82 protein-coding genes (2 of these 82 running past the window's edge) are annotated in these 83719 nt (G+C 64.3%); 47 read left to right on the top strand and 35 right to left on the bottom strand.

Annotated elements, in window-relative coordinates; genetic code table 11:
* The 5 genes from PSEEN_RS05710 to PSEEN_RS05730 all read right to left on the bottom strand — a co-directional run.
* Positions 1-267: the 5' end (the start) of a penicillin acylase family protein gene (locus tag PSEEN_RS05710; protein ID WP_011532537.1), read on the bottom strand. The gene continues 2169 nt to the left of window position 1, outside the view; the window shows 267 of its 2436 coding nt (coding positions 1-267); its start codon is at positions 265-267; the stop codon falls past the left edge of the window.
* A gap of 185 nt (positions 268-452) precedes the next feature.
* Positions 453-656 carry an SEC-C metal-binding domain-containing protein gene (locus PSEEN_RS05715; protein ID WP_011532538.1) on the bottom strand — a complete coding sequence of 68 codons (204 nt, stop codon included), beginning with the start codon at positions 654-656 and terminating at the stop codon, positions 453-455.
* A 7-nt stretch (positions 657-663) separates the two neighbouring features.
* Positions 664-1140, bottom strand: a complete 477-nt coding sequence (locus tag PSEEN_RS05720; RefSeq protein WP_011532539.1) for an LEA/WHy family protein — start codon at positions 1138-1140, stop codon at positions 664-666.
* Positions 1141-1142: 2 nt separating this feature from the next.
* On the bottom strand, positions 1143-1619 hold the full coding sequence (locus tag PSEEN_RS05725) for a YchJ family protein (protein ID WP_011532540.1): 477 nt from the start codon (positions 1617-1619) through the stop codon (positions 1143-1145).
* A gap of 5 nt (positions 1620-1624) precedes the next feature.
* Positions 1625-2119 (bottom strand): DUF6231 family protein, encoded by a 495-nt coding sequence (locus PSEEN_RS05730; RefSeq protein ID WP_011532541.1) that lies wholly within the window; start codon positions 2117-2119, stop codon positions 1625-1627.
* Positions 2120-2279: 160 nt separating this feature from the next.
* Between PSEEN_RS05730 and PSEEN_RS05735 the strand changes: the two genes are divergently transcribed.
* The 5 genes from PSEEN_RS05735 (at position 2280) to PSEEN_RS05755 (ending at position 6202) form a co-directional block, all read left to right on the top strand.
* Positions 2280-2972 carry a PA1041 family peptidoglycan-binding anchor lipoprotein gene (locus PSEEN_RS05735; protein WP_011532542.1) on the top strand — a complete coding sequence of 231 codons (693 nt, stop codon included), beginning with the start codon at positions 2280-2282 and terminating at the stop codon, positions 2970-2972.
* A gap of 89 nt (positions 2973-3061) precedes the next feature.
* Complete coding sequence (locus PSEEN_RS05740; protein ID WP_011532543.1) at positions 3062-3781, top strand: PA1041 family peptidoglycan-binding anchor lipoprotein; 720 nt, start codon at positions 3062-3064, stop codon at positions 3779-3781.
* Between the two features lie 100 nt (positions 3782-3881).
* Entirely contained in the window at positions 3882-4157 is a 276-nt protein-coding gene (locus PSEEN_RS05745; protein WP_011532544.1) for a DUF1145 domain-containing protein, read from the top strand.
* Positions 4150-4908: a hypothetical protein gene (locus PSEEN_RS05750; RefSeq protein ID WP_011532545.1), complete on the top strand. Its 759-nt coding sequence runs from the start codon at positions 4150-4152 to the stop codon at positions 4906-4908. Before PSEEN_RS05745 ends, PSEEN_RS05750 begins: the two co-directional genes overlap by 8 nt.
* A gap of 187 nt (positions 4909-5095) precedes the next feature.
* Positions 5096-6202, top strand: coding sequence for an NADH:flavin oxidoreductase/NADH oxidase (locus PSEEN_RS05755; protein WP_011532546.1), 1107 nt, complete (start codon positions 5096-5098; stop codon positions 6200-6202).
* Between the two features lies 1 nt (position 6203).
* Here PSEEN_RS05755 and PSEEN_RS05760 read toward each other — a convergent pair whose 3' ends face one another.
* The 7 genes from PSEEN_RS05760 to ydcS form a co-directional block, all read right to left on the bottom strand.
* Complete coding sequence (locus PSEEN_RS05760) at positions 6204-6536, bottom strand: type II toxin-antitoxin system HicB family antitoxin (RefSeq protein ID WP_011532547.1); 333 nt, start codon at positions 6534-6536, stop codon at positions 6204-6206.
* Positions 6533-6787, bottom strand: a complete 255-nt coding sequence (locus PSEEN_RS05765) for a type II toxin-antitoxin system HicA family toxin (protein WP_011532548.1) — start codon at positions 6785-6787, stop codon at positions 6533-6535. Before PSEEN_RS05765 ends, PSEEN_RS05760 begins: the two co-directional genes overlap by 4 nt.
* A gap of 144 nt (positions 6788-6931) precedes the next feature.
* Positions 6932-8356: a gamma-aminobutyraldehyde dehydrogenase gene (locus tag PSEEN_RS05770; protein ID WP_011532549.1), complete on the bottom strand. Its 1425-nt coding sequence runs from the start codon at positions 8354-8356 to the stop codon at positions 6932-6934.
* Between the two features lie 17 nt (positions 8357-8373).
* Positions 8374-9180 carry an ABC transporter permease gene (locus PSEEN_RS05775; protein WP_011532550.1) on the bottom strand — a complete coding sequence of 269 codons (807 nt, stop codon included), beginning with the start codon at positions 9178-9180 and terminating at the stop codon, positions 8374-8376.
* Entirely contained in the window at positions 9170-10108 is a 939-nt protein-coding gene (locus PSEEN_RS05780) for an ABC transporter permease (RefSeq protein ID WP_011532551.1), read from the bottom strand. Before PSEEN_RS05780 ends, PSEEN_RS05775 begins: the two co-directional genes overlap by 11 nt.
* Complete coding sequence (locus PSEEN_RS05785) at positions 10105-11130, bottom strand: ABC transporter ATP-binding protein (RefSeq protein WP_011532552.1); 1026 nt, start codon at positions 11128-11130, stop codon at positions 10105-10107. The genes PSEEN_RS05780 and PSEEN_RS05785 overlap by 4 nt, the downstream gene beginning before the upstream one ends.
* A gap of 223 nt (positions 11131-11353) precedes the next feature.
* Positions 11354-12493, bottom strand: a complete 1140-nt coding sequence (ydcS, locus tag PSEEN_RS05790) for a putative ABC transporter substrate-binding protein YdcS (protein WP_011532553.1) — start codon at positions 12491-12493, stop codon at positions 11354-11356.
* A gap of 260 nt (positions 12494-12753) precedes the next feature.
* On the opposite strand from ydcS, the gene PSEEN_RS05795 reads away from it, so the two are divergent.
* From PSEEN_RS05795 to PSEEN_RS05835, 9 genes are all read left to right on the top strand, one after another.
* Positions 12754-13440: a tellurite resistance TerB family protein gene (locus tag PSEEN_RS05795; protein ID WP_011532554.1), complete on the top strand. Its 687-nt coding sequence runs from the start codon at positions 12754-12756 to the stop codon at positions 13438-13440.
* 128 nt (positions 13441-13568) lie between these two features.
* The gene (locus PSEEN_RS05800) at positions 13569-15191 is read left to right on the top strand and encodes a methyl-accepting chemotaxis protein (RefSeq protein WP_011532555.1); all 1623 of its coding nucleotides are present in this window, start codon (positions 13569-13571) and stop codon (positions 15189-15191) included.
* A gap of 5 nt (positions 15192-15196) precedes the next feature.
* Entirely contained in the window at positions 15197-15718 is a 522-nt protein-coding gene (locus PSEEN_RS05805) for a chemotaxis protein CheW (RefSeq protein WP_011532556.1), read from the top strand.
* Positions 15715-16962 carry a CheR family methyltransferase gene (locus tag PSEEN_RS05810; protein WP_011532557.1) on the top strand — a complete coding sequence of 416 codons (1248 nt, stop codon included), beginning with the start codon at positions 15715-15717 and terminating at the stop codon, positions 16960-16962. Before PSEEN_RS05805 ends, PSEEN_RS05810 begins: the two co-directional genes overlap by 4 nt.
* Positions 16959-17624, top strand: coding sequence for a chemotaxis protein CheW (locus PSEEN_RS05815; protein ID WP_011532558.1), 666 nt, complete (start codon positions 16959-16961; stop codon positions 17622-17624). The genes PSEEN_RS05810 and PSEEN_RS05815 overlap by 4 nt, the downstream gene beginning before the upstream one ends.
* The gene (locus tag PSEEN_RS05820) at positions 17621-19906 is read left to right on the top strand and encodes a hybrid sensor histidine kinase/response regulator (protein WP_011532559.1); all 2286 of its coding nucleotides are present in this window, start codon (positions 17621-17623) and stop codon (positions 19904-19906) included. Before PSEEN_RS05815 ends, PSEEN_RS05820 begins: the two co-directional genes overlap by 4 nt.
* Entirely contained in the window at positions 19903-20916 is a 1014-nt protein-coding gene (cheB, locus tag PSEEN_RS05825) for a chemotaxis response regulator protein-glutamate methylesterase (RefSeq protein ID WP_011532560.1), read from the top strand. The genes PSEEN_RS05820 and cheB overlap by 4 nt, the downstream gene beginning before the upstream one ends.
* 51 nt (positions 20917-20967) lie before the next feature.
* A complete protein-coding gene (locus tag PSEEN_RS05830; RefSeq protein WP_011532561.1) occupies positions 20968-21972 on the top strand; it encodes a response regulator in 1005 nt (334 codons plus the stop codon).
* Positions 21973-22688: 716 nt separating this feature from the next.
* Positions 22689-23867 carry an integrase core domain-containing protein gene (locus PSEEN_RS05835; protein WP_011532562.1) on the top strand — a complete coding sequence of 393 codons (1179 nt, stop codon included), beginning with the start codon at positions 22689-22691 and terminating at the stop codon, positions 23865-23867.
* Positions 23868-24116: 249 nt separating this feature from the next.
* On the opposite strand, the gene PSEEN_RS26830 is transcribed toward PSEEN_RS05835, so the two are convergent.
* Positions 24117-24437 carry a hypothetical protein gene (locus PSEEN_RS26830; protein ID WP_044487785.1) on the bottom strand — a complete coding sequence of 107 codons (321 nt, stop codon included), beginning with the start codon at positions 24435-24437 and terminating at the stop codon, positions 24117-24119.
* On the opposite strand from PSEEN_RS26830, the gene prfB reads away from it, so the two are divergent.
* The 7 genes from prfB to PSEEN_RS05875 all read left to right on the top strand — a co-directional run bounded on the left by prfB (position 24379) and on the right by PSEEN_RS05875 (position 31057).
* Positions 24379-25474 (top strand): peptide chain release factor 2 gene (gene prfB / locus PSEEN_RS26575; protein WP_011532563.1). Its coding sequence is split into 2 segments (ribosomal slippage): positions 24379-24450 and positions 24452-25474, totalling 1095 coding nucleotides; the frame shifts between segments, so codons are not numbered across the junction. The two genes, PSEEN_RS26830 and prfB, sit on opposite strands and share 59 nt — an antisense overlap.
* Positions 25475-25567: 93 nt before the next feature.
* Positions 25568-27070: a lysine--tRNA ligase gene (gene lysS / locus PSEEN_RS05850; protein WP_011532564.1), complete on the top strand. Its 1503-nt coding sequence runs from the start codon at positions 25568-25570 to the stop codon at positions 27068-27070.
* 95 nt (positions 27071-27165) lie between these two features.
* Positions 27166-27870, top strand: coding sequence for a TetR/AcrR family transcriptional regulator (locus PSEEN_RS05855; protein WP_011532565.1), 705 nt, complete (start codon positions 27166-27168; stop codon positions 27868-27870).
* 29 nt (positions 27871-27899) lie between these two features.
* Entirely contained in the window at positions 27900-28448 is a 549-nt protein-coding gene (locus PSEEN_RS05860) for a hypothetical protein (protein ID WP_011532566.1), read from the top strand.
* A 113-nt stretch (positions 28449-28561) separates the two neighbouring features.
* A complete protein-coding gene (locus tag PSEEN_RS05865) occupies positions 28562-29839 on the top strand; it encodes a flavohemoglobin expression-modulating QEGLA motif protein (protein WP_011532567.1) in 1278 nt (425 codons plus the stop codon).
* Entirely contained in the window at positions 29811-30734 is a 924-nt protein-coding gene (locus PSEEN_RS05870; protein WP_011532568.1) for an alpha/beta hydrolase, read from the top strand. The genes PSEEN_RS05865 and PSEEN_RS05870 overlap by 29 nt, the downstream gene beginning before the upstream one ends.
* Positions 30731-31057, top strand: coding sequence for a PA3694 family proteiin (locus tag PSEEN_RS05875; RefSeq protein WP_011532569.1), 327 nt, complete (start codon positions 30731-30733; stop codon positions 31055-31057). The genes PSEEN_RS05870 and PSEEN_RS05875 overlap by 4 nt, the downstream gene beginning before the upstream one ends.
* A 313-nt stretch (positions 31058-31370) precedes the next feature.
* On the opposite strand, the gene lptF is transcribed toward PSEEN_RS05875, so the two are convergent.
* The 3 genes from lptF to PSEEN_RS05890 all read right to left on the bottom strand — a co-directional run bounded on the left by lptF (position 31371) and on the right by PSEEN_RS05890 (position 33230).
* Positions 31371-32159 carry a lipotoxin F family OmpA-related lipoprotein LptF gene (lptF, locus tag PSEEN_RS05880; RefSeq protein ID WP_011532570.1) on the bottom strand — a complete coding sequence of 263 codons (789 nt, stop codon included), beginning with the start codon at positions 32157-32159 and terminating at the stop codon, positions 31371-31373.
* A gap of 46 nt (positions 32160-32205) precedes the next feature.
* On the bottom strand, positions 32206-32619 hold the full coding sequence (locus PSEEN_RS05885; RefSeq protein WP_011532571.1) for a DUF4398 domain-containing protein: 414 nt from the start codon (positions 32617-32619) through the stop codon (positions 32206-32208).
* 266 nt (positions 32620-32885) lie between these two features.
* Complete coding sequence (locus tag PSEEN_RS05890; protein WP_011532572.1) at positions 32886-33230, bottom strand: hypothetical protein; 345 nt, start codon at positions 33228-33230, stop codon at positions 32886-32888.
* A 144-nt stretch (positions 33231-33374) separates the two neighbouring features.
* On the opposite strand from PSEEN_RS05890, the gene ppc reads away from it, so the two are divergent.
* From ppc to PSEEN_RS05920, 6 genes are all read left to right on the top strand, one after another.
* A complete protein-coding gene (ppc, locus tag PSEEN_RS05895) occupies positions 33375-36002 on the top strand; it encodes a phosphoenolpyruvate carboxylase (RefSeq protein WP_011532573.1) in 2628 nt (875 codons plus the stop codon).
* Positions 36003-36260: 258 nt separating this feature from the next.
* The gene (gene adk / locus PSEEN_RS05900) at positions 36261-36911 is read left to right on the top strand and encodes an adenylate kinase (RefSeq protein ID WP_011532574.1); all 651 of its coding nucleotides are present in this window, start codon (positions 36261-36263) and stop codon (positions 36909-36911) included.
* A 90-nt stretch (positions 36912-37001) separates the two neighbouring features.
* Positions 37002-37676, top strand: a complete 675-nt coding sequence (gene tsaB, locus PSEEN_RS05905) for a tRNA (adenosine(37)-N6)-threonylcarbamoyltransferase complex dimerization subunit type 1 TsaB (protein WP_011532575.1) — start codon at positions 37002-37004, stop codon at positions 37674-37676.
* Between the two features lie 131 nt (positions 37677-37807).
* Positions 37808-38098, top strand: a complete 291-nt coding sequence (locus PSEEN_RS05910) for a hypothetical protein (protein WP_011532576.1) — start codon at positions 37808-37810, stop codon at positions 38096-38098.
* Between the two features lie 3 nt (positions 38099-38101).
* Positions 38102-38971 carry a DUF72 domain-containing protein gene (locus PSEEN_RS05915; protein ID WP_011532577.1) on the top strand — a complete coding sequence of 290 codons (870 nt, stop codon included), beginning with the start codon at positions 38102-38104 and terminating at the stop codon, positions 38969-38971.
* Positions 38972-39001: 30 nt separating this feature from the next.
* The gene (locus PSEEN_RS05920) at positions 39002-39832 is read left to right on the top strand and encodes an isocitrate lyase/PEP mutase family protein (RefSeq protein ID WP_011532578.1); all 831 of its coding nucleotides are present in this window, start codon (positions 39002-39004) and stop codon (positions 39830-39832) included.
* An 11-nt stretch (positions 39833-39843) separates the two neighbouring features.
* Here PSEEN_RS05920 and PSEEN_RS05925 read toward each other — a convergent pair whose 3' ends face one another.
* Positions 39844-40464, bottom strand: coding sequence for a hypothetical protein (locus tag PSEEN_RS05925; protein ID WP_011532579.1), 621 nt, complete (start codon positions 40462-40464; stop codon positions 39844-39846).
* 95 nt (positions 40465-40559) lie between these two features.
* Here PSEEN_RS05925 and PSEEN_RS05930 point away from each other — a divergent pair, with 95 nt between their 5' ends.
* Positions 40560-41342, top strand: coding sequence for a class I SAM-dependent methyltransferase (locus PSEEN_RS05930; protein WP_011532580.1), 783 nt, complete (start codon positions 40560-40562; stop codon positions 41340-41342).
* Positions 41343-41605: 263 nt separating this feature from the next.
* On the opposite strand, the gene PSEEN_RS05935 is transcribed toward PSEEN_RS05930, so the two are convergent.
* Positions 41606-42070 carry a CopD family protein gene (locus tag PSEEN_RS05935; protein WP_011532581.1) on the bottom strand — a complete coding sequence of 155 codons (465 nt, stop codon included), beginning with the start codon at positions 42068-42070 and terminating at the stop codon, positions 41606-41608.
* 98 nt (positions 42071-42168) lie between these two features.
* Here PSEEN_RS05935 and dinG point away from each other — a divergent pair, with 98 nt between their 5' ends.
* The 5 genes from dinG to pdxH all read left to right on the top strand — a co-directional run bounded on the left by dinG (position 42169) and on the right by pdxH (position 49629).
* On the top strand, positions 42169-44313 hold the full coding sequence (gene dinG, locus PSEEN_RS05940) for an ATP-dependent DNA helicase DinG (protein WP_011532582.1): 2145 nt from the start codon (positions 42169-42171) through the stop codon (positions 44311-44313).
* Between the two features lie 81 nt (positions 44314-44394).
* Positions 44395-46614, top strand: a complete 2220-nt coding sequence (locus tag PSEEN_RS05945; protein WP_011532583.1) for a beta-agarase — start codon at positions 44395-44397, stop codon at positions 46612-46614.
* Between the two features lie 134 nt (positions 46615-46748).
* The gene (locus PSEEN_RS05950; RefSeq protein WP_011532584.1) at positions 46749-47894 is read left to right on the top strand and encodes an EstA family serine hydrolase; all 1146 of its coding nucleotides are present in this window, start codon (positions 46749-46751) and stop codon (positions 47892-47894) included.
* 99 nt (positions 47895-47993) lie between these two features.
* The gene (locus tag PSEEN_RS05955) at positions 47994-48962 is read left to right on the top strand and encodes an OmpA family protein (protein ID WP_011532585.1); all 969 of its coding nucleotides are present in this window, start codon (positions 47994-47996) and stop codon (positions 48960-48962) included.
* 19 nt (positions 48963-48981) lie between these two features.
* Positions 48982-49629 carry a pyridoxamine 5'-phosphate oxidase gene (pdxH, locus tag PSEEN_RS05960; RefSeq protein ID WP_011532586.1) on the top strand — a complete coding sequence of 216 codons (648 nt, stop codon included), beginning with the start codon at positions 48982-48984 and terminating at the stop codon, positions 49627-49629.
* Between the two features lie 119 nt (positions 49630-49748).
* Here the strand turns inward: pdxH and PSEEN_RS05965 are convergent, their stop codons facing one another.
* Positions 49749-49979 (bottom strand): hypothetical protein, encoded by a 231-nt coding sequence (locus PSEEN_RS05965; protein ID WP_011532587.1) that lies wholly within the window; start codon positions 49977-49979, stop codon positions 49749-49751.
* Between the two features lie 150 nt (positions 49980-50129).
* On the opposite strand from PSEEN_RS05965, the gene PSEEN_RS05970 reads away from it, so the two are divergent.
* On the top strand, positions 50130-50594 hold the full coding sequence (locus PSEEN_RS05970) for an outer membrane lipoprotein (RefSeq protein WP_011532588.1): 465 nt from the start codon (positions 50130-50132) through the stop codon (positions 50592-50594).
* 77 nt (positions 50595-50671) lie between these two features.
* Here PSEEN_RS05970 and PSEEN_RS05975 read toward each other — a convergent pair whose 3' ends face one another.
* From PSEEN_RS05975 to PSEEN_RS06005, 7 genes are all read right to left on the bottom strand, one after another.
* The gene (locus PSEEN_RS05975) at positions 50672-52285 is read right to left on the bottom strand and encodes an NAD(P)/FAD-dependent oxidoreductase (protein ID WP_011532589.1); all 1614 of its coding nucleotides are present in this window, start codon (positions 52283-52285) and stop codon (positions 50672-50674) included.
* 103 nt (positions 52286-52388) lie between these two features.
* The gene (locus tag PSEEN_RS05980) at positions 52389-53066 is read right to left on the bottom strand and encodes a COG3650 family protein (RefSeq protein ID WP_011532590.1); all 678 of its coding nucleotides are present in this window, start codon (positions 53064-53066) and stop codon (positions 52389-52391) included.
* A 230-nt stretch (positions 53067-53296) separates the two neighbouring features.
* Complete coding sequence (locus tag PSEEN_RS05985; protein WP_011532591.1) at positions 53297-53998, bottom strand: ABC transporter ATP-binding protein; 702 nt, start codon at positions 53996-53998, stop codon at positions 53297-53299.
* Positions 53999-54766 (bottom strand): high-affinity branched-chain amino acid ABC transporter ATP-binding protein LivG, encoded by a 768-nt coding sequence (gene livG, locus PSEEN_RS05990; protein WP_011532592.1) that lies wholly within the window; start codon positions 54764-54766, stop codon positions 53999-54001.
* A complete protein-coding gene (locus tag PSEEN_RS05995; protein WP_011532593.1) occupies positions 54763-56019 on the bottom strand; it encodes a high-affinity branched-chain amino acid ABC transporter permease LivM in 1257 nt (418 codons plus the stop codon). The genes livG and PSEEN_RS05995 overlap by 4 nt, the downstream gene beginning before the upstream one ends.
* Positions 56016-56939 carry a high-affinity branched-chain amino acid ABC transporter permease LivH gene (livH, locus tag PSEEN_RS06000; protein ID WP_011532594.1) on the bottom strand — a complete coding sequence of 308 codons (924 nt, stop codon included), beginning with the start codon at positions 56937-56939 and terminating at the stop codon, positions 56016-56018. Before livH ends, PSEEN_RS05995 begins: the two co-directional genes overlap by 4 nt.
* Before the next feature lie 238 nt (positions 56940-57177).
* Positions 57178-58293, bottom strand: coding sequence for a branched-chain amino acid ABC transporter substrate-binding protein (locus tag PSEEN_RS06005; protein WP_011532595.1), 1116 nt, complete (start codon positions 58291-58293; stop codon positions 57178-57180).
* A 360-nt stretch (positions 58294-58653) separates the two neighbouring features.
* On the opposite strand from PSEEN_RS06005, the gene PSEEN_RS06010 reads away from it, so the two are divergent.
* Positions 58654-58959 carry a DUF2288 domain-containing protein gene (locus tag PSEEN_RS06010; RefSeq protein ID WP_011532596.1) on the top strand — a complete coding sequence of 102 codons (306 nt, stop codon included), beginning with the start codon at positions 58654-58656 and terminating at the stop codon, positions 58957-58959.
* Positions 58960-59210: 251 nt separating this feature from the next.
* Here PSEEN_RS06010 and PSEEN_RS06015 read toward each other — a convergent pair whose 3' ends face one another.
* A complete protein-coding gene (locus tag PSEEN_RS06015) occupies positions 59211-61394 on the bottom strand; it encodes a hypothetical protein (protein ID WP_011532597.1) in 2184 nt (727 codons plus the stop codon).
* A 192-nt stretch (positions 61395-61586) separates the two neighbouring features.
* On the opposite strand from PSEEN_RS06015, the gene PSEEN_RS06020 reads away from it, so the two are divergent.
* Positions 61587-62474: an NAD(P)-dependent oxidoreductase gene (locus tag PSEEN_RS06020; protein WP_011532598.1), complete on the top strand. Its 888-nt coding sequence runs from the start codon at positions 61587-61589 to the stop codon at positions 62472-62474.
* Here PSEEN_RS06020 and PSEEN_RS06025 read toward each other — a convergent pair.
* The gene (locus PSEEN_RS06025) at positions 62374-64638 is read right to left on the bottom strand and encodes a putative bifunctional diguanylate cyclase/phosphodiesterase (RefSeq protein ID WP_011532599.1); all 2265 of its coding nucleotides are present in this window, start codon (positions 64636-64638) and stop codon (positions 62374-62376) included. The two genes, PSEEN_RS06020 and PSEEN_RS06025, sit on opposite strands and share 101 nt — an antisense overlap.
* A gap of 232 nt (positions 64639-64870) precedes the next feature.
* Positions 64871-67717 carry an RNA polymerase-associated protein RapA gene (gene rapA / locus PSEEN_RS06030; RefSeq protein WP_011532600.1) on the bottom strand — a complete coding sequence of 949 codons (2847 nt, stop codon included), beginning with the start codon at positions 67715-67717 and terminating at the stop codon, positions 64871-64873.
* A 127-nt stretch (positions 67718-67844) separates the two neighbouring features.
* On the opposite strand from rapA, the gene PSEEN_RS06035 reads away from it, so the two are divergent.
* The 7 genes from PSEEN_RS06035 (at position 67845) to PSEEN_RS06060 (ending at position 72781) form a co-directional block, all read left to right on the top strand.
* A complete protein-coding gene (locus PSEEN_RS06035) occupies positions 67845-68540 on the top strand; it encodes a M949_RS01915 family surface polysaccharide biosynthesis protein (protein WP_011532601.1) in 696 nt (231 codons plus the stop codon).
* 112 nt (positions 68541-68652) lie between these two features.
* Positions 68653-68979 carry a hypothetical protein gene (locus PSEEN_RS06040; protein WP_011532602.1) on the top strand — a complete coding sequence of 109 codons (327 nt, stop codon included), beginning with the start codon at positions 68653-68655 and terminating at the stop codon, positions 68977-68979.
* A gap of 70 nt (positions 68980-69049) precedes the next feature.
* Positions 69050-69211, top strand: a complete 162-nt coding sequence (locus PSEEN_RS26835; RefSeq protein WP_011532603.1) for a hypothetical protein — start codon at positions 69050-69052, stop codon at positions 69209-69211.
* A gap of 135 nt (positions 69212-69346) precedes the next feature.
* Complete coding sequence (gene ccoM, locus PSEEN_RS27155) at positions 69347-69463, top strand: cytochrome c oxidase subunit CcoM (RefSeq protein ID WP_011532604.1); 117 nt, start codon at positions 69347-69349, stop codon at positions 69461-69463.
* A gap of 255 nt (positions 69464-69718) precedes the next feature.
* Positions 69719-71707 carry an FUSC family protein gene (locus PSEEN_RS06050; protein ID WP_011532605.1) on the top strand — a complete coding sequence of 663 codons (1989 nt, stop codon included), beginning with the start codon at positions 69719-69721 and terminating at the stop codon, positions 71705-71707.
* Entirely contained in the window at positions 71694-71900 is a 207-nt protein-coding gene (locus PSEEN_RS06055) for a DUF1656 domain-containing protein (protein WP_011532606.1), read from the top strand. Before PSEEN_RS06050 ends, PSEEN_RS06055 begins: the two co-directional genes overlap by 14 nt.
* An 11-nt stretch (positions 71901-71911) precedes the next feature.
* A complete protein-coding gene (locus tag PSEEN_RS06060; protein WP_011532607.1) occupies positions 71912-72781 on the top strand; it encodes an efflux RND transporter periplasmic adaptor subunit in 870 nt (289 codons plus the stop codon).
* A 128-nt stretch (positions 72782-72909) separates the two neighbouring features.
* Here the strand turns inward: PSEEN_RS06060 and PSEEN_RS06065 are convergent, their stop codons facing one another.
* Positions 72910-73638 carry an SDR family oxidoreductase gene (locus tag PSEEN_RS06065; protein ID WP_011532608.1) on the bottom strand — a complete coding sequence of 243 codons (729 nt, stop codon included), beginning with the start codon at positions 73636-73638 and terminating at the stop codon, positions 72910-72912.
* 101 nt (positions 73639-73739) lie between these two features.
* On the opposite strand from PSEEN_RS06065, the gene PSEEN_RS06070 reads away from it, so the two are divergent.
* Complete coding sequence (locus tag PSEEN_RS06070) at positions 73740-74519, top strand: LysR family transcriptional regulator (protein WP_011532609.1); 780 nt, start codon at positions 73740-73742, stop codon at positions 74517-74519.
* Between the two features lie 4 nt (positions 74520-74523).
* On the opposite strand, the gene PSEEN_RS06075 is transcribed toward PSEEN_RS06070, so the two are convergent.
* Positions 74524-75282, bottom strand: a complete 759-nt coding sequence (locus PSEEN_RS06075; protein ID WP_011532610.1) for an SDR family NAD(P)-dependent oxidoreductase — start codon at positions 75280-75282, stop codon at positions 74524-74526.
* 119 nt (positions 75283-75401) lie between these two features.
* Between PSEEN_RS06075 and PSEEN_RS06080 the strand changes: the two genes are divergently transcribed.
* On the top strand, positions 75402-76319 hold the full coding sequence (locus PSEEN_RS06080) for a LysR family transcriptional regulator (protein ID WP_011532611.1): 918 nt from the start codon (positions 75402-75404) through the stop codon (positions 76317-76319).
* Here PSEEN_RS06080 and PSEEN_RS06085 read toward each other — a convergent pair.
* Positions 76258-77472 carry a GAF domain-containing sensor histidine kinase gene (locus PSEEN_RS06085; RefSeq protein ID WP_011532612.1) on the bottom strand — a complete coding sequence of 405 codons (1215 nt, stop codon included), beginning with the start codon at positions 77470-77472 and terminating at the stop codon, positions 76258-76260. The genes PSEEN_RS06080 and PSEEN_RS06085 overlap by 62 nt on opposite strands.
* A 186-nt stretch (positions 77473-77658) precedes the next feature.
* Between PSEEN_RS06085 and PSEEN_RS06090 the strand changes: the two genes are divergently transcribed.
* Positions 77659-77985 carry a DUF2025 family protein gene (locus PSEEN_RS06090; RefSeq protein ID WP_011532613.1) on the top strand — a complete coding sequence of 109 codons (327 nt, stop codon included), beginning with the start codon at positions 77659-77661 and terminating at the stop codon, positions 77983-77985.
* A gap of 11 nt (positions 77986-77996) precedes the next feature.
* Here PSEEN_RS06090 and PSEEN_RS06095 read toward each other — a convergent pair whose 3' ends face one another.
* Positions 77997-80579: a bifunctional diguanylate cyclase/phosphodiesterase gene (locus tag PSEEN_RS06095; RefSeq protein ID WP_011532614.1), complete on the bottom strand. Its 2583-nt coding sequence runs from the start codon at positions 80577-80579 to the stop codon at positions 77997-77999.
* Between the two features lie 51 nt (positions 80580-80630).
* Positions 80631-81707, bottom strand: a complete 1077-nt coding sequence (locus tag PSEEN_RS06100; protein WP_011532615.1) for a diguanylate cyclase — start codon at positions 81705-81707, stop codon at positions 80631-80633.
* Between the two features lie 126 nt (positions 81708-81833).
* Between PSEEN_RS06100 and PSEEN_RS06105 the strand changes: the two genes are divergently transcribed.
* Positions 81834-82928: an MBL fold metallo-hydrolase gene (locus tag PSEEN_RS06105; RefSeq protein ID WP_083789154.1), complete on the top strand. Its 1095-nt coding sequence runs from the start codon at positions 81834-81836 to the stop codon at positions 82926-82928.
* Here PSEEN_RS06105 and PSEEN_RS06110 read toward each other — a convergent pair.
* A protein-coding gene (locus PSEEN_RS06110) for a formate/nitrite transporter family protein (protein WP_011532617.1) crosses the window boundary here: on the bottom strand, positions 82925-83719 show its 3' portion. 87 nt of this gene lie beyond the right edge of the window; the window shows 795 of its 882 coding nt (coding positions 88-882); the start codon falls outside the window, past its right edge — the gene reads right to left on this strand; it ends in the stop codon at positions 82925-82927. The genes PSEEN_RS06105 and PSEEN_RS06110 overlap by 4 nt on opposite strands.

The raw sequence follows: 83719 nt of genomic DNA on the forward strand, positions 1-83719 counted from the left end.
CATTTGCCCGATGCGATCGCTGGCGTGTACGTAGCCCAGACTGAACAGCGCGTCGTGGAAGCTGCTGCTTTCGATCAGCGGGGCACCCATGTCGTTGCGACGGATCGAGACGTTCTGCGCCAGGCCCTTGAGCGGTTGCACGCCCGTGGTCGGTGGCACGCTGTCCTGGTAACCGCCCATCTGGCAGCCGGCGAGTGCAAGCATGCCGAGCAGCGCGGCGGCGGCGCCGAAGCGGGGGCGGAATGGAGGAAGGACGGCGGCGGCCATGACGGGGCTCCTGCAAGGCGTGGCGGGGTTTTGAAAGGCGCTAAGGTAGTGAGCGCGCAGTCGCCGTGCAAGGTGTCGGGACGCTTTATTTACGAATGGTCGGCAGCGGCAAGCTGCGAGCGGAAAGTGGGCTGTGTGCCGACCAGTTCCTGCTGCAAGCTTGCCGCGCGAAGCGTGTTACGGCTTCAGGCGCCGTGGCATTTCTTGAACTTCTTCTGGCTGCCGCATGGGCAAGGGTCGTTGCGGCCGACGTCCTTCAGGGCGTTGCGCACCGGCTCCTGGTGGCCATGGTTGCAGTGTGGGCCGTGCACATGGCCGTGGTCATGATCATGGTGATGGTCGTGACCGTGGTTGCAGTCGGGGCCATGGACATGGGGTTGCTGGGTCATTGCGGGACTACTCCGGTATTAGATCGCCGGGGATTATCTCACCACTGCGCGACAAGTGCAGGTCCCTATGGATGAACAGGCCGGTAGCCAGGTCGCCGCGCAGGTGGTATTGCAGTGGCTGCTTGCTGCGCAGCAGCTTGGCCAGGGGCTTGAGGTGCTGCCAGAGGTTGGTGCGTGCGGTGATCTTGAAGGTGCGCCGGGCATGGCCGCCGACACTGCGCCACAGGCTGACCTCGTCCTGGGCCAGCAGCAGGTCGCCCAGGTGCACCGAATAGTCGATGGTGCGGATGAACAGGCGTTCGTCGTTGGGGTTGTCGACCTGCAGGTGGAGCACGAATTCCTGTTGGTGCAGGTGCATCCTGACCTTCTCCACCTTGACCAGATGCACCTCGGGCTGACGCCAGGTGTCCTCGCCCCAACTGGCGCAGCCCGCCAGCCAGCCCAACAGGAGGCTGAGCGTCAGCAGGCGGGCCAGGGCGCGCATGTTCAGCTACCGAGATAACTGGCGCAGCACTTCTTGAACTTCTGCCCGCTGGCGCAGGGGCAGGGATCATTGCGCCCGGCGTTCAAGGGCACGGTCGGGTCGATGAAATACCAGCGCCCGGCATGCTGGACGAAGGCCGAGCGTTCGCGGTGCTGGTGATCGCCGTCGGTGTCGTGCCAGCGTGCGGTGAAGGTGACGAAGGCATGTTCGGGTTGCCCGCCGAACACCTCGGCGCTTTCCACCTCCAGCCCAAGCCAGGTGCTCTGGGCGCTCCAGGCGGCCATGCCGGCACGGTCCAGGCCGGGCTGCTGGGCGGGTAGGGTGGTGCCGACCAGATAGTCCACCAGGCCCAGCACGTAGGCGCTGTAGCGGCTGCGCATCAGTGACTGCGCGTCCGGTGCCGGGGTCCCGGCGTGATAATGCCCGCAGCAGGCGTCGAGCAGGTTGCCAGTGCCGCAGGGGCAGACCGAGACACTCATTTGAATCACCACCAGTACTTGCCAAAGTTTTCAGGGTTGGCCCAGAACCTGGCATTGAGCCAGTCCGGGACCTGCTTGTAGTCATGCAGATCATAGGTGAACAGGCTCAGCACCTGCTCGTCGCGTTGGAATTTTTCGCTGGCCGAGAGCGCCAGGGCGAAGAAGTCGGTGTCGTGCCAGCCGCTGGCGGCCAGGTCGGTGAGCACCGCCACCCGGCTGGCATTGAGGTTGCGGATGCCCCCCAGCAACTCCAGGCCGGCGCGCTTGGGCAGGTGTTCGAGGCAATCGACCAGCACGGCCAGGTCGAAGCGCTGCGCGGCCACTGCCGCCGGCAGCGGGCCGGGTGCCGCGACCTCGATGTGGGTGTCCGGATGCGCCGCGGCGAAGGCGTCGAGTGCCGGGAAACGCGCGCCCACCAGCAGCAGACGACGGGGCGTGAAGCGCTCGAGCAGGGCGGCCAGCGCCTGCTGGGGTGTGCGTGGAGAGAAAACCTCGGTCATTGCCATTCCTCGTTCAGATCGCTCAAGACTAGCGGCCCCAGGCGGGATGGCAAAGAGGGAGCAAGCTGTGTCGTGGCTTATTGCTGGCAGAGCGGGAAACGGCGGTCTTTACTCCCAGAGCGTCGGTTCAGCACCGATTCCCCCTAGGAGAAGCAACAAGATGAGCATAGTACGCACAGCGATACCCCTGGTTCTGCTCACCAGTGTGTTGACTGGTTGTGCAGGTTTGCAGAAAACCGACTGGCCGAAGTGTGCTGCCGTCGGGGGCGTGGGCGGCGCGGCCCTGGGCGCCATAGAAAGCTCCAGCTGGGCTGGCTGGGGCGCCTTGCTCGGTGGTGGCCTCGCGGCCGGGTACTGCTGGGCCCATGGCGATGGCGACGAGGATGGCGATGGCGTGCCCGACAGCCGCGACAAATGCCCGGGCACGCCGCGTGGCGTGCAGGTCGACGCCAACGGCTGCCCACCAGCGCCGGCACCGGTGGTCGAAGAGGTGGTGGTACAGAAGGAAGAAGTCATCGTCATCCGTGACGTGCGTTTCGAGTTCGATTCGGCGCGCCTGACTGCAAACGACAAGGAGCGCCTCAACACCATTGCCACACGCCTGAAGAAGGAAGCGCCGAGTGCGCGCCTGAGTGTCACCGGCCACACCGACAGTGTCGGTTCTGATAAGTACAACCAGAAACTGTCCGAAGCACGTGCTCGTTCGGTGGTCGAGTACCTGGTTGAAAGCGGGGTCCCGCGCGCCAGCTTCGTTTCGGTGGTGGGAGCAGGTGAAACCCAACCGGTCGCCGACAATGCCACGGCCGATGGGCGTGCCATGAACCGTCGCACCGAGATCAAGATCCAGCGTTGATGGCCGTGCGCCCGAGCCTTGAGAAGTGACGCGGGCGCGTCTTTACTCCTGTGTGACCGGAAGCGGCCGGTGACACAGGAGCATTCACCATGCGTGTTTTGTCGAAGGCGGCGCTGCCGCTGGTGGTGGCCACGAGCCTGCTGGCAGGTTGCGCCACCCACAGCGATGGCAGCGCGCCCCTCAATCAAAGGACCTGGCCCCTCTGCAGCCTGCTGGGCGGGCTGGTCGGCGGTGGCCTGGGGGCCATCGAGAGCTCAAGCTGGGCGGCCGGTGCCGGCGCCGCAGGGGCGATTGCCGGTGGCTTGATCTGTTACGCCCAGGACGGTGACGAGGATGGCGATGGGGTCTTCGACCGCCGCGACCGTTGCCCGGACACACCCGCCGGCACCCGGGTCGATCACATGGGTTGCCCGCTGCCGCAATACCCACCGTCGCAGCCACAACCCGAGCCCGCCGCGATATCCGAAGTGATCACCCTCGACGATCAGGGCCAGGTGCTGTTCGCCTTCAACTCCGACAGGCTTGAGGCCGGTGCCCAGGAACGCTTGCACAACTTGCTGCCCAAACTCAACGACCCTTCGGTGCTCAGCATCAAGGTCATCGGTCACACCGACAGCGTTGGCTCCGACAGTTACAACCAAGGGTTGTCCGAGCGCCGCGCCAGCAGCGTCGCCGAATACCTGATCAGCCAGGGGCTGGCGCCGGAGAAGGTGACCAGCCAGGGCCGTGGCGAGAGTGAACCGGTGGCCGACAATGACACCGAAGAAGGCCGGGCGCACAACCGACGGGTGGAGCTGCACCTCAACTGAACCCCTCTGGCGCGTTGCCTGGCGTTAGGGGTACTGTTGCCGTCGCGGCCCGCTCGACCGGGCCGCTTCGACATAACAACAAATCGATCGGGGGCGGGGTATGAAGTTCATCCTGGGCCTGGGCAAGGCTCTGACGGTGGTGTTCTGGTGGGTGGTGCTGGTCAATCTGTTCATGCCGCAGCCGTTGCCGCTCAATCTTCTCATCAATGCCGCAGGCATCTTCCTGCTGACGCTGCATGTGCTCGAAATTCTCTTCTTCAACGGTAGCTTGCGCGGGCGCAGCCATCGTTGGTTCGACCGGCTGCAGATCCTGCTGACCGGTATTTTCCATGTCATGTCCATTCCCAGGCCGCAGGAGGCGCCGAGCCATGCGTAAATTGATGTTGCTGGCCGCATTGGTGGCCCCCATGGCCCAGGCCGAAAGTCTCGAAGTTGCCGCCCATTCCATGTTGCGCCTGCCGAACAAGGCGGCCAGCGTGCACCTGCAGCATTTGCGGGTAGCGGACTCGGGGACCTTGCTGCTGCCGGCGAGCTTGAGCGAGCTGAAGATCGACCGGCTTGAATTGGGCCGTGATGCGCGCATTGCCGTTGCACCGGCCGAGGGAGCGCTGAGTATCGCGGTGGCCCATGCCTCCCAGGGCGAAGGCAGCGAGATCAGTGCACCGGGTGCGCCAGGCACTTACGAGCGCAGTGCGCGCCCGGGCCGCAACCTTGAGTTGCGATTGGCTGAACTGGAGGCTGACCGGTTGGCAATCGATGCCCGCGGCGGCGCGGGGGCGCCGGGGTATTTCGGGCTCGATGGCGCCAATGGCAAATCGGGTGGTTGTACCTGGGGGCAGGCCAGCCGTGGGGCCAATGGCGATGATGGTGGCAATGGGCATGATGGGGCATCGGGTGGACGGGTCCGTCTCGCGGTGCCTGACAGCTTCCCGCGCGAGCGGATCGTGGTTCGGCTGGATGGCGGCGCGCCAGGGAAGCCGGGGGCCGCGGGGCGCGCCGGCGTGGGAGGGGCAAGCAAGGGTTGCCTGGTCTACAGCACCGATGCCGGGGCCAATGGACGGCCAGGGCGGGAAGGGCAGCCTGGGTTGGCGGGGGCTTCCGGAGAGCTGATCATTCAGCGGTTGTGAATGGATGGTTTTGGGCGTTGCGGGCAGGTTCATTATCAATGGATCGGCCCACACACCTTCAACCTCGTACGCGAAAGGCGAAGCTCCAACGCCAATGGTCTAGTCTGAAAAAGACCGGCACCGGCCCAATCCCCACCAAGAGCGCCCGGACCGGACAACCATTCGGAGTCCCCTGGGAGGTGCTCTCATGAGCCTGCTGCTTGAGCCTTACACCCTGCGTCAGCTGACCCTGCCCAACCGCATCGCCGTTTCCCCCATGTGCCAGTATTCCGCTGTCGACGGTCTGGCCAACGATTGGCACCTGGTACACCTGGGCAGCCGCGCCGTTGGTGGCGCAGGCCTGGTGATCAGTGAAGCCGTCGCCGTCACTGCCGACGGGCGTATCACTGCCGAGGACCTCGGCCTGTGGCATGACGACCAGATCCCGCCACTGCAGCGCATCACCCGCTTCATCGCCGCCCAAGGCGCCGTGCCCGGCATCCAGCTTGCCCACGCCGGCCGCAAGGCCAGCACCTACAGGCCTTGGCTGGGCAAGCCAGGTAGCGTCAAACCGGAGGACGGGGGGTGGCAGCCGGTAGGCCCTTCGAAGATTGCCTTCGATCCAAAGCACACCCCACCCCGCGAACTGACCACCGATGAGATCAAGGGCGTTGTCGACGCGTTCGTAGCGGCAACCGAGCGCGCGTTGAAAGCCGGCTTCAAGGTCGTCGAGATCCACGCCGCCCATGGCTACCTGCTGCACCAGTTCCTCTCTCCCTTGAGCAACCAACGTCGTGACGACTACGGCAGTTGCTTCGAGAATCGCATTCGCCTGACCCTGCAGGTGACCGAAGCAGTGCGCAAGGCTTGGCCAGAGGATCTCCCTGTTTTCGTCCGGGTGTCGGCCACCGATTGGGTCGAGGACGGCTGGAACCCGGATGAAACCGTCGAACTGGCTCGCCGCCTGCGGGGGTTGGGTGTCGACTTGATCGACGTCTCTTCGGGCGGCACCTCGGTCAATGCCGAGATCCCGACGGGCCCTGGCTACCAGACCCGCTTCGCCGAGCGTGTGCGCAAGGAGTCGGAGATCGCCACCGGCACCGTCGGCATGATCACCGAACCAGCTCAGGCCGAGCACATCCTGCGCACCGGCCAGGCCGATGTGATCTTCCTTGCCCGGGAACTGCTGCGCGACCCGTACTGGCCATTGCATGCCGACGATGACCTGGGCGGCAACAAGGCCACCTGGCCGGCCCAGTACCAGCGGGCGACCAGCCGCGCGAACCCGATTCACGAGTCGGACCTGCGCGACTGACTCAGCCGCAGGCTGCCTGGCTGAGAATATCGCTCACCCACTGATTGATGCTCTTCTGCGCCAGTTCGGCCTTGGCGGCCACGCTGGCGTGGAGGGCTGGCTCCAGGCGCAGGCTGAGCTTTCCGGAGTAGGCTTTCTGCGGTTCACGTCCCAGGCGCAGGCAGGTGTCGAGGTAGTCGTCGACAGCCTCCTCGAAGGCTTGACGCAGTTCGGCGATCGACTCGCCGTGGAAGCCGATCACATCACGGATGCCGGCGATGTGGCCGATCAGCAACTGGTCTTCGTCGCTGTATTCGATACGGGCTGAATAGCCGCGGTAGTTCATGACGTTCATGGTGTGACTCCTGCCTGCTCCAGGAACTGACGGGCGTCCCGTACCTGGTAGGGTTTGGCGTGCCGGTCGGGATGAGGGTGGTGGAATGTCGCGACCTCGCCGTTGAGCTCGAAACGCACGCGGGACCCTCTGCCTTCGACGACCTTGGCGCCGAGCGACACCAATAGCGACTCCAGGCGCTGCCAGTCCAGTGTTCGAGGAACAGGTTTCTTGAATACGAGTTCGAGTAATGCGCGCTGGTGATTATTCATGGTATCAGTCTGTGATACCAGTGGTGCGTGCTTCAATGGATGGGCGGTAGGCAGCAGCAGCCGCAATGACAGGGAATATTCTGCCGAAGGGGCAGTAAAAAGCCGGCGGGAGCAGAGCCCCGACCGGCCTTAATCACAGCAGGTTCAGTGCTTGAACATCACATGGCGCACGCAGGTGTAGTCCTCCAGCCCGTACATCGACATATCTTTCCCGTAACCGGAATGCTTTTGCCCGCCATGGGGCATTTCGCTGACCAGCATGAAGTGGGTGTTGACCCAGGTGCACCCGTATTGCAGGCGCGCTGCCAGGCGATGGGCGCGACCGCTGTCACGGGTCCATACCGACGAGGCCAGGCCATATTCGGAGTCATTGGCCCACGCCAGCGCCTGGGCCTCATCGCTGAAGCGAGTGACCGAAACCACTGGGCCGAACACTTCGTGACGGACGATCTCGTCATCCTGCAGGGCATCGGCGAGCACGGTAGGTTCGAAGAAGAAGCCGTCGCCGGGCAGGGGTTTACCGCCGGTGACCAGGCGAATGTGCGGCTGGGCGATGGCGCGCTGTACCAGGCCGGCCACCTTGTCGCGGTGCTGGGCGCTGATCAGGGGGCCGAGTTCGGTGTCTGGGGCGTTCTGCAGGCCAGGCTTGAGGCTGGCCACCGCTTCGCCCAGGCGTTCGACGAAGCGCTCGTAGATGCCGTCCTGCACATACAGGCGGCAGGCAGCGGTGCAGTCCTGGCCGGCGTTGTAGAAGCCGAAGGTGCGGATCCCCTCGATAGCGGCGTCGATATCGGCGTCGTCGAACACCAGGACCGGGGCCTTGCCGCCCAGCTCCATGTGCATGCGTTTCACGCTGTCGGCAGTGGCGCCAATGATGTGCGCGCCGGTGGGAATGGAGCCGGTCAGCGAGACCATGCGCACCTTGGGATGGGTGACCAGCGGATTGCCAACGGTCTGGCCGCGGCCGAAGAGAATGTTCAGGACGCCGGCCGGCAGCAGGCCCTGGACGAGTTCACCCAGGCGCAGGGCGGTCAGTGGGGTCATCTCCGAAGGCTTGATCACCACGGTATTGCCGGCGGCCAGGGCCGGGGCGATCTTCCATGCCAGCATCATCAACGGGTAGTTCCAGGGCGCGATGGACGCCACCACGCCCAATGGGTCGCGACGGACCATGGAGGTGTGGCCAGGCAGGTATTCGCCGGCCGCTGAACCACCCAGGCAGCGCGCGGCGCCGGCGAAATAGCGGAACACGTCGGCAATCGCCGGGATCTCGTCATTGAGCGCGGCGGTATAAGGTTTGCCGCAGTTGTCCGATTCCAGCTTGGCCAGTTCCTCGCCATGGCGGTCGATCACTTCGGCGATGGCCAGCAACACGGCGGCACGTTCCTTCGGCGTGGTCTGCGACCAGCTTTCAAACGCCTGGTCGGCGGCGCGCACGGCGGTGTCCACCTGCGCTTCGGTGGCCTCGTTGATCTGCGCCAGGGCGCTGCCCTTGGCCGGGTCGAGCACGGTCCAGGCCGGCCCTTCGCCATCCACCAGGCGGCCGTTGATCAGCATTTGGGTTTGCATCGGGGGCTCCTCCAGGGTCATTTGCCACTGCCCGCGACGCTTTCACCGCCGCGGGTCAGGTAATAAGCGCCGAGAATCGGCAGCATGGTCACCAGCATCACCAGCATGGCGACCACGTTGGTCACCGGCACGTCGCGCGGGCGGCTGAGCTGGTTGAGCAGCCAGATGGGCAAGGTGCGCTCGTGGCCGGCGGTGAAGGTGGTGACGATGATTTCGTCGAATGACAGGGCGAAGGCCAGCATGCCGCCGGCCAGCAGCGCCGAACCGAGGTTGGGCAGGATGATGTAGCGGAAGGTCTGCCAGCCGTCGGCGCCCAGGTCCATCGACGCCTCGATCAGGCTCTGCGAAGTGCGCCGCAGGCGGGCGATGACATTGTTGTAGACGATCACCACGCAGAACGTCGCGTGCCCGACCACGATGGTGAACAGGCCAGGCTCGATGCCCAGGCGCTTGAAGGCCGACAGCAGGGCGATGCCGGTGATGATGCCGGGCAGGGCGATGGGCAGGATCAACATCAGCGAGATACTTTCCTTGCCGAAAAAGCTGCGTCGGTACAGCGCCGCCGAGGCCAGGGTGCCCAGCACCAGGGCGATCAGCGTGGCCAGGCAGGCCACCTGCAGCGACAACTTGATCGCCTCCAGCACGTCGGGTCGGGCGAAGGCCACGCCGAACCACTTCAGGGTGAAGCCCTGGGGCGGGAAGCTGAAGGCTGCGTCTTCGGTGTTGAAGGCATAGAGCAGGATGATCAGGATCGGGAAGTGCAGGAACAGCAACCCGCCCCACGCCGCCAGGCGCAGGCCTGTCGAGGCTTTTTCAGAGTGCATCGAAGGCCCCCAGGCGTTTGACGATGGATAGGTACACGGCAATCAGCACGATAGGCACCAGGGTGAAGGCCGCGGCCATGGGCATGTTGCCGATCGCGCCTTGCTGGGCGTAGACCATGCTGCCGATGAAGTAGCCGGGCGGGCCGATCATTTGCGGCACGATGAAGTCGCCCAGGGTCAGGGAAAAGGTGAAGATCGATCCGGCGGCGATCCCCGGTACCGACAACGGCAAGATCACCTGCAGGAAGGTCTGGCTTGGCCTGGCGCCGAGGTCGGCCGAGGCTTGCAGCAGCGAGGGCGGCAGGCGCTCCAGCGCGGCCTGGATCGGCAGGATCATGAACGGCAGCCAGATGTACACGAACACCAGGAAGCGCCCCAGGTGCGAGGTCGACAGGGTGCTGCCGCCGATGCCGGGGATGCCTAGTGCAAGCTGCAGCAGCGCCTCCAGATGCAGGTGCTGGATGAACCACTGGGCCACGCCGCCCTTGGCCAGCAGCAGGGTCCAGGCGTAGGTCTTGACGATGTAGCTGGCCCACATCGGCATCATCACCGCGATATAGAAGAACGCCTTGGTGCGGCCGGTGGTGTAGCGCGCCATGTAATAGGCGATGGGAAAGGCCAGCACGGCACTGGCAAGTGACACGGCCACGGCCATGGCCAGGGTGCGCAGGATGATGTCGAAGTTCGCCGGGTTGAACAGCGCGGCGAAGTTGGCCAGGGTCAAGTCCGGCGTCACCGCCATGGTGAAGTCGTCGAAGGTATAGAAGCCCTGCCACAACAGGTTCAGCAGCGAACCGAGGTAGATCGCGCCGAACCACAGCAAGGGTGGGACCAGCAGCATCAGCAGGTACAGGTTGGGGCGCCGGTAGAGCAGGTTGCTCAGGCGCCGCAGGGGCGAGCTTGCCGGGTGAGCCGAGGCAAGGTTCATATAACGGTTTCCTGCAATACCGTCATTGCCTCTCGTGGCCAACGGACATGTACGCGCTGGCCGGTCTGCCAGGTCGGCGCATCGGCCAGCCACCGGTCATTGGCCTGGCTCACGGCCAGTACCTGGCCGTTGTCCAGTTTCACTTCGAAGCGCGTGGTACTGCCCTGGTACTGGATGTCGTGGAGTTCGCCGCTGGCTTGCACGTCGTGGCCGGTGGCCTGGCCATCCAGGCGGATGTGTTCGGGGCGGATGGAGAACGGCAGGGGGCTGCCGCTGAGCTGCTGGGCCAGCTCGCCGCGCAGCACGTTGGAGGTGCCGACGAACTCGGCGACGAAGGTGGTCGCGGGTTGCATGTAGAGATTGCGCGGCGAGTCGACCTGCTCGATGCGGCCGCGGTTGAACACGGCGACCCGATCGGACATCGACAGTGCCTCGGTCTGGTCGTGAGTGACGAAAATGAAGGTAATGCCCAGTTGGCGCTGCAGCTTTTTCAACTCGCCCTGCATCTGCTCGCGCAGCTTGAGGTCGAGGGCACCGAGCGGCTCGTCGAGGAGCAACACCCGTGGGCGGTTGACCAGCGCCCGTGCCAGGGCGACACGCTGGCGCTGGCCGCCGGAAAGCTGCGCCGGTTTGCGTTCGCCATAGCCCGCCAAGGCCACCATGGCCAGGGCTTCCTCTGCACGGGCGTGGCGCTCGGGCCTGGCGACGCCCTTGACCTTCAAGCCGTAGGCAACGTTGTCGCGCACGTTCATGTGGGGGAACAGCGCGTAGTCCTGGAAAACCGTGTTGACGTCACGCTGGTAGGGCGGTAGGCCTGCAGCCTCGATGCCATGGATGCGGATCGAGCCGCTGCTGGGCTGTTCGAAGCCGGCGATCAGGCGCAGGCAGGTGGTCTTGCCCGAGCCGGACGGGCCGAGCATGGAGAAGAACTCGCCATCCTGGATATCGATGCTGACCTGGTCGACCGCCTTGACCTCGCCGAAGGTGCGGGAAACCTGGGTGAACTGGACTGCTGGGGGCATGGTGCTACCTGATCGGTTGATGCGAGTTCATTCGGGCCCGTTTCGCCGGCAAACCGACGATATGGGATAACCGTAGGAGGGTGCCATGTCGTCTGTAGGAGCGGCTTTAGCCGCGATGCGGGCTTCGCGGTGCGAGGTACCCGCTGCGCGGGTGATCGCGGCTGAAGCCGCTCCTACAGAGGTCATATCAGATCAATGGGTTGAATCTTGTTCCAGAGCGCTCCTATCGCCCGCCCATGATCGCGATGTAATCCTGGGTCCAGCGGCTATAGGGCACGAACTTGCCGCCTTCGGCCTGCGGGGTCTTCCAGAAGGCGATCTTGTCGAAGTTGTCGAAGCCGTTGGTCTTGCAGCCCTCGGCCCCCAGCAGCTCACTGCCGGTACAGGCCGCTGGCACCGCGGGCAACGAACCGAACCAGGCCGCCACATCGCCCTGCACCTTCGGTTGCAGCGACCAGTCCATCCACTTGTAGGCGCAGTTGGGGTGCTTGGCCTCGCTGTGCAGCATGGTGGTGTCGGCCCAACCTGTGGCGCCTTCCTTCGGTACCACCGAGGCCACGGGCTGCTTGTCGGCCTGCAGCCCGTTGACCATGTAGCCCCATGAACTGGTGGCGACCACACCCTCGTTCTTCACATCGCTCATCTGCACCGTCGCGTCATGCCAGTAGCGGTGGATCAACGGCTGTTGCTGGCGCAGCAGGTCGAGCACGGCCTTGTACTGGGTTTCGGTCAGTTCGTAAGGGTTCTGGATGCCCAGTTCGGGCTTGGCGGACTTGAGGTAGAGCGCCGCGTCGGCGATGTAGATGGGCCCGTCGTAGGCCTGCACGCGGCCTTTGTTGGGTTTGCCGTCGGGCAGGTTCTGGGGCTCGAACACCACGCTCCAGCTGGTCGGCGGTTGCTTGAACACGTTGGTGTTGTAGAGGAGCACGTTCGGGCCCCATTGGTAGGGGGTGCCGTATACCTGGTCCTTGACCACGTACCAGGCGCCGTTGTGCAGGCGTGGGTCGAGGTTCTTCCAGTTGGGGATCAGCGCGGTATTGATCGGTTGCACGCGCTTGCCGACGATCAGCCGTAGCGAGGCGTCGCCCGAGGCGGTAACCAGGTCGTAGCCGCCCTTGGTCATCAGGCTGACCATTTCGTCGGAGGTGGCGGCGGTTTTCACGCTGACCTTGCAGCCGGTTTCCTTCTCGAAGCCGGTGACCCAGTCGTAGGCCTTGTCGCTTTCACCCCGTTCGATGTAGCCCGGCCAGGCAATGATATCCAGTTGCCCTTCGCCAGCGCCGAGTTTGTCTGGCAGTTGGGCGGCCTGCAGGCCGGCACTGGCCAGTAACGCGCCGAACAGTACAGTCGTGTTCACTGACATGGTGTTCCCTCTTGCTGAGTCGCGTGGACGGGGGAGAGGTCGAGGCTGGGCATTGTCCAGGCTTCGAAACAGGCGAGGAAATGCCGGGGCAGACGCGGGTCGTTCATAGGCGGCCTTCTTGTGGGTCTTGTTGGCCAGATCGAGTCTAGTTCGTTTTTTGTCGACTTCCCGCGCAACATTCGGAAGCATTTGCGCAGGTGGCGAAGCGGCTGCCCGGGCCTACTCTGGGAGCCTCTTTTCCTACAGCGGAGACATGTCTGATGAATACCCGGAGCCTGCTCGACCAACTGCTCAAATCGGGTCAGGAACTGCTCGGTAACCAGGCCGGCAAGGGCGTGGCCGGAAAGCCTGGTGGCAACGGCCTGGGCAGCCTGCTTTCCGGCGCCGGTGGTGGTGCGCTGGCGGCGGGTGCCATGGGCTTGCTGCTGGGCAGCAAGAAGGCGCGCAAGTATGGCGGCAAGGCCCTCACCTACGGTGGCCTGGCCGCGCTCGGTGTGCTGGCCTACAAGGCCTATGGCAACTGGCAGGCGCGCCAGGGCGCGGGCAACCACGAGCCGCAGACGCTGGACCGCCTGCCGCCGGCCCAGGTCGAGCAGCACAGCCAGGCAGTGCTGCGTGCATTGGTGGCGGCGGCCAAGTCCGACGGCCATATCGACGAGCGTGAGCGGGCGTTGATCGAGGGGGAGTTCGCCCGCCTGGACAGTAGCCAGGCGCTCCAGCACTGGCTGCACGCCGAGCTGAACAAGCCACTGGACCCGGCCGAGGTGGCCCGTGCCGCGCAAACGCCGGAAATGGCTGCCGAGATGTACCTGGCCAGCGTGATGATGGTCGATCAGGAGAACTTCATGGAGCGCGCCTACCTCGATGAGCTGGCACGGCAGCTGCGTCTGGACCCTGCGCTGCGCCAGGAACTGGAAAACCAGGTCAGGCTTGCCGCAGGTCAATGAGCTGGCATTTGGCCAATCTGACAGGCATGGACGCCTGAATACGTCTGCATTCAGCCGCAAAAGCGTAGGAAGCCTGGGCTATACTTCGGCGATTTTTCCCGCTCGTATCGAATTCCTGAGGGCTGAATGTGAAGAACTGGACCTTGCGCCAACGGATCCTGGCAAGTTTCGCCGTGATCATCGCCATCATGCTGCTGATGATCGTGGCCGCCTATTCGCGGTTGGTGGCGATCGAGTCCAGCGAGGAGGCGGTAGGGTCCGACAGCATTCCGGGCGTCTACTACAGCTCGATGATCCGTAGTGCCTGGGTCGACAGCTATGTCACCAGCCAGCAGTTGGTGGGGTTGTCGAACCACCGGGAGTTCACCTCGGCGGACGTCGAGCTGTTCAAAAGCTTTGACGACCGCCTCAAGCAACACATGGCCAGCTATCAGGCGACCATCCGCGACAAGGATGATCAGGTGGCCTTTGATGACTTCACTCGACTTGAAGAGGCCTACGTGAAGATCGTCGATCAGGTTCTGGAAGCCTATCGGCAGAAAAACTATGCCGAGGCCCAGCGTTTGATCAACGAGGTGCTCACGCCGGCCTGGGTGGACGGCCGCAAGCATCTGAACGGGGTCATCGAGCGCAACCGCGAATCGGCCGATGCCGCCACCAACGATATCGTCAGCGCCGTGGCCACCGCCAAGGGCAGCATGATCGTCTCGCTGCTGCTGGCAATCATCGCCGCCGGCATCTGTGGCCTGTTGCTGATGCGTGCGATCACCGCACCGATGCAACGCATCGTCCACGCCCTGGACAAGCTGCGCTCGGGCGACCTGAGCATGCGCCTGAGCCTGGATCGCAAGGACGAGTTCGGCGCCATCGAGGGGGGCTTCAACGAGATGGCCGAATCCCTGGCCAACCTGGTGGCCCAGGCTCAACGTTCATCGGTACAGGTGACCACCTCGGTCACTGAAATTGCCGCAACCTCCAAGCAGCAGCAGGCCACGGCCACTGAAACCGCTGCCACCACCACCGAGATCGGTGCGACGTCGCGGGAGATCGCCGCCACCTCGCGCGACCTGGTGCGTACCATGACCGAAGTCACCTCGTCGGCCGACCAGGCTTCGAGCCTCGCCGGCTCCGGCCAGCAAGGCCTGGCCCGCATGGAGGAAACCATGCACCAGGTGATGGGCGCCGCCGACCTGGTAAACGCCAAGCTGGCGATCCTCAACGAGAAGGCCAGCAATATCAACCAGGTGGTGGTGACCATCGTCAAGGTTGCCGACCAGACCAACCTGCTGTCGCTCAACGCCGCCATCGAGGCGGAAAAGGCCGGCGAGTACGGGCGTGGTTTCGCCGTGGTGGCCACCGAGGTGCGTCGCCTGGCCGATCAGACCGCCGTGGCCACCTACGATATCGAACAGATGGTGCGCGAGATCCAGTCGGCGGTCTCGGCCGGGGTGATGGGCATGGACAAGTTCTCCGAGGAGGTGCGCCGCGGCATGTTCGAGGTGCAGCAGGTGGGCGAGCAATTGGGGCAGATCATCCATCAGGTCCAGGCCCTGGCACCGCGGGTGCTGATGGTCAACGAAGGCATGCAGGCCCAGGCCACCGGCGCCGAACAGATCAATCAGGCCCTGGCCCAGCTCAGCGACGCCAGCACCCAGACCGTCGAGTCGTTGCGCCAGGCCAGTTTTGCCATCGATGAGCTGAGCCAGGTGGCCAGCGGCCTGCGTGGCGGTGTGTCGCGCTTCAAAGTCTGATGGCGATGAACGACCTGCATCCCCACGAGGCGCGCGCGGTCACTGGCAAGGGCGCGCTCTACCTGCAGTTCCGCATTGCCGAGCAACGCTTTGCCCTCGACGTGCGCGAGGTGATCGAGGTGTTGCCGCGACGTGCGCTCAAACCCATCGCCCAGGCGCCGTCCTGGGTCGTCGGTGTGCTTGCCCACCGGGGCGCGCTGATTCCGGTGATCGACCTGTCGGCCCTGAGCTTCGGTGTCGCGGCGCCCTCGCGCGGCAGTACGCGCCTGGTGCTGGTACATTACCGCGCCGACCCGTTGCGCCCCGACCTGCAACTGGGCCTGGTGCTGGAGCAGGCCACCGACACCCTGCGCTGCCAGCCCGACGAGTTCCAGCCCTACGGCCTGGACAACGCCGATGCCCCCTACCTGGGGCCGGTGCGTCAGGACAGCCAGGGTTTGTTGCAGCGCATCCGCGTCGATGACCTGCTCCCACCCGCTGTGCGCGAGCTGCTGTACCCCGCCGGGAACGGGCAGGTGCCGGCATGAGCGAGCAACGCTTCTTCCGCTTCCTGCGTGAGCGCATCGGTCTGGACGTGGAGTCGGTGGGGGCGCCGATGATCGAGCGCGCCTTGCAGCAGCGCAGCATCGCGGTATTGGCGACGGACCTGGACGATTACTGGTTGCACCTGCAGCAGTCGGCCGAGGAACAGCAGGCACTGATCGAGGCGGTCATCGTCCCGGAAACCTGGTTCTTCCGCTATCCCGAATCCTTTGGCGCCCTGGTCGGCCTGGCTCATAAACGGGTGACCGAACTGGCCGGGACGCGGCCTTTGCGCATCCTCAGCCTGCCGTGCTCGACCGGTGAAGAGCCCTACTCGATTGCCATGGCCTTGCTGGACGGCGGCGTCAGCCCCGCCGCGTTTCGCATCGATGGCATGGACATCAGCCCCAATTCGGTGGCCAAGGGGCTGCAGGGCGACTATGGCCGCAACTCGTTCCGTGGCAGTGACCTGGCGTTCCGCGAGCGGCATTTCAGTAAGTTCGCAGAACTGCATCGCATCAATGAACGCGTGCGCCAACAGGTCAACCTGCAGGTGGGCAACGTGCTGGACCCGGCGCTCAAGAGCCGCCATGGCCTGTACGACTTCGTGTTCTGCCGCAACTTGCTGATCTATTTCGATGTGCCGACCCAGCAGCGGGTGTTCGAGGTGCTCAAGCACCTCACCCATGGCCAGGGGGTGTTGTTCATCGGGCCAGCCGAGGGCAGCCTGCTGGCCCGCCTGGGCATGCGCCCGCTGGGTATCGCCCAGTCGTTCGCCTATGTGCGTCAGGAGCCCGCGTCGAGCGCAGCTGTGAGCCTGCCGCTGCCGGTTGTGCGGCCGTTGGCGCCGCCACCGCCGAGAGTGGTCGCACTACCAGCCCGCACCGTCAGGCCGATTCCTGTACCTGCGCCAGTCATCGAGCCCCATGAGAGCGAGGCCCAACTGCTGGGCCTCATTGCCCGCCATGCCAATACCGGCGACAGTGAACAGGCCAGGGCCGGTTGCGAGCGCTACCTGCGCCAGTTCGCGCCCAAGGCACAGGTCTATTACTGGCTGGGCTTGCTCAGTGATACCGAGGGCGATGCCGCGCAGGCCATCACCCATTACCGCAAGGCCTTGTACCTGGAGCCCCAGCACCCGGAAACCCTGGTGCATCTGGCCGCGCTGCTGGCTTCCCAGGGCGACGTGGCCGGCGCCCGGCGCTTGCAGGAGCGCGCGGCGCGGGCGGGAAGGGAGTCTGAACGATGAGTGGCGGATACCAGATGCATCTGATCGCTCGTGATGACGAGGTCATCGACGATTGCTGGAATCGCATCGGCGTGCACGGCGACAAGCAGTGCCCGTTGCTGGAGCGGCATATTCATTGCCGTAATTGCGAGGTGTATGCCACTGCGGCCACCCGCCTGCTGGATCGCTATGCGCTGATCGAGGGCGAGCAGGTCGAGACGAGCGTCATGGAGGAGGTCACTGTCGGCCGTTCCATGCTGCTGTTCCGCCTGGGGGAGGAATGGCTGGCCCTGGCGACCGCGTGCCTGGCCGAAATCGCCCCGCAGCAGCAGGTGCATTCGCTGCCGCACCAGCGTTCGCGTGTGCTGCAGGGCGTGGCCAACGTGCGCGGGGCATTGGTGCCTTGCCTGTCGCTGGCCGACCTGTTGGGCGTGCCGGCCGAAGCGAGCAGCGAGCGCAATGGGCGAGCGCTGCCGAGAATGTTGATTCTTGCAGCCGAGGGTGGGCCGGTGGTGGTGCCGGTGGACGAGATTGACGGCATCCATCGCCTCGATCCGGCCCGCATGGAAACCGGCCGTGACACGGCGCACTTCACTGCCGCCGTCCTGCAATGGCGGGGGCGCAGCGTGCGTGTCCTGGACGAGCAACATCTACTGTCTGCCGTGAAGCGGAGCCTGTCATGACCCCGGAGCAAATGCGCGACGCATCGCTGCTCGAACTGTTCAGCCTGGAGGCCGAGGCCCAGACCCAGGTGCTCAGCGCCGGCCTCATGGCCCTGGAGCGAAACCCCGCCCAGCCGGACCAGCTGGAAGCCTGCATGCGTGCGGCCCATTCGCTCAAGGGCGCGGCGCGCATCGTCGGCATCGACGCCGGGGTCAGTGTGGCTCACGTCATGGAGGACTGCCTGGTGGCCGCCCAGGAAGGGCGGCTGGCGCTGCGCCCGGAACATATCGACGCCCTGTTGCAGGGGACCGACCTGCTGATGCGGATCGCCACGCCTGGCGATCAGGACAGCGAGGCCGCGGTACCGGCGTTCCTGGTGCAATTGGCCGGCTTGCTGGCGCCATCGACGGCTGTTGTGGCCCCGGTGTTGCCACCTTTGGCGACCGCACCTGTCGAGCCCGCGCCGCCGGCGCCCGTTGTTCAGGCACCGGAGCCTGTCGTCGACGCCGAGCCCGTTGTCGTGTCGAAGGCTGGCAAGCGAGCGGGCGACGGTGGTGAACGGGTCTTGCGGGTAACCGCCGACCGATTGAACAGCCTGCTCGACCTGTCGAGCAAGTCACTGGTAGAGACCCAACGCCTGAAACCCTACCTGGCCACCCTGCAACGCCTCAAGCGCATGCATGGCCAGGGCATCCGCGCGCTGGACGGCCTGAAGACTCAGCTTGAAGGCAGCGGGCAGGGCCCGGAAGTGCTCGAGGCCCTTGCCCAGACCCAGCAGTTGCTGGCCGAAACCCAGCAGATTCTGCTGCAGCAGGCCACCGACCTCGATGAGTTCGGTTGGCAGGCCAGCCAGCGTGCGCAACTGCTCTATGACACCGCGCTGGCCTGCCGCATGCGGCCCTTTGCCGATGTGCTGACCGGGCAGAGCCGAATGGTCCGCGACCTGGGGCGCTCACTGGATAAACCGGTGCGTTTGCTGATCGAAGGCGAGAAGACCCAGGTCGACCGCGATGTGCTGGAGAAGCTCGAAGCGCCGCTGACGCATTTGCTGCGCAATGCCGTCGATCACGGCATCGAATTGCCCGAGCGGCGCCTGCTGGCTGGCAAACCGAGCGAAGGAACAGTGCGCCTGCGCGCCTCGCACCAGGCCGGCTTGTTGATTCTCGAACTGTCCGACGACGGTGCCGGGATCGACCTGGAGCGCTTGCGCCAGAGTATCGTCGAGCGTGCATTGTCACCGGCCGAGACTGTGGCGCAGATGAGCGAGGCAGAGCTGCTGACGTTCCTCTTCCTGCCTGGCTTCAGCTTGCGCGACACCGTCACCGAGGTTTCCGGGCGCGGTGTCGGCCTGGATGCGGTGCAGCACATGGTGCGCGAGCTGCGTGGCTCGATCGAGCTGACCCAGGTTGCCGGGCAGGGTTGCTGTTTCCATCTGGAGGTACCGCTGACCTTGTCGGTGGTGCGCAGCCTGGTGGTCGAAGTGGGCGGTGAGGCCTATGCCTTCCCGCTGGCCCACATCGAACGCACCCTGGACGTGCCGACCGAGGCCATCGTGCAGATCGAAGGGCGCCAGCATTTCTGGCATGAAGACCGCCATGTCGGCCTGGTGGCCGCCAGCCAGTTGCTCAACCGGCCTGCCGCCCAGGACCCGGGGCAGGGTTTGCGGGTGGTGGTGATCCGCGAGCGTGAACAGCTCTATGGGGTGGCCGTGGAGCGTCTGATCGGCGAGCGGGTGCTGGTGGTGATGCCGCTCGATCCGCGCCTGGGCAAGGTCCAGGACATTTCCGCCGGGGCGTTGCTCGACGATGGCTCGGTGGTGCTGATCGTCGATGTCGAAGACTTGCTGCGCTCGGTGGACAAACTGCTCAGCACCGGCCGCCTTGAGCGCATCGAGCGCGGTGGCAAGGGCGGCAAGGGGGCGGTACGCAAGCGTGTGCTGGTGGTCGACGACTCGCTCACTGTGCGCGAATTGCAGCGCAAGCTGCTGAGCAACCGCGGCTACGAAGTGGCCGTCGCGGTGGACGGCATGGATGGCTGGAATGCGCTGCGCAGCGATGACTTCGACCTGCTGATCACCGATATCGACATGCCGCGCATGGATGGCATCGAGTTGGTGACCCTGGTGCGCCGCGATCATCGCCTGCAATCGCTGCCGGTGATGGTGGTCTCCTACAAGGATCGCGAAGAAGATCGCCGTCGTGGACTGGATGCCGGCGCCGACTATTATTTGGCCAAGGCCAGCTTCCATGACGATGCGTTGCTGGACGCTGTCGTGGAGCTGATTGGAGGTGCGCAGGGATGAAGATCGCCATCGTCAACGACATGCCCATGGCCGTGGAGGCCTTGCGCCGGGCGCTGGCGTTCGAGCCGGCGCACCAGGTGATCTGGGTCGCCGGCAACGGCGCCGAGGCGGTGCAGCGCTGCGCCGAACAGACCCCGGACCTGATCCTCATGGACCTGATCATGCCGGTCATGGACGGTGTCGAGGCCACGCGCCGGATCATGGCCGAAACCCCCTGCGCCATCGTGATCGTCACCGTCGACCGCAAGCAGAACGTGCATCGGGTATTCGAGGCCATGGGCCATGGCGCCCTGGATGTGGTCGACACCCCGGCGCTGGGTGCTGGGGATGCCCGTGAGGCTGCGGCGCCGCTGTTGCGCAAGATCCTCAATATCGGTTGGTTGATCGGCCAGCAACGGCCCAGTGCCCCCCGCGCCTTGGCCACGCCTCTGCGCGAGGCCTCCCAGCGCCGAGGCCTGGTGGCCATCGGCTCTTCGGCGGGCGGTCCTGCGGCGCTGGAGGTGCTGCTCAAGGGGCTGCCGCGCGAGTTCCCGGCGGCCATCGTGCTGGTGCAGCATGTCGACCAGGTGTTCGCCGCCGGCATGGCCGAATGGCTCAGCAGCGCCTCCGGTCTGTCGGTACGCCTGGCCCGCGAGGGCGAGCCGCCGCAGCCGGGGCAGGTGCTGTTGGCCGGCACCAACCACCACATCCGCCTGCTGCAGAATGGCCAGCTGGCCTACACTGCCGAGCCGGTCAACGAAATCTATCGGCCTTCGATCGATGTGTTCTTCGAAAGCGTCGCGCGCTATTGGTCGGGCGATGCGGTGGGCGTGCTGCTCACCGGCATGGGCCGCGATGGTGCCCAGGGCCTGAAGCTGATGCGCCAGCAGGGCTTCCTGACCATCGCCCAGGACCAGCAGAGCAGCGCGGTGTACGGCATGCCCAAGGCCGCCGCGGCCATCGACGCGGCCGTGGAGATTCGCCCGCTGGAGCGAATCGCCGGACGACTGATGGAAATCTTTTCGAAATGACGATATGTATTGAGTCACGCCGCCTGGCCGGTAGTGATCTGGTGACTAGGGATGAATGATCTACCGATCGAAGGTTTCACGACCATCAACGAAAGTGCGGCGATGGTCCTGCTGGTAGACGATCAGGCGATGATCGGCGAAGCGGTGCGCCGTGGGTTGGCCCACGAGGAGAACATCGACTTCCATTTCTGCGCCGACCCGCACCAGGCGGTGGCCCAGGCCATGCGCATCAAGCCCACGGTCATCCTGCAGGACCTGATCATGCCGGGGTTGGATGGCCTGACGCTGGTGCGCGAATACCGTAACAACCCGGCCACTCAGGACATCCCGATCATCGTTCTGTCGACCAAGGAAGACCCGCTGGTCAAGAGTGCCGCGTTCGCCGCCGGGGCCAACGATTACCTAGTCAAGCTGCCCGACTCCATCGAGTTGGTGGCGCGCATTCGCTATCACTCGCGCTCCTACCTGACCTTGCTGCAGCGTGACGAGGCCTATCGCGCCTTGCGCGTCAGCCAGCAGCAGTTGCTCGACACCAACTTGATGTTGCAGCGGCTGATGAACTCCGATGGCCTGACCGGGCTCTCCAATCGCCGTCACTTCGACGAGTATCTGGAGTTGGAGTGGCGTCGGGCCATGCGTGAACAGCAGCAGTTGTCGCTGTTGATGGTGGACGTGGACTATTTCAAGGCGTTCAACGACAGCTTCGGGCACCTGGCCGGCGACGAGGCCTTGCGCCAGGTGGCCGAGGCTATCCGTGGCTGCTGCTCGCGGCCCACCGACCTGCCGGCGCGCTATGGCGGCGAGGAGTTCGCCTTGGTGCTGCCCAACACCTCACCTGGCGGTGCCCGGTTGATTGCCGAGAAACTGCGCCAGACCATCATGGGCCTGAACATTGCTCATACCGTTCCTGAAGCCGGTTCGCTACTGACCGTGAGTATCGGGGTGGCGACGTTGACGCCGAGTGTTGGTAGCCACTGTCGGCAGTTGATCTCGGCGGCGGACACCGGGTTGTACAAGGCCAAGAACAGTGGGCGTAATCAGGTGGGTGTCGCTTAATCCTGTTTCCACAGGGGCAGAGCATCTTCAAGTGTGCACTTCCCCCTGTAGGAGCCGGTTTGCCGGCGAATGGCCGGATCAGCCAGCATATAATTAACGGCAACTGCCGAGTATTAGTTTTATAGCTCTTGATCTTGATCTTGCTTCTAAGTGCGCGATAGTTCAGGCGCCGCCAAATGCGACTTCAGGAGGCCGAACGTAGGACTTGCGTAGCGGGGCGACGGGCATGGATGCCCGTCGAGCACTGATGGGCCATGGATGGCCCTTCAGTGCGTCCACGCGGGAGCAAGGCCGGAGTGAGGGAACCCCGGAGCGAAGCGCAGGGGCCGTATGAACGGAGCCAGCGGTTTTTGCCTTCTTTTGCCCGCGAGCAAAAGAAGGTCGCCGTAAAGGCGAAAAGGTGAGTTAGCGCCTCCATCGTGAATGGATATGCTCACGAATTTCAGGGCCAATACTCTGAAAGTCAAAGTCAAAGTCAAAGTCAAAGTCAAAGTCAAAGTCAAAACACAGTAGGTCTCTACAGCTATGTGCATATCCATTTGCTATAGCGACTCGCAGTCACCTTTCCGCCCTTACGGCGGGTCACTTTTTGTCAAACGCGACAAAAAGTAACCAAAAAACGCTGCGGGTATGACTCACCCACATGGGTTACAAATCAGTTCATGCACATAGGTAACAGTCTTTAACTGGCAGGGTCGGTTTTCGAGGATCTGACCATGCCTTGGCGAGAGCTGAAACCTATGGACCTGAAAATGCTTTTCATCGCGGATTACCTGCAGGGGGCACCCAGTTTCAGTGCCCTGTGCCAGGCCTACGAGATCAGCCGAAAGACCGGCTACAAATGGGTCGAGCGATATGAGAAAGAGGGGCCTTCGGGGCTGGAAGAACGCAGCCGCCGCCGGTTGACCCAGGACTGGGTTGTACCCGCTGCAGTTCGCGAAGCTATCATCGAACTGCGCAGTCGAGGCGAAACGGAACCGGGTCCGAAAAAGATCCAGGCGGCGCTGCAGGAGCGTTTCCCTGATCAGGCGCCGCCCTCGAAGACAGCGATCTACAACATCCTCAAGAAGGCCGAGTTGGTCAAACCACGCCGCTTACGTCAGCGGGTAGCGGTCTATCCCAAGCCCCTGGAGAAGGCAGAGTTGCCTAACCAACTGTTCAGTGCGGACTACAAAGGCCAATTTCTGACAGGTGCAGGCGTCTGGTGCTATCCGCTGACGATCATGGATCACGCCAGTCGCTTCCTGCTCGCCTGCCACAGCATGCCCAACACCAATCTTCTGGAAACGCAGGCCGTTTTCACCCAAGTGTTCCGGGAGAATGGCCTGCCTGAGCGGATTCGTACCGATAACGGTGTGCCGTTTGCCAGCAAGGGGCGTGCGGGACTTTCCCAGTTGTCGATCTGGTGGCTGCGTCTAGGCATCATTCCCGAGCGCATTGCGCCTGGTCGGCCTGAGCAAAATGGCCGCCACGAACGCATGCATCGAACGCTCAAGAGCACGCTGCCATCGCCGCCGGCAGTGGCCTGGGAGGCTCAACAATGGCACTTTGATCGCTTTCGGCAGCACTATAATCACGAGCGCTTGCATGAAGCGTTGAAGCAGAAAACACCGGCGTCTTGCTACCAACCCTCGCCACGCCCATTCCCTGAAAAACTCCCCGAGATGACCTATCCCAGCCATATCGAGAGCTTGCCAGCGGATAGCTGCGGCATCATCAACCGCCGTGGCTTGAGGATCTACGTAGGTTATGTGCTCAAGCACCAGACCATTGGCCTGGAGCAGGTCGGGGATGGCGTTTGGGATGTTATTTTCGGTCCCATCATTCTTGGCCGGGTCGATGTGCGGGATGCCACTGATGGTTATGTAACACTCAAGGTGTTGTCACCTATGTGAGTGAACTTTTGTGTAACCCATGTGGGTGACCCGTACATGCGCTCCATTCATACGGCCCTCCGCTACGCTCCGGGTCCCTTCGCTCCGGCGCCTTCCAGGCCCGCGCGGCCTACGACTTGCTGCGCAAGTCTACATCTCGCGCCTTCGGCTAACGCCGAAGGGTGCTGCGCACCTGGCCCTCCAGACGCCTGCGCTCAGCCTCCTGAAGTCGCGAAGTTACGGGCGGCGCCTGGGCGGGCGCAGCTGTCGCTAGCTGACGGTGCGGCTAACCTCCTGATCGCCAAAGCCAAAGCCAAAGCCAAAGCCAAAGCCAAAGCCAAAGCCAAAGCCAAAGCCAAAGCCAAAGCCAAAGCCAAAGCCAAAGCCAAAGCCAAAGCCAAAGCCAAAGCGCGAAACGGGTGAAAAGGCGCTGGAGGATTCCTGGTATACCGCCCGGCGGGTCTGCCGCCCGCCCGCGGAGTCGGTTATACTCGCGGGCTTTTCACAGAATTCGCACGAGAGCTGCCCGCCCATGGAAATCCAACCGATCCTGAACACCATCAAGGACCTCACCGAGCGTTCCCAGTCCATTCGGGGGTATCTTTGACTACGATCACAAACATGATCGTCTGGTCGAAGTAAACCGCGAGCTGGAAGACGCCGCTGTCTGGAACAAGCCCGAGTACGCTCAGGCCCTGGGCCGCGAGCGCGCCATGCTGGCGCAGGTGGTAGAGACCCTGGACAAGCTGTCCGGTGGCCTGGCCGACTGCCAGGACCTGCTCGACATGGCCGTCGAGGAAAATGACGAAGGCGCCGTCGGCGACGTCGTGACCGAGCTGGAAGGCCTGGAAGAGAAACTGGCCCAGCTCGAGTTCCGTCGCATGTTCAGCGGCGAGATGGACATGAACAACGCCTACCTGGACATCCAGGCCGGCTCCGGCGGTACGGAAGCCCAGGACTGGGCCAACATCCTGCTGCGCATGTACCTGCGCTGGGCCGACAAGCGCGGCTTCGATGCCACCATCATCGAACTGTCCGAAGGCGAAGTCGCCGGCATCAAGGGCGCCACCGTGCACATCAAGGGCGAATACGCCTTCGGCTGGCTGCGCACCGAAATCGGCGTGCACCGCCTGGTGCGCAAGAGCCCGTTCGACTCCGGCGCCCGTCGCCACACCTCGTTCTCGGCAGTGTTCGTCTCGCCCGAGATCGACGACAAGGTCGAGATCGAGATCAACCCGTCCGACCTGCGCATCGACACCTACCGCTCCTCCGGCGCCGGTGGCCAGCACGTGAACACCACCGACTCGGCGGTCCGTATCACCCACGTGCCCACCAACACCGTGGTGGCCTGCCAGAACGAACGCTCCCAGCACGCCAACAAGGATACCGCCATGAAAATGCTGCGGGCCAAGTTGTACGAGCTGGAAATGCAAAAACGCAACGCCGCCTCGCAGGCGCTGGAAGACAGCAAGTCCGACATCGGCTGGGGTCACCAGATCCGTTCCTACGTGCTCGATGACTCGCGCATCAAGGACCTGCGTACCGGCGTCGAGCGCAGCGACTGCCAGAAGGTCCTGGACGGCGACCTCGACCAGTACCTGGAAGCGAGCCTCAAGCAGGGGCTGTAATCCGCACACCACCGCCGCGATACGAGGCCGTCGGCCCGTATCGCGTGCCCTGCCCGACAGGGGCAACGAACACCTGATGGAAAGAATGACGACATGAGCGACCTCAAGACCGAAGCGCAAGACCTGCAACAGGAAGAAAACGCCCTGATCGCCCTGCGCAAGGAAAAACTTGCCGCCGAACGCGTGAAGGGCAACGCCTTCCCCAACGACTTCCGCCGCGACAGCTACTGCAACGACCTGCAGAAACAGTACGCGGACAAGACCAAGGAAGAGCTGGAAGCAGCCGCCATTCCGGTCAAGGTCGCCGGTCGCATCATGCTCAACCGTGGCTCGTTCATGGTCATCCAGGACATGACCGGCCGCATCCAGGTCTACGTCAACCGCAAGACCCTGTCGGAAGACACCCTCGCCGCGGTCAAGACCTGGGACCTGGGCGACATCATCAGCGCCGAAGGTACCCTGGCCCGTTCCGGCAAGGGTGACCTGTACGTCGAGATGACCAACGTGCGCCTGCTGACCAAGTCGCTGCGCCCGCTGCCCGACAAGCACCACGGCCTGACCGACACCGAGCAGCGCTACCGCCAGCGCTACGTCGACCTGATGGTCAACGAGGAAACCCGCCACACTTTCCGTGTGCGTTCGCAGGTGATCTCGCACATCCGCAAGTTCCTCATCGAGCGTGACTTCCTCGAAGTCGAGACCCCGATGCTGCAGACCATCCCGGGCGGCGCCGCGGCCAAGCCGTTCGAAACCCACCACAACGCGTTGGACATGGCCATGTTCCTGCGTATCGCGCCTGAGCTGTACCTCAAGCGGCTTGTTGTTGGTGGTTTTGAAAAAGTGTTCGAGATCAACCGCAACTTCCGCAACGAAGGCGTCTCGACCCGGCACAACCCCGAGTTCACCATGCTCGAGTTCTACCAGGCCTACGCCGACTACCGCGACAACATGGACCTCACCGAGGAACTGTTCCGCGAGCTGGCGCAGCTGGTGCTGGGCAGCACCGACGTGCCGTACGGCGACAAGGTGTTCCACTTCGGCGAGCCGTTCGTGCGCCTGTCGGTGTTCGACTCGATACTCAAGTACAACCCGGAGCTCACCGCCGCCGACCTGCAGGACGTCGACCGTGCCCGCGAGATCGCAAAAAAGGCCGGCGCCAAGGTGCTGGGCCACGAAGGCCTGGGCAAGCTGCAGGTGATGATTTTCGAAGAGCTGGTCGAGCACAAGCTGGAGCAGCCGCACTTCATCACCGAGTACCCGTTCGAAGTCTCGCCGCTGGCCCGTCGCAACGATGACAACCCGGCCGTGACCGATCGCTTCGAGCTGTTCATCGGTGGCCGCGAGATCGCCAACGCCTACTCCGAGCTCAATGACGCCGAAGACCAGGCCGAGCGTTTCCTCGCCCAGGTCGCCGAGAAAGACGCCGGCGACGACGAGGCCATGCACTACGACGCTGACTTTGTCCGCGCGCTGGAATACGGCATGCCGCCGACTGCCGGTGAAGGCATTGGTATCGACCGTTTGGTGATGCTGCTGACCAACTCGCCGTCGATCCGCGACGTGATCCTGTTCCCGCACATGCGTCCACAGGCCTGAGCGATGTGAACAAGCCGCCTTTCGAGGCGGCTTTTTCATGCCTGAAGCTTTATGTTGTCAGTACTGTTCATGAGGTAATCACAGTGACACCCGCCATGCCCCACCAAGGCGCCGCCGGCATCGCCACCGCCGTCGCCGAGAGCGTGCAATACCAGGGCCGCAAGACCGCCCGCCAGGGCAGCGAGCAGCGCCGCCAGCAAATTCTCGACGCCGCCATGCGCATTGTCGTGCGCGATGGCGTGCGGGGCGTGCGCCACCGCGCCGTGGCTGCCGAAGCCGGCGTGCCGCTGTCGGCGACCACCTACTACTTCAAGGATATCCAGGACCTGCTGGCCGACACCTTCGCCCAGTACGTCGAGCGCAGCGCGGCCTACATGGCCAAGCTGTGGACCAATACCGAAGGCGTGCTGCGCCAGTTGCTGGCCCAGGGCGACGGCACGCCCGAGGCCCGGGCCCATCTGGCCGACGAAGTGGCGCGCATGCTGGCCGACTATGTCCGACGCCAGCTGAACAACCGTCGCGACTTCCTCATGGCCGAGCAGGCCTTCCGCCAGGAGGCCCTGTTGTGCGCTCGGTTGGCGGAGCTGGTACAGGCCCACGAGCAGATCCTGCTGCACGGCGCACGGCAGATCCTCCAGGTGGTCGGCTCGCGCCAGCCCGTCCAGGACGCCCAGATGTTGACGGCGATAATCGAGCAGATGGAATATCAGGGCCTGCTCAAGGATGCGGATGCGCAGGCCGATGAGCAGATGCTCGCTATCCTTGTCCGATACCTGCAGATGGTGCTCGCATCGGCCTGAGCGGCAAACGAAATTCCAAGGAGAAGCGGATGAAAGCCTGGCGTGTGGTGTTGTTGACGTTGTCATTCCTCCTGCTGGGCGGTTGTCTGGTGACCTTCGACGAACCGCTACCGGGAAACCAGCCGGCGCCCAAAGCCCTGCTTGGCCAGTGGAGCAGCAAGGATGCCTGGGGCCAGCCGTTGAAGCTGAGCATCAGCCGCGCCGGTGGCAACACCTACAAGGCGGTGGCCCGCGCCCAGGGCAAGGCGCCCGAGGAGTACGCCTTCACCGTGGCCCGTCATGGCAACCGCTGGTACCTGTCGGCGGGCGTGCCCAAACGTTTGGGCGGCCGCTTCCTGATCGGTGGTTTCGAGGTGGTCGATGGCAAGCAGCTGGTGGTCTACAACCTTGATGTAGAGCAGGTGCAGCAGGCGGTGGACAAGAAGGAACTGAGCGGGCGCAGCACCGAGGTGCCGGAGGACAATGGCCCGGGCGTGCTGATCGACAGTCCGGCCGAGCGGGTCCTGGCCTATCTGGACGACCCGGCCAATTCCGACCTGTTCGTCGAAGTCGCGCGCTTCGAGCGCGTGAGCAAATAACCTAGGCTGTTCGCCGGCAAGCCGGCTCCTACGGTCATTGTTCCAGTAGGAGCCGGCTTGCCGGCGAACCAGGCCCGACTGATTGCAGGGCAAGCCGATTCAAGGAGTCCCCGGTGGACGAGTACCAGCAGACCATACGCGCACTGTCCGATCGCATCGTCACCGCGCAGACCCCCATCCGCGTGCTCGACGCGGTGAAGTGGGACGACGGCATTCGCCAGGGCTTTCTCAAGGCCAAGGGCAAGGAGCCCCCGGCGGTGGACCGCGCGTACTACCAGAACCGCCCGTTGTCGTTCGATTCCAACGCGGTGAAGGCCGAGTTCCAGAACATCGAGCGCGACATCACCCGCCAGCTCGGCCAGTTCAACCCGGTCGGGCAGATCATGCGGCGCATGTGCAAGGAGTACCGCATGGTCGTGCGCATGCTCGAAGCACGCGGTACCGAAGACTTCGGGCTGATCTCCCAGGAACTCTACGGTGCCGCCTCCGACGCTTTCCATGCGGGCGACCCAACCCTTGCCGACCTGGGGCTGATGCTCTCGGACTACCTCAACAATATCGATGGCCGTGGCGACCTGAAGGACGAGCCGAAGAACCTCACCGCGAAGGAGGCCGTGGAAATCCTCCAGCGCCGCCTGAACAAGGTGTTCGGCGAGGCCGAAGAAACCATTCGCGTGTTCGAGTCCGACGGCATCGTCGCCGATGCCGCGGCCGGCGCCGACTACATCAAGGTGCGCGCCGATGCCATGTTCAACAGCCGCGACGTGCGTGCGCTCGAAGTGCATGAGGGCCTGGTGCATGTCGGCACCACCCTCAACGGCCTGAACCAGCCGATCTGTACCTTCCTGGCCAAGGGGCCGCCTTCGTCCACGGTGACCCAGGAAGGCCTGGCCATTCTCATGGAGGTGATCGCCTTCGCCTCCTACCCCAGCCGCTTGCGCAAGCTGACCAACCGCACCCGCGCCATTCACATGGTCGAGGAGGGCGCCGACTTCATGCAGGTCTACGAGTTCTTCCGCGGCCAGGGCTTCGAGATGGGGCAGAGCTACAGCAATGCCAGCCGGGTGTTTCGTGGCTCGGTGCCCAACGGGCTACCTTTCACCAAGGACTTGTCCTACCTCAAGGGCTTCATCATGGTTTACAACTACATTCAGTTGGCCGTGAAGAAGGGCAAGCTGGAGCAGATCCCGTTGCTGTTCTGCGGCAAGACCACCCTGGAAGACATGCGCACCCTGCGCCAGCTGGTCGAAGAAGGCCTGGTGGAGCCGCCCAAGTACCTGCCGGAGCAGTTCCGCGACCTCAACGCGCTGTCGGCGTGGATGTGCTTCTCCAACTTCCTCAACCACCTGAGCCTGGACCGCATTGAAGCCGACTACGCGAACATTCTCTGACGCCTGCCGCCACCTCGCCTTCGGCCTCGGGCTGCTGCTGTTGAGCGGCTGCAGCAGCCTGCTGTTCTACCCCGAGCATGGTCAGCCGTTCACCCCGGAAAAGGCCCACCTTCAATACCAGGACCTGACCATTACCGCCGCCGATGGTACGCGCCTGCACGCCTGGTGGTTACCGGCGAAGGAAGGGGTGGAGGTCAAGGGCACCGTGCTGCACCTGCATGGCAATGGTGGCAACCTGGCCATGCACCTCGGCGGTAGCTACTGGTTGCCGAAGGAGGGGTATCAGGTGCTGATGCTCGATTACCGGGGCTACGGGCTGTCTCAAGGGAAGGCAACCCTGCCGGAGGTTTATGGCGATATCGAAGCGGCGCTGGGTTGGCTCGACAGGGCTCCGCAGGTGCAGGGCAAGCCCTTGGTGCTACTGGGCCAGAGCCTGGGTGGCGCCATGGCCATTCACTACCTGGCGCAACACCCCGAGCAGCGCCGGCGCTTCAGTGCCCTGGTGTTCGATGGTGTCCCGGCCAGCTATCGCGCGGTGGGGCGTTACGCCCTCGGTACTTCGTGGATGACCTGGCCGTTGCAGGTGCCGCTGTCCTGGCTGGTACCGGACGGTGACAGTGCAATCAACTCGATCGAGCGCCTGGACAGCCCGCCCAAGTTGTTCTTCCACAGCATCGATGACCGCCTCGTTCCGCTTGAGAACGGCCTTCGCCTGTACCAGCATGCGCCACCGCCCCGGGTGTTGCAGCTGACCCGCGGCGACCATGTGCAGACCTTCGCCGACCCAACCTGGCGCCAGGTGATGCTGCGCTTCCTGGACGACCCCACGCATTTCAACGGCCTGCGCCGCCTGGCCGAAGTCCCCAATTACCCTGACGAGAAGAACGCGCAATGAGTGAAGAACGCAACGCCATCCCGCTGATCCTGACCGGCATCGGCAGCATCATCGTGACGGTGGGGACCCTCTGGTACTACGGCTACCTGCATTTCGCCAAGCCACAGGACGCCCTGTTGCTGCAGGACTTCACCATGCTCAAGACCATCCCGGGCGAGGACTACAAGGTTTCGCTGGACCCGGCGCCGCAGGTGGCGCAGTGCGTGGATGGCGTGCTGGTGCTGTTCGACACACAGCAGAAGGGGCTGACTGGCGTGCTGGTGGACAACCGCAAGCGCGCGGTGCGCTGCATGGGGCAGGAGACGCCGCAGCAGGTGCAGTGAATCGGGCGTGTGGCTGCAGAGGTGTAGTGGCTGTGAGATCGAGCGCCGCCTGTGCGGCGCATCGCGGATGAATCCGCTCCTACAAGCCAGGCGGGGCGGTGGCGCCAGCCGAAACATCGCGTAGGGCCAACCAGGCGGGCAACCATGGCCTCACAGGTGTGGTAACAGCTGTAGGAGCGGATTCATCCGCGATGCGCCGCGCGGGCGGCGCTCGATCTGGAGTGCGCTGCAAGCCTCTCGTCTAGCACTTAGTGAGGGCCAGCACGAAAAACCCCGCCCTGAAAGGCGGGGTTCCTCACTCAAGCATCAGCCGTTACTGAATCTGGCTCACCGTCCGCGGCGCCACCGGCTGGTTGTCGTTGGAAATGGTCACCTCCACCCGACGGTTCTGGGCGCGGCCGGAGTTGCTGGTGTTGTCCGCCACCGGATACTCCTTGCCATAGCCCTGGGCGACGATACGCGCCGGGTCCACGCCCGCCCGCACCAGCGCCATGCGCACGCTGTTGGCGCGACGCTCCGACAGGGTCTGGTTGTAGTTGGCCGAACCGACGCTGTCGGTGTAGCCCTCGATGATCACCTTGCGCTCCGGGTTTTCCTGGAGGAACTGCGCCAGCTTGGTGATGTTCGGGTAGGCGCTGCCCTTGAGGTTGGCCTTGTTGAAGTCGAACAGCACGTCACCGAAGGTCACCAGCGTGCCGCGGTCGGTCTGCTTGGCGTTCAGGCTGTCCTGCAGCTTCTTGATCTGCGCGTCGCGGGCATCGAGCTTGGCCTGGGCGCGCTGCGCGGCGGCGTTTTTCAGCTCGGCTTCGGCGGTGCGCAGGGCGATGGTCTGCTTGGCCACTTCGACGCGCTGGTTGGTGAGGTAGGCGAGCTGGTCGACCTTCTTCTCGTTCTCACGCTCCATGTAGGCCTTGTCGGCTTTGTTCAGCCAGTCCTGGGCGTCCTTGGTCTCGAGCGCGGCCACCTTGCTTGACTGCGGGTCGCTCTGCAGCGCGGAGAAGTTGGTGCGAGCCGACTCGAGGTTGGCGTTCGGGTCGTGGGAGCAGGCGGCCAGGCCTACGCTCAGGGCCAGCAGGGCGGGAATCATGACGTAGTTGCGCATAGTGTTCATCCTTTGATCTTCAAGAGGGGGTCAGTGGCCGGCAGGCTCATTCAGCGCTGCGCAGGCCTTCCTCACGCACGTCGCGGACACCCTGGCGAGCGTCCTGCACGGCTTTCTGGGCCTTGGCCGCCTGGGCCTTGCGCTCGGCGACGCGGGCGTCCCACTCGGCTTGTTCGGCCAGCAGTTTCGCCTGGTCGTACTGCTTGTCGTGCATGGCGATCTCGGCCTGCTTGAACTTGTCCTGGGCCGCTTTCATCTCCACTGCCGCGAACTCGGTGCCGCCGGCGCTCACCGCCGAATTGACCGCCGATTGAGTCACGGCGTACTGCTCGGAGGGCGGATTGCCGGCGCACCCGGCCAGCACCAGGCTGCTACCCAGCGCCAGGGCGGCCAGCTTGAGCCCGCGCAGGTGGGTGGAGGTGGGGTGTGCGATGCGGGTCTTCATGATGGTCAACTCCATGGGGTCACTCCTGTTAACGACGATGTCCGCAGTGGGCCTATCGCTGTTTCCTTGTGCCAAGGCGAGCGCGGCAGCGCCTGTGTCTACAAGGTTTGGCCGTGATGGCTATTGGCTGTGACCGAGGCGTTTTTTCAAAGGTTCAGAAAAATTCGCACGCTAACGATATTTTTTTCTGACTAATCAGTCAGCGTGAAAAGGCTGGAACTTTTCGGCTGTAGAAGGGGTATCCGAGGCCCTTGGGCAGGGCCTCGGTCGAACAGGGGAGGTCAGTGGCGCTTGTTCTTTTCCAGGCTGCCGAGGGCTTGCAGATGGCGCCTGGACAGGGCCAGGAAGCGTGGGGTCGGGCCGATATCCTCATACAACGGATCACCTTCCTCATCGGTGGCGATCACTTGCTGGCCCTTGATGTAGGGAAAGCTGGCCTCCAGTTCCTCGAGCGCCGCGGCGACCAGTTCGCCCAGCAGCTCTTCGGGGCTGCGCTTGGGGTACATCTCGATCAACGCGGCAAGGCGCGCTTCGGCTTCCATGTCCAGGTGCAGGACATGGCCGGTGGGGCTCAGGCGTCCGGCGGCATTCTGTTCCCAGTGCTGGGCGAGTTCGCGGATTTTCATGATGACCTCTGTCAAAGCCTTGGAAGGGGCATTGCTTCGGATGACCTTCCTTCACTTTAGTTGCTTTGGTGGTTGGCGGCTTGCCAGCCGAGGCTTGCCATAGGCACTCTTGGGGCCTGCTGTTTCCTGGAATGGAGAAGCCCGATGAGCGATATCGATCAGCGCCTGCGTGAGGATGTGCACCTGTTGGGGGAACTGCTCGGCGAGACCATTCGCCAGCAGCATGGCGAGGCGTTCCTGCAGAAGATCGAGGACATCCGCCACAGCGCCAAGGCCGACCGGCGCGGGGAGGGCGAGCAGCTCAGCTCCACCCTCGGCGACCTGGCCGAAGAAGACCTGCTGCCGGTGGCGCGGGCGTTCAACCAGTTCCTGAACCTGGCCAACATCGCCGAACAGTACCAGTTGATCCATCGTCGCGATACCGACCAGCCGGAGCCGTTCGAGGCCCGTGTGCTTCCCGAGCTGCTGGCGCGGTTGAAAGCGGCCGGGCACGGCAACGATGCCCTGGCCCGGCAATTGGCCAGGCTCGACATCCAGCTGGTGCTCACGGCCCACCCGACCGAAGTGGCACGTCGCACGCTGATCCAGAAGTACGACGCCATCGCCGCGCAGTTGGCGGCCCAGGATCACCGCGACCTGATTCCCGCCGAACGTCAGCAAGTGCGCGAGCGCCTGCGCCGGCTGATCGCCGAGGCCTGGCACACCGAAGAGATCCGGCGCACCCGACCCACGCCGGTGGACGAAGCCAAATGGGGCTTCGCGGTGATCGAGCATTCGCTGTGGCAGGCGGTGCCCAACCACCTGCGCAAGGTCGACAAGGCGCTGTTCGAGGCCACCGGCCTGCGCCTGCCGCTGGAGTCGGCGCCGGTGCGTTTCGCCTCGTGGATGGGCGGCGACCGTGACGGCAACCCCAACGTGACGGCTGCCGTCACCCGGGAGGTGCTGCTGCTGGCGCGCTGGATGGCGGCCGACCTGTTCCTGCGCGATATCGATTACCTGGCCGCCGAGCTGTCCATGCAGCAGGCCAGCGGTGCCCTGCGCGAGCAGGTCGGCGACAGCGCCGAACCCTACCGCGCGCTGCTCAAGCAACTGCGCGACCGTCTGCGTGCGACCCGCGCCTGGGCCCATGCCTCGCTGGCGGGCCCGCAGCCCGCCAGTGCCGCAGTGTTGGTGGACAACCGCGACCTGATCGCCCCGCTGGAGTTGTGCTACCAGTCGCTGCACGCCTGCGGCATGGGCGTGATCGCCGACGGTCCCTTGCTCGACAGCTTGCGCCGGGCGGTGACCTTCGGCCTGTTCCTGGTGCGCCTGGACGTGCGCCAGGATGCCGCCCGGCACCGTGATGCGCTGTCGGAAATCACCGATTACCTGGGCCTTGGGCGTTACGCCGATTGGGACGAAGAGCGCCGCATTGAGTTCCTCCAGCACGAACTGAAGAACCGCCGGCCATTGTTGCCCGCGCACTTCAAGCCGGCCGCCGAAACGGCCGAAGTATTGGCCACCTGCCGCGAGATCGCCGCCGCACCGGCCGCCTCGCTGGGCTCCTATGTGATTTCCATGGCCGGTGCCGCCTCGGATGTGCTGGCCGTGCAACTGCTGCTCAAGGAAGCCGGGCTGACCCGGCCGATGCGCGTGGTGCCGCTGTTCGAGACCCTGGCTGACCTGGACAATGCCGGGCCAGTGATGGAGCGCCTGCTGGGGTTGCCGGGTTACCGCGCGGGCCTGCACGGCCCGCAGGAAGTGATGATTGGCTACTCCGACTCGGCCAAGGACGCGGGCACCACGGCGGCTGCGTGGGCCCAGTACCGCGCCCAGGAGAACCTGGTGCGCATCTGCCGCGAGCACCAGGTCGAGCTGCTGCTGTTCCATGGCCGTGGCGGCACCGTCGGGCGCGGCGGCGGCCCGGCCCACGCGGCGATCCTGTCGCAGCCGCCAGGTTCGGTGGGCGGTCGTTTCCGCACGACAGAGCAGGGCGAGATGATCCGTTTCAAGTTCGGCCTCCCAGGTATCGCCGAACAGAATCTCAACCTGTACCTCGCCGCCGTGCTGGAGGCGACCTTGCTGCCGCCGCCACCGCCTGAGCCCGCCTGGCGGGCACTGATGGACCAATTGGCCGCCGACGGCGTGAAGGCTTACCGGGGCGTGGTGCGGGACAACCCGGAGTTCGTCGAGTACTTCCGCCAGTCCACTCCGGAGCAGGAGCTCGGGCGCCTGCCGCTGGGCAGTCGCCCGGCCAAGCGTCGCGCCGGGGGGATCGAAAGCCTGCGGGCGATTCCATGGATCTTCGGCTGGACCCAGACCCGCCTGATGCTGCCGGCCTGGCTGGGCTGGGAGACCGCGCTGAGCAACGCATTGGCGCGAGGACAGGCCGACCTGCTGGCGCAGATGCGCGAGCAGTGGCCGTTCTTCCGCACTCGCATCGACATGCTCGAGATGGTCCTGGCCAAGGCCGACGCGCAGATCGCCGAGGCCTACGACCAACGTCTGGTGCAACCGCGGCTGCTACCGTTGGGCGCGCACCTGCGCGACCTATTGTCGCAGTCGTGCCAGGTGGTGCTGGGCTTGACCGGGCAACAGGTGCTACTGGCGCACAGTCCCGAAACCCTGGAATTCATCCGCCTGCGCAACACCTACCTGGACCCGCTGCACCGCTTGCAGGCCGAGCTGCTGGCCCGCTCGCGCAGCCGCGAAGCCGCTCTGGACAGCCCGCTGGAGCAGGCCTTGCTGGTCACCGTGGCCGGTATTGCCGCCGGGTTGCGCAACACCGGCTGAATTGCCCAGGAGCTCTGGGCAAGGGCTGTGCCTGCCGCGCTCGGGGAGGGCAGGGATGGCTGGTTGCGCCGGGCGCAACCAGCACCCCGGCAGGCCGCAATTGGCGTGTTCCTGCCACTTTGGGACGCTTGTCGGGGGGGCGGGCGCTGTGTATCTTGAGCAGCCTTTTGACCGATTTTGCGGTCTCGTCCGATTTTCCGGAGTTGGCCCTGTGCGCCGAATCCGTTGATTTGCATAGAAAAATATGAGGAGCACAAGATGCGCGTAATTCTGCTGGGAGCTCCCGGGGCCGGTAAAGGTACTCAGGCAAAGTTCATCACCGAGAAGTTCGGTATTCCACAGATCTCCACCGGTGACATGCTGCGTGCCGCCGTCAAGGCCGGCACCCCACTGGGCTTGGAGCTCAAGAAAGTCATGGATGCCGGCCAGCTGGTCTCCGACGAGCTGATCATCAGCCTGGTCAAGGAGCGCATCGCCCAGCCGGATTGCGCCAAAGGCTGCCTGTTCGACGGTTTCCCGCGCACCATCCCGCAAGCTGAAGCCATGGTCGCCGCCGGTGTCGACATCGACGCCGTGGTCGAGATCGCCGTGGACGATGAAGAAATCGTCGGCCGCATGGCGGGCCGTCGCGTACACCTGGCTTCGGGCCGCACCTACCACATCGTCTATAACCCGCCGAAAGTAGAAGGCAAGGATGATGTCACCGGTGAAGACCTGATCCAGCGTGACGACGACCGGGAAGAAACCGTGCGTCATCGTCTGTCGGTCTACCACAGCCAGACCAAGCCGCTGGTGGACTTCTACCAGAAGCTGTCGGCCGCGAACGCCGGCAAGCCGAAGTACAGCCACATCGAAGGTGTCGGTTCGGTCGAGTCGATCACTGCCAAGGTGCTGGCCGCCCTGAGCTGATCCAACACCGTGCGTCACGACGGCCCGCTTGCGGGCCGTTGTCGTTTATACTGCCGCTCTTTTTCCCCTGTCGCCTGGATACCGCGTTCGATGACCACCCTGCTGGCCCTGGATACCGCCACCGAAGCCTGTTCCGTTGCCCTGCTGCATGATGGCAAGGTAACCAGTCACTACGAGGTCATCCCGCGCATGCATGCGCAGAAGCTGCTGCCCATGATCAAGCAGTTGCTGGCCGACGCCGGTGTGGCGTTGAGCGCCGTCGATGCCATCGCCTTTGGTCGCGGGCCGGGCGCGTTCACTGGCGTGCGCATCGCCATCGGCGTGGTCCAGGGGTTGGCCTTCGCCCTGGAGCGTCCGGTGCTGCCGGTATCGAACCTGGCCGCCCTGGCCCAGGGCGCGTTGCGCGAGCGTGGCGTGCAGCAGGTGGCAGCGGCCATCGATGCGCGCATGGACGAGGTGTACTGGGGGTGCTACCAGGCACAGCAGGGCGAGATGCGCCTGGTCGGCCAGGAAATGGTGCTGCCACCAGAACGTGTAGCCTTGCCAGACGGGCAGGGTGCTGAATGGTTCGGTGCCGGTACCGGCTGGGGCTACGCCGAGCGTCTGGCGGCGCAGGTCAGCGCCAGCGATGCCGCCGCGTTGCCCAACGCTCTGGATATCCTCAGCCTGGCTTCGTTCGCCTGGAGCCGAGGCGAGGCCGTCGCCGCCGAGCAGGCGCAACCGGTATACCTGCGCGATAATGTAGCTACGCCCAAGGCGCGCTGAGGCCTTTCGTCGGCTATCGCCGTTCGAGATAAAACCTTTTGTGCGAACTGTGGTCCAGTTATCAGTTCGGGCATTAGCGATGGATCCCTGATGCTGCTAAATTGCCATCATTGATCCTGAGTGCCCATTCCATGCGTATCGACGGCTTTTCCTCACAGAGCTACCCCATCAAGCGCGCGCCGCGCAAGGCGTCGGTGCGTGACGAGGCCGTCGACGAAGCCGATGCCGAGATCATCGACGAAGTCGAGGTCCAGGTGGCCCGTAGCAAAAGCCGTGGCAGCAACCTGCCAGCCCGTCAGCAGGACCTGATCTTCCCCCGTGCCCGCGACCGCCGTACTTCCACCGCCCTGGCCAGTTACCTGACCACCGCGGGCTTCACCGACTGGGAGATGGAAGTGCTGGGGCTGGACCTGTACATTTGATGGATGATTCCATCACCCCTCCCTTACTACCTTGGTTGTCCGTCCTGGAGCGAAAACGCCTGGCGCGATTACCTGTACCCCACCGATTCCCGTCCCACTGAATTTCTCGGCCTGTACAGCCGGGTGTTCAATGCCGTCGAAGGCAACACCACCTTCTATGCCCGTCCCGCCCCCGCTACCGTGGAGCGCTGGGCCCAGGCCATGCCGCCCGGTTTTCGTTTTACCGCCAAGTTCCCCGGTGATGTCAGTCATGGGGGCGATCTGCGTGCCCAGCTCGACTCGGCTATCGACTTCACTCGCCTGATGGCGCCGTTGGGGCAGCGGGTATCGCCTTACTGGCTGCAGTTGCCCGCGCAGTTCGGTCCGGCGCGCATGGGTGAACTGGCCCATTTTCTCGACGAGATCGGTGTGCCGGTGGCCGTGGAGGTGCGCAACGATGCGTTCTTCGCCCGGGGCGAGGAAGAGCGTCAGCTCAACCGATTGCTGCATGAGCGTGGCGTCGAACGTATCTGCCTGGACCCACGGGCCCTGTTCAGTTGCACTTCGCGTGATCCCGGCGTGTTGCATGCGCAGGCCAAGAAGCCCAAGGTACCGCCGCGCCCTTGCGCGTTCAGCCAGCACCCGCAGGTGCGTTTCATCGGCCACCCTGAGCTGGCAGCCAATGAAACCTTCCTCACCCCTTGGGTCGACAAGGTCGCGGCCTGGATCGAGGAGGGTCGTAGCCCATACATGTTCCTGCATACTTCGGACAATCGCCTGGCCGCCGCCCTGGCGCAGCATTTCCACCAACGCCTGATGGCACGTCTGCCTGGGCTGGCTGCATTGCCGGAATTGCCGCGTGCCCCCGAGGTCGAACAACTGGGGCTACTCTGACCCCACTGTCCATATGCCGGAGGTTGACCCATGGATGTGCAAACCCTGCGAGCCGAGGCCTTCAAGGCGCTGCATGAGCGTGATGGCGCCTTTGTCATCCCTAACCCGTGGGATGCCGGCTCCGCCAAGCTGCTGGCGAGCCTGGGCTTCGAGGCGCTGGCCAGCACCAGTGCGGGCCTGGCGTTCAGCCTGGGGCGGCCGGATGCGGAAGGCGCCCTGACCCTTGATGAAACCCTCGCTAACGCCCAGTCGATTGTCGACGCCACGCCTTTGCCGGTGGCGGCGGACCTGGAAAATGGCTTCGCCGACCTGCCCGAGGACTGCGCCCAGGCTATTCTGCGCGCTGCCGAGGTCGGCCTGGTTGGCGGATCGATCGAGGATGCCAGCGGCCGCAGCGATGTGCCCATCTATGACTTCGAGCTTTCCGTCGCCCGGGTGCGTGCCGCCGTGCAGGCCGCACGTAGCCTGTCATTCCCCTTTACCCTCTGTGCCCGCGCCGAAAATCTGCTGTATGGGCGTCTGGACCTGGACGACACCATCAAGCGTCTGCAGGCCTATGCCGAAGCCGGTGCCGATGTGTTGTACGCACCTGGCCTGCGCAGCGTCGATGAAATCCGCGCGGTGGTCCAGGCGGTGGCGCCGAAGCCGGTGAATGTGCTGATGGGCATGCCGGGTGTGGCGCTGAGCGTGAATCAGTTGCAGGACCTGGGGGTGCGGCGCATCAGCGTGGGTTCGTCACTGGCGCGCGCCGCATTGGGCGCATTCCAGCGCGCGGCGCAGGAAATCCACGAGCAGGGTACGTTTGCTTATGGTGAGCAGGCCTTGCCATTCGCCGAACTCAACGAACTGTTTCGCCGTTAAGGCAGTGGCGCTCAGGCCTGTACGCGAACGTTGTTGAGCACCACCGGGCGTGCCCAGTGGGTATCGAACTCCAGTTCGTTCTGCTGCTTGGCGAGGGTGGGCGCGTCGAAAGGCTCCGGTGCCGGGTCGAGCAGGTTCATTTCGAACTCGGCGATGGGCAGGTACAAGGGGCGAGGTGAAGGCGCCGGGCCAGGTTCGGGAGGGGGATGGCCCTGGCTCATCACTACCGGGCGCAACCAGCTGTTGTTCAGGTCGAGCTGGCGCTGCTGTTCGATCAGTTCAACCGTGCTGTAGGGCTCCGCAGCGGGCTCCAGCAGGTTGGCTTCGAGCTCCGCCTTGGGCAGGAACAGGGGCTCGGGTGGTGTCACCTCGGTATCCTTCACCGGCAGGGCGCGCTGGGCGTCGATCAAGGCCAGGGCCTTGGCGCCGCCGATGGGCTCGCCGCTTTGCGGGTCGTACTGCACCAACGCCTGGCTGAAACTGTCGGTTGCATCCCCTTGCTGCTCGGCCATGGCGCGGGCGAAGAAATCCTGCCACAGGTGGCTGACGCCACCCAGTGCCTGGGTATTCTGCCGACCGTAGTTGCCGACAGGCGACAGGTAGGTCAAGCCGATGGGGAGAGTATCTGACATGGCAGTCGCGCGCGTTGTGCTCTGGCAGAATAGCGGATACTGCGTGTATCGGCCGTGGCCGGGGTTTCATTAATTTTTTTCGAGTGCGGGAACGGATGGCAGAGCAAGAGCAGGGCACAGGTATCAGGGTCGAGGCGTTGGCCCCCGAGTTCCAGGCGCAGGCCCAGGCTTGGGCGCAGCGCCTGGGCTTGCCGATGACCGACGACGAGGCCGGCTTTGCCGTGCAGGTCGGCGTCGATGGCCTGCAGGTTCAGCAGTTGGGGCCACAGGCACCCGGGCCGGTGCGGGTGGACTTCGTCGAGGGGCAGGCGGCGCATCGGCGCCTGTACGGCGGTGGCAGCGGGCAGATGATCGCCAAGGCGGTCGGTATCGCCCAGGGTGTTCGGCCGCAGGTACTGGATGCCACTGCGGGCCTTGGCAAGGATGCGTTCGTGCTGGCCAGCCTGGGCTGCCAGATGACGCTGATCGAGCGCCAGCCATTGATTGCCGCGCTGCTCGAGGATGGGTTGGCGCGGGCGCGGGGTGATCTTGAGGTGGGCGGGATTGTCGAACGCATGCGCTTGCTGACGGGCAATGCCATCGAGCGGATGCGGGCTTGGGAAGGCGAGGCGCCACAAGTGATCTACCTCGATCCGATGTTCCCGCATCGGGACAAGAGTGCCCTGGTGAAGAAGGAGATGCGGGTGTTCAGGCCCTTGGTCGGGGATGACCTGGATGCGCCGGCCTTGCTGGAGGCGGCCCTGGCGTTGGCGTCGCACCGGGTGGTGGTCAAGCGGCCGCGCAAGGCGCCGATCATCGAGGGGGTGAAGCCGAGTCACAGCCTGGAGGGGAAATCGAGCCGGTACGATATCTATCCCAAGAAGGCGTTGAAGGGATGAGGCCTATGGAGCGGATTTTGATCGCGTGATGATGACACGAGGCAGGGCGGCAGCCTTGCAGTGTTCTCGAGATCGAGCGCCGCCCGTGCGGCGCATCGCGGATGAATCCGCTCCTACATCTGCTGCAACATGGCCGGCGCTATCGATGCTCCGCCTGCCTGTAGGCGCGGATTTATCCGCGATGCGCTGCGCGGCGGCGCTCGGTCTCATAGACGCCCTATTTCTCCCGCTGAACAGCTTGAGAGGCCTGGCCAAACCCAGCCTCAAACCAGCACCCGCGACCCCGCCACCGCCACCACTAGAAGCCCAATCGCCAGGTTGACCCCAACCATCCGCCGAATCCGCCCCAGCACACCGGCTCCCGACGCCCAATCCTCAGCCTGCACAGCGGCCCGCAGCTCCGGCAGCAGCAACGACTGGATCCGCATGAACAAGGCGAACATAACGATCCCGCCACCGATCATCACCTGCACATACCGCGGCGCCGTCTCGAAGCCGGCAAAGCGCAGGTGGATCATGCCCACTCCGCTGACAGCCAGCACCGCCACCGCCAGCCAGACCCATCTGAAGAAGCGCTGGAAAACTTCCACCCACAACCGCAGCCGCGCCGGCCCTTCGAGCGCGGCAACCGTGGCTGGGCGCAGTACCAGCCAGGCGAAGAACATACCGCCAACCCAGACCAGGGCGGCAAGCAAGTGCAAGGTGTAGGGCAGGGCAAAGGCGAGCATCCGGATCTCCATGCGGCACAAAGGGCAATAGCGGGGTATGATAGCCGGCCCATGCGAAACACTGAAAATATATCCAGCCCTCCGGGCGCCTGCAGACCATGATCAGCAACGAACTCAAAGCCACCATCCAGGGCGCCTATTCGCGTTTCCTCGAAGCCAAAAGCCTCAAGCCACGCTACGGCCAGCGCCTGATGATCGCCGAAGTCGCCAAGGTGCTCGGTGACATCGCCTGCGACGACGAAGGTCGCCGCGCCGGCGAGCCCGCCGTGGTGGCGGTGGAGGCCGGTACCGGTACCGGCAAGACGGTCGCCTACAGCCTGGCCGCGATTCCCGCCGCCAAGGCCGCCGGCAAGCGCCTGGTGATCGCCACCGCGACCGTGGCCTTGCAGGAACAGATCGTGTTCAAGGACCTGCCCGACCTGATGCGCAACAGCGGGCTGAACTTCAGCTTCGCCCTGGCCAAGGGCCGGGGGCGCTACCTGTGCCTGTCCAAACTCGACATCCTGCTGCAGGAAGGCCACGCGCAGTCGGCCACCGCCCAGCTGTTCGAGGAGGAAGGCTTTCACATCGAGGTCGACGAGCGCAGCCAGAAGCTGTTCAACAGCATGATCGAGAAGCTCGCCGGCAATCGTTGGGACGGCGATCGCGACAGCTGGTCCGAAGCCATCGAGGACCAGGACTGGGCACGCCTGACCACCGACCACAGCCAGTGCACCGGCCGGCACTGCCCAAATTTCCAGCAGTGCGTGTTCTACAAGGCCCGCGAAGGCATGGGCAAGGTCGATGTGATCGTCACCAACCACGACATGGTCCTGGCCGACCTCGCGCTTGGCGGCGGCGCCGTATTGCCCGACCCGCGCGACACCGTGTACGTATTCGACGAAGGCCATCACCTGCCAGACAAGGCCATTGGCCATTTCGCCCACTATTCGCGCTTGCGCTCCACCGCCGACTGGCTGGAGCAGACCGCCAAGAACCTTACCAAGCTGCTGGCCCAGCACCCGTTGCCGGGCGATCTGGGCCGCTACATCGAGCAAGTGCCGGAACTGGCCCGTGAGGTGCGCACGCAGCAGCAGTTCATGTTCACCCTCTGTGAACAGGTTGCCGACTTCCGTGCCGGCGAAGACATGGAAGGGCGTGACCGCCCACGCTACCGCTTCGAAGGCGGCGTGGTGCCCGAGCAGATCCGCGAGGTCGGCATCGAGCTGAAAAAGGGGTTCGCCCGCCTGAACGACCTGTTCACGCGCCTGGCCGACCTGCTCAAGGAAGGCATGGATGGCGAGAACAACATCGGCATCGCCAGCCACCAGGCCGAAGAGTGGTACCCACTGTTCGGCAGCCTGGTGACCCGCGCCCAAGGTAACTGGGAGCTGTGGACCGCTTTCACCGCCGAAGACCCGGAAGACAGCCCGCCCATGGCCCGCTGGCTCACCCTGGCCGAATCCGGTGCGCTGTTCGATATCGAGGTCAATGCCAGCCCGATCCTCGCCGCCGAGATGCTGCGCAAGAGCCTGTGGAACGTTGCCCACGGCGCCCTGGTCACCTCGGCTACGCTCACCGCCCTGGGCAAGTTCGACCGTTTCCGCATGCGTTCGGGCCTGCCGCGTGACGCCGTCACCTGCGTGGTGCCCAGCCCGTTCGTGCACGGTGACGCAGGCCTGCTGCGGGTGCCCGACCTGGGCGCCGACCCGCGTGACGCCACCGCCCATACGGCGGCGATCATTCGTGAACTGCCGAACATCGTCGAGGAGGCCCGTGGCGCTCTGGTGCTGTTTTCTTCGCGCAAGCAGATGCAGGACGTGTTCGACGGCCTGGACCGCGACTGGCGCAAGCTGGTGCTGATCCAGGGCAACCTTTCCAAGCAGGAAACACTCAACAAGCACAAGGCGCGGGTCGATGACGGCCAGCACAGCGTCCTGTTCGGTCTCGCCAGCTTCGCCGAAGGGGTCGACTTGCCGGGTGCCTATTGCGAGCACGTGGTCATCGCAAAGATTCCCTTCGCCGTGCCCGACGACCCGGTCGAGGCGGCCTTGGCCGAGTGGATCGAGGCCCGGGGCGGCAACCCGTTCATGGAGATCGCCGTGCCCGACGCCTCGCTGCGCCTGATCCAGGCCTGCGGCCGCCTGCTGCGCACCGAGCAGGACCGTGGCGTCATCACCTTGCTCGACCGGCGCCTGGTCACCCAGCGCTACGGCAAGGCTATCCTCAATGCACTCCCGCCCTTCCGGCGGGAAATCAGCTGACTGCCGGAGTATTACGCCCCGGCTCGTTGTCATAGATCCGATCGTGAGCCCAGCAGGGCTCTGAAGGAGAGCAACCGCCCCATGATTCGCCGTACCCTGCCTGCCTTGTTTACCCTGTTGTTCAGTGCCCCTTTGCTGGCCGGGCAACAGACGCTGTTCAGTTTTGTCCGCCCTGCCTCGGTCGTGAACGTGACCACTCAGGACGCCGGGATGCCGCAATACAACGCGGAGCAGACAGCTGAAGGCGAGGCGTTGCGGCGGGTGGTGTTCAATCCGGTAGCGCAACCGACCCTGCGCCTGAGCCCCCAGAGCGGTGCCTGGGACTGGTCTGGCGTGCAGGCCCTCACCCTGCGCCTGCAAAGTGCCATGGACTGGGCACTGACCGTGGACGTGACCGTACAGAGCAGCGACGGGCGCACGCTCACCAGCCGCATCGACCTGCCGGCGGGGCCTGCGCAAACCGTGATGATTCCGCTCAAGGCCAGCTCGCCGCTGAGCCAGGGGATGCGTGCCGGGCCTCCGATGCCCTGGGCCTTCGAAGGGCAACGCCTGCTGCTGACCAGCAGTGCGGGGGACACCGATCTCAAGCAGGTCACCTCGATCAGCCTGACCATCCCCAACCCCAAGGTGGCCCAGAGCCTGCTGATCGAAAAGGTCGGTTTGCAAGACGATGATTTGGCATTAAAGGCGGCCTACAGCGAGCTGATCGACGTCTACGGCCAGTCCACCCGTGCGCGGTGGCCGGAGAAGATCGTCAGCGACGATCAGCTCAAGGCCGCCGACAACCGCGAGCAATCCATGCTCAAGCGCTGGCTGGCCGAGCGGGACAAGCAGGGCCTGGACCCTTACGGCGGCCTGCTGGCTGGGCCGGCGTTCGAGGCCAAGGGGTTCTTCCGCACCGAAAAGCGCGAAGGGCGCTGGTACCTGGTCACACCTGACGGTCACCCGTTCTACTCGCTGGGCGTCAATGCCGTTGCCGCCGACGGTGGCCGCACCTACGTGGCCGGTCGCGAGGGCATGTTCAGGGCGTTGCCGGGAGAGGGCGACGCATTCGCTGCTTACTATGGCGAGGGCAACAACGACGATGGCAATGCCTCGTCGCAGGGGCGCAACTTCAAGCAGGGGCGCTGGTTCGACTTCTATGCGGCCAATCTGCAACGCACCTATGGCCAACCCTGTGCACCAGGCGCCCCATGCCCGCCCCTGGCATTCGATGCGCAGCGCTGGCAGGGGCATACCCTCGACCGCCTGCAGGCTTGGGGCTTCAATACCCTCGGCAACTGGAGCGACCCAGCGTTCGCCCAGGTCAAACGCATGCCCTACACCCTGCCGCTGGCGATCGTCGGTGACTACGCCAGCATCAGCACCGGCATGGACTGGTGGGGGCGCATGCCCGACCCGTTCGACCCACGCTTCGCCATGGCCACGGAGCGTGCCGTGGCCATCGCCGCCCGTGACCACCGCGACGACCCCTGGCTGATCGGCTATTTCGCCGACAACGAGCTGGCCTGGGCCGCGCCGGGTGATGACCCCAAAGCCCGGTATGGCCTGGCCTATGGCACTCTGCGCCTGACCACCGACGTGCCCGCCAAGCGCGCCTTCCTCAAGCAGTTGCGCGACAAGTACCGCAACCAGGCAGGGCTCTCCAAGGCCTGGGGTATCGAACTGACGGCCTGGGAGCTGATGGAAGACCCGGGTTTCGAAGCTCCGCTGCCCAACCCGGAACATCCGGAAATCGAGCGCGACTATCAGTACTTCCAGCAGGTGTTCGCCGAGACCTACTTCAAGACCATTTCCGATGCGCTGGAGTGGCATGCGCCCAACCACATGCTCCTGGGGGGGCGCTATGCGGTGAGCACACCCGAAGCCGTCAAGGCCTGCGCCGAGTTCTGCGATGTGCTGAGTTTCAACTTCTATACCCTCAAGCCCGAGGACGGTTACGACTTCGCCCGCCTGGCCGAGCTGGACAAGCCGGTACTGGTCTCGGAGTTCCAGTTCGGCTCCCGTGATCGTGGCCCGTTCTGGCCAGGGCCGGTGGAGGTTGCCCGTGAAGAGGACCGTGGCCCGGCCTATGCCAACTTCCTCAAGGCCGCCTTGGCCCAGCCGATGATCGTGGGCGCACACTGGTTCCAGTACCTCGACCAACCCGCCAGTGGCCGCCTGCTTGATGGCGAGAACGGCCACCTGGGGCTGGTGGCGATCACCGACGTGGCCTATCCGGGGTTTGTCGAGGCGGTACGCCGCAGCAACCTGCAGGCCATTGGTCAGTTGCGCGATGCGCTGGGCAAACCCAGCCAGTGAGCGAGTCCGGGGGCGGCAGGCCCTCGGATTGTCGACTCTTCTTCACGACCATCCAGCCACATTCAGTTTGCAAAACGGCCAACTGCTGAAACAATGCACGCTTTTGCACGTTAGGTCGTACGGAGAGCAGTCGGGTGCAGATCCAGGGTCACTATGAGCTGAAGTTCGAGGCGGTGCGCGATGCCTTCGCCGCGTTGTTCGAGGATCCCCAGGAGCGTGGTGCGGCGTTGTGCATCCAGGTTGGCGGTGAAACCGTGGTCGACCTGTGGGGCGGCAGCGCCGACAAGGACGGCCGCGAGGCGTGGCACAGCGATACCATCGCCAACCTGTTCTCCTGCACCAAGACCTTCACCGCCGTCACGGCATTGCAACTGGTAGGTGAGGGCAAGCTGGCCCTCGACGCGCCTGTTGCCCGCTACTGGCCGGAATTCGCCCAGGCTGGCAAACAGACCATCACCCTGCGCCAACTGCTCAGCCACCGCGCCGGCCTGCCGGCTATTCGCGAACTGTTGCCGGCCGAGTCGTTGTACGACTGGCAGGCGATGGTCGATGCCCTGGCTGCCGAGACGCCTTGGTGGGCGCCGGGTACCGAGCATGGTTACGCCGCCATCACCTATGGCTGGTTGATCGGCGAACTGATTCGCCGCGCTGATGGCCGTGGCCCGGGCGAGTCCATCGTGGCCCGCACTGCCCGGCCATTGGGGCTGGACTTCCATGTCGGCCTGGCGGACGAAGAATTTCACCGCGTGGCACATATCGCCCGCGGCAAGGGCAACCCGGGCGACGCCGCCGCGCAGCGCCTGCTGCAAGTGACGATGCGCGAGCCCGAGGCACTGTCTACCCGTGCTTTCACCAACCCGCCGGCCATCCTGACCAGCACCAACAAGCCGGAGTGGCGGCGCATGCAGCAACCTGCGGCCAATGGCCATGGAAACGCACGCAGCCTCGCGGGTTTCTACGCCGGCTTGCTCGATGGCAGCCTGCTGGAGTCCGAACTGCTCGACGAACTGACCCGCGAACACAGCCTGGGCCAGGACCGTACCTTGCTGACCCAGACGCGTTTCGGCCTGGGATGCATGCTCGACCAGCCCGATGTGGCCAATGCCACCTTCGGCCTCGGCGGTCGCGCATTCGGCCATCCAGGCGCCGGTGGCTCGGTCGGGTTCGCCGACCCTGAACATGACGTAGCCTTCGGTTTCGTCACCAACACGCTTGGCCCTTACGTGCTGATGGACCCGCGCGCCCAACAACTGGTGCGTGTCCTTGGCAGTTGCCTTTGATCGGGTAATGCGGGTATTGCCCGGACCCTTTGACTATCCTCAATGCCAACGCCTGAAGTGTGTGGGCAAAATTTCTTTTAATTTCATGGTGTATCGCTGATGTCTTCACATAAAACCTTAGCACTTGCCCTGTGCCTGACCATGACCGGCTGTGCCAGCCACTCCCAGGACGCTTCCAAGGAAGGCGGCCTGAGCTGGTGGCCCTTTGGCTCCGACAAGGTCGCCGAACAGGAAGTGAAGGCCGCCGTGACCGAGAACGTGGCCAAGGCCGACGCCAAGTCCGAAAGCAGCAGCCGCTGGTGGTGGCCGTTTGGCTCCGAAGAGAAGAAGCCTGCCGCCGCCGCCGTGCCGAAGATCGACCAGAAAGCCACCCAGGCCTGGCTCGACCAGTACGAACCCAAGGTGCGCGAAGCCATCAAGGGCAGCAAGCTCGAGCTCGAGCGCCGCGAAGATGTACTGGCGGTGACCATCCCGGTGGACAGCTCGTACAACCCGGACCGCCCGAACATGCTGCTGCCGATCACCCTCGGTCCGATCACCCAGGTGGCCAAGGTCATTGAAACCGACACCAAGACCGCCGTACTGATCCTTGGCCACGCCGACAGCAGCGGTGCCACCGCCGCCAACCAGAAGCTCAGCCTCGAGCGTGCCGCTTCGGTGTCGGCGATCTTCCGTCTTAGCGGCCTGCAGCGTGATCGCCTGATGCTCAAGGGCATGGGCTCGGTCATGCCGCGCGCCGCCAACGACAGCGCCGAGGGCCGTGCCCTGAACCGCCGCGTCGAAATGCTGCTGACCCCGCAGAACACCATGGTCGCCCTGTTGGCCAAGTATCAGCAGGCTGCGCCAACCCCTGCTCCGGCGGCGATGGTTGCGACACAGGAAACCAAGGCGCCAGTGGCCGCCAAGCCCGCCGCCAAGCCTGCAGCGAAGAAGCCCGCCGCCAAAGCCAAGGCACCGGCCAAGGCCAGCACCACCGCGAAGAAGAAAGCCGCTCCGGCCAAACCCGCCGCGAAGAAGGCCGCCACCGACAAGAAAGTCGCCGCCAACAGCCCTGCGAAGACCAACTGATCGTCAAGGAAACGCAGTCATGACCCAATCCCTGGCCGATATGCGCCGCGACTACACCCGTGATGGCCTGGCCGAAGCCCAGGCCCCGGGGGAGCCGTTTGCGCTGTTCCACCACTGGTTTGCCGACGCGGTGAAGACCGAGCAACTGCCGGTGGAAGCCAATGCCATGACCCTGGCCACGGTGGATGCCGATGGCCGTCCGCATTGCCGGGTGTTGTTGCTCAAGGCCCTCGATGGGCGGGGGTTCACCTTCTTCACCAACTACGAAAGCGCCAAGGGCCAGCACATCGCGGCCAACCCGTTCGCCGCCATGACGTTCTTCTGGCCGGCGCTGGAGCGTCAAGTGCGCATCGAAGGGCGGGTGGAGAAGGTTACGGCCAAGGAGTCGGACGATTACTACCAGGTACGCCCATTGGGCAGCCGCCTGGGGGCCTGGGCGTCGCCGCAGAGCCGAGTGATTGCTGACCGTGAGGAGTTGGAGGGGCTGGTCAAGGCTACCGAGGCGCGTTTCTCCGACACGCAACCCCATTGCCCCGAGCATTGGGGCGGCTACCGTCTTTTGCCAGAGCGCATCGAATTCTGGCAGGGGCGGGCCAGTCGCTTGCATGATCGGCTGAACTACCGCCTGGTCGATGGCCAATGGCAGCGCGAGCGCCTGGCCCCTTGAATCCAACGGGCCGCTGTGCGGCCCTTCGCCGGCAAAGCCGGCTCCTACAGATCAGATTGGCAACGCGTCCCCTGTAGGAGCCGGCTTTGCCGGCGAAGGGCTGCAAAGCAGCCCCCGCTTCACCGATATCTCGCCGACTCCCGCTCCAGCCACGCCGCCAGCTCCTTGCGTCCAACTTTCTCCGCCCGCGCCCGCTGCAACAGCCCGAGCATGTATTCGCGCTTGCCCGGATCCTCTCCCGCCAGCGACAACGCCAGGTCACGGTCCATCCAGCGGCGCATGCGTACGTACAGCCACCAGTGAAAATACAGGCCCGTGGCAGTCACCACGACGACGATGAAGTAATCCATGGCTATCCTTGGTCCAACGTTTAAACCAGCTCGACAGCTCGTTACGGCTGTACCGTAGCTGAATGAGAACAAATTTATAACGTTTGCGCCGTGACAGTTGTCAAGACGAAGCGTCTAATGAGCACCTGTAACTTTTTGGAGAATGTCCCCATGCGTAAATCCGCTTTGCTGCTGGCCACCTTCACCACTGTGTCGCTGCTGCTGGGTGGCTGCCAGTCGTCGCTGACCGGCGACAGCTACTCCCGTGATGAGGCTCGCCGCGTGCAGACCGTGCGCATGGGCACCATCGAGTCCCTGCGCCCCGTGAAGATCGAAGGCACCAAGACCCCGATCGGTGGTGGTGCTGGCGCTATCGTCGGCGGTGTCGCCGGCAGCGCCATTGGTGGCGGCCGTGGCAGCGTCGTTGCGGCCGTGATCGGTGCCGTGGCCGGTGGCCTGGCCGGTTCCGCCGCAGAAGAAGGTCTGACCCGCACCCAGGGCGTCGAGATTACCGTGCGTGAAGATGACGGCAGCATGCGCGCCTATGTGCAGCAAGTGCAGCAGAACGAGGTATTCCGCGTGGGTGAGCGTGTGCGCATCATGACCGTCGATGGCACCAGCCGCGTTACTCACTGATAACGCAAGTAAAAAGAAACCCCGACCGGCTCGGCCGTGTCGGGGTTTCTTTTTTTGTGCCGGAGAAGGCCGCTGGATCAGTCGTTCAGCCCGAGCATGTCGCGTGCTACTGCTTCGGCGATGCGGATGCCATCGACACCGGCAGACAAGATGCCGCCAGCATAGCCCGCGCCTTCGCCGGCCGGGAACAGGCCCTTGAGGTTGAGGCTCTGGAAGTCGGCGCCGCGGGTGATGCGCAGTGGCGACGAGGTACGTGTCTCGATGCCGGTCAGCACTGCGTCGTGCAGGTTGTAGCCCTTGATCTGGCGGTCGAAGGCCGGCAGCGCTTCACGGATCGCCTCGATGGCGAAGTCCGGCAGGCTCGGTGCCAGGTCGCCAAGGGTGACGCCAGGTTTGTAGGAGGGCTCGACGCTGCCCAGTGCGGTGGATGGGCGGCCCGCGACAAAATCACCCACCAATTGCGCCGGGGCCTGGTAGTTGCTGCCACCCATTACATAGGCGTGGGCTTCCAGGCGTTCCTGCAGCTCGATGCCGGCCAGCGGGCCACCCGGGTAGTCGCGCTCGGGGTCGATACCGACGACGATGCCGGAGTTGGCATTGCGCTCGTTGCGCGAGTACTGGCTCATGCCGTTGGTGACCACGCGGCCCGGTTCGCTGGTGGCGGCGACCACGGTGCCGCCCGGGCACATGCAGAAGCTGTAGACCGAACGGCCGTTCTTGGCGTGGTGCACCAGCTTGTAGTCGGCGGCGCCGAGTTTCGGGTGGCCGGCGTACTTGCCCAGGCGCGCCTTGTCGATCAGCGACTGCGGGTGCTCGATACGGAAACCGACCGAAAACGGCTTGGCTTCCATGAACACGCCTTTGGCGTGGAGCATGCGGAAGGTGTCGCGGGCGCTATGGCCCAGGGCCAGGACCACATGGCGCGACTGCAGTTGTTCGCCGCTTTGCAGCACCACGCCGGTGAGCTGCTCGCCGTCCACCAGCAGGTCGGTGACCTTCTGCTCGAAGCGCACCTCACCGCCCAGGGTGATGATTTCCTCACGCATCTTCTCGACCATGCTGGTCAGGCGGAAGGTACCGATGTGCGGCTTGTTGATGTAGAGGATTTCTTCCGGGGCGCCGGCCTTGACGAACTCTTCCAGCACCTTGCGGCCGTGGTGGTTCGGGTCCTTGATCTGGCTGTACAGCTTGCCGTCGGAGAAGGTGCCGGCGCCGCCTTCGCCGAACTGCACGTTGGACTCGGGATTGAGCACACTCTTGCGCCACAGGCCCCAGGTATCCTTGGTGCGCTGACGTACTTCCTTGCCGCGTTCGAGGACGATCGGCTTGAAGCCCATCTGTGCCAGCAACAGACCGGCGAAGATACCGCAAGGGCCGAAACCGACGACGATAGGGCGTTCCTGCGGCTCGTTCGGCGCGTGGCCGACGAACTTGTAGCTGACATCTGGCGCGACGCCGACCTTCGGGTCGTCGGCGAAGGTGCGCAGCAGTTCGGCTTCATTGCTGGTTTCGAGATCGATGGTGTAGATGAACAGCAGCTCGCTGTTCTTCTTGCGCGCATCGTAGCTGCGCTTGAACAGGGTGAAGCCGAGCAGTTGCGCGTCGCTGATCCCCAGGCGCTGGACGATGGCGGCGCGCAGCTCGTAGTCGGAGTGGTCCAGGGGCAGCTTCAGTTCGGTGATTCGTAGCATGGCAGGGTCCAGTATCCCGGCCATGGGCGGCCGGCGGCTTTACACAAACCGCCAAGTATAAGCTGTTCGCCGCCCCGACTGGCAGGATAAAAGCACCTGGCGATCAGAGGTCGCGGGCACCGCCGTAGTAGGCGCAGCCCTGCAGGGTCTTGCCGTCGATGCGCAGCTCGGCCTTGAGATGGCGGATGGCGCCGGTGGCGCCGTCGACGCAACGCTGCGGCGCGACCCACAGTTCGACGTGTTGACCGTTGGCTTCGCTGGAAAGGCTCAGGCCACCGCCAGGCATTTCCTCTTCCAGATAAGGCAGTGGCAGCGGGTCCTGACCGACGCGGTTGAGCACCATGCCCTTGCCGCTGGCCTTGATGTCCCAGTCCGGCTCATGGCCGCCGGCGCGCAGGGTCAGTTGCTTGAAGTTCGGGTCTTCGCAGCCTGGATGCTCGGAGGATTCGAGGCGGTACAGGCGGGTCACATCGAGCTGGCCGTCGCTGCCCGCCTGCTTGCTGCCGGTCATGCGGGCACGGACGTCGGCGAACAGTTTGTCACCGGCGTCGTCGGCCAGGTTGGCGGCCTCTTGCAGAATGCCAGTCGCGGCGGCGTCGTTGACGATGAAGCGACGGCTTTCACTGCAGGGCTTGAACAACAGGTGGCCGCCGGCCGCGCTCAGTTCGCCTTGCATGCGGGTGGTGCCCAGGTTCGGGTCGACGGGTTTTTCGGCCAGCATCTGGCATCCGGCGAACAGGGGCAGCAGGGCGGTGAGCAGCAGGGAGGGGGTGAGGCGCATGGGGCGGGCTCCGGTGTTCGGGCAAAAAGTGCCGGCCACGTTACCGAGCCTGTCGGGTGTCCACAAGGGGGGCAGTCCATCGTGTAGGAGCCAGCCTTGCTGGCGAACCAGGCGCCTCGGTGGATGGCACCGGCTATGCCGGTGTTCGCCGGCAAGGCCGGCTCCTACAAGGGCCACGCCAGCATCAAGTTCTACAGGCAGAAAAAAGGGCCCGAAGGCCCTTTGATCTGTTACCCCCCGAGGTACGCGTCGCGCACCTTCGGGTCGGTCAATAGCGCTTCACCGGTACCCTGCATCACCACCTTGCCGTTTTCCAGCACATAGGCGCGGTCGGCGATCTTCAGTGCCTGGTTGGCGTTCTGCTCCACCAGGAACACCGTCACGCCATCGCGGCGCAACTGTTCGATGATGTCGAAGATCTGCTGGATGATGATCGGGGCCAGGCCCAGCGACGGCTCGTCGAGCAGCAGGAGCTTGGGTTTGCTCATCAGTGCCCGGCCGATGGCGAGCATCTGCTGCTCGCCGCCGGACATGGTACCGCCGCGCTGGATGTAGCGTTCCTTCAGGCGTGGGAACAGCTGCAGGACCTTGTCCAGCTGCTCCTGGTAGTCGCCTTTGTCGGTGAAGAAACCGCCCATGGCCAGGTTTTCCTCGACCGTCAGGCGCGAGAACACGCGGCGGCCTTCCGGCACCACCGCGATGCTCTTGCGCATGATGTGCGAAGACGACTGGCCGACCAGCTCCTCGCCCAGGTACTTGATGCTGCCGCTGCTCGCCTGGGGCGAGCCGCAGAGGGTCATCAGCAGCGTCGACTTGCCGGCGCCGTTGGCGCCGATCAGGGTGACGATCTCGCCCTGGTTGATCTCCACGTTGACGCTGTGCAGCGCCTGGATCTTGCCGTAGAAGGTGGAAACGTTCTCGAACTTCAGCATTTACGCTTCCCCCAGGTAGGCCTTGATCACATCAGGGTTGCCGCGGATCTCGTCCGGCGTGCCATCGGCCAGGGGCGTGCCCTGGTTGATCACCACGATGTGGTCGGAAATGCTCATCACCAGCTTCATGTCGTGCTCGATCAGCAGCACGGTCACGTTGTGGGATTCACGCAGGTAGGCGATGAGGGCCTTGAGGTCCTCGGTCTCCTTGGGGTTAAGGCCGGCGGCCGGTTCGTCGAGCATGATGATCCGTGGCTGGGTCATCATGCAGCGGGCGATTTCCAGGCGCCGTTGCTGGCCGTAGGCGAGGGTGCCAGCGGTGCGGTTGGCGAACTCGGTCAGGTTGACCTTCTCCAGCCAGTACTGGGCGCGCTCCATGGCCTCCTTCTCGCTGCGGCGGAAGCTCGGGGTCTTGAACAGGCCGGCGAAGAAGTTGGTGTTGAGGTGGCGGTGCTGGGCAATCAGCAGGTTTTCCAGCGCGGTCATTTCCTTGAACAGGCGCACGTTCTGGAAGGTCCGCACCACGCCCTTGCGAGCGATCTGATGGCCGGCCAGGCCCTGGATCGGCTGGCCGTCAAGCAGGATGGTGCCGCCGCTGGGCTTGTAGAAGCCGGTGAGGCAGTTGAACACGGTGGTCTTGCCGGCACCGTTCGGGCCGATCAGCGCGACCACCTGTTTCTCCTTGACGGTCAGGCCCACGCCGTTGACCGCCAACAAGCCGCCGAAGCGCATGCTCAGGCCGCTGACTTGCAGAATTTCGCGGCTCATCGAGGCAGCTCCATGTGCGGACGTTGCATAGGCAGCAGGCCTTGCGGACGCCAGATCATCATCAACACCATCAGCGCACCGAACATCAGCATCCGGTATTCGCTGAACTCACGCATCATCTCCGGTAGCAGGATCATCACGATGGCCGCGAGAATCACGCCCAACTGCGAACCCATGCCGCCCAGCACGACGATGGCGAGGATGATCGCCGATTCGATGAAGGTGAACGACTCCGGTGTCACCAACCCTTGGCGGGCGGCGAAGAAGCTGCCGGCGAAGCCGGCGAAGCAGGCGCCCAGGGTGAACGCCGAGAGCTTGATCACGGTGGGGTTCAGGCCCAGCGCACGGCAGGCGATCTCGTCTTCACGCAGTGCTTCCCAGGCCCGGCCGATCGGCATGCGCAGCAGGCGGTTGATGACGAACAGGGCCAGCAACGCCAGCAGCAGGGCCACCAGGTAGAGGAAGATCACCTTGTTGATCGAGTTGTATTCCAGCCCGAAGAACTCGTGGAAGGTCTGCATGCCTTCGGCGGCGCGGCGTTCGAAGGTCAGGCCGAAGAACTCCGGCTTGGGGATGTTGCTGATGCCGTTGGGGCCGCCGGTCCAGTCGGTGAGGTTGCGCAGGAACAGGCGAATGATTTCGCCGAAGCCCAGCGTGACGATCGCCAGGTAGTCGCCGCGCAGGCGCAGCACCGGGAAACCGAGCAGGAAACCGAAGGTGGCGGCCATCAGGCCGGCGATCGGCAGGCACACCCAGAAGCTCCAGCCCAGGTAGTGGGAGAGCATGGCGTAGCTGTAGGCGCCGACGGCATAGAAGCCCACGTAACCCAGGTCGAGCAGGCCCGCCAGGCCGACCACGATGTTCAGGCCCAGGCCCAGCAACACGTAGATCAGGATCAGGGTGGCGATGTCGACCGCGCCGCGCGAGCCGAAGAACGGCCAGATCAGCGCCGCGACGATCAGCCCGATGATGACCCAGCGCTGGGTCTTCGGCAGGGTGAGGAAGTTGGTTACCGAAGGCGGTACCAGCTTGCGCTCCGAGCGGCGGCCCATCACCGCGCTCCACTGCTTGTCGAACAAGACGCGCAGGAACATCAGTACCGAGCACGCGGCGATGATGCTGATGGTGAACGAGCCCTGGCTGTGCACGATCAGGCTGATGCCGTCGATGCTGAGCTTCAGGCCCAGCACCGGGAAGGCCACGGCCCAGACCAGCAAGGCGCTGAAGAACGCCTGTTTGAGATTTCTGTTCATACTTTTTCAACCTCCGGGCGGCCCAGGATGCCGGTCGGCCGGAACAACAGGACGAGAACCAAGAGACCGAATGCCACCACGTCCTTGTACTGGTCGCCGAAGATGTCGGCGCCGAAGGCTTCGGCCACGCCCAGCACCAGCCCGCCGAGCATGGCGCCCGGGATGCTGCCGATGCCGCCCAATACCGCCGCGGTGAAGGCTTTCAAGCCCACCAGGAAGCCGGCGTTGGGGTTGATCACCCCGTACTGCATGCTCAGCAGCACGGCCGCCACCGCCGCCAGCGCGGCACCGATGACGAAGGTCAGGGCGATGATGTTGTTGGTGTTGATGCCCAGCAGGTTGGCCATCTTGATGTCCTCGGCGCAGGCGCGGCAGGCACGGCCGAGGCGGGATCGGGAGATGAACAGGGTCAGGCAGGTCATGGCGATCAGCGTGACCACGAATACCAGGATCTGCATGTACGAGACCAGTACCTCCTCCGCGCCGCCCGGGCCGAAGGAGAAGGCGCCGGGAATCAGGTTGGGGATGGACTTGTCTTTCGAGTCCTGTGACAGCAGGACGGTGTTCTGCAGGAAGATCGACATGCCGATGGCGGAGATCAGCGGGATCAACCGGTTGCTGTTGCGCAGCGGTCGGTAGGCGACCCGTTCGATGCTGTAGCCGTAGGCACTGGTGACGCAGATCGTGGCGACGAAGGCCACGGTCATGAGGATCGGCAGGGAGTGGATGCCCATCATGGCCAGCCCGGCGAGGGCGATGAAGGCCACGTAGGAGCCGATCATGTACACCTCGCCGTGGGCGAAGTTGATCATGCCGATGATGCCGTACACCATCGTGTAACCGATGGCGATCAGGGCGTAGGTACTGCCGATGGTCAATCCGTTAACCAGTTGTTGGAGGAAGTGGTAGATCTCAGGCATTACAGCGCTCCTAAAAACCTGATTTGCATTTCTCTGGCGGGGGTGGCCCAGGCCCATTTGTTCTCGCGGTCTTCGCCACGTGATCGTTGTGCGGGCACTGCCAGGAAACCGCGGGTGACGGTTTTAAGATTTTCAGGTGAACCGGCTCCCGGATCGCGGGAATCAGGTCCATAGAACCTCGTAAAACAAAGCCCACTGCTCGCACAGTGGGCTTCTCGGTCAGCTATTAGTCACGCAGTTACTGAGGGGAAACTTCGGTCTTCGGCTTGCCGAAGTGCCATTCGTAGACCACGAACTTGAAGTCCTTCAGGTCGCCCTTGGCGTCGTACGACAGGTCGCCAGTCGGGGTCTTGAAGGTGCCGGCGTGGATCGCTTCGGCCACCTTCGTGGTGTCCTCGGACTTGGCCGCCTTGATACCGCCGGCGATCAGCTCGACCGCGGAGTAGGCCGGGAACACGAACGGACCGCTCGGATCTTTGCCGTCGGCCTTGATGGCGTCGACGATGGCCTTGTTCGCTGGATCTGCGTCGAACGACTTCGGCAGGGTGACCAGCAGGCCTTCGGAGGCGCCCTGGGCGATCTGCGAGATGGAGTCGTTACCCACGCCTTCCGGGCCCATGAACTTGGCTTTCAGGCCTTTCTCTTGAGCCTGGCGCAGGATCAGGCCCAGCTCTGGGTGGTAGCCGCCGTAGTAGACGAAGTCGACGTTGTTCTGCTTGAGCTTCTGGATGATCGAGGAGAAGTCCTTGTCACCGGCGTTCAGGCCTTCGAAGACGGCCACCTTGGTGCCTTTCTTCTCCAGGGTCTGCTTGACCGCGGTGGCGATGCCTTCACCGTACTGCTGCTTGTCGTGCAGGACGGCGACCACTTTCGGTTTGACGTGGTCGGCGATGTAGTTGCCGGCGGCCGGGCCCTGGGCGCTGTCCAGGCCGATGGTGCGGAAGATCAGCTTGTAGCCACGGGCGGTGATTTCCGGCGAGGTGGCGGCGGGGGTGATCATGATCACGCCTTCGTCTTCGTAGATGTCGGACGCAGGCTGGGTGGAGCTGGAGCACAGGTGGCCGATCACGAACTTGACGCCATCGTTGACCACTTTGTTGGCGACGGCCACGGCTTGTTTAGGGTCGCACGCGTCGTCGTATTCCTTGGCTTCGAGCATCTTGCCGTCGATGCCGCCCTTGGCATTGATGTCCTTGATGGCTTGCTTGGCACCGGTGAACTGCATGTCGCCGTATTGAGTCACGGGACCGGTCTTCGGCCCGGCGATACCGATCTTGATGGTATCGGCGGCAAACGAATGGCTGGCAACCCCGGCCAGAACCATTGCGGCAAACAGCTTGGAAATCTTGATCATAGTGCTCCACTCATTCTGTTGTAATTCTTATAGTCCTGAGGCCAGGGCTACAGACCGGGCGGGATTCGCGGCCTGGCTACGCCATGCCGTAAGCCCACCTTCCCCCGGAACATGTCCCGGAACTGTACCGGTACAGTGTAGAGCGCCGTCCGAGCGCTTGAAAAGCGGGCGAAAAGCGTCTGTCTCGAGGGGTGTCGCCTGGTCGACATAAAGATACAGAAAAGCGCCATCAATTTGCCTGCATCTTCGGCCCGTCCCCACAAACTCGGGCCGGATCGACCAAATTACGTATTTGAAATCAGGTTTTTCTGCAAAAATGCCGACCTTTTTTGTTGGTCGATTCTTTGCGCAGGTAAACCCATGACTGATCAAGTAAGCACCCTCTATGCCAAATTGCTCGGCGAGACCGCCATCATCGAGTGGAAAGCCCTGGAGCGTTTCTGGGCCAAGGGTGACCTGATTTGGGTCGACCCCAGCCTCGACCTGATCGCCGTTGCCGAGGCGATGGCCGAGAATCGCAGCGAGATCTTCGCCAAGTGGCGTAGTGATGGCACTGTCGGACCGGTTTCCGCCGAGCAGGCGCTCGACCTGCAAACCCGCGATCCAGAGATCTGGGCGGTGGTGGTTTCGCCGTTCATCGTGATCCAGGCGAAGAAAGCGGAATAAGCACGCGCTTTTTTAGTGCGTGAAAATGCGCAGGCGCCTCGCGGTGGTGCGCGTTGACGCTCACGTAAGGTGGAAACAAGTAACAGTGGCGGGGTGATTTGGCGGGGCGGTAACAGTTTACGGCATGCGTAATGGGTGGGCGGGTGATGCGCGTAGGAGCCGGCTTTGCCGGCGAACACCGGCGCCGCCGGTGCCAGCCACCGCGGCGCTTGGTTCGCCAGCAAGGCTGGCTCCTACAGGCGTGGGGCGGCTTAGTAGTCCACGCGCCCGGTGTGGCTATTCAGCGAGATCACCCGGGTCTTGCCGATACGGTGCCTGAAGATTTCGCGCAGGTACTTCACCGCCTTCTTCACGCACTCGCGCGACAGGCGAATGTCGTTGATCGACACGAAGCGGCTCTTGTCGTTGATCAGCTCGCGGTACTTCTTCTCGTACATCGGCTTGATCGCGTACCAGTTGGTGTCGAGGATCTTCGCCGGGTTCTCGAATTCGTTCAGCAGGTCGTCGATGCTGTCTTCATCGAAGTGCTCGCTGGTGATGAAATCGAGGATGGCGTTGTCCAGGGTGTCGTCGAAGCGGTACGGGGTGCGGGCGAAGCAACGCTTGATGAACGCCACGATCAGGGTCAGGAAGTCGTCCGACAAGCACGGGCTCTTGGCGATCAGGGTGGTCAGCGACAGGTTGGCCGAGGCGCCGATCACCAGCGCGTAGCGCTTGAGCGTGGTGTTGGGGAACAGGCTGTTGAGGTGGGTCTTGAGCCGGTTCAGGTCCATGTACGACAGCTTGTAGTCCTTGGGCAGCGAGACGATCGACACCACCGACGAACAGTTCTTGAAGAAGTGCAGGTCGTGCAGCGCCGCGGCGTCGTAGCCCGAGGCCTGGTACTGCTCCAGCGCGGCGCGGTAACGGCGCGACTCGATCGGCAGCAGGCTGATGCCTTCGATGGCCTGGGTCTGCTTGTTGAAGTGCGGCAGGTCGATGGAGCGGAAGAACAGGTCGTCGATATCCAGGCGCGGTTGCTCGCGCTCGAACACCTTGAACTTGTCCGAACCCTGGGCCGGGATCTCCGGCACCACCGACTCGGCATAGGCGATGGCCACGGGGCCGGCCAGGCTCATGAACAGGTCGTTGGCGTCCAGGCGGATGGTCTCGCCGATGTCGATGCCAGCGCGGCGGAAGTAGTTCTGGTCGTAGTCGGTGGTCACCGCCTGGGCGGTGAGGATGTTGAAGATCTGCTGGGAGATGTACTGGTTGGCGTGCTTCTCCATGGCGTTGACGTCGATGTTCTGGATCGTGCCGTCGTCGCTCTCTTCGGCGTAGCGCATGATGTCGTTGGAGATCAGCATCATCGCGTTCCATGGGCGAATGCGGCCCATGACGCTGGCTTCGCTGCTGTCTTCATTGTCGAAGTTGTACGAGAAGTCCCATTCCTCCGACAGGTATTTGCACAGCAGGCGCCCAGCGTTGATGTGCAGGGCTTCGGACATCTCGCTGCGGTGGTCGGAGGCGTTCGGCAGCACGCAGATGCCGCTGGTGAAGATCGGTTCGAAGACGAACGAGTGCCCGCTCTTGCCGTCGTTCTCGTCGGCCGGCTTGGTGTCGAAGGTCTTGTTCATGTACGAGTACTGCTGGGCCAGGCCGAATTCCGAAGCCATGCCCGAGCCGGTACCGCCGCCGGCGCTGAAGATGTAGAAGTACAGGCGCGACTGGTTGGCCTTGATGCCGCAGGAGTCGATCAGGTATGAGTGGATCAGCTTCCAGTCGGCGCTGGAGAAGCGCTGGGTGTCCTTGTTGAGGATGATCTTGGCCAGGTACTGGCCGAGGATCGGCGCGTTGCCGGCGCCGCCGGCATGCACCTCGGACAGGTCCATGATCTTCATCTTGCTGTAGTCGCGCAGGAAACCGCCGCGCTCGCCCTTGCGCGAGAAACGGATGCGCCCGGCGATGTCCTTGTCCAGGTCGCCGAGCATGACCAGGGGCTCTACCAGGAATACTGGTTTGGTGCCCTTGTTCTGCACCAGGCGCAGGTTCTGGCGGATCCAGCGCGCCGGGCTGTAGCCGGTTTCGCCCTTGTTTCGGTCCTCGTTGTTGAACTCGTTGAGGAAGAACGTGCGGGCGTTGTACACCAGCTCCGCCACGTCCAGGGCGATGTTCGAACCGCAGCGGCCCAGGCCGATCAGGCACACCGAGGGGAACTGCTGCTCCAGGCGCAGCTGGTCTTCGTTCTCGACGTGCAGGTTCTGCGGGAACACCAGGTCGCGCAGGCCGTCGAGGTTGTCGAGGATGCGCTGGATGTCCTGTTCGGTGAAGTACAGGTACTGCTGCGCCGGCAGACTGCGGCTGGCAGGAAGATCTCGAGCACCACTGGCAGTCAGTGACGTGGGAGTGAGCGACGACTCAGGGACCGCATTGGCAGAAGTGTTCGTAGAGGTCATAGTGCGCCATTTGCCTGGAGTGGTGGGTTCCCCGTTGGAATATGTCATCTAGCCATCACGGAGAAATTTCGCGACTTTATCAGTGCGTCTTTTTCTTGTGCGATAGGGGTTTTCCCTAGGCGTTCTAAGGTTTTCTCCTCGCACCCGCATTGCATCGTCCGTTTGTCACGCTTCTTTAATCTGGAGTCGTTCATGAATACTGCTTTGCCTTCGCTGGGGTTCGCCGGGATCGGCCTGATGGGCTTGCCGATGTGCCGTCGGCTGCTGGCGGCGGGTTATCCGCTGACCGTGTGGAACCGCAGCCCGGACAAGTGCGCCGAACTGGTTGCCGCAGGGGCGCGTCTGGCCGCGAGCCCTGAGGATCTGTGCAATGGGGCGGACATGGTGTTGCTGTGCCTGGCCGACACGGCGGTGGTGCGCGAGGTGGTATTCGGCGAGGGGGGCATCGCCAGTGGTGGGCGCAGCGGCCAGTTGCTGGTGGACTTCTCCAGCCTGGAGCCCACCGCCACCCGTGAAATGGCCGCCGAACTGGCGGCGCTGCGTGGCATGGCCTGGCTCGATGCGCCGGTGTCGGGCGGCACCCCGGGCGCCGAGGCCGGTACCCTGGCGATCATGGTCGGTGGCGAGGCCGCGGACCTGGAGCGGGCGCGCCCGGTACTCCTCACCCTTGGTCAGCGGGTGACGCACATGGGCGGTGTCGGCGCGGGGCAGGTGACCAAGGCCTGCAACCAGATGATCGTCGCCTGCAATGCGCTGGTGATCGCCGAGGTGGTGGCTCTCGCCGAGCAGTCAGGGGTGGACGCCAGCTTGATCGCCGAGGCATTGGCCGGCGGTTTCGCTGACTCGAAACCCTTGCAAATCCTTGCCCCGCAAATGGCCGAGAGCCGTTTCGAACCGGTCAAGTGGCATGTGCGCACCCTGCTCAAGGACCTCGACACCGCGGTGAAATTCTCCCGCGAGCAGGGCTCGGCAACGCCGCTCAGTGGCCTCGCCGCGCAATTGATGCGTCTGCACGGTAGCCAGGGCTACCTGCAAAAAGATCCGGCGACCCTGGTAGCGCTCTATCGCAGCAAGGGCTGAGCGTGTCGTGCTGGCGGTCGAGCCGTTCGAGCACCGGCCGCAGTTCGCTTGGCGGCAACGGGCGGCTGAGCAGGTAACCTTGCAGGCAATCGCAGCCGTGGGCGGCGAGGAACGCCTGTTGCTCGGGCGTCTCCACGCCTTCGGTGACCACCTTCAGGTGCAGGGTGTGGGCCATGATGATGATCGCCTGGACGATTTCCCGGTCCTTCTGGTTACCGGGCACTTCCTGGATGAATGAGCGGTCGATCTTCAGCACGTCCAGCGGCAGGCGCTTGAGGTAGGCCAGGGACGAATAGCCTGTGCCGAAATCGTCGATCGACAGGGCCACGCCCTGGGCGCGGATGCGCTTGAGCAGCTCGATGGTGTGGTGGATGTCGCCCATCAGGGCGTTCTCGGTGACTTCCAGCTCCAGCTGGCGCGCGGCCAGGCCCGCCTGGAACAGCGCCATCTCCACTTCCGTGGCCAGCTCCTCACGGCCCAGGGTCAGGGCCGAGCAGTTGACCGTGACCTTGAGGTGGCCATAGCCATGCCGGTTGAGCTGGGCCAGGTCTTCACAGGCGCGGCGCAGCACCCACAAGTCGAGCTCGGCGATCAGGCCGTTGGCCTCGGCGATGGGGATGAACCGATCAGGGCTGAGCAGCCCATGTTGTGGGTGCTGCCAGCGCACCAACGCTTCGAGCTTGCTGACCCGCCGGCTGTGCAGGTCGAAGATCGGCTGGTAGTACACGCACAGCCCACGCTCCTCGAACAAGGCCAGGCGCAGTTCTTCTTCCAGTTGCAGCTCCAGGGTGGCGCGGGTCTTCAGGCCGCTGCTGAAGAAATGCAGGCTGTTACGCCCGCAGCCCTTGGACTGATAGAGCGCCAGGTCGGCATTCTTCAACAGCTCTTCGGTGCTGTGGCCGTCGTCGGGGAAGATACTGATACCGATGCTGGTGGTCATCACCATGCGTCGTCCGGTCAGGTCGATCGGCTCCTTCATCCGCTGCATGATGCGCTGCGCGAGGTGGCGCGCCTCGTCGCGGTTGTTCAGGCTGGTGACGATGCAGAACTCGTCGCCACCGAAGCGCGACACCAGGTCGTTGCCGCGGGTTGCCGCCTTGATATGCCCGGCGATGACCTTGAGCAGTTCGTCACCGGCGACATGCCCGAGGCTGTCGTTGATGCGCTTGAAGTGGTCGATGTCGAGGAACATCACCGCCAGCATGCCGTCGTTGGCGCTTTGCTCGGCCAGGCGCTCGGCGAACACCTGGTTGAAGCCGCGACGGTTGACCAGGCCGGTCAGGGCGTCGAAGTGAGCGGCCTGTTGCAGGGACACCCGGGCCTGGTCGAGCTGGCTGAGCAGCAGGTTGACCCGACGCAGGTCGTGCTCCTTGCTTTGCAGTTTCTTGTCGGCCAGCGCGGCGCTGATGCTGCTGCCGCTGATCAGCAGGGTAATGACGGCAATGGTCAATGCCAGTTGCAGGCTGTTGTCGGTGGCGGGCAGGCGCAGGGCGGTTTCACCGGGTATCACCAGGGTCATCGCGGCCATGCCGGTGAAATGGGTGAGCACGATACCGCCCGCCATCAGCACGCTGGCGCCATGTTTCATCAACAGGTGCAGGGTGCCGCTGCCCTGGCGGAAGTAACGGGCCATCAACAGCGCCACGAGACTTGTAGCCATGGCGATGCCGACAGAGGCCAGCAGCAGCCCGGTCTGGTAGTACTGATGGGCGCTGGTCTGCAACGCGGCCATGCCAACGTAGTGCATGGTGCTGATGCCCAGGCCGATGAACAGCGTGGCCTGCAGGTAATGGCTAAGACGCATCTCGCTGCGGTCGAGGCTGTTCATCGCCAGCCAGGCGGCAATCAGGGCGATCAGCAAGGACAGGGCGGTCAGGGGAGCGTCATAGTGGAGTTCCAGCGGGGCCTGAAAGGCCAGCATGCTGATGAAATGCATGGCCCAGATGCCACCGGCCAGGCAGCAGGCACCTAGCACCCGCCATTGTCGGCGCGCCGTGGGGTCCTCGCTATGGCTCTGGCGTTCGGCCATGTCCAGGGTGGCGAAGCAGGCGGCACTGGCCACGGTGAAGGCGAGCAGCACTAGGAAGGGGTTGTGTCGGCAGTCGAGGATGATTTGTCCGGTCGCCGGTAGCTCGGCGAACAATCGCAGTCCCAGCCACTCCATTGCAGGCCTCTTCGTCGAGTGAGCCTTTGTCCCCACTGAGCGCGGATGGACACTGTTCCTGCAGGAGTATAGGAAGGGGTGCTTAAGCCTTCCTGATTAATGGCACTTTGATCTCTATCGTTTGGATATGAGGCTAATAGCGCAGCGGTCTAAACGAGTGTTTTGTGAGTGGTTCGCCGGCAAGCCGGCTCCTACAGGCGTTTGTAGGAGCCGGCTTGCCGGCGAACGGGCGTCAGCCCGCCACCAGCACCCGGATGGCTTCCAGGCGCAGTGCGGCTTTCTCCAGCGCCGCCATGCCATCCTCGCGCTGCTTGCGCAGGGCGTCGATTTCGCTGTCGCGCACGGTGGGGTTGACCGCCTTGAGCGCGGTCAGGCGCGCCAACTCTTCATCCGCCTCGGCCGCCAGGCGTTGCTGGGCCTGGGCGACGCGCTCCTCGTGCGTTGGCAGGACCTTGGCCTCGCCTGCGGCGATGCGCTTGGCCAGCACATCGCGCTGGGCCTGGACGAACTTGTTGGAACTGGCCCGTGGCACGCTCTCGAGCTGGTCGTTGAGCGTTTCGAAGGCCACGCGTGCCGCCAGGTCGTTGCCGTTGGCATCGAGCAGGCAACGCAGCGCCGCCGGTGGCAGGTAGCGGCCCAGCTGCAGGCTGCGCGGCGCTACCACCTCGCTGACATATAGCAACTCGAGCAGCACGGTGCCGGGCTTGAGTGCCTTGTTCTTGATCAGCGCGACCGCGGTGTTGCCCATCGAGCCGGACAGCACCAGGTCCATGCCGCCCTGAACCATCGGGTGTTCCCAGGTGAGGAATTGCATGTCTTCGCGCGATAGCGCCTGGCCACGGTCGTAGGTGATGGTCACACCTTCGTCGTCACCCAGCGGGAAGCTGGCATCGAGCATCTTTTCACTGGGCTTTAGCACCAGGGCGTTCTCGGAATGGTCTTCGCTGTCGATGCCGAAGGCGTCGAACAGGGTTTCCATGTAGATCGGCAGGGCGAACTGGTCGTCCTGCTCGAGGATCGCCTCGACCAGTGCCTGACCTTCGCCGGCGCCACCGGAGTTGAGCTCCAGCAGGCGGTCGCGGCCACTGTGCAGCTCGGCTTCGAGATTTTCACGTTCTGTGCGGGCTTCAGCCACCAGCTTGCCCCAGGCTTTCTCGTCACCTTCGGCGAGCAGCGGCAGCAGACGCGGGCCGAACTGGTGCTGCAGGGCGTTGCCGGTCGGGCAGGTGTTGAGGAAGGCGTTGAGGCCTTCGTGGTACCACTGAAACAGGCGTTCCTGCGGGCTGTTCTGCAGGTACGGGATGTGCAGCTGGATCGTATGTTTCTGGCCGATCCGGTCGAGACGGCCGATGCGCTGTTCGAGCAAATCCGGGTGGGCCGGCAGGTCGAACATCACCAGGTGATGGGCGAACTGGAAGTTGCGGCCTTCACTGCCGATTTCGGAGCAGATCAGTACCTGGGCGCCGAACTCTTCGTCGGCGAAGTAGGCGGCGGCGCGGTCGCGCTCGAGGATGCTCATGCCTTCGTGGAACACGGTGGCTGGAATACCGGAGCGCACGCGCAGGGCGTCTTCCAGGTCCATGGCGGTCTCGGCGTGGGCGCAGATCACCAGCACCTTGGTGCGCTTGAGCATCTTCAGGGTGTCGATCAGCCAGTCGACCCGTGGGTCGAAGCGCCACCAGCGTTCTTCGTCGCTGGTCTCGCCCTGGGCCTGGAAAGCGACCTCTGGGTACAGCTCGGCGCGCTCGCCCGACGGCAGTTCGGCGTATTGCTCGGGGTTGGCCAGCGGGTAGGGGTGCAGCTGGCGCTCGGGGAAGCCCTGGATTGCCGCCCGGGTGTTGCGGAACAACACGCGGCCGGTGCCGTGGCGGTCGAGCAGCTCGCGGATCAGGCGCGCGCTGGCCTGGCTGTCGCCATCGCTGACCGCGGCCAGCAGCGCTTCGCCTTCGGCGCCAAGGAAGCCTTGGATGGTCGCGTGGGCCTTGGCCGACAGGCGGCCTTCGTCGAGCAGTTCCTGTACCGCTTCGGCCACCGGGCGATAGTTTTCGCTTTCGGCGCGGAATGCGGCCAGGTCGTGGAAACGGTTGGGGTCGAGCAGGCGCAGGCGGGCGAAGTGGCTGTCCTGACCGAGCTGTTCAGGCGTCGCGGTGAGCAGCAGCACGCCCGGGATGACCTGGGCCAGTTGCTCGACCAGTGCGTACTCGGGGCTGGCCTGTTCTTCGTGCCAGACCAGGTGGTGGGCCTCGTCGACCACCATCAGGTCCCAGCCGGCGGCGAACAGCGCGTCCTGGGCCTTTTCGTCGTCGACCAGCCACTCCAGGGCCACCAGCGCCAGCTGGGCATCCTCGAACGGGTTGCTGGCGTCGCTTTCGATGAAGCGCTCGGCGTCGAACAGCGCCACCTGCAGGTTGAAGCGTCGGCGCATCTCCACCAGCCACTGGTGCTGGAGGTTCTCGGGCACCAGGATCAGCACGCGGCTGGCACGGCCGGACAGCAGCTGGCGGTGGATCACCAGGCCGGCTTCGATGGTCTTGCCCAGACCCACTTCGTCTGCCAGCAACACGCGCGGGGCGATGCGGTCGGCGACTTCACGGGCGATGTGCAACTGGTGGGCGATGGGTTGCGCACGCACGCCACCGAGGCCCCACAGCGAAGAGAGCATCTGCTTGCTGTTGTGTTGCAAGGTGTTGTAGCGCAGCGAGAACCACGACAGCGGGTCGATCTGCCCGGCGAACAGGCGGTCGCTGGCCAGGCGGAACTGGATGAAGTTCGACAGCTGCGTCTCGGGCAACGTGTGTGGCTGGTTCTGCCCGTCGATGCCGTGGTAGACCAGCAGGCCATCGACGTCCTCGACCTCGCGCACGGTCAGCTTCCAGCCCTCGAAGTGGGTGATCTGGTCGCCAGGCGAGAAGCGCACGCGGGTCAGCGGCGCATTGCGTAGCGAGTACTGGCGGGTGTCGCCCGTGGCCGGGTAGAGCACGGTCAGAAGGCGGCCATCCTGCGCCAGGATGGTCCCAAGACCGAGCTCGGCTTCGCTGTCGCTGATCCAGCGTTGCCCCGGTTGATACTGCTGCGCCATACTGCCAAAACTCCCGCGATGAAAAAGCCGGCTATGTTAACGGATCGGCTTCGCCAGACCAATGAATGTGAAGAGTCTAGCGCTTTCATCGACGAATACCGTCCCGTCACGAGGGCCACGCGCCAACATGGTTGCCAAGCACCGCTGGTTGAACGTCACCTTGGGCCTGGGCAGCCTTGCGCTGCTGGCCGCCTGTGAACAGAAAAGTTTCGAAGTGCTGCCGCCGATTCCGGTCGAGCAACTCGAAGTGCTGGGCGTGCAGACGCCGATCAAGAGCGTGCACTTCCACGACCGCGAGGGCGAGGGCCTGCTGGTGCTGAGCCGGGTCGACGGCCAGGCCACCGACCCCGACACCGAGGAAGAGGTCGACAAGGTGGTGCTCAAGGCCACTCTTTATGGGCGCAACGCTTCGTCTGATGCCTTCAAGCCGCGTTGGCAGATCGAGCAGGAAACCACCTGTGCCGGCCTGGACCTGGATGTCGACTTCTACAACGACGTCAGTGACGTCACCGACCTGAACAAGGACGGCGTGGCCGAAGTGACCGTGGCCAGCCACTCCTTCTGCGGTGGCGGCATCGACCCCCACGACATCGCCATCGAGATGCGTGAGGGCCAGGCGGCCTACACCATCACGGGGCAATCGCTGATCAGCCCTCCCGGTGAAGACGCCTTCGGTGGCGAACGCGAGGACAGCGCCTCGCTCAAGAGTGCCCCGCAGGTCTTGCGCGAGCATATGGACGCAGTCTGGCAGCAGGTCTACAAGCGGCCTTGGAGCGAGACCTCCGCGCCAGCCGACGACGACCCGGAAGACGATACCGAGTAAGCGCGGGCTATACTTGCCCAGGTGCGGCGCTGTGACGCGCCGCACAGCCTGGCCCGCACGCATTCAAGGCGGCTGAGCACCGGCCGACACAGTGGCCATAGGAGACCCTGCCATGCTGCCACCGATCATCCCGCTCAGCGCCGCGCCCGTCACGTCGCAACTCGACCCGGTCAAGCCGACGCCGGACATTCCGCCGGTGGTGCCTGCGCAGCCGTCCTCCAGCGACGGCACCGTCGACCTCAAGCAGCACCGCGACCCCGAAGAGCAGGCGCTGTTGTTGCGCGAGGAACAGCGCCGCCAGCAGCAACGGCGCAGGAAGGGCGAGGCGGAGCGCTTCGAAGCCGTGCCGGGCGACGAACTCAACGCCGACAACACCGTGCCGGTGGCCCCCATGGGCGAACGCACACGCCAGGGTTTGCTGGTGGATATCGAGGTCTGAAGCGTCCACGCCTAGCCAGCAGCGCGATCTACCTGCATCATTGAGGCCTCTGCTGTCCGTCGAGCCCGCCATGAGCCAAGACAACCTGATCGACTTCGGCGCCGAACGCGCCAAACGCATCCACGACCTCAACGACAAGCGCCTGAACGACATGCGCCAGGCCTTCGAACAGGCCATGCCGCTGGCTGCGCAGAAGAAGAAAAAGCCCAAGGGCAAGCCCAAGAAGCGCTGAAACTTGATGCAGGTCAACCCTGCACCCGCCTCCCGTGCCCGGTCCCGGGCACCATTGACCCCGGTCAATTTCCCCCCTCCTGCCATTGGTTACCTTGCACCCATCGGATGACGGCACACCAAGGGAGGGGCCGACATGTTCTTCGACAACGTGGTTATCGCCGGTGTGGTAACGGTCGGGCTGATGTTGGCGTTCTTCGCCGGTCTGGGAATTTTCATCTGGAAGGATTCGAACAAGCGCAAGCAGCGCTGATCCTTCCCGATTCACGAGCACGCAAGGCATTTAGGGCGACTTCGGTCGCCCATTTTTTTGCCTGGAATTTTCTGCGCCCTGTTGTAGGAGCGGATTCATCCGCGATGCGCCGCCCCGCGGCGCTCGATTTCGCAGGCGCAGGAACGCTCCCCGCCAAACAAGATGATTAGCTAGCTAATTAATGCTTTCCGTCTTATCCTCTCTCTTGTTGTCTATCGTTCTCTCTACACCTCAATCTCCCGCAAGGTCCGATTCGTGCCCATCACCCTCCAGGCCCTGTTCGCACCCAGCAGCCTCGCCCTGAAGTTCGCCCTCAAGACCTTGCTCGGTGGCGGCCTGGCGCTGTGGCTGGCGTTGCGCTGGGGGCTGGAGCAGCCTGCCTGGGCCTTGATGACCGCGTTCATCGTGGCCCAGCCGCTGTCGGGCATGGTGGTGCAGAAGGGCCTTGCGCGGTTGGCCGGGACGCTGGTCGGTACCTTCATGTCGGTGGTGTTCATTGGTCTGTTCGCGCAGACGCCTTGGCTGTTCCTGCTCACCCTGGCGCTCTGGCTGGCGCTGTGCACCGCCGCCTCCACCCAGTTGCGCAGCGCCTGGGCCTATGCCTTCGTACTGGCCGGCTACACCGCGGCGATCATCGCCCTGCCGGCGATCGATCACCCGCTGCAGGTGTTTGACCAGGCCGTGGCCCGCTGCACCGAAATCAGCCTAGGGATCTGTTGCGCCACCGCCAGCAGTGCTCTGGTCTGGCCCATGCGGGTGGAACAGCAACTCGCCGGCCAGGCCCGCCAGGCTTGGCAGAACGGTCTGCAGGCGGCCAGTGCCATGCTCGCGGGCGAAGACGAGGCGCGCAAAGGGCTGCTGGAGACCCTCGGGCGTATTGTCGCCATTGACGCCCAGCGCGAACACGCCTGGTTCGAAGGCAATCGCGGTCGGCAACGGGCCCGGGCGATCCAGGGCCTGAGCCAGAAACTCATGGTGCTGTTGCGCCTGTCGCGCTCGGTGCGCCGGCAGTGGCGTCAGCTCGACGAGGCCGAAGCCCGGCACCTGTTGCCCTGGCTGGACGAGGTCCGCGCCCAGCTGGCCACGCCCAGCCAGCCCAGCCTGCTGGTGCTGCGCCAGCGCCTCTGGGACGCGGCCCACGACGAACGGATAAGCTCCGCCGAGCACTACTGCCTGGCACGCCTAACCCTGCTGCTGGACTACGCGATGGCCGCCAGCCAGGCCCTCGATGATGTGGAGCAGGGCAGGGCGCCGAAGGAAGTCGCGCAAAGCCTGGCCGCCCACCGCGACCTGTCGCTGGCCCTTTTGTTCGGATCACGCAGTGCCCTGGCGTTCCTGGTGATGAGCAGCTTCTGGCTGGCCACTGCCTGGCCTTCGGCGCCGGGTGGCCTGGTGTTGACCTGCGTGGTCTGCAGCCTGTTCGCCAGCCGCGAGAACGGCGCGCAGATCGGCTTGAGCTTCCTGCGTGGCATCCTGCTGGCGATCCCGGTGGCGTTCCTGGTCGGGCAGATCCTGCTGCCGCAATGGAGCAGCTTCGCCATGCTTTGCCTGGGCATGGGCGTGCCACTGTTCTTCGGCGCCCTGGGCATGGCTCATCCGCGCATCGGCGCCACCGCCACCTCCTACTGCCTGCACTTCATCGTGCTGGTGGCGCCGCTCAATGCCATGCATTTCGACGTCGCGAGCATGCTCAACAGCGCCCAGGCCATGCTGGTGGGGGTGGGCGCCGCAGTGCTGGCTTTCCGCCTGGTGGTGCTGCGCCATCCGGCCTGGCTGGGTCGGCGTCTGCGGGCGGCCACCCAAGGCGACCTGGTGCGCCTGACCCGGCGTGATCTGCGCGGTGCCGACAGCTGGTTTGGCGGCCGCATGGCCGATCGCCTGATGCAGCTGGCGCGGCATGCCAGCGAATTGCCGGAAGCTGAGCGCAAACGTTGGGATGATGGCCTGCATGGCCTGGACATTGGCGACGAACTGGTGCACCTGCGCATGTGCCTGGCCGTGGCCAATGCCCCCCTGGGCAGCGCCGAGCGCCAGTACCTGCAACAGCTGGAGGCGGTGCTCGCCAGCGGCCCGGCGCCTGGCCGCGGCCAGCGCCTGGATGCCGCCAGCGAACAGTTCATCGAAGCCCTGCATCGCCAGACGCCCAGCGATCCGCTGCGCCTGGCCGAAGGGGCGGTGTTGCAATTGCGCAAAAGCTGGGGCAAGTGGTGCCGCTGGCAGGAGGATACCCATGGGGCTGCGTGAGTGGGCGCTGGGCGGCGTGCTGCTCAGCCCGTTTCTGATCTACGTGTTGATGGCGCTGTTGCTCACCGGCGTGCTGCGCCTGGTGGTCCAGGCCACCCCCCTGGGGCGCTGGATCTGGCATGAAGCGCTGTTCGACGCGGCGTTGTTCGTTTGTGTCCTGTACCTGGTGGTACGTCTACTGGGCCCAATGTAAGGAGTCGTTAGATGCGTACAGCCGTACGTACCCTGGTCACCCTGTGCGTGGTGATCCTTGCCGTGTTCGCCGGCTACCAGCTCTGGCAGTACTACATGCTCACGCCCTGGACCCGGGATGCGCGGGTGCGTGCCGACGTGGTGGTGATCGCCCCCGATGTGTCGGGCTGGGTCAGTGCGCTCAAGGTCCGCGACAACCAGCAGGTCAAGGCCGGTGAATTGCTGATGACCATCGACCGCGAGCGTTTCCAGGCCGCCTTCGATCAGGCCAGTGCCGTGGTCGAGACCCGCACCCAGCAACTGCGTCTGCGTGATCGCGAAGCGGCGCGGCGCACAGCGCTGGGGACCGAGGCGATCAGTGCCGAGCTGCGCGAGAACGCCCAGATCAACGCCGCCGTTGCCCGCGGCGAACTGCATGAAGCCGAGGCGCAGTTACAGGTGGCCAGGATCAACCTGGCACGCAGCGAGGTGCGCGCCCCACGTGGCGGGCATATCACCAACCTGCGCCTGGCCGAGGGCAACTTCGTCAATACCGGGCAGTCGGTGATGGCGCTGGTGGACGATGCCACCTTCTATATCCAGGCCTATTTCGAGGAAACCAAGCTGCCGCGCATTCGTGTCGGCGATACGGTGAACGTGTGGTTGATGGGCGCGGGCGAGTCGATGCAAGGGCATGTTGAAAGCATCAGCCGTGGGATCACCGACCGTAACTCGACACCTGACGGGCAGTTACTGCCGGAGGTGGAGCCCACCTTCAACTGGGTGCGGCTGGCGCAGCGGATTCCGGTGCGCATACGGTTGGACCAGATCCCCGAGGGGGTGACCTTGAGCGCGGGGATGACGGCCAGCGTTCAAGTGCATGAGGATCAGTCTGAACGCTGAGTCGGACGGCCCATCGCGGGAAGGCGTGGGAGCGGGCTTGCCCCGCGAACACCGGCGAAGCCGGTGCCATGCAGTGCGGTGGCTGGTTCGCCGGCAAGCCGGCTCCTACCGGCGAGCGGCGGCTGTTCTCAGGGCTGCTGCGCGGTGGCCGCCAGCACGATTTCGCGAATGCACACCTGCTGTGGCTGCTGGTAGGCCCACAGGATCGCCCCGGCCACATCCTCGGCGCTCAGCACCACGCCGCCCATGTCATTGGTTTTCCAGGCCTCGTAGCCGCGCTTGATGTCCTCGTCGGTGGTATGCCCCAGCAACTCGGTCTCCACCGCGCCCGGTGCGATGGTGACCACGCGCACGTTGTGCGGCGCCAGTTCCTCGCGCAGGTTCTCCGACAAGCCATGCACGGCGAACTTGCTGCCCACGTAGGCCACATGGTTGGGGAAGGTCTTGCGCCCGGCCACCGAGCTGACGTTGATCAGCGTGCCATGGCGCCGTTCGACCATGCCGCCGATCAGCGCATGCACGCCATTGAGCAGCCCCTTCACATTGATGTCGAACATGCGTTCCCACTGCTCCGGGTCCTGCTCGCTCACCTGCCCGAGCAGCATCACCCCGGCGTTGTTCACCAGCGCGTCGGCCGGCCCATGCAGGGATTCGGCTTCCTTTACGGCTGCCACCAGCGTGGCGCGATCACGGATGTCCACCGCGCGGCACAGGGCATTGGGCAGTGCCAGGGCTTCCAGGCGCTCCAGGCGCCGGGCAATCAGCAGCAAGGGGTGGCCTGCAGCGGAAAACAGACGGGCTGTGGCGGCGCCGATGCCGGAGCTGGCGCCGGTGACGATGATCAGTGGTTTGTTCATGGTGGCCTCCAAGGCATAATCGCTTTCGATGGCAGGGATTCTAGATAGCACTCCCAGCCATGAAAAACGGCATATTTCTCTGGCTGGCATCGGTTCTATCTATGGATATCCGTCACCTCAAGGCGTTCATCGCGGTATTCGAGGAACGCAACATCACTGTAGCCGCCCAGCGCCTGTGCGTGGCCCAGCCGACCTTGTCGGTGACCATCCGCCAGTTGGAGGACGATCTGGGCGCCGAACTGTTTACACGCCAGGCCCGTGGCGTCGAGGTCAGCGAACAGGCCCGTGAGCTGTATCCTCTGGCCTGTCGCATGGTGGCCGAAGCCGACGCGTTGCGCCTGCGTTTTCGCCAGGGGCAGGAGCGGGTGCCCTTGACCTTGGGCATCGAGGCGGATATCGCGCCGGCCCAACTCGAGGCATGCGTGCGCCTGGCCAGCCAGGCAGTGGCCGGGTTGCAACTGACCTTGCTGGAGGGCTGCGACGGTGACGCGCGGCTGGCCGACGAGGCCCAGCGTTGCGAGGACGAACTGTTCCTGCCGCTATGGGAGGAGGCCTTTGTCCTGACGATGGCCACGGGCAGCCAGCCGGACGGACGCTGGATCACCTGCCCGCAGCACCCCTCGCACCAGCGGTTGATGAGTCTCTATGACGAGGGGGAGCAGGTCGGGCAAGCCGGCTCGCTGCAGCAGGCCCTGATCATGGTCGCCGCTGGCCTGGGGGCGGCGTGGCTACCCCAGTCACTGGTCGAGCGACACCCCGGGGTCTACTGGCAACCCGCCCCGGGGTTGGCGTTGCGCCGTCGGATCGGTCTGTGCCTGACCACCCAGGCCCTGGCACTGCCGGCGTTGACCAGCTTGCACCAGGCACTCATGGGGCCTTGAACGATCAGAGGAACATGCCGCCGGAGACTTCCAGGCGCTGCCCGGTGATCCAGCCATTGCCCTCTTCCAGCAACAAAGCGATGGCCGCGCCGATGTCATCGGGCAAGCCAACCCGCCCGAGCGCGGTGTTCCCGGCAATGAAGTCGTTGACTTGCGCGTTGTCGCGCACCACCCCACCGCCGAAGTCGGTCTCGATGGCGCCCGGCGCAAGAATGTTCACCCGGATACCACGTGGCCCCAGCTCCTTGGCCTGGTAACGGGTCAGCACTTCCATCGCCCCCTTCATCGCCGCATAGGCGGCATAGCCGGGCAGGGCGAAGCGGGTCAGGCCGGTGGAAATGTTGACGATGCGTCCGCCGTCGGCAATCAAGGGCAGCAGGCGCTGGGTCAGGAAGAAGGGGCCCTTTAGCTGGATGTTCAGCAACTGGTCGAACTGCGCTTCGCTGGTTTCGCTGAACGGCACGTTCAAGCCGATGCCCGCGTTATTCACTAGGAAGTCCAGCTGATGGCGACCAAACCGCTGCTCAAGGGTGTCACCCAGGCGTTCGATGAAGGTGGCGAAGCTGGCGCTGTCGCTGACGTCAAGCTGCAACATGGCAGCCCGCACGCCAGCCTGTTCCAGCCTTGCTGCCACGGCCTGGGCCTCGTCGGCCTTGCTGTGGTAGGTGCCGATGATATCGACGCCGCGAGCGGCCAGGTGTTCGGCGGCATTGCGGCCCAGGCCGCGGCTGGCGCCAGTGATCAAGGCGATCTTGCGAGTCATTGCGGTTACCTCGTGGTGGGGCGGTGGCTGTTGGCGACAGGTTATTGATCGGATGGATGCTGTTAAATCCAGTGAATCCGGAAATACTGTTCGTTAAATTTGGACAGTGGATGCCATCGATGAATAAGCTGGAGCTTTTGCGCACCTTCGTGAGGGTCAGCGAGTTGTGCAGTTTCACCCAGGCCGGCGACAGCCTCGGGCTGCCGCGTTCGACCGTCTCCGAGCAGGTGCGGGCGTTGGAAAACCTGCTCGGTACGCGCCTGTTCAACCGCACCACCCGTCGGGTGCAGGTGACCCAGGACGGCGCGCTGCTCTACGAGCGCAGCAAGGACCTGCTGTCGGGCATGGACGAAATCGAAAGCCTGTTCCGCACCGACGATGCCGAGCTGGCCGGGCGTCTGCGCATCGACCTGCCAACCATGATGGCGCGGCGGGTCATCGTGCCGGCCCTGCCAGGGTTTCTCGAGCGTTTCCCGCGGCTGGAGGTGGAGATCAGTTGCACCGACCGCCAGGTCGACCTGCTGCGCGAGGGGTTCGATTGCGTGATGCGGATCGGCACGCTGGGCGACCTGGACGTGGTGGCTCGCCCGGTTGGCCGCCTGAGCATGTGCAATTGCGCCAGCCCTGCGTACCTTGAGCGCCATGGTATTCCGAGAAGCCTCTCGGACCTCGCCGACCATAGCCTGGTCCACTATGTGCGCACGTTAGGTGCCCGCAGCCAGGGGTTCGAGTACGAGCAGGACGGCGAGCTGCGTTTCCAGGCCATGGGCGGCGTGGTCACGGTCAACAACGCCGAGGCCTACTCGGCAGCTTGCCTGGCTGGTCTTGGCTTGATCCAGGTGCCGGTGGTCGGGGTGGATGAACACCTTCGTCGGGGTGAACTGGTGTCGGTGCTCGAGCCCTGGCAGGCGCAAGCGATGCCGGTGTCGCTGCTGTACGCCCGGCAACGCCATGTGCCGCGCCGGGTCCAGGCCTTCATGAACTGGCTGGCGGTATTGCTGGAACCCCAGGTCGATCCAGCGGCAGGCGCAAGCTGAACAAGGTACCGCCCTGGACGCTGGACGCCACTTCCATATGCCCGCCGTGGGCCAGGGCGATCTGGCTGGCAATGTACAAGCCCAGCCCCAGGCCTTGTTGCGGGGTGTCGGACATCGGGCGAGTGAAGGGCTGGAACAGCAGCGGCAAGGTCTGGGCAGGAATCGGCGTGCCCTGGTTGTGCACGCTCAGGTTGAAGGTGCGGGCCTCGATGCTGGCACACACGGTCACCGGACTGTCTGGCGCGCCATGGGCCAGGGCGTTGGCGATCAGGTTCGACAGAAGTTGCGTGATTCGCTCGCGGTCGCAGAACAGCCCATTGATTTCGCCGATCTGCAGGTCGATGCGCCGTTGCGGGTGCACCCGCTGCAGCTCCGAGGCGACATGGCACAGCGCCTCGCGCAGGTCGTGGCAGGGTTGCAGGTTGAGCGCGATGCCGGCGCCCAAACGCCCACGGGCGAAGTCCAGGACATCGCGCACGAGCTGGGTGGCACGTTGGCCGCAGGTCAGGATGTGCTGGGCGATCAGCAGCTGTTTGTCATCCTGCAGGCGCTGGCTCAGCAACTCGGCGCCGGCGGTGATGGCAAACAACGGGTTGCGCAGATCGTGCCCCAGCACGGCAATGAACTGTTCTCGCACTTCAGCCATGGCCCGTTCCTTCTGCAGGGCCTGCTCGGTGCGCTGGGCGTTTGCCTCGCTCTCGATCTGGATCGCCAGCAAACGTGCGAAAGATTCCATCATTGGCTGGATGGCCGTGCCCTTCAGTGCGGTCGGGTTAGGGTCAAGGGCGCAGATGGTGCCGAAGAAGCTGCCATCGGTACGCAGCACCGGTACCGAGATGTAACTCTCGAAACGGTACTGTTTCGGCGCGTGATGAGCGCAGTACTGCTCATCTTCGCTGGCCTTGTCGATCACGATGGTCTGGCGGGTGCTGCGGATCTCGTGGCACAGCGTGGTGGCCACGTCGAGCTCGCCACCTACATCCAGGCCAAAACCCAGGGTGTCCTGCACGGCGCAGGCCGTCCAGCTGTTTTCGGTCACCCGCGCCACGGCGGCAAAGCGCAGCCCGGTGGTCTCGCAGATCACCTGGAGAATGGCGGGCACCGCATTGATACGGCCGATGATGGCGATGTCGGTGCTGACGGCCTGGGTCATGAACGTTCCGCAGTGATCACTGGCAAAAGGGGTCATGAACCAGTCTAGCGGGCTTGTGAAAGGCGAATGAAAAACCTTGGCGAACAGTCTCGCAGTTGCGTTAGGCTGGCACCTGCGCGTAGCCCACCAGAGGCGACCGCCCCAGCCCGGCGTGCGTCACTTCCGAACTTTTTGCGAGGTTACGTCATGGCCATCACGTCCCAGGACATCTGCAACGCCGCCGACCAGCTCAAGGGTTTCGTCGGTTTCCACGGCAAGCGCGGCACCCATATCGTGCGCTTTTCCGAAGATTCGTTCGGCATGGATGTGGCCGACGACAGCATTACCCCCTGCAGCGAGTTCGTCTGGCGCGCCGAAGGCGATCGGCGTATGGCACTGTGCCGCGAGCGCCTGGCGCTGCTGTTCGGCCAGCATGTCGACGACCGCCTGAACATCGGCGAGCCCCTGCGCCTCTACCTGCGGCGTACCGACCTGCCGGAAATCGTCGCCGAGCGCAGCCCCATCACCCGATAGGTGTCGGTGGCTCAGGAAACGCCTTGGCGTACATCCCGCGCCGACAGCAAGGCCTCGAAGCCTTCCCGGTCTACCGGCTTGCTCAGGTAGTAGCCCTGCACCTCGTGGCAGTTCTCCTTGCCCAGCGCCTGGAGCTGCTGCTCGGTCTCCACCCCCTCGGCGGTGACGGTCAGGCCCATGGCCTGGCCGAGGCTGATGATGGCCTGAACCACCGCCTTGTCGTTACCGCTCTGGCTGCTCAGCCCGGCAATGAAGCGTTTGTCGATCTTGATGCTGTCGAACGGATAAGTGCGCAGGTAGCCCAGCGACGAGTAGCCGGTACCGAAATCATCCATGTTCAGGCGCACACCCAGTTCCTTGAGCGCGAGCATGGTGCCCAGGGCGCCCTCGATATCGTTGAGCATGACGTTCTCGGTGATCTCCAGTTCCAGGCGCTGGGCCGGGAAGCCGGTCTCCAGCAGCACCTGGCGCACATCGGCGACCACGTCGCTGCGGGAGAACTGCGCGGGTGACAGGTTGACCGACACCAGCAACTCTTCGGGCCAGTCGCGGGCAGCGCGGCAGGCTTCGGCCAGCACCCAGCGACCCAGGGGCACGATCAGGTCGCTCTGCTCGGCCAGCGGGATGAACGTGTCCGGCCCCAGCAGGCCCTCCTGGGGGTGTTGCCAGCGCAGCAGGGCCTCGACCGAGACGATGTGCAGGTCGTCCAGGCGATAGCGCGGTTGATAGTGCAAAACGAACTCGTGCTGTTTGATGGCCCGGCGCAGGTCGTTTTCCAGCTGGCGACGGTACTGGATCTGCTGGTTCATCTCCGGCGAGAAGTAGCGCCAGGTGTTCTTGCCGTCGGCCTTGGCCTGGTAGAGGGCGATGTCGGCGCAGCGGATCAGTTCGCCGGCATCGTAGCCCTGGACCCGGGTCTGGGCTACGCCGATGCTGGCGCCGATATGCAATTGATGCGCCTCGTAGCTGATCGGTTGCTGCAGCAGGTCGAGCAGGCGGGCGCAGAAACGGTCGATTTCGCTGCGGGTGTCCACGCCATGCAGCACCAGTACGAATTCGTCGCCGCCCAGGCGGGCGACCAGGTCATCGTCACGGGTGGTGTCGCGCAGGCGATTGGCGACTTCCTGCAGCACCGCGTCGCCAGCGGGGTGGCCGAGGGAGTCGTTGATCGGCTTGAAGCTGTCCAGGTCGAGCAGCAGCAAGGTCAGGGGCGGCGAGTCGCTGCCGCGAAGCAACGCTTGTTCGAGGTGACGCGACAGTTTGTTGCGGTTGGCAAGGCCCGTCAGGGCATCGTGCATCGACAGGTGCTGGATGCGGGCATGGGCGGCGACCTCGTCGGTGATGTCGCTGGCCGTGCCGCGGAACCCGGCGAGTTTGCCGTCGAACACGATCGAACGCGCCGAGACGCGGCAATAGCGGTTCTGCCCGGTGGCATCGTCGTAGTTGCAGCGCAGGTTGGCCAGTTGTTGCGCGTCGCTGTCGGCCTGGCTGTCCAGCCAGGGCAGCAAGGGCGTGGTGTCACAGGCCAGCAACTGGTTGAGTGGCTGCCCCAGCCAGTGCTCGACCGGGTAGCCGGTGACCTTGACGAAACGTTGCGACAGGTAGGTCAATCGATGGTGCCGGTCGGTCTCCCAGATCCAGTCGGACGCTGCCTCGGCCACGGCCCGAAAACGCTGCTCGCTGGCCTCCAGGGCCTGGTTGCTCTGCTGCAGGCGCAGCAGGCTTTGGTCGATGGCCTGGGAACTGCGTAGGGCGTGGCGGAACAGGTAGGCCAGCACCAAGCCCATGATCAGCAGCACACCCAGCAAAGGCGGAAGTACTGCCCATAACAACTGGCGGCCGGGCTCGGGGCTGTCCCAGGCCAGGTGGTAGCCGGTATCACCCAGGTCGATATGGGGTTGTTCGGGCGCTTCGGCGACGTTTTTCTCCAGGCGCATCCTGGCCAGCCCTGCGCCTTCGCCCAGGCGGGCGAGCTTCGCTTCGGTCAACTGGTCGATGAACAGCATCACCGGTGCCTGGCTGACCTCGCTTTCGGTCACTTCCTTGTCGGGCCTTATCGCCGCGGCGCTGAGCACCGCCGGCCAGCCATTGAAGCGAATGAAATGGGTGACTTGCTCGCGTGCCGGGGCGGCCTTGCGCGCTTCGTCGATCAATGGCGCCAACGCGGTGTCCACATAGGCGCTGGCGGGGGAGTGGCTGGGCTTGCCTTTGAACAGCGCGTAGCTGGTGCGCTCGTCCTCGACCACGAATACACCCTCGTAGCCGCTGGCGCTGTACAGCGATTCGCCGACGTTCTTCTCGTCATAGGCCCATTGCCAGTCGACCTTGCCAACCAGATGCTCGTAGGCGACGTCCCAGACGGCATAGCTGGAAAGAAACTGACGCGAGGCCAGCAGCCGTTGCTCCAGCGCCTGGGTGGCGTGGAAGGTGCTGCGGTCGCGCTCCTGCCGGTCGAGGGTGGCGGCGATGTTGAACAAGGCACCGAGGGCGATCAGGCAGGCCAGGCCGAACACGGCGCAGAAGCCGCCGACCAGCCGACGCATCTGCAGGCGTGAGGTGGGGGTGGAAGGTGAAAGGTCGACGTTCCTGTCCATGTACGGGCGACTCCTTCGACAGCCGTCTTCCGCCCGAGCCTGGGGGAAGCTTCACTCAGGATAGGCCAGCCTGAGCGCTGTGACGCCGCCGCGGGCGAAATTGACCTGGTCGCGCCCCTGGTGCTTGGCCGCATAGAGCGCCCGATCGGCCTCGGCCAGCCAGTGCTCCGGAGTCGGCAGGCCTGGCTGGAATGCCGCCAGGCCGATGCTGAGGCTGATGCGCAGGTCCGGCAGCTGCGGGTTTCGATAGTCGCCCACGCGCTCGCGCAGGCGCTCCATGGCCTGGCAGGCATGGGCTTCCTGTGTGCCAGGGAGAATCACGCAGAACTCGTCGCCACCGTAGCGCCCGGCCAGGTCATCCTCGCGCAGGCTGCGCTTGAGCTCCTGGCTGAGTTGGCGCAACACGCAGTCGCCGACTACATGGCCGTAGGTATCGTTGATGGTCTTGAAGTGGTCGATGTCGATCAGGGCAATGACCGCCGGCAGTTGTTGTTGCTGGCAGATCTGGAACTTGAGCAGCAGCAGGTCCTTCCAGGAACCATGGTTGAGCAGGCCGGTAAGGCTGTCGGTGCGGCTCAGGGCACTGAGCCGGCGCTTGTGCTCGGCCAGCTTGATTGCCAGCTGGTAGCACACCCCGCCCAGGGCCAGCGGGTACAGCGTGAGCATCGGCAGGCAGGCAAGTACCTGCAATTGCGTGGCCTGCGGTTGCAGTCCGGTGCCGAGCAGGGCGCTGGCCAGCAGCATGCCGCAAAGCTGGGCCAGCAGGCCCCGCACCAGCAGGCGCTTGCCACCGGCGGCGACGTTGTTCATGGTCATCATCGACAGGATGGTCACGCCGGGCAGCGGGTTGAAGTGCATGGCCGCAGTCCAGAAGCCGCCCATCAACGAGTCGAGCAGCATGTTGCGTTGTTCAGCTTGGTACGGGTTGGCCGAGTGTCGCGCCCATGCGTAAGCCACATGCGGCCACGCCAGGCCGTTGAAAAGCAGCAGTGCCCAGGCCCAGTGCGGCAGCGCCAGCGGTGCGACGGCGGCCATCACGCTGAACAGGCCGATGCCCAGGCCGATGATCCGCGGCAGGTAGATGCGCCTGACGAAAGAAAGCCCCTTGCCGCTGCGGTTGTCGATCATGGTTGTCGTTCTTCTGTGAGGCGCCGTTTATCGCATAAGTCGTGTGAATATTGTTGAACAATCGTTCATCTGCGAAAAATGACCTTGCAAGCCAATTCACGGTTGATCCGATCCCTATGGAGTAGCATGAAGGCTTTCCTCTTGCTCGGAGTGTTCCTGCTCATGGTCCCCATGGCTACCCCTGCCGGCGAGTCGGCACCGCATCGGGATGGACGTTTTCACAACCAGGTCGCGCTGCCCAAGGATGGAGTGCTCAAGAAGCTGCGCATTGGCTTCAAGTACCTGCTGCTGCGCAAACCGCCCGAAACCCGACCGGATGCGGCGCTGAGCCTGCAGCCCATGACCCGCCAGCAGGTGCTCGATGCCCCGGACCATAGCCTTTGGCGCCTAGGGCACTCCACCGTATTGCTCAAGTTGCGCGGGCGCTTCTTCATTACCGACCCGGTGTTCGCCGAGCGCGCCTCGCCCGTGCAGTGGGCCGGGCCCTTGCGTTTCCATGCGCCGCCTCTGGCGCTCGATGACCTGCCGCCGCTGACGGCGGTCATTCTTTCCCATGACCATTTCGACCACCTCGATGAACAGGCCATTCGCCGCTTGGCGCCTCGCACTGAGCATTTCCTCGCGCCGCTGGGCGTGGGCGATCTGCTGGCCGAATGGGGAGTACCGCCCGACAAGGTGCGGCAACTGGACTGGTGGCAGGAGACCGAGGTCGAGGGCGTGCGCTTCGTGGCCACCCCGGCGCAGCATTTTTCCGGGCGTGGGCTGTTCGACAGCAATCGTCGGCTGTGGGCGTCCTGGGTAATGATTGACGAAGACCTGCGGGTATTCTTCAGTGGCGATACCGGATATTTCGCGGGCTTCCGGGAAATCGGCGAGCGCTATGGGCCGTTCGACCTGACCCTGATCGAAACGGGTGCCTATAACGTAGCCTGGCCAAGCGTGCACATGCAGCCGGAGCAAAGCCTGCAGGCGCATCTGGATCTGCGTGGGCGTTGGCTGTTGCCCATCCATAACGGCACGTTCGATCTTTCTATCCACAGCTGGCAGGAGCCTTTCGAGCGCATCCTTGCATTGGCCAATGCCGAGCAGGTGCAACTGAGCACGCCCCAGATGGGGGAGCGGGTCAGTCTCGATTCCCCCCATCCTGGGCAGAACTGGTGGCGGCCACGGCCTTTACCGCAGCAGGGCAGGGCGGCTGAACGGGCAGTCGCGGTACGCTAGCTTTCTGTTCTCGAGTGTTTTGTATCCTTTAACAGCTTCGAGGGTGGCTTGCCGCTGTCGCTGCGTACCTGGGCATGACTGATCAGGGCGAAGATGAAGCTGCCACCAATGATGTTGCCGGCCAGGGTGGGCAGGGCGAAGTCCAGCCAGAATGCGCGCCAGGTCTGCTCGCCGGCCCAGACCAGGTAGGACACCTCCACCGAGCCCACTACTATATGAGTGAAGTCACCCAGGGCCATCAGGTAGGTGATCATCAGGATGATCCAGATCTTGGCGTGCTCCATGGACGGGATCATCCACACCATGGTGGCGATCATCCAGCCCGAGACGATGCCCTTGGCGAACATCTGCGTAATGCCGTTCTCCATTACCTTGCGGCCCACCTCGAGGAAGGCGGTATCGGTCTTGGCGTCGAAGATCGGCAGCTCGAGCATTACCCAGGCCACCAGCAGCGTACCCGCCAGATTCCCCAGCAGGACGATGCACCATAGGCGCAGCAGGCGGCCAAGGTTGGCCAAGGTGGGGGTGGTCATGACCGGCAGGACAGCAGTCAGGGTGTTCTCGGTGAATAATTGCTGGCGGGCCAGTATGACCGCGAGAAAGCCTGCGGCATAACCCAGGCTGGCGATCACCTGGGCGCTGTCGCCTTCGGGCAAGCGGGCATAGAACAGTCCCATGGCCATCAACGACAGGCCCATGGTCAGGCCCGCCGCCAGCGCCGACCACCATAAGGCGGCGAGGGTACGTTCCAGCTCCTGGTCGCCCTGGTAGCGGATGATCTCGTGCAGCAC

The organism is Pseudomonas entomophila L48 (assembly GCF_000026105.1).
GTDB lineage: Bacteria > Pseudomonadota > Gammaproteobacteria > Pseudomonadales > Pseudomonadaceae > Aquipseudomonas > Aquipseudomonas entomophila.

What these genes read in the sequence shown, in the direction of transcription:
- PSEEN_RS05715 (WP_011532538.1), bottom strand. Translation starts at nt 656, where the DNA reads ATGACCCAGCAACCCCATGTCCATGGCCCCGACTGCAACCACGGTCAC.
- PSEEN_RS05720 (WP_011532539.1), bottom strand. Translation starts at nt 1,140, where the DNA reads ATGCGCGCCCTGGCCCGCCTGCTGACGCTCAGCCTCCTGTTGGGCTGG.
- PSEEN_RS05725 (WP_011532540.1), bottom strand. Translation starts at nt 1,619, where the DNA reads ATGAGTGTCTCGGTCTGCCCCTGCGGCACTGGCAACCTGCTCGACGCC.
- PSEEN_RS05730 (WP_011532541.1), bottom strand. Translation starts at nt 2,119, where the DNA reads ATGACCGAGGTTTTCTCTCCACGCACACCCCAGCAGGCGCTGGCCGCC.
- PSEEN_RS05735 (WP_011532542.1), top strand. Translation starts at nt 2,280, where the DNA reads ATGAGCATAGTACGCACAGCGATACCCCTGGTTCTGCTCACCAGTGTG.
- PSEEN_RS05740 (WP_011532543.1), top strand. Translation starts at nt 3,062, where the DNA reads ATGCGTGTTTTGTCGAAGGCGGCGCTGCCGCTGGTGGTGGCCACGAGC.
- PSEEN_RS05745 (WP_011532544.1), top strand. Translation starts at nt 3,882, where the DNA reads ATGAAGTTCATCCTGGGCCTGGGCAAGGCTCTGACGGTGGTGTTCTGG.
- PSEEN_RS05750 (WP_011532545.1), top strand. Translation starts at nt 4,150, where the DNA reads ATGCGTAAATTGATGTTGCTGGCCGCATTGGTGGCCCCCATGGCCCAG.
- PSEEN_RS05755 (WP_011532546.1), top strand. Translation starts at nt 5,096, where the DNA reads ATGAGCCTGCTGCTTGAGCCTTACACCCTGCGTCAGCTGACCCTGCCC.
- PSEEN_RS05760 (WP_011532547.1), bottom strand. Translation starts at nt 6,536, where the DNA reads ATGAACGTCATGAACTACCGCGGCTATTCAGCCCGTATCGAATACAGC.
- PSEEN_RS05765 (WP_011532548.1), bottom strand. Translation starts at nt 6,787, where the DNA reads ATGAATAATCACCAGCGCGCATTACTCGAACTCGTATTCAAGAAACCT.
- PSEEN_RS05770 (WP_011532549.1), bottom strand. Translation starts at nt 8,356, where the DNA reads ATGCAAACCCAAATGCTGATCAACGGCCGCCTGGTGGATGGCGAAGGG.
- PSEEN_RS05775 (WP_011532550.1), bottom strand. Translation starts at nt 9,180, where the DNA reads ATGCACTCTGAAAAAGCCTCGACAGGCCTGCGCCTGGCGGCGTGGGGC.
- PSEEN_RS05780 (WP_011532551.1), bottom strand. Translation starts at nt 10,108, where the DNA reads ATGAACCTTGCCTCGGCTCACCCGGCAAGCTCGCCCCTGCGGCGCCTG.
- PSEEN_RS05785 (WP_011532552.1), bottom strand. Translation starts at nt 11,130, where the DNA reads ATGCCCCCAGCAGTCCAGTTCACCCAGGTTTCCCGCACCTTCGGCGAG.
- ydcS (WP_011532553.1), bottom strand. Translation starts at nt 12,493, where the DNA reads ATGTCAGTGAACACGACTGTACTGTTCGGCGCGTTACTGGCCAGTGCC.
- PSEEN_RS05795 (WP_011532554.1), top strand. Translation starts at nt 12,754, where the DNA reads ATGAATACCCGGAGCCTGCTCGACCAACTGCTCAAATCGGGTCAGGAA.
- PSEEN_RS05805 (WP_011532556.1), top strand. Translation starts at nt 15,197, where the DNA reads ATGAACGACCTGCATCCCCACGAGGCGCGCGCGGTCACTGGCAAGGGC.
- PSEEN_RS05810 (WP_011532557.1), top strand. Translation starts at nt 15,715, where the DNA reads ATGAGCGAGCAACGCTTCTTCCGCTTCCTGCGTGAGCGCATCGGTCTG.
- PSEEN_RS05815 (WP_011532558.1), top strand. Translation starts at nt 16,959, where the DNA reads ATGAGTGGCGGATACCAGATGCATCTGATCGCTCGTGATGACGAGGTC.
- PSEEN_RS05820 (WP_011532559.1), top strand. Translation starts at nt 17,621, where the DNA reads ATGACCCCGGAGCAAATGCGCGACGCATCGCTGCTCGAACTGTTCAGC.
- cheB (WP_011532560.1), top strand. Translation starts at nt 19,903, where the DNA reads ATGAAGATCGCCATCGTCAACGACATGCCCATGGCCGTGGAGGCCTTG.
- PSEEN_RS05830 (WP_011532561.1), top strand. Translation starts at nt 20,968, where the DNA reads ATGAATGATCTACCGATCGAAGGTTTCACGACCATCAACGAAAGTGCG.
- PSEEN_RS05835 (WP_011532562.1), top strand. Translation starts at nt 22,689, where the DNA reads ATGCCTTGGCGAGAGCTGAAACCTATGGACCTGAAAATGCTTTTCATC.
- PSEEN_RS26830 (WP_044487785.1), bottom strand. Translation starts at nt 24,437, where the DNA reads ATGGACTGGGAACGCTCGGTGAGGTCCTTGATGGTGTTCAGGATCGGT.
- lysS (WP_011532564.1), top strand. Translation starts at nt 25,568, where the DNA reads ATGAGCGACCTCAAGACCGAAGCGCAAGACCTGCAACAGGAAGAAAAC.
- PSEEN_RS05855 (WP_011532565.1), top strand. Translation starts at nt 27,166, where the DNA reads ATGCCCCACCAAGGCGCCGCCGGCATCGCCACCGCCGTCGCCGAGAGC.
- PSEEN_RS05860 (WP_011532566.1), top strand. Translation starts at nt 27,900, where the DNA reads ATGAAAGCCTGGCGTGTGGTGTTGTTGACGTTGTCATTCCTCCTGCTG.
- PSEEN_RS05875 (WP_011532569.1), top strand. Translation starts at nt 30,731, where the DNA reads ATGAGTGAAGAACGCAACGCCATCCCGCTGATCCTGACCGGCATCGGC.
- lptF (WP_011532570.1), bottom strand. Translation starts at nt 32,159, where the DNA reads ATGCGCAACTACGTCATGATTCCCGCCCTGCTGGCCCTGAGCGTAGGC.
- PSEEN_RS05885 (WP_011532571.1), bottom strand. Translation starts at nt 32,619, where the DNA reads ATGGAGTTGACCATCATGAAGACCCGCATCGCACACCCCACCTCCACC.
- PSEEN_RS05890 (WP_011532572.1), bottom strand. Translation starts at nt 33,230, where the DNA reads ATGAAAATCCGCGAACTCGCCCAGCACTGGGAACAGAATGCCGCCGGA.
- ppc (WP_011532573.1), top strand. Translation starts at nt 33,375, where the DNA reads ATGAGCGATATCGATCAGCGCCTGCGTGAGGATGTGCACCTGTTGGGG.
- adk (WP_011532574.1), top strand. Translation starts at nt 36,261, where the DNA reads ATGCGCGTAATTCTGCTGGGAGCTCCCGGGGCCGGTAAAGGTACTCAG.
- tsaB (WP_011532575.1), top strand. Translation starts at nt 37,002, where the DNA reads ATGACCACCCTGCTGGCCCTGGATACCGCCACCGAAGCCTGTTCCGTT.
- PSEEN_RS05910 (WP_011532576.1), top strand. Translation starts at nt 37,808, where the DNA reads ATGCGTATCGACGGCTTTTCCTCACAGAGCTACCCCATCAAGCGCGCG.
- PSEEN_RS05915 (WP_011532577.1), top strand. Translation starts at nt 38,102, where the DNA reads ATGATTCCATCACCCCTCCCTTACTACCTTGGTTGTCCGTCCTGGAGC.
- PSEEN_RS05920 (WP_011532578.1), top strand. Translation starts at nt 39,002, where the DNA reads ATGGATGTGCAAACCCTGCGAGCCGAGGCCTTCAAGGCGCTGCATGAG.
- PSEEN_RS05925 (WP_011532579.1), bottom strand. Translation starts at nt 40,464, where the DNA reads ATGTCAGATACTCTCCCCATCGGCTTGACCTACCTGTCGCCTGTCGGC.
- PSEEN_RS05930 (WP_011532580.1), top strand. Translation starts at nt 40,560, where the DNA reads ATGGCAGAGCAAGAGCAGGGCACAGGTATCAGGGTCGAGGCGTTGGCC.
- PSEEN_RS05935 (WP_011532581.1), bottom strand. Translation starts at nt 42,070, where the DNA reads ATGCTCGCCTTTGCCCTGCCCTACACCTTGCACTTGCTTGCCGCCCTG.
- dinG (WP_011532582.1), top strand. Translation starts at nt 42,169, where the DNA reads ATGATCAGCAACGAACTCAAAGCCACCATCCAGGGCGCCTATTCGCGT.
- PSEEN_RS05945 (WP_011532583.1), top strand. Translation starts at nt 44,395, where the DNA reads ATGATTCGCCGTACCCTGCCTGCCTTGTTTACCCTGTTGTTCAGTGCC.
- PSEEN_RS05955 (WP_011532585.1), top strand. Translation starts at nt 47,994, where the DNA reads ATGTCTTCACATAAAACCTTAGCACTTGCCCTGTGCCTGACCATGACC.
- pdxH (WP_011532586.1), top strand. Translation starts at nt 48,982, where the DNA reads ATGACCCAATCCCTGGCCGATATGCGCCGCGACTACACCCGTGATGGC.
- PSEEN_RS05965 (WP_011532587.1), bottom strand. Translation starts at nt 49,979, where the DNA reads ATGGATTACTTCATCGTCGTCGTGGTGACTGCCACGGGCCTGTATTTT.
- PSEEN_RS05970 (WP_011532588.1), top strand. Translation starts at nt 50,130, where the DNA reads ATGCGTAAATCCGCTTTGCTGCTGGCCACCTTCACCACTGTGTCGCTG.
- PSEEN_RS05975 (WP_011532589.1), bottom strand. Translation starts at nt 52,285, where the DNA reads ATGCTACGAATCACCGAACTGAAGCTGCCCCTGGACCACTCCGACTAC.
- PSEEN_RS05980 (WP_011532590.1), bottom strand. Translation starts at nt 53,066, where the DNA reads ATGCGCCTCACCCCCTCCCTGCTGCTCACCGCCCTGCTGCCCCTGTTC.
- PSEEN_RS05985 (WP_011532591.1), bottom strand. Translation starts at nt 53,998, where the DNA reads ATGCTGAAGTTCGAGAACGTTTCCACCTTCTACGGCAAGATCCAGGCG.
- livG (WP_011532592.1), bottom strand. Translation starts at nt 54,766, where the DNA reads ATGAGCCGCGAAATTCTGCAAGTCAGCGGCCTGAGCATGCGCTTCGGC.
- PSEEN_RS05995 (WP_011532593.1), bottom strand. Translation starts at nt 56,019, where the DNA reads ATGAACAGAAATCTCAAACAGGCGTTCTTCAGCGCCTTGCTGGTCTGG.
- livH (WP_011532594.1), bottom strand. Translation starts at nt 56,939, where the DNA reads ATGCCTGAGATCTACCACTTCCTCCAACAACTGGTTAACGGATTGACC.
- PSEEN_RS06005 (WP_011532595.1), bottom strand. Translation starts at nt 58,293, where the DNA reads ATGATCAAGATTTCCAAGCTGTTTGCCGCAATGGTTCTGGCCGGGGTT.
- PSEEN_RS06010 (WP_011532596.1), top strand. Translation starts at nt 58,654, where the DNA reads ATGACTGATCAAGTAAGCACCCTCTATGCCAAATTGCTCGGCGAGACC.
- PSEEN_RS06015 (WP_011532597.1), bottom strand. Translation starts at nt 61,394, where the DNA reads ATGACCTCTACGAACACTTCTGCCAATGCGGTCCCTGAGTCGTCGCTC.
- PSEEN_RS06020 (WP_011532598.1), top strand. Translation starts at nt 61,587, where the DNA reads ATGAATACTGCTTTGCCTTCGCTGGGGTTCGCCGGGATCGGCCTGATG.
- PSEEN_RS06025 (WP_011532599.1), bottom strand. Translation starts at nt 64,638, where the DNA reads ATGGAGTGGCTGGGACTGCGATTGTTCGCCGAGCTACCGGCGACCGGA.
- rapA (WP_011532600.1), bottom strand. Translation starts at nt 67,717, where the DNA reads ATGGCGCAGCAGTATCAACCGGGGCAACGCTGGATCAGCGACAGCGAA.
- PSEEN_RS06035 (WP_011532601.1), top strand. Translation starts at nt 67,845, where the DNA reads ATGGTTGCCAAGCACCGCTGGTTGAACGTCACCTTGGGCCTGGGCAGC.
- PSEEN_RS06040 (WP_011532602.1), top strand. Translation starts at nt 68,653, where the DNA reads ATGCTGCCACCGATCATCCCGCTCAGCGCCGCGCCCGTCACGTCGCAA.
- PSEEN_RS26835 (WP_011532603.1), top strand. Translation starts at nt 69,050, where the DNA reads ATGAGCCAAGACAACCTGATCGACTTCGGCGCCGAACGCGCCAAACGC.
- ccoM (WP_011532604.1), top strand. Translation starts at nt 69,347, where the DNA reads ATGTTCTTCGACAACGTGGTTATCGCCGGTGTGGTAACGGTCGGGCTG.
- PSEEN_RS06055 (WP_011532606.1), top strand. Translation starts at nt 71,694, where the DNA reads ATGGGGCTGCGTGAGTGGGCGCTGGGCGGCGTGCTGCTCAGCCCGTTT.
- PSEEN_RS06060 (WP_011532607.1), top strand. Translation starts at nt 71,912, where the DNA reads ATGCGTACAGCCGTACGTACCCTGGTCACCCTGTGCGTGGTGATCCTT.
- PSEEN_RS06065 (WP_011532608.1), bottom strand. Translation starts at nt 73,638, where the DNA reads ATGAACAAACCACTGATCATCGTCACCGGCGCCAGCTCCGGCATCGGC.
- PSEEN_RS06070 (WP_011532609.1), top strand. Translation starts at nt 73,740, where the DNA reads ATGGATATCCGTCACCTCAAGGCGTTCATCGCGGTATTCGAGGAACGC.
- PSEEN_RS06075 (WP_011532610.1), bottom strand. Translation starts at nt 75,282, where the DNA reads ATGACTCGCAAGATCGCCTTGATCACTGGCGCCAGCCGCGGCCTGGGC.
- PSEEN_RS06080 (WP_011532611.1), top strand. Translation starts at nt 75,402, where the DNA reads ATGAATAAGCTGGAGCTTTTGCGCACCTTCGTGAGGGTCAGCGAGTTG.
- PSEEN_RS06085 (WP_011532612.1), bottom strand. Translation starts at nt 77,472, where the DNA reads ATGACCCAGGCCGTCAGCACCGACATCGCCATCATCGGCCGTATCAAT.
- PSEEN_RS06090 (WP_011532613.1), top strand. Translation starts at nt 77,659, where the DNA reads ATGGCCATCACGTCCCAGGACATCTGCAACGCCGCCGACCAGCTCAAG.
- PSEEN_RS06095 (WP_011532614.1), bottom strand. Translation starts at nt 80,579, where the DNA reads ATGGACAGGAACGTCGACCTTTCACCTTCCACCCCCACCTCACGCCTG.
- PSEEN_RS06100 (WP_011532615.1), bottom strand. Translation starts at nt 81,707, where the DNA reads ATGATCGACAACCGCAGCGGCAAGGGGCTTTCTTTCGTCAGGCGCATC.
- PSEEN_RS06105 (WP_083789154.1), top strand. Translation starts at nt 81,834, where the DNA reads ATGAAGGCTTTCCTCTTGCTCGGAGTGTTCCTGCTCATGGTCCCCATG.